Annotated in this window: 108 protein-coding genes, 1 tRNA gene and 2 riboswitches (2 of these 111 running past the window's edge); of the genes, 61 read left to right on the top strand and 48 right to left on the bottom strand. The window is 41.5% G+C overall.

The genetic code is table 11. The features are described from left to right. Positions 1-1,251 carry the 5' portion of a glycoside hydrolase family 2 TIM barrel-domain containing protein gene (locus SNE26_RS09175; protein ID WP_321559056.1) on the bottom strand. The gene continues 1,263 nt to the left of window position 1, outside the view, so the window shows 1,251 of its 2,514 coding nt (coding positions 1-1,251); the start codon lies at positions 1,249-1,251; its stop codon lies beyond the left edge, outside the window. A 223-nt stretch (positions 1,252-1,474) separates the two neighbouring features. Between SNE26_RS09175 and SNE26_RS09170 the strand changes: the two genes are divergently transcribed. Continuing rightward, entirely contained in the window at positions 1,475-2,263 is a 789-nt protein-coding gene (locus SNE26_RS09170) for an NUDIX hydrolase (protein ID WP_321559055.1), read from the top strand. Positions 2,264-2,293: 30 nt separating this feature from the next. On the opposite strand, the gene SNE26_RS09165 is transcribed toward SNE26_RS09170, so the two are convergent. Then, positions 2,294-3,880, bottom strand: a complete 1,587-nt coding sequence (locus SNE26_RS09165; RefSeq protein ID WP_321559054.1) for a glycoside hydrolase 43 family protein — start codon at positions 3,878-3,880, stop codon at positions 2,294-2,296. 177 nt (positions 3,881-4,057) lie between these two features. Between SNE26_RS09165 and SNE26_RS09160 the strand changes: the two genes are divergently transcribed. The 18 genes from SNE26_RS09160 (at position 4,058) to SNE26_RS09075 (ending at position 27,550) form a co-directional block, all read left to right on the top strand. Next, complete coding sequence (locus SNE26_RS09160; RefSeq protein WP_321559053.1) at positions 4,058-5,083, top strand: GntR family transcriptional regulator; 1,026 nt, start codon at positions 4,058-4,060, stop codon at positions 5,081-5,083. A 179-nt stretch (positions 5,084-5,262) separates the two neighbouring features. Then, positions 5,263-5,850: an RNA polymerase sigma-70 factor gene (locus SNE26_RS09155; RefSeq protein ID WP_321559052.1), complete on the top strand. Its 588-nt coding sequence runs from the start codon at positions 5,263-5,265 to the stop codon at positions 5,848-5,850. Between the two features lie 235 nt (positions 5,851-6,085). Continuing rightward, positions 6,086-7,102, top strand: coding sequence for a FecR domain-containing protein (locus SNE26_RS09150; protein WP_321559051.1), 1,017 nt, complete (start codon positions 6,086-6,088; stop codon positions 7,100-7,102). A 258-nt stretch (positions 7,103-7,360) separates the two neighbouring features. Further along, a complete protein-coding gene (locus SNE26_RS09145; RefSeq protein ID WP_321559050.1) occupies positions 7,361-10,753 on the top strand; it encodes a TonB-dependent receptor in 3,393 nt (1,130 codons plus the stop codon). Positions 10,754-10,766: 13 nt separating this feature from the next. After that, positions 10,767-12,245 (top strand): RagB/SusD family nutrient uptake outer membrane protein, encoded by a 1,479-nt coding sequence (locus SNE26_RS09140; RefSeq protein ID WP_321559049.1) that lies wholly within the window; start codon positions 10,767-10,769, stop codon positions 12,243-12,245. A gap of 220 nt (positions 12,246-12,465) precedes the next feature. Next, a complete protein-coding gene (locus tag SNE26_RS09135) occupies positions 12,466-13,719 on the top strand; it encodes a cellulase family glycosylhydrolase (protein WP_321559048.1) in 1,254 nt (417 codons plus the stop codon). Between the two features lie 109 nt (positions 13,720-13,828). Then, positions 13,829-16,285, top strand: coding sequence for an alpha-rhamnosidase (locus SNE26_RS09130; protein ID WP_321559047.1), 2,457 nt, complete (start codon positions 13,829-13,831; stop codon positions 16,283-16,285). A 170-nt stretch (positions 16,286-16,455) separates the two neighbouring features. Further along, a complete protein-coding gene (locus SNE26_RS09125; RefSeq protein WP_321559046.1) occupies positions 16,456-18,690 on the top strand; it encodes a pyrroloquinoline quinone-dependent dehydrogenase in 2,235 nt (744 codons plus the stop codon). Positions 18,691-18,853: 163 nt separating this feature from the next. Further along, positions 18,854-19,771 (top strand): TIM barrel protein, encoded by a 918-nt coding sequence (locus SNE26_RS09120; RefSeq protein ID WP_321559045.1) that lies wholly within the window; start codon positions 18,854-18,856, stop codon positions 19,769-19,771. 369 nt (positions 19,772-20,140) lie between these two features. Continuing rightward, on the top strand, positions 20,141-20,722 hold the full coding sequence (locus tag SNE26_RS09115; protein ID WP_321559044.1) for a Crp/Fnr family transcriptional regulator: 582 nt from the start codon (positions 20,141-20,143) through the stop codon (positions 20,720-20,722). Between the two features lie 144 nt (positions 20,723-20,866). Further along, positions 20,867-21,559 (top strand): type 1 glutamine amidotransferase domain-containing protein, encoded by a 693-nt coding sequence (locus tag SNE26_RS09110; protein ID WP_321559043.1) that lies wholly within the window; start codon positions 20,867-20,869, stop codon positions 21,557-21,559. A gap of 60 nt (positions 21,560-21,619) precedes the next feature. Further along, complete coding sequence (locus SNE26_RS09105; RefSeq protein ID WP_321559042.1) at positions 21,620-22,357, top strand: SDR family NAD(P)-dependent oxidoreductase; 738 nt, start codon at positions 21,620-21,622, stop codon at positions 22,355-22,357. 235 nt (positions 22,358-22,592) lie between these two features. Beyond that, positions 22,593-23,243: an NAD(P)H-binding protein gene (locus SNE26_RS09100; RefSeq protein ID WP_321559041.1), complete on the top strand. Its 651-nt coding sequence runs from the start codon at positions 22,593-22,595 to the stop codon at positions 23,241-23,243. Between the two features lie 19 nt (positions 23,244-23,262). Then, the gene (locus tag SNE26_RS09095) at positions 23,263-23,631 is read left to right on the top strand and encodes a nuclear transport factor 2 family protein (protein ID WP_321559040.1); all 369 of its coding nucleotides are present in this window, start codon (positions 23,263-23,265) and stop codon (positions 23,629-23,631) included. 840 nt (positions 23,632-24,471) lie between these two features. Further along, positions 24,472-25,362, top strand: coding sequence for an NmrA/HSCARG family protein (locus SNE26_RS09090; RefSeq protein WP_321559039.1), 891 nt, complete (start codon positions 24,472-24,474; stop codon positions 25,360-25,362). 4 nt (positions 25,363-25,366) lie between these two features. After that, on the top strand, positions 25,367-26,239 hold the full coding sequence (locus SNE26_RS09085) for a pirin family protein (RefSeq protein ID WP_321559038.1): 873 nt from the start codon (positions 25,367-25,369) through the stop codon (positions 26,237-26,239). 84 nt (positions 26,240-26,323) lie between these two features. Continuing rightward, positions 26,324-26,815: a quercetin 2,3-dioxygenase gene (locus SNE26_RS09080; protein WP_321559037.1), complete on the top strand. Its 492-nt coding sequence runs from the start codon at positions 26,324-26,326 to the stop codon at positions 26,813-26,815. 204 nt (positions 26,816-27,019) lie between these two features. Next, positions 27,020-27,550: a TetR/AcrR family transcriptional regulator gene (locus SNE26_RS09075; RefSeq protein ID WP_373695600.1), complete on the top strand. Its 531-nt coding sequence runs from the start codon at positions 27,020-27,022 to the stop codon at positions 27,548-27,550. A gap of 95 nt (positions 27,551-27,645) precedes the next feature. On the opposite strand, the gene SNE26_RS09070 is transcribed toward SNE26_RS09075, so the two are convergent. From SNE26_RS09070 to SNE26_RS09030, 9 genes are all read right to left on the bottom strand, one after another. Beyond that, the gene (locus tag SNE26_RS09070; RefSeq protein WP_321559035.1) at positions 27,646-27,795 is read right to left on the bottom strand and encodes a hypothetical protein; all 150 of its coding nucleotides are present in this window, start codon (positions 27,793-27,795) and stop codon (positions 27,646-27,648) included. A 46-nt stretch (positions 27,796-27,841) separates the two neighbouring features. Continuing rightward, positions 27,842-28,909: a DUF932 domain-containing protein gene (locus SNE26_RS09065; RefSeq protein WP_321559034.1), complete on the bottom strand. Its 1,068-nt coding sequence runs from the start codon at positions 28,907-28,909 to the stop codon at positions 27,842-27,844. Between the two features lie 5 nt (positions 28,910-28,914). Next, positions 28,915-29,082, bottom strand: coding sequence for a hypothetical protein (locus tag SNE26_RS09060; RefSeq protein WP_321559033.1), 168 nt, complete (start codon positions 29,080-29,082; stop codon positions 28,915-28,917). A gap of 213 nt (positions 29,083-29,295) precedes the next feature. Next, entirely contained in the window at positions 29,296-30,327 is a 1,032-nt protein-coding gene (locus SNE26_RS09055; RefSeq protein ID WP_321559032.1) for a relaxase/mobilization nuclease domain-containing protein, read from the bottom strand. A 20-nt stretch (positions 30,328-30,347) separates the two neighbouring features. Then, complete coding sequence (locus tag SNE26_RS09050; RefSeq protein ID WP_321559031.1) at positions 30,348-30,743, bottom strand: mobilization protein; 396 nt, start codon at positions 30,741-30,743, stop codon at positions 30,348-30,350. Positions 30,744-30,935: 192 nt separating this feature from the next. After that, entirely contained in the window at positions 30,936-31,136 is a 201-nt protein-coding gene (locus SNE26_RS09045; RefSeq protein WP_321559030.1) for a hypothetical protein, read from the bottom strand. A gap of 563 nt (positions 31,137-31,699) precedes the next feature. Continuing rightward, the gene (locus tag SNE26_RS09040) at positions 31,700-32,716 is read right to left on the bottom strand and encodes a hypothetical protein (protein ID WP_321559029.1); all 1,017 of its coding nucleotides are present in this window, start codon (positions 32,714-32,716) and stop codon (positions 31,700-31,702) included. Between the two features lie 3 nt (positions 32,717-32,719). Next, positions 32,720-33,496 carry a hypothetical protein gene (locus tag SNE26_RS09035; protein WP_321559028.1) on the bottom strand — a complete coding sequence of 259 codons (777 nt, stop codon included), beginning with the start codon at positions 33,494-33,496 and terminating at the stop codon, positions 32,720-32,722. A 157-nt stretch (positions 33,497-33,653) separates the two neighbouring features. Then, positions 33,654-34,058 (bottom strand): hypothetical protein, encoded by a 405-nt coding sequence (locus SNE26_RS09030; protein WP_321559027.1) that lies wholly within the window; start codon positions 34,056-34,058, stop codon positions 33,654-33,656. Between the two features lie 122 nt (positions 34,059-34,180). Here SNE26_RS09030 and SNE26_RS09025 point away from each other — a divergent pair, with 122 nt between their 5' ends. Continuing rightward, a complete protein-coding gene (locus SNE26_RS09025; RefSeq protein WP_321559026.1) occupies positions 34,181-34,330 on the top strand; it encodes a hypothetical protein in 150 nt (49 codons plus the stop codon). A gap of 152 nt (positions 34,331-34,482) precedes the next feature. Then, positions 34,483-36,033, top strand: coding sequence for a recombinase family protein (locus SNE26_RS09020; RefSeq protein WP_321559025.1), 1,551 nt, complete (start codon positions 34,483-34,485; stop codon positions 36,031-36,033). Here the strand turns inward: SNE26_RS09020 and SNE26_RS09015 are convergent. Continuing rightward, a tRNA-Lys gene (locus tag SNE26_RS09015) sits at positions 35,999-36,071 on the bottom strand. The two genes, SNE26_RS09020 and SNE26_RS09015, sit on opposite strands and share 35 nt — an antisense overlap. Before the next feature lie 254 nt (positions 36,072-36,325). On the opposite strand from SNE26_RS09015, the gene SNE26_RS09010 reads away from it, so the two are divergent. Then, positions 36,326-36,508 (top strand): hypothetical protein, encoded by a 183-nt coding sequence (locus tag SNE26_RS09010; RefSeq protein ID WP_321559024.1) that lies wholly within the window; start codon positions 36,326-36,328, stop codon positions 36,506-36,508. A gap of 62 nt (positions 36,509-36,570) precedes the next feature. Here the strand turns inward: SNE26_RS09010 and SNE26_RS09005 are convergent, their stop codons facing one another. The 3 genes from SNE26_RS09005 to pyrE form a co-directional block, all read right to left on the bottom strand. Beyond that, positions 36,571-38,199, bottom strand: coding sequence for an ATP-binding cassette domain-containing protein (locus SNE26_RS09005; protein WP_321559023.1), 1,629 nt, complete (start codon positions 38,197-38,199; stop codon positions 36,571-36,573). 379 nt (positions 38,200-38,578) lie between these two features. Then, positions 38,579-38,974, bottom strand: a complete 396-nt coding sequence (locus tag SNE26_RS09000) for an SRPBCC family protein (RefSeq protein ID WP_321559022.1) — start codon at positions 38,972-38,974, stop codon at positions 38,579-38,581. 96 nt (positions 38,975-39,070) lie between these two features. Then, entirely contained in the window at positions 39,071-39,730 is a 660-nt protein-coding gene (pyrE, locus tag SNE26_RS08995) for an orotate phosphoribosyltransferase (RefSeq protein ID WP_321559021.1), read from the bottom strand. Here pyrE and SNE26_RS08990 point away from each other — a divergent pair. Beyond that, positions 39,729-40,367 (top strand): NUDIX domain-containing protein, encoded by a 639-nt coding sequence (locus SNE26_RS08990; RefSeq protein WP_321559020.1) that lies wholly within the window; start codon positions 39,729-39,731, stop codon positions 40,365-40,367. The genes pyrE and SNE26_RS08990 overlap by 2 nt on opposite strands. On the opposite strand, the gene coaD is transcribed toward SNE26_RS08990, so the two are convergent. Beyond that, positions 40,336-40,797: a pantetheine-phosphate adenylyltransferase gene (coaD, locus tag SNE26_RS08985; protein WP_176626870.1), complete on the bottom strand. Its 462-nt coding sequence runs from the start codon at positions 40,795-40,797 to the stop codon at positions 40,336-40,338. The two genes, SNE26_RS08990 and coaD, sit on opposite strands and share 32 nt — an antisense overlap. Positions 40,798-40,919: 122 nt before the next feature. Continuing rightward, positions 40,920-41,495 (bottom strand): GDP-mannose pyrophosphatase NudK, encoded by a 576-nt coding sequence (gene nudK / locus SNE26_RS08980; protein ID WP_321559019.1) that lies wholly within the window; start codon positions 41,493-41,495, stop codon positions 40,920-40,922. A 60-nt stretch (positions 41,496-41,555) separates the two neighbouring features. Here nudK and SNE26_RS08975 point away from each other — a divergent pair, with 60 nt between their 5' ends. Next, the gene (locus SNE26_RS08975) at positions 41,556-42,308 is read left to right on the top strand and encodes a DeoR/GlpR family DNA-binding transcription regulator (RefSeq protein ID WP_321559018.1); all 753 of its coding nucleotides are present in this window, start codon (positions 41,556-41,558) and stop codon (positions 42,306-42,308) included. Here the strand turns inward: SNE26_RS08975 and rsmD are convergent. From rsmD to SNE26_RS08960, 3 genes are all read right to left on the bottom strand, one after another. Further along, positions 42,305-42,841 carry a 16S rRNA (guanine(966)-N(2))-methyltransferase RsmD gene (gene rsmD / locus SNE26_RS08970; protein ID WP_321559017.1) on the bottom strand — a complete coding sequence of 179 codons (537 nt, stop codon included), beginning with the start codon at positions 42,839-42,841 and terminating at the stop codon, positions 42,305-42,307. The two genes, SNE26_RS08975 and rsmD, sit on opposite strands and share 4 nt — an antisense overlap. After that, on the bottom strand, positions 42,817-43,629 hold the full coding sequence (locus SNE26_RS08965) for a DUF3822 family protein (RefSeq protein WP_321559016.1): 813 nt from the start codon (positions 43,627-43,629) through the stop codon (positions 42,817-42,819). The genes rsmD and SNE26_RS08965 overlap by 25 nt, the downstream gene beginning before the upstream one ends. Before the next feature lie 68 nt (positions 43,630-43,697). Further along, entirely contained in the window at positions 43,698-44,171 is a 474-nt protein-coding gene (locus SNE26_RS08960) for a hypothetical protein (RefSeq protein WP_321559015.1), read from the bottom strand. A gap of 57 nt (positions 44,172-44,228) precedes the next feature. Here SNE26_RS08960 and SNE26_RS08955 point away from each other — a divergent pair, with 57 nt between their 5' ends. Beyond that, complete coding sequence (locus tag SNE26_RS08955; RefSeq protein WP_321559014.1) at positions 44,229-45,650, top strand: AAA family ATPase; 1,422 nt, start codon at positions 44,229-44,231, stop codon at positions 45,648-45,650. 89 nt (positions 45,651-45,739) lie between these two features. After that, entirely contained in the window at positions 45,740-46,177 is a 438-nt protein-coding gene (locus SNE26_RS08950) for a DUF5675 family protein (RefSeq protein WP_321559013.1), read from the top strand. Positions 46,178-46,444: 267 nt separating this feature from the next. Here SNE26_RS08950 and SNE26_RS08945 read toward each other — a convergent pair whose 3' ends face one another. Beyond that, complete coding sequence (locus SNE26_RS08945; protein ID WP_321559012.1) at positions 46,445-47,785, bottom strand: HAMP domain-containing sensor histidine kinase; 1,341 nt, start codon at positions 47,783-47,785, stop codon at positions 46,445-46,447. A 188-nt stretch (positions 47,786-47,973) separates the two neighbouring features. On the opposite strand from SNE26_RS08945, the gene SNE26_RS08940 reads away from it, so the two are divergent. Then, entirely contained in the window at positions 47,974-48,405 is a 432-nt protein-coding gene (locus SNE26_RS08940; protein WP_321559011.1) for a hypothetical protein, read from the top strand. Positions 48,406-48,771: 366 nt separating this feature from the next. Next, positions 48,772-51,390: an ATP-dependent chaperone ClpB gene (gene clpB, locus SNE26_RS08935; protein ID WP_321559010.1), complete on the top strand. Its 2,619-nt coding sequence runs from the start codon at positions 48,772-48,774 to the stop codon at positions 51,388-51,390. Between the two features lie 86 nt (positions 51,391-51,476). Here clpB and SNE26_RS08930 read toward each other — a convergent pair whose 3' ends face one another. The 4 genes from SNE26_RS08930 to SNE26_RS08915 form a co-directional block, all read right to left on the bottom strand. After that, positions 51,477-52,715, bottom strand: coding sequence for a homoserine dehydrogenase (locus tag SNE26_RS08930; protein WP_321559009.1), 1,239 nt, complete (start codon positions 52,713-52,715; stop codon positions 51,477-51,479). After that, positions 52,715-53,770 (bottom strand): homoserine O-acetyltransferase, encoded by a 1,056-nt coding sequence (gene metX / locus SNE26_RS08925; RefSeq protein ID WP_321559008.1) that lies wholly within the window; start codon positions 53,768-53,770, stop codon positions 52,715-52,717. Before metX ends, SNE26_RS08930 begins: the two co-directional genes overlap by 1 nt. Before the next feature lie 154 nt (positions 53,771-53,924). After that, entirely contained in the window at positions 53,925-55,244 is a 1,320-nt protein-coding gene (locus SNE26_RS08920) for an O-acetylhomoserine aminocarboxypropyltransferase/cysteine synthase (protein ID WP_321559007.1), read from the bottom strand. 243 nt (positions 55,245-55,487) lie between these two features. Further along, positions 55,488-55,598: riboswitch (SAM riboswitch) on the bottom strand. Positions 55,599-55,787: 189 nt separating this feature from the next. Further along, a complete protein-coding gene (locus SNE26_RS08915; RefSeq protein ID WP_321559006.1) occupies positions 55,788-56,906 on the bottom strand; it encodes an aminotransferase class V-fold PLP-dependent enzyme in 1,119 nt (372 codons plus the stop codon). 99 nt (positions 56,907-57,005) lie between these two features. Between SNE26_RS08915 and SNE26_RS08910 the strand changes: the two genes are divergently transcribed. The 7 genes from SNE26_RS08910 (at position 57,006) to SNE26_RS08880 (ending at position 64,335) form a co-directional block, all read left to right on the top strand. Then, complete coding sequence (locus tag SNE26_RS08910; protein WP_321559005.1) at positions 57,006-57,524, top strand: hypothetical protein; 519 nt, start codon at positions 57,006-57,008, stop codon at positions 57,522-57,524. 93 nt (positions 57,525-57,617) lie between these two features. Then, the gene (gene mqnE / locus SNE26_RS08905; protein ID WP_321559004.1) at positions 57,618-58,811 is read left to right on the top strand and encodes an aminofutalosine synthase MqnE; all 1,194 of its coding nucleotides are present in this window, start codon (positions 57,618-57,620) and stop codon (positions 58,809-58,811) included. Between the two features lie 86 nt (positions 58,812-58,897). Further along, positions 58,898-59,524 carry a histidine phosphatase family protein gene (locus SNE26_RS08900; protein ID WP_321559003.1) on the top strand — a complete coding sequence of 209 codons (627 nt, stop codon included), beginning with the start codon at positions 58,898-58,900 and terminating at the stop codon, positions 59,522-59,524. A 13-nt stretch (positions 59,525-59,537) separates the two neighbouring features. Continuing rightward, positions 59,538-60,281, top strand: a complete 744-nt coding sequence (locus tag SNE26_RS08895) for a menaquinone biosynthesis protein (RefSeq protein WP_321559002.1) — start codon at positions 59,538-59,540, stop codon at positions 60,279-60,281. A gap of 182 nt (positions 60,282-60,463) precedes the next feature. Beyond that, positions 60,464-61,276 (top strand): SDR family oxidoreductase, encoded by an 813-nt coding sequence (locus tag SNE26_RS08890; RefSeq protein WP_321559001.1) that lies wholly within the window; start codon positions 60,464-60,466, stop codon positions 61,274-61,276. A gap of 224 nt (positions 61,277-61,500) precedes the next feature. Then, positions 61,501-61,977: a hypothetical protein gene (locus SNE26_RS08885; RefSeq protein WP_321559000.1), complete on the top strand. Its 477-nt coding sequence runs from the start codon at positions 61,501-61,503 to the stop codon at positions 61,975-61,977. Positions 61,978-62,127: 150 nt separating this feature from the next. Continuing rightward, on the top strand, positions 62,128-64,335 hold the full coding sequence (locus SNE26_RS08880; protein ID WP_321558999.1) for a bifunctional alpha,alpha-trehalose-phosphate synthase (UDP-forming)/trehalose-phosphatase: 2,208 nt from the start codon (positions 62,128-62,130) through the stop codon (positions 64,333-64,335). A gap of 340 nt (positions 64,336-64,675) precedes the next feature. On the opposite strand, the gene SNE26_RS08875 is transcribed toward SNE26_RS08880, so the two are convergent. Beyond that, positions 64,676-66,460, bottom strand: a complete 1,785-nt coding sequence (locus SNE26_RS08875; protein WP_321558998.1) for a glycoside hydrolase family 15 protein — start codon at positions 66,458-66,460, stop codon at positions 64,676-64,678. A gap of 145 nt (positions 66,461-66,605) precedes the next feature. On the opposite strand from SNE26_RS08875, the gene SNE26_RS08870 reads away from it, so the two are divergent. The 12 genes from SNE26_RS08870 to SNE26_RS08815 all read left to right on the top strand — a co-directional run bounded on the left by SNE26_RS08870 (position 66,606) and on the right by SNE26_RS08815 (position 80,116). Beyond that, positions 66,606-67,241: a peroxiredoxin gene (locus SNE26_RS08870; RefSeq protein WP_112657241.1), complete on the top strand. Its 636-nt coding sequence runs from the start codon at positions 66,606-66,608 to the stop codon at positions 67,239-67,241. 138 nt (positions 67,242-67,379) lie between these two features. Then, positions 67,380-67,577: a cold-shock protein gene (locus tag SNE26_RS08865; protein ID WP_090525558.1), complete on the top strand. Its 198-nt coding sequence runs from the start codon at positions 67,380-67,382 to the stop codon at positions 67,575-67,577. 125 nt (positions 67,578-67,702) lie between these two features. Beyond that, on the top strand, positions 67,703-68,935 hold the full coding sequence (locus SNE26_RS08860; protein ID WP_321558997.1) for an MFS transporter: 1,233 nt from the start codon (positions 67,703-67,705) through the stop codon (positions 68,933-68,935). Positions 68,936-69,211: 276 nt separating this feature from the next. After that, a complete protein-coding gene (gene hemF, locus SNE26_RS08855; RefSeq protein WP_321558996.1) occupies positions 69,212-70,126 on the top strand; it encodes an oxygen-dependent coproporphyrinogen oxidase in 915 nt (304 codons plus the stop codon). 85 nt (positions 70,127-70,211) lie between these two features. Beyond that, positions 70,212-70,610 (top strand): hypothetical protein, encoded by a 399-nt coding sequence (locus SNE26_RS08850; RefSeq protein WP_321558995.1) that lies wholly within the window; start codon positions 70,212-70,214, stop codon positions 70,608-70,610. A gap of 160 nt (positions 70,611-70,770) precedes the next feature. After that, positions 70,771-73,359, top strand: coding sequence for a DNA gyrase subunit A (gene gyrA, locus SNE26_RS08845; RefSeq protein ID WP_321558994.1), 2,589 nt, complete (start codon positions 70,771-70,773; stop codon positions 73,357-73,359). Positions 73,360-73,364: 5 nt separating this feature from the next. Continuing rightward, the gene (locus SNE26_RS08840; RefSeq protein WP_321558993.1) at positions 73,365-74,483 is read left to right on the top strand and encodes a hypothetical protein; all 1,119 of its coding nucleotides are present in this window, start codon (positions 73,365-73,367) and stop codon (positions 74,481-74,483) included. A 4-nt stretch (positions 74,484-74,487) separates the two neighbouring features. Further along, entirely contained in the window at positions 74,488-75,750 is a 1,263-nt protein-coding gene (locus SNE26_RS08835; protein ID WP_321558992.1) for a hypothetical protein, read from the top strand. Positions 75,751-76,262: 512 nt separating this feature from the next. Further along, entirely contained in the window at positions 76,263-77,123 is an 861-nt protein-coding gene (locus tag SNE26_RS08830) for a glycosyltransferase family 2 protein (RefSeq protein WP_321558991.1), read from the top strand. 180 nt (positions 77,124-77,303) lie between these two features. After that, positions 77,304-78,392, top strand: coding sequence for a GNAT family N-acetyltransferase (locus tag SNE26_RS08825; protein WP_321558990.1), 1,089 nt, complete (start codon positions 77,304-77,306; stop codon positions 78,390-78,392). 7 nt (positions 78,393-78,399) lie between these two features. Further along, positions 78,400-79,203: a phytanoyl-CoA dioxygenase family protein gene (locus tag SNE26_RS08820; protein WP_321558989.1), complete on the top strand. Its 804-nt coding sequence runs from the start codon at positions 78,400-78,402 to the stop codon at positions 79,201-79,203. A 118-nt stretch (positions 79,204-79,321) separates the two neighbouring features. Then, positions 79,322-80,116 carry an SDR family oxidoreductase gene (locus tag SNE26_RS08815; protein ID WP_321558988.1) on the top strand — a complete coding sequence of 265 codons (795 nt, stop codon included), beginning with the start codon at positions 79,322-79,324 and terminating at the stop codon, positions 80,114-80,116. Between the two features lie 74 nt (positions 80,117-80,190). Here SNE26_RS08815 and SNE26_RS08810 read toward each other — a convergent pair whose 3' ends face one another. Beyond that, complete coding sequence (locus tag SNE26_RS08810; RefSeq protein ID WP_321558987.1) at positions 80,191-80,385, bottom strand: hypothetical protein; 195 nt, start codon at positions 80,383-80,385, stop codon at positions 80,191-80,193. Positions 80,386-80,560: 175 nt separating this feature from the next. Between SNE26_RS08810 and SNE26_RS08805 the strand changes: the two genes are divergently transcribed. Genes SNE26_RS08805 through SNE26_RS08790 form a run of 4 tightly spaced genes read left to right on the top strand, consistent with a single transcriptional unit; the run spans position 80,561 to position 83,585 of the window. Beyond that, positions 80,561-81,037, top strand: coding sequence for a DUF4442 domain-containing protein (locus tag SNE26_RS08805; RefSeq protein WP_321558986.1), 477 nt, complete (start codon positions 80,561-80,563; stop codon positions 81,035-81,037). 8 nt (positions 81,038-81,045) lie between these two features. After that, the gene (locus tag SNE26_RS08800) at positions 81,046-81,504 is read left to right on the top strand and encodes a GNAT family N-acetyltransferase (protein WP_321558985.1); all 459 of its coding nucleotides are present in this window, start codon (positions 81,046-81,048) and stop codon (positions 81,502-81,504) included. Positions 81,505-81,517: 13 nt separating this feature from the next. Continuing rightward, positions 81,518-82,150: an ATP-binding protein gene (locus SNE26_RS08795; protein ID WP_321558984.1), complete on the top strand. Its 633-nt coding sequence runs from the start codon at positions 81,518-81,520 to the stop codon at positions 82,148-82,150. A 52-nt stretch (positions 82,151-82,202) separates the two neighbouring features. Beyond that, positions 82,203-83,585, top strand: coding sequence for an MATE family efflux transporter (locus tag SNE26_RS08790; RefSeq protein ID WP_321558983.1), 1,383 nt, complete (start codon positions 82,203-82,205; stop codon positions 83,583-83,585). Here the strand turns inward: SNE26_RS08790 and SNE26_RS08785 are convergent. The 6 genes from SNE26_RS08785 to SNE26_RS08760 are packed head-to-tail and all read right to left on the bottom strand — an operon-like array spanning position 83,582 to position 88,392. Further along, complete coding sequence (locus SNE26_RS08785) at positions 83,582-84,484, bottom strand: histone deacetylase (protein ID WP_321558982.1); 903 nt, start codon at positions 84,482-84,484, stop codon at positions 83,582-83,584. The two genes, SNE26_RS08790 and SNE26_RS08785, sit on opposite strands and share 4 nt — an antisense overlap. Positions 84,485-84,489: 5 nt before the next feature. Beyond that, positions 84,490-85,344, bottom strand: coding sequence for a bestrophin family ion channel (locus SNE26_RS08780; RefSeq protein WP_321558981.1), 855 nt, complete (start codon positions 85,342-85,344; stop codon positions 84,490-84,492). 13 nt (positions 85,345-85,357) lie between these two features. Then, positions 85,358-86,641, bottom strand: coding sequence for a kynureninase (kynU, locus tag SNE26_RS08775; protein WP_321558980.1), 1,284 nt, complete (start codon positions 86,639-86,641; stop codon positions 85,358-85,360). A gap of 25 nt (positions 86,642-86,666) precedes the next feature. Further along, complete coding sequence (locus SNE26_RS08770; RefSeq protein ID WP_321558979.1) at positions 86,667-87,269, bottom strand: DNA-3-methyladenine glycosylase; 603 nt, start codon at positions 87,267-87,269, stop codon at positions 86,667-86,669. Next, positions 87,266-87,916: an alpha/beta hydrolase gene (locus SNE26_RS08765; protein ID WP_321558978.1), complete on the bottom strand. Its 651-nt coding sequence runs from the start codon at positions 87,914-87,916 to the stop codon at positions 87,266-87,268. Before SNE26_RS08765 ends, SNE26_RS08770 begins: the two co-directional genes overlap by 4 nt. Next, positions 87,916-88,392: a GAF domain-containing protein gene (locus tag SNE26_RS08760; protein WP_321558977.1), complete on the bottom strand. Its 477-nt coding sequence runs from the start codon at positions 88,390-88,392 to the stop codon at positions 87,916-87,918. Before SNE26_RS08760 ends, SNE26_RS08765 begins: the two co-directional genes overlap by 1 nt. Positions 88,393-88,466: 74 nt before the next feature. Between SNE26_RS08760 and SNE26_RS08755 the strand changes: the two genes are divergently transcribed. Both SNE26_RS08755 and SNE26_RS08750 read left to right on the top strand, forming a co-directional pair. After that, the gene (locus tag SNE26_RS08755; RefSeq protein ID WP_321558976.1) at positions 88,467-89,168 is read left to right on the top strand and encodes a DUF3291 domain-containing protein; all 702 of its coding nucleotides are present in this window, start codon (positions 88,467-88,469) and stop codon (positions 89,166-89,168) included. A 7-nt stretch (positions 89,169-89,175) separates the two neighbouring features. Beyond that, positions 89,176-89,424, top strand: coding sequence for a hypothetical protein (locus SNE26_RS08750; protein ID WP_321558975.1), 249 nt, complete (start codon positions 89,176-89,178; stop codon positions 89,422-89,424). 226 nt (positions 89,425-89,650) lie between these two features. On the opposite strand, the gene SNE26_RS08745 is transcribed toward SNE26_RS08750, so the two are convergent. The 4 genes from SNE26_RS08745 to SNE26_RS08730 form a co-directional block, all read right to left on the bottom strand. Beyond that, positions 89,651-90,364, bottom strand: a complete 714-nt coding sequence (locus tag SNE26_RS08745; RefSeq protein WP_321558974.1) for a diphthine--ammonia ligase — start codon at positions 90,362-90,364, stop codon at positions 89,651-89,653. 39 nt (positions 90,365-90,403) lie between these two features. Further along, a complete protein-coding gene (locus SNE26_RS08740) occupies positions 90,404-91,090 on the bottom strand; it encodes an NAD-dependent deacylase (RefSeq protein WP_321558973.1) in 687 nt (228 codons plus the stop codon). Positions 91,091-91,173: 83 nt separating this feature from the next. Then, complete coding sequence (locus SNE26_RS08735) at positions 91,174-91,737, bottom strand: DUF6580 family putative transport protein (RefSeq protein WP_321558972.1); 564 nt, start codon at positions 91,735-91,737, stop codon at positions 91,174-91,176. 51 nt (positions 91,738-91,788) lie between these two features. Then, the gene (locus SNE26_RS08730; RefSeq protein WP_321558971.1) at positions 91,789-93,738 is read right to left on the bottom strand and encodes a TonB-dependent receptor domain-containing protein; all 1,950 of its coding nucleotides are present in this window, start codon (positions 93,736-93,738) and stop codon (positions 91,789-91,791) included. 120 nt (positions 93,739-93,858) lie between these two features. Continuing rightward, a riboswitch (cobalamin riboswitch) is annotated at positions 93,859-94,057 on the bottom strand. Between SNE26_RS08730 and SNE26_RS08725 the strand changes: the two genes are divergently transcribed. Together SNE26_RS08725 and SNE26_RS08720 are read left to right on the top strand one after the other, a co-directional pair. Next, on the top strand, positions 94,032-95,360 hold the full coding sequence (locus tag SNE26_RS08725; RefSeq protein ID WP_321558970.1) for a serine hydrolase: 1,329 nt from the start codon (positions 94,032-94,034) through the stop codon (positions 95,358-95,360). It overlaps the preceding riboswitch by 26 nt. Before the next feature lie 65 nt (positions 95,361-95,425). Next, positions 95,426-96,160 carry an SRPBCC family protein gene (locus tag SNE26_RS08720; RefSeq protein ID WP_321558969.1) on the top strand — a complete coding sequence of 245 codons (735 nt, stop codon included), beginning with the start codon at positions 95,426-95,428 and terminating at the stop codon, positions 96,158-96,160. 37 nt (positions 96,161-96,197) lie between these two features. On the opposite strand, the gene SNE26_RS08715 is transcribed toward SNE26_RS08720, so the two are convergent. The 6 genes from SNE26_RS08715 to SNE26_RS08690 form a co-directional block, all read right to left on the bottom strand. Further along, entirely contained in the window at positions 96,198-97,271 is a 1,074-nt protein-coding gene (locus SNE26_RS08715; RefSeq protein WP_321558968.1) for an acyltransferase, read from the bottom strand. 84 nt (positions 97,272-97,355) lie between these two features. Further along, complete coding sequence (gene rplT / locus SNE26_RS08710) at positions 97,356-97,700, bottom strand: 50S ribosomal protein L20 (protein WP_022829871.1); 345 nt, start codon at positions 97,698-97,700, stop codon at positions 97,356-97,358. An 81-nt stretch (positions 97,701-97,781) separates the two neighbouring features. Continuing rightward, positions 97,782-97,982 carry a 50S ribosomal protein L35 gene (gene rpmI / locus SNE26_RS08705; RefSeq protein ID WP_090525627.1) on the bottom strand — a complete coding sequence of 67 codons (201 nt, stop codon included), beginning with the start codon at positions 97,980-97,982 and terminating at the stop codon, positions 97,782-97,784. A gap of 92 nt (positions 97,983-98,074) precedes the next feature. Beyond that, the gene (gene infC / locus SNE26_RS08700) at positions 98,075-98,641 is read right to left on the bottom strand and encodes a translation initiation factor IF-3 (protein WP_090525629.1); all 567 of its coding nucleotides are present in this window, start codon (positions 98,639-98,641) and stop codon (positions 98,075-98,077) included. 1 nt (position 98,642) lies between these two features. Beyond that, a complete protein-coding gene (gene thrS / locus SNE26_RS08695) occupies positions 98,643-100,568 on the bottom strand; it encodes a threonine--tRNA ligase (RefSeq protein ID WP_321558967.1) in 1,926 nt (641 codons plus the stop codon). Positions 100,569-100,770: 202 nt separating this feature from the next. Next, positions 100,771-103,374, bottom strand: a complete 2,604-nt coding sequence (locus tag SNE26_RS08690) for a M1 family metallopeptidase (RefSeq protein ID WP_321558966.1) — start codon at positions 103,372-103,374, stop codon at positions 100,771-100,773. Between the two features lie 271 nt (positions 103,375-103,645). Here SNE26_RS08690 and SNE26_RS08685 point away from each other — a divergent pair, with 271 nt between their 5' ends. The 6 genes from SNE26_RS08685 to rseP all read left to right on the top strand — a co-directional run bounded on the left by SNE26_RS08685 (position 103,646) and on the right by rseP (position 110,529). Beyond that, entirely contained in the window at positions 103,646-104,596 is a 951-nt protein-coding gene (locus SNE26_RS08685) for a glycosyltransferase family 2 protein (RefSeq protein ID WP_321558965.1), read from the top strand. A 103-nt stretch (positions 104,597-104,699) separates the two neighbouring features. Next, a complete protein-coding gene (locus tag SNE26_RS08680) occupies positions 104,700-105,668 on the top strand; it encodes a glycosyltransferase (RefSeq protein WP_321558964.1) in 969 nt (322 codons plus the stop codon). A gap of 5 nt (positions 105,669-105,673) precedes the next feature. Continuing rightward, a complete protein-coding gene (locus tag SNE26_RS08675; RefSeq protein ID WP_321558963.1) occupies positions 105,674-106,375 on the top strand; it encodes a hypothetical protein in 702 nt (233 codons plus the stop codon). Between the two features lies 1 nt (position 106,376). Beyond that, positions 106,377-107,873, top strand: a complete 1,497-nt coding sequence (locus SNE26_RS08670; protein WP_321558962.1) for a GH3 auxin-responsive promoter family protein — start codon at positions 106,377-106,379, stop codon at positions 107,871-107,873. Between the two features lie 129 nt (positions 107,874-108,002). Next, entirely contained in the window at positions 108,003-109,178 is a 1,176-nt protein-coding gene (locus SNE26_RS08665) for a 1-deoxy-D-xylulose-5-phosphate reductoisomerase (protein WP_321560027.1), read from the top strand. A 19-nt stretch (positions 109,179-109,197) separates the two neighbouring features. Beyond that, a complete protein-coding gene (gene rseP, locus SNE26_RS08660) occupies positions 109,198-110,529 on the top strand; it encodes an RIP metalloprotease RseP (protein ID WP_321558961.1) in 1,332 nt (443 codons plus the stop codon). 204 nt (positions 110,530-110,733) lie between these two features. On the opposite strand, the gene SNE26_RS08655 is transcribed toward rseP, so the two are convergent. From SNE26_RS08655 to SNE26_RS08635, 5 genes are all read right to left on the bottom strand, one after another. Next, positions 110,734-111,300: a DUF4199 domain-containing protein gene (locus SNE26_RS08655; protein WP_321558960.1), complete on the bottom strand. Its 567-nt coding sequence runs from the start codon at positions 111,298-111,300 to the stop codon at positions 110,734-110,736. A gap of 462 nt (positions 111,301-111,762) precedes the next feature. Continuing rightward, a complete protein-coding gene (locus SNE26_RS08650) occupies positions 111,763-112,344 on the bottom strand; it encodes a DUF4199 domain-containing protein (RefSeq protein ID WP_321558959.1) in 582 nt (193 codons plus the stop codon). A gap of 37 nt (positions 112,345-112,381) precedes the next feature. Next, a complete protein-coding gene (locus tag SNE26_RS08645; protein WP_321558958.1) occupies positions 112,382-113,050 on the bottom strand; it encodes a hypothetical protein in 669 nt (222 codons plus the stop codon). A gap of 7 nt (positions 113,051-113,057) precedes the next feature. Then, entirely contained in the window at positions 113,058-114,308 is a 1,251-nt protein-coding gene (locus tag SNE26_RS08640) for a dihydroorotase (protein WP_321558957.1), read from the bottom strand. A gap of 32 nt (positions 114,309-114,340) precedes the next feature. Further along, positions 114,341-115,343 carry the final stretch of a BatA domain-containing protein gene (locus tag SNE26_RS08635; RefSeq protein ID WP_321558956.1) on the bottom strand. The gene runs 1,046 nt beyond the window's last position, so 1,003 of the gene's 2,049 nt are visible here — the last part of the coding sequence; the start codon falls outside the window, past its right edge; its stop codon occupies positions 114,341-114,343.

Here is a 115,343-nt window from a genome sequence, read left to right as displayed (position 1 = left end):
GAGCATCATTGATTGCAGATCCTTTTGCCACCAGTCTTTGAAGAAAAGGTGGTAATCCTGCGAGCTTTTTGATAATTCCCACATATCAAAAGCCTCGTCAATTACCAGCATGCCCATACGGTCGCAGGCATCCAAGAAGGCTGGGGCGGGTGGGTTATGACTTAAACGGATGGCATTATACCCTGCTTTTTTTAATAACTCTACCTTTCGTTCTTCCGCCCGGTCGAGGCTCGCTGTGCCCAAGGGGCCGAGGTCACTATGAACGCATCCTCCTTTTAATTTTATTACCTTCCCGTTCAGCAACAGGCCTTTTTGGGCATCAAATAAAAGGCTCCTTATCCCGAAACTGTTAACCGTCTGATCGATGATTTTACTGCCTGCTAATACGGAAACACGCGTCTTATATAGTATCGGCTTTTCCTGAGTCCATAACAAGGGTGAAGTAACCTTTAATTCAAGGGTAGTTGTCGTTTGCTTACCGCCTTTTAATGTTAGCACACTTTTTTTACTTGCCACAACCGTTCCGGAGGGGTTGATGATATCTGTTTTAATGCTGATATTATTGTCAGCAGGTGAGTTGTTTTCTAATGTACTTTCCACCTTAACTATTGCTTCCCGGTTACTGACTTGCGGCGTGGTAATATAGTTTCCCCACAACACTGTGTATACCTGATCAACCGGCAATAGCCATACATGCCTGTAAATTCCAGATCCGGCATACCAGCGGCTATTTTTTCCCTGATTTTGAACTCTTACCGCGATCACGTTCGTTAACCCTTCACTGCGAAGATATGGGCTCAGGTCAAAGGAAAAGGAGGTATAACCATAAGGATGATTACCCAGGTGATGTCCATTGATCCAGATATCAGCGTTCATATATACCCCGTCGAACACGATAAAGGTTTTCTTGCCGCTGTACTGGCTGCCCAGTTTAAAGGTTTTCCGATACCAACCGGTGCCCCCTTCCGTAAAGCCGGTGGCGCTTTTTCCAATTGATGATTTTGTAAATGGCCCTTGTACACTTCCCGGCTGTTGGCCGGGAAGGTCTTCGATACTCCAGTCGTGCGGTAAATTCAGATTCCGCCAGCCTGAATCATCGAACCCCACGGCTTCGATGCCTTTTAATGTGTCTTTCTTAAAACGCCACCCATAATCAAATGAAATTGCCCGGGAGTCTTGCGCATGGGCAATTGTTGCTGAAAAAACAATTGCAATGGTGATCGCAGTTAGTTCCCGCCTTTTTAAAATCAAACGAAGGACGCATGTTATTGCTAAAAAGCGGTTGTTCGTTGCAGTTTTTCGCGGTAAATTCCTGGTTTTTAAAAGTTTATTAAATATTCTCATTTTATTCCGTATAATTGACGGAATAAAACTAATGCATAAATGTTAAATTAGCAAATGCTAATACGTAATTTTTACGTATTAAATTGTAAGTTTGCTAAAACGAAATTTCTTGATCAATTAACGGATTGTTATGGTTAAAATAAATATGGGGCAACCGGAAATAGACGATATTGTTAATCATTCTCAACATTACCTTCGTAATGTTGCGGTGGATAATGTGATTTTTGGTTATCATGATAAAGAGTTGAAGGTGCTTCTCCAACAACCCTTTGCGGTCGATAAATGGACCGTTACGGGCGGATATATAAAAAGGACGGAAAGTATCGAAGAAGCTGCAAACAGGGTCGCCCTATCGAGGACCGGGTTGAAGAATTTATTTCTACAACAGTTCCGCGCGTTTGGCAATCCTCAGAGAGTTGTTGACAATGGGTTTACCGCCAAACTCGTCAGCGAGATGGCAGGTATGGAAATTCCTGAGGATCTTTGGATCTTCGATTATTTTGTGACCGTAGGATTTTATACCCTGACCGAGTTTTCCAAGGTTGAATTAAAAAAAGGAATATATGAAGCTGATATCCAGTGGTGGCCGGTATCTGAACTCCCACCAATGATGTTTGATCATCAGCTGATCATCGCTGAAGCCCTGAATGCCTTAAGGCTGCACATCGCGCATTACCCGATCGGTTATGAGCTTTTAGAGGAAAAATTCACCTTGCCGGAGATTCACAGTCTGTATGAAGCCATACTGGGTAAAACGCTCGATGACAGGAATTTTTCCAAGCGCCTGCTGGCAACAGGTATCATTATTAAATTGAGCGAAACAAAAAAGATCGGGGCGCATCGCTCCCCATTTCTTTATAAATTTGACAAGGCTAAGTATGAGGAAGGGCTTAAAACCGGCGTTGAACTCGCATTTTAACCGTACTTTTCAATGATCCTCATTTCGGGGCTAGTTGCCGCCCGGACCGTCGTAACGATACTTAAACCAATCGAAAAGTGCCACACCGCCGTCGCCAAGGGTATTGTAAGAATATAATGCCGGTCTCATTCCTTTCCAGGAATTAAACCGGGATAATTCACAATTGACCCCCAGTTTAGTGAAGTTTCGTCCGTCCAAACTGTATTGCAGGCTCGTATGGTCACCATCTACATCTATTGATATCCTCAGGTAAATATTTGCTTGCCGGAGGACAGGGCCAGCTGTTTTGATTCCCCGGTTTTCTGTATAGAGTTGTATTATGCTGTCAGTCTTAAGCAAACCGATCTCATGCAGGTAATTGCCAAATAAGCATAGACCCGCTTTTTGTCCCGGGGCCATTTGTGAAGTATTCAGCAAAGTGGTGATTTCACCCTGATTTCCCATCAATTTTTGGGTGATGGTGTTCCTGGCGTGTTTTGTATCAGCGCCGCCCATCGCATGCAGGCTCAGGAAGCCTTTTTTCTGACTTAAAGACCAGTTCGCGTCTACCGGGTTATGGTTCCATTGCCATTGTAAGCCAAGGGACTTCCCGTTAAAGTCATCCGTGGTAGCCGGTGCAGTAATCTTTCCTGGAAGGGACACAACTGGCTTACGGTTGATGGTTACCGGTTCACCTACTCCGTTCCCGTCGAGGTCTTTGCCAATGAATGGCCAGTCATCTTTCCATTGTACCGGTTCCAAATGACAGATTCTGCCTATGGCTCCGACATTCTGAAAATGGATAAACCATGATTCGCCGGATTCCAGTTCAACCATCCCTCCCTGATGGGGGCCGTTGATTTTTGTTTTGCCCCGTTCTAAAACGATCTTTCGTTCATAAGGCCCGTATATATTATTTGCTCGTAGCGCGGTCTCAAAGCCATTGCCTACACCGCCCTCAGGAATGATCAGGTACATTAAGCCATTTCGCTTATAGATCTTTGTTCCTTCCGCGGCCTTTCCCGTGTATACTGTTTTACCGGAATCTAATAACCGCTTGCCGTCACTGGTCATTTTATGGATAATGATTGGTCCCGCCCCGACTTTGCTATGCCCGAGATAGGCCTGCCCGTCGTCATCCCAAAAAGGGCACGGATCTTCCCAGCCTTTTACCCGCTGTACTTCGGTCAAAGGAGACCATGGACCCGCCGGATCATCAGCACTGCTCATATACAAGCCTTCGTCCGGTGTACAGAAGAAGACAAAGTATTTATGATCGTGGAAACGGATGGAGGGCGCCCAACTTCCGCTGCCATACCGTGACATCGCGTCATAGCTGCTGTCGATAAGAAGGCTGCGATAGATCTGACTAATCAGGTGCCAGTTCACGAGGTCAGTAGATTCAAGCACTTGCATACCCATAAAATGAAAGTCTGAGCAAACCATATAAAATTTCTTGCCAACACGGATTACATCCGGGTCTGAATAATCCGCATTTAGGATAGGGTTTCTAAAAGTGCCGTCCCTCTGGTCGCCCCAACCGGCTTGCCGGCTTCCCGTATATTGAGCCTCGCAGCTGATGTGTATGAAAAAGGTTAACAAGCAATTAGCTAAGAGCTTGTATGTAATATGGCGCATCGGAATTCTTTTATAATTGTTCTGCGGGATACCGCATAGGGATAAAAGTAGTACACCATAATCACGAAACCCTCCTGTACCTTCCCTTAATTAAGCGCCGCCCGGATTAATTTGAGTAAGCATTAGGATTTTAATAAAATTAAAATTACTTTTATTCCGTATTTAGGACGGAATAAGATGAAGAATTATTTGAAAATTGTTAAGATCGATGAATTTTCGATCACACCGAAATATATACAGATCTATAATTCTGTACTTCGTGGAATTGAGGATCAGGTCATTGAAAAAGATGACATTCTTCCCTCTATATATGACCTGAGTATCGCTCTGGAAGTGTCAAAAAATACGATAGAGCGGGCCTACAATGAATTGAAAAAGGTTAAAGTGCTGAACTCGATCAATGGAAAGGGATATTTTATCTCCAATGTTCATTTTGAACAACCTGTTAATATTTTGCTGTTGTTTAATAAATTAAGTAGTCATAAAAAGATCATTTATGATTCGTTGGCCGAAACATTAGGTCTAAACGCTACAATTGATTTTTATATTTATAATAACGATTTCAACTGTTTCAAAAGGCTTCTGCTGAAAAATATAGAACAATACTCAAAAATTGTTATCGTCCCTCACTTCTTTGAAAATGAGGAAGAAGCTAAAAAGATCATTGATCAATTACCGAAAGACAAGCTGATATTGATGGATAAACTAATTACCGATATTTCAGGCCAGTTCGGTTCTGTGTATGAGGACTTTGAACAGGATATCTATTCAGCTTTGCAACAGTTGGTAGAGCAACTGGCGAAATACCATACACTGAAGATCATATTCCCGCCGAACAGTTATTATTCCAAAGGGATACTGAGCGGTTTTATCAGTTTTTGCCAGCAATATGCTTTCGATTACGGTGTCATCGGCTGCCTTTGCGGTGAAAATCTGGAGCCGGGAACAGTTTATATTAACTTGATGGAAGATGACCTGGTGGAGTTGATCGAAATGGCGATAGGTAATCATCTGGAGGTCGGGAAAGATATTGGCGTCATTTCATACAACGAAACCTCGCTCAAAAAGATAATTCTAAAAGGTATAACAACAATATCGACAGATTTTAGAATGATGGGGGAGAAAACAGCGCAAATGATTTTGGAAAACCGAAAAGAGCACCTGGCAATACCATTTAAGGTCATTGTGAGGAATTCATTGTAAAAGCCTGGATGCAGTTAATTACTCATTGCTCAACAGCCTGAATTAATCCTGTTTCAGAGTAGCGTTAAGCTTATCAGCGCGATACCGAGGGTAAGGGATAGTATTATTATTATAATTGTTGAAATTTGTCGTAGTATTATATTTCGAACGTTTCGAGCCGTTATTCTTATTTTAAATTAATGTTAGTGCAACCAATAGGTGCTATTGTTATATCACGTTTACGCGATGGTGATGCCGATGCATTTCGTTTAATTTATGAAAATCAAAGTCAGAAGATTTACGCTTTCGTTTACAAATTCCTTAAAAATAAAGAAGGCAGCGAGGAGATAGTACAGGAAACGTTTTTACAGCTTTGGTTAAAGAAGGAAACCCTGGAAGACCAGTATCCTATAAACGCGCTGCTTTATACGATTGCAAGAAGGCTAACGCTTAATGCTTTGCGTAAATCCGTTAACCAGCATGCCGCTTTCCGTGATTTTTCTCGTGATTTAAACGATATCCATAACGATACTGAAGAAAGGATAATGCTTGATGACCTCAGGCGAGTAACTGATGAGATCTTATCGAAACTGCCGAAGCAACAACAGATGGTTTTTCGCCTAAGCCGGCTCGAGGGGCTGAGTCACGACGAAATCGGGGAGCGCATGCATATTTCACGGAACACTGTAAAAAATCACCTGGTACAAGCCCTCAAGAATCTCAGAGGGCATTTTGATAAAAACCACATTTTATACATAATTGCTATTCATACATTGCTTAAGCCATGAGCTTCGCATGGCTTTGATCCCGGTTTATTCCTAACCGCTTATTATTCTTTGAGTGCCGGCAAACCGCAATTCTATTTTTTTAACAAAACATCCCACGTGGCATGGTGTCTTGCAGTCATTATTGAATGGTCAGTTTTAGTAATGCAGCGGTATTGAAAATTTATTTTTAAATGACTAGTACGATGACTTACATCGCGTGTATTCTCTTATATAAACCACCAATAAGCCAGTTTGAATGTCTATAAATAAGGAATATTTATTTAAGTTGCTTTCCCGGTTCGCAGATAATTCGATCTCGGAAAAGGAGTATCGTGAACTTAAAAAATATATAGCAGATTCCTCATCCGACGACGAGTTGTTTGAAGCTATGGATAATATTTGGGACAAACTTGAAACCGGAATATCTTTCATTGAAATTGACAGGAGCCGTGTATTTGATCAGATCCTTGCTGACCCCCGTTTTCAGACCGATAAAACAGCGGTAAAGGAGCTGAAACCGGCGAGGCATTGGCTGCGAATTGCAGCAAGCCTGTTAATGGCATGTTCGTCCGTTATTGCTGCATATTTTATATACCGGGCAAACCAGGATATTCCACAGATAGCATACCTTGAAAAGATTGTTCCGAAGGGCCAAAAAGTAAAACTCAGGTTGCCTGATGGTTCGATCGTGTTTTTGAATGCTGACAGTAAGATCCGGTTTCCAGAAAAATTTGCTGGTAAAACGAGGGATATTTTCCTCGAAGGAGAGGCCTTCTTTGACGTGGTGCATGACCCTGATCAGCCCTTTATTGTACACGCCAGAGGGATTAATACCCAGGTGCTCGGAACGGCCTTTGATATTGAGTCATATCACAGGGACGAAGTAAGCGTGGCCGTTCTCCGAGGAAAGGTCAGCGTAGCTGACCGCGTTCAAAAGATCTGCGTGCTGCTGCCAAACGACAATCTTGTTTACAATGCCGAAACTAAAAGACTGACGCTGGGCAAAGTGAACGCAAATGATTTGGTTGCCTGGAAGGACGGGGAATTGATACTGGATAATGTGACTATGGAGAAAGCTGCTGAAATAATCGGCCGCTGGTACAATGTCGAATTCAGGTTTGAGACCCCCGAACTTAAAAACTACCGTTTTAACGTTTCGTTCCTCAAAGGAGAGAAAATAACAAAAGTGATGGATGTGATCAGTCATCTGAACGGCTTCAAATATCGGATAGAGCGTAATACCATCATATTAAGCGGAAGGAAGCATAAATAAACTGCTGTGCAGGTTTGATCCTGAATGAGAATATATACGAATTAACCTTCGGTGTCCGCCAATACACCGTTTTATATAAACCAGATAAATTTAAAATTATGATGCAAATTCTACGCCTTCCGTAAAACTTCTTAAAGAAAATAACCGCTGTGGTGGTAGCCACAAGCGGTTAGTAATTGCATTAACGTACCGCCAAGTGCGCTAATGCGGCTGTGCATTTAAACGAATTTTCGAAAACATTTAAACCAAGTAAATCTAATGAAATTTTTATTGTTCGCCAATTCGGCCGTTCCTAAGGGATGCCGGATGCCGATTATCTCTATTGTGCGTATTATGCGGTACACAACCATTACACTTGCCATAATCTTTACTTCTTGCGGAATTTTAATGGCCGGAAGCAGCAAAGGCCAGGATATTGAAACGACAGAGGTCCAGATGTCCATTACCAACAAGAGCCTGGAATATTCTTTTAAACAAATTGAAAAGCAAACTACATTTCGCTTTGCCTATAAACGTGAAGATATCAAATCCTATAAGCAGCTGACCATCAAGGACGGTACCTATGCCGTTTCAAAATTGCTGAGGCTTCTACTGGCCCAAACCGAACTTGAATTCAGGCAGGAAAATAGTTATATCCTGATCGAGCCGAAACTGCAAACGGCAGGCATTATCCAGTCAGGGCAGGCTCAGGATTTAACGGTGAAAGGTAAGATCACAGATGTGAAGGGAATCCCTTTAGCCGGAGTTACGGTCAAACCCAAAGACGGCACAGGTGGTGTAGTCAGTGCGGCGGATGGCACTTATTCCATTAAAATAGCCAATGGAGACGGTACCCTGGTGTTTAGTTTCATTGGTTTTGTTACCCAGGAGCTCCATGTTAATAACCGTACTACGCTTGATGTGGTTTTACAGGAAAGTAACCAGGCTTTAAGCGAGGTGGTCGTGGTAGGTTACGGTAGCCAAAAGAAAAAGGATATCACGTCTGCGATTTCAACGGTAAGTACCAGGGATATTTCCAGCAGGCCCATTGTCAGTGCTGTTGAGGCTATAACAGGCAAATCAGCCGGTGTCCAGGTATCAATCCCTTCCGGTGCGCCGGGCGGTGACCTGTCCGTAAAGATCCGCGGTATAGGATCACCAAACGGGGGGGAGCCTTTATATGTAGTTGACGGCGTACTGGCAAATGATATCAGGGCGATCGACCCGAATACTATTGAATCTATGAGTATCCTCAAGGATGCATCCGCGGCTGGTATTTATGGTGCAGCAGGTTCAACCAATGGGGTGGTGATCATCACCACCAAACATGGGACCAAAGGAAAACCGAGGACGGATATTAACTTTTATACGGGTATGCAACAAATTGTTAAGAAATTGTCTGTACTTAACAATGCCCAGTTCCTGTCCTTGCAAAAGGAAATTACCGGTGCCGACCTTAAGATTCCGGCTTATTATGATCTTACAAATACCAATAATAACTGGCAGGACCAGGTTTATCACAACGCTATGCAGACAGGGGTGAATATGAGCACTTCAGGCGGCTCTGAAAAAGGCACATTTTACCTCGGGGGCGGATATTTGAACCAGGACGGTATCATTGTCGGTTCAAGCTACAAAAGGTATTCAGCCAAGTTCAGCGCGGAACAAAATGCAACCGACTGGTTGAAGATAGGGGGTGATTTCAGCTATAACCGCACCACTCAAAGAACAGTTACCGATAACGCGTCGGCTAATTTTGGCGGTGTTGTCATAGCAGCGCTGGTAACACCACAATATATACCGGTGAGGATGCCGACAGGCAGCCCTAATCCTGGAGTTTACGGTACCAGTAATTTCTATTCCGGTGAAAACCCCATATCGGATATTTATAATAATACAAACAAGACAATCGGAAACAATTTGCTGGGTAACGTGTACACCGATGTGAAACTACCATTCGATTTGAAATACCGCAGCCAACTGAACGTTATTGTGGAAAACTCAAAATATGATTATTTTCAGGATCCCTATAGCAGTTTGAGCGGGCTGTCAAATGCCGGTACCGGCAGGACCAATTATTCCGAAGTTTCACGTTGGGCATGGGACAATACGCTGACTTATAACAAGATTTTAGGCCGCCATTCTATTAATGTTGTAGCAGGAACATCTGCATTGGAAGAAAAAATCGGTACATCTAATGCTTCTGGTAATGGTTTTTCCAGCAATGCGGTACAAACCCTGAATGGCGCGAGCTCTAATTTTGTGATCGGTTCCGGCAATTTTCAGTGGTCTACGAATTCGTATTTCGGAAGAGTAAATTATTCTTATAATGACCGCTATCTACTGACCGCTACTTTTCGGCGGGACGGCTCGTCAAGGGTTGGAAATAACGTCGTATGGGGCAATTTCCCGGCGGTATCCGCAGGCTGGCGGGTATCCAGCGAAGACTTTATGAAGGATGTGACCTGGGTTCAGAACCTGAAGATCCGGGCTGGTTGGGGCGAAACAGGTAACCTGCCGCCTTTTACCATGTTATACCCTTCTTATAGCTTGTTGAATGCTGGCTCGCCTTACGCTTACGGCGGCGGTGCGGCAATCCCGGGCATCAACCCAAGCGGCCAGTTTGGAAACCCAAACCTGAAATGGGAATCAGCACAACAGACTAATATTGGTTTTGATGCAAGCTTTTTTCAAAGCCGCGTAACATTAACGGTCGATTATTACCACAAAAAGGTCAGGGACCTCATCTTTACGCAACAATTACCTTTGACAACAGGCGGTTCATTTACCGCGCTGAATTTGCCGGGTAATGATATCAATAAAGGAGTTGAACTTGGCATCGAGGCTGATGTTCTGAAAGGCAGCAGCTTTTCCTGGAGTACCAATTTTAATGCGTCATACAATAAAAACCTGATCTCCGGGATAGATCCGACAATCTCTTTTCAAACAGGCCCCTTGACCATCGGGGGCAGCAAGGCTCCTATTTACACCCAGATTATTAAGAATGGTTATCCATTGGGTACATTTTGGGGATACCAGACCAAGGGTGTTGATCCGCAGACAGGTAATTTTGTTTATAGCGACAACCCGCAAAACCTGGGTTCTGCTATCCCTAAATACAATTTCGGATTTTCGAACACCTTCACTTATCAAGCACTTAGTCTGTCTGTCCTGATGGATGCCGTGCAGGGAAATAAAGTTTATAACGCGACCAGGATGGAAACGGAAGCACTTTCCGGGTATACCAACGAGAGTACAGATGTATTAAGGCGCTGGGAAAAACCCGGTGATATTACCGATATTCCGAGGGCGCTTGGTAACGGTACGACCAATACCGCGGCCGCTGCATTATTGCAAAGCCGTATCGCTTCTAATTACCTGGAAGATGGCTCCTTCATTCGCATGAGGAACGTAACGCTAAGCTACCAATTTGATAAAGGTTTCCTGAAAACCCTTGGTTTGGCTGGGGCGAAATTTTATGTAAGCGCCCAGAACCTGTTCATCATATCTAAGTACAAAGGTTATTATCCCGAGGTGAACGGATATGGATTGGGAACAAATAACCAGGCGGTGAACGCCGGGGCAGGTGTTTCCTTACTTTCGCTGGGAGTTGACAGGGGCACTTATCCGCCAGCGAAAATCTTCACGGCTGGCATCAATGTTCAATTTTAATAAAGACATTATCATGAAAAAATATAAATCATTATTCAAGTATTTGGTAATCCTTGGAGTAATCTTCTCTTCCTGTAAAAAGAGCTTTTTGGAGAAAGCGCCTGAATCGAGTTTAGCAGCAGGATCTATCAAATCGGCCCAGGACGCTGAGAATCTTTTGAACGGCGCATATAACAAACTGGCTACTGTTAGTTATTATCAATACGATAATTTTATGCTGACTGACGGCAAGTCGGATAACTGCTATGTCAACGGGGATAATGTGACTGCAGAACAACCCCTGGAAAATTTCACCTATACTTCATCAAATGCGGCGATACAGGGCGCTTGGACTTATCTCTTTGGCCATGTTACTGCTGCCAATGCGGTTACCGATAACATTCCGCCGATCAATGATCCTTCATGGGCAGGAACAAACAGGAAAGAGCAGATCCTGGGAGAGGCCCGCTTCCTGCGCGCACTAGCGTACTACAACCTGGTAACTGAGTTCGGCGGTGTTCCGATCATTTTGTCAGTGACCAATAACGGGAACTTCTACCCGGCAAGAAACACTGCCGCTGAAGTTTACGCACAGATCATTGCTGATCTGAAATTTGCTGAGGGTGTATTGCCTGAAACGCCATTTAACGGACAGGCCGGGCGCGCTACAGCAGGTGCTGCAGATGCATTGCTCGCAAAAACCTATGCCCAAATGGGAGATTATACGAATTGCCTGACCTATTGCAATAAGGTGATCAGTGGCGGTAAATATTCCCTGGTTAGTGATTATTCCAAATTGTTCGGTAGGACAAACAAAAATACACCAGAATCGATTTTTGAAGTTCAGGCCCCTTCCGGCGGCAGTCCGTATAATTTTTTTGGACCTGAACTGTTCGTCTGGGTTGCTGCCGATCAGTATCCCAAACGCGATATCGGGTCCTTTGATCTGATCCAGGCATTCAAGGCAGCCGGGGACCAGGGCATACGTTACAAGTCTACATTCAACTGGCAGATTGCAAATGCTTCTTTCAATATGCCGCTTAATGCGTGGGATGCGGCAGCACCGATCCCATTCATCGTCAAATTGCCGGATGCCGAAGGCTTTGCCAGCTCTGATAATCTTTTATTGATTCGTTACGCCGATATCCTGTTGCTTGCCGCGGAAGCCAATAACCAGCTGGGCAACACCGGTACTGCCATAACGCTAATGAATCAGGTGCGCACAAGGGCCAATTTGCCGGGCACTATCGCAACGACCAAAACCGAACTGGCGCTGGCCATACTAAATGAGAGAAGGCTCGAACTTGCGCATGAGCAGGTTCGCTGGAATGACCTCTTGCGTGCTGATGCTAACGGAACCATAAACCTGGTAACACTGATGAACAGTCAGGTCAATTCCCACGGCGCAAATCTGAACTACAACCTGAACGCTGATAAACATCAGTTCGTATATCCTATCCCACTTCAAGACATTCAGCTCAATAAAAATTTAACCCAGAACCCTGGTTATTAAGTAAGTAATTTACCCTATGCTCCGCGACACAGTCAGGCCGGCCGGTTTTTTAACCGGTTGGCCAACGCGGCCGGGGCATTAAAAAACAAGCCATTCTTGAGAAAAATGGCTTGTTGAGATCAATAAACACATCGTTGATCGAGATTTAGTTGATGGTGTTCCGGCATGAGATCCGGAACACTTTTTCCTCAACCCCAACATTTCTAACGCATAAAATTCTATGAAAAAGCGATTCATTTTTGCCTTGTGTCTCTTTTGTTGCTATGTTTTTTTTTCAACCCAACTTTGGGCTCAAAAAAGGTCGCTTCATCCGGCAGGAAACCAGGTTAAGCTCTGCAGAACAAGCGGAACGCAAATCCTGGATCCTGATAATCGTCCGATCAGGTTAAAAGGTGCGAACCTTGGAAATTGGCTGGTACCCGAAGGCTACATGTTCAAAACAGACCAGGTGGGAGCTCCAGCCCAGATTAACCAGCTTCTGTTGGAGCTGATCGGCCCTGACAGTACCGCTGCCTTTTGGGACAGGTACCTTAACAACTACATAACTCATGATGATATAAGGTTCCTTGGAAAAATCGGATGCAATCACATCAGGCTGCCGTTCCATTACCAGCTTTTTACCGGCGATCTGTATTTGGGAAAGCGAAATGCCGGGTTTGAGTACATCGACCGGGTGATCAATTGGTGCCGGGAGGAAAAGCTTTATGTACTATTGGATATGCATTGCGCACCCGGGGGTCAAACAGGCTATAATATCGATGATAGTTCAGGATATCCCTGGTTGTTTTTTAGCCGATCAAGCCAGGACCAAATGGCAGGTATCTGGACGAAAATTGCAGCTCATTATAAGAACGAACCTGTAGTAATAGGTTATGATGTTGTTAATGAGCCGTTCGCCAGTTATTTTAACGACGTGGTGAAAGATTACAACCATCGATTGTTTTTAATCTATAAAAGAATGGTATCCGCCATCAGGAAGTTGGATAAAAAGCACATCATATTTTTGAGCGGTTCCAACTGGGCCCTGGATTTCCGGGTTTTCGAGACCCTGCCCGATAATAACATCGTTTATGAATTTCATAAATACCATTTTACCATCAAACAGGAAGCCATCCAGCAATACATAGATTTTGGAAACAAAAACCATGTGCCGGTTTATATTGGGGAAACTGGTGAGAATACAGATGAGTGGGTTAAGCAATTTACGAAGCTGCTTGACGAAAATCAAATGAACTGGGCTTACTGGCCTTATAAGAAAATGGACGATTCGCGCGGCATCATGAACTTTAAACAGCCTGCGGACTATGCGCTGATTTCCGCTTATGCTAAAAGTGACAGGAGTTCTTATGAAAATATGCGGAAGAACATGCCCGACAGGGAAAAGGTACGGAAAGCCCTGAACGAATTTTTGGAAAATGCCCGGTTCAAGAATAATTTTCCAAATAAGGGCTATATCGAGGGATTGGGGTTTTAATCAGATCGCCTTTTTTCTGTTGCCTGGCAGCAATTAGTTCATTTACTGCTTTCGGTGAGACCTACGTTTTCCACAATGAATTTATCAAATTATAGCTATAAGTCCGGTTATGCCAAAATTTAAACTCACCTGTATTTTTTTTGTTGTCCTGTCATGGGCGCAGCCCTTAACTATCCTGAAGGCTCAGTCCTCAAAAACTAATGTAGCATTTAACGGGAAAACCGTTCCTGAGAAAATATGGCAAGCTTCCTGGATCTGTTCATCAGCCGATCCGGGGAAAGAATATGGTGTTTATTATTTCAGGAAAAAAATTGAACTCATTACGAAGCCTGAAGCATTCATGGTTAAAGTTTCTGCTGATAACCGGTATAAATTATATGTAAATGGCACGCTGGTTTCCATCGGTCCTGCACGGGGGGACTTATTCTATTGGAATTATGAAACCGTTGACCTCGCTCCGTATTTAAGCCGGGGAGTAAACGATGTATGCGCGATTGTTTGGAACGATGGGGACTACCGGCCCGAGGCCCAAATTTCGCTGAGAACCGCTTTTATCATACAGGGAGAGGGCCCGGCTGAATCGGTAGTCAATTCGGGGCGTTCGTGGAAATGTTTGAGGAGCGCTGCCTATTCGCCGCTACCCGGCATTGGCTACCCGGCCTGGTATATCGTTGATCCGGGCGAAATCGTTGATATGAAGAAAATGACAAAAGGATGGTTGGAGCCTGCTTTTGATGATAACGACTGGCCTGCTGCAAAATCGATTGACCGGGGAAAACCAAAAGGCACTCCAGACGCAGCTGGTTGGATGTTGGTCCGATCTTCCCTTCCGCAGATGGAACGGACTTTACAACGGACTCCGGCACTGAGGAATGCCGAAGGTATTCCTTTACCGGATTCATTTCCCCTTGTTAAAAAGGCGGTTACGATCCCGCCTCATACTTATGCAACTTTATTGCTTGATCAGACTTTCCTGACCACTGCATATTTAACTTTAAAATTTAGCGGTGGAAAAGATGCCGGTATTTCCCTCACTTATGCTGAAGCCCCTTTTGATCAGTTGAATGCATTCGGGGGCAAAAAGGGTAACCGTAACCAAATACAGGGGAAGGTGATCGCAGGAAGACGGGACAGTATCGTTTCGGATGGTTCTGAAGGCCAAACTTTTGAAACCCGCTACTGGAGGACCTTCCGGTATATCCGGTTAAGCGTGTTTACGCAGGATAGTCCGCTCATAATCGATGATATATTCGGCACTTTTACCGCTTACCCGTTCCGTTTGAATTCCAGCCTGGAAACGGAAGACGAAGAAATGAAGAAGATACTCGATATCGGCTGGCGTACGGCAAGGCTTGATGCTTTGGAAACGTATATGGATTGCCCTTATTACGAACAGCTCCAATATATTGGGGATACACGAATACAAGCCCTGATCTCCTATTATAACAGCGGCGACGACCGCCTTGCCCGGAATGCGATCAATCAGATGGACCATTCCCGTATCGCGGAAGGCCTTACTTTTAGCAGACACCCTTCTTTTACCCCTCAGGTTATTTCAACCTTTTCACTTTGGTATATAGGGGTTCTTCATGATTATTGGATGTACCGCCCAGATAATGATTTTATCAAGGATAAGCTGCCCGGCGAAAGGTCCGTGCTCGATTTCTTTAACAGGTACCAGCAGGCAGACGGATCTTTAAGAAATGTGCCTTATTGGAATTTTGTAGACTGGGCGAAGGGTAAAAACTGGAAGCAGGGGGTGCCGCCCATCGGGAAATCCGGCGGCTCTGCGATTTTAGACCTACAGCTATTGCTGGCTTATCAACTTGCTGCAGATATGGAAGCGAAGCTCGGGTTGGCGTCATTTGCAACATTATACAAAGGTAAAGCCGAGCAGCTTAAAAAGTCCATCCGCGAGCATTATTGGGACCGTTTCAAACAACTTTATGCAGATAATGAAGATAAGGATCTGTTTTCTCAGCACACCAATTCGCTTGCGATTCTTGCTGGTCTCGGAAATAAGTCGGAATGGCTGGCAATCAGCAAAAAAATATTAAAAGATTCGTCATTAACTGCGTGTACTATCTATTTTAAATACTATTTGCACCAGGCGCTTGTGAAAGCGGGGCTGGGTAATGATTATATGAATTGGCTGGATATCTGGCGTAAGAATATTTCTAACGGTTTGACCACCTGGGCGGAAACTTCAGACCTCGATTACACCCGGTCCGACTGCCACGCCTGGGGCGCAAGTCCGAATATAGAATTTTACAGAACTGTTTTGGGGATAGATAGTTATGCCCCTGGATTCACAAAAGTTAAAATTGAACCACATTTGGGAAACAGCTCGTGGAATGATATCGGCGGTGAGATCCCGCACCCTAAAGGAAAAATTTCAGTTAAATACCTGCATAAAGCCAATTATCAGGATATTAATATTGTTCTACCGTCAGAAACTTCCGGAATCTTGATATGGAAAGGAGTAGCTTATCCATTGGTGTCGGGTGAAAATAAATTTAAATATGTCGGGCATGTGATGAAGTCATCTCAAAAAATTATCAGGTAGGCCAGTAATCAATTGATTTCTTCAGGAAGGCAGGAGAAGGTAGGGGTAGGTCAAGGAGGGTATATCAGCGGAAATAAAGCACATTTGTTCGTCTGGAATTTAATTCCGAACACCAATATAGATCGGTATTGCCAAATGGCATTAGAATCATTTCAATTACACAATAAAAAATGAAAGCGTATTACTTTATAGGAACCGGATTCGTTATCCTATGTATTTTGATGATCCACGTCTCATTTAAGCCAGATAATGAAAAGTCATATCAAGGATGGAAAGTTTACGGCGGGAATAATGAGCATAATCATTATTCTTCTTTAACGGACATTGATACCAACAATGTTTCAAAACTGCAGGTAGCGTGGCAATACCATACGCAAGATGCTGGTAACCTTACACAGATACAGGTAAATCCGATAATCATTGATGGGATTTTGTATGGGGTATCCCCGAAGTTAAAATTATTTGCGGTGGACGCTGCAACAGGCAAAGAAAGGTGGTCATTTGATCCGGTGCCGGTGAAGTCAGAAGGTCCGGTGGGTGCTTTTTTTAATATGAATGTTTGTCGTGGAGTCACTTACTACAAGGGAGGAGAGAATGATCAAAGGATCTTTTATTCAGCATCGTCAAATCTATATTGTATTAATGCCTCTACGGGGAAACCCGTTACCAGTTTTGGTGAATCAGGAAAGATTGATTTACATGATAACTTAGGCCGAGATGTAAAGAATCTTTACGTAGCATCAACCAGTCCCGGCACTATTTATAAAAATTTGATCATTGTAGGTACAAGAGTATCAGAAGATGCAGCAGCGGCACCCGGTCATATCAGAGCTTACGATGTACACACCGGAGCGTTACGCTGGATATTTCATACTATACCACAACCGGGAGAGTATGGGTATAACACATGGGATGATAAGGAAGCATATAAGCATATTGGAGGCGCCAATTCATGGGCTGGTTTTAGCCTGGATGAACAAAAGGGGATTTTATTTGCCCCCATTGGTTCGGCTTCTTTTGATCACTATGGTGGCAGAAGAACAGGTAATAGCCTTTACGCTAATTGCCTGGTTGCGTTAAATGCAGCGACAGGAAAGCGTATCTGGCATTTTCAAACAGTACATCATGATGTTTGGGACAGGGATCTGCCAACTGCTCCGGTATTATTAACAATAACAAAAGGTGGAAAAAAAATAGATGCTGTAGCTCAAGTCACTAAAACCGGCTTCGTTTTTATCCTTGATAGAAACACCGGTTTGCCAATTTACCCGGTTGAGGAAAAACCGGTACCGGCGGTGAGTGGATTGCTGGGAGAGAAATTATCACCCACACAGCCGGTTCCAACGCTTCCAAAACCTTTCGTTCGTCAGGTTTTTTTAGAAAAAGACCTCAATAATATTGTTCCGGCATCTTCCTATGAGATGATTAAAGAAAAGCTCGCGGGGTACAATACCGGAAATATGTTCAATCCTCCCTCCTTGCAGGGAACGATAAGTTTTCCAGGTACCGATGGTGGTGCTGAATGGGGTGGACCGGCATATGATCCCACTACTGGGCTACTCTATGTAAACGCAAGTGAAGTACCCTGGGCGGTGGCCATGCGGGAAACGGGGAACCCGATCGTATCAGTGAGAACAAAGCAGCCCGCGGCGATAAAGCAGCCCAGAAAAACGGCACCATCTAATGAAACCATCAGGATGGCCGGAAAAAGACTATACATAGCAAATTGCATGGGATGTCACGGTGCAGATAGATCAGGCGCAGGCAATATTCCATCACTTATCGCAATCAATAAAAAATACAAGCAAACCGAATTCTTGCAACTTATAGCTGCTGGACGAAGAATGATGCCGGGTTTCGGCCACTTGCCTGAAAGTCAACGGAAAGCTATTGCCGCGTTTGTACTTGATATCAAGACGGATCAAAACAAAAAATTTGTTCCATCGGGACAAGCCGAAGACGAATGGTTTAAGATGCCTTACCTGACCCGTTTAAATAATAAATTTTTAACAAAAGAGGGGTACCCAGCTGTCGCGCCACCATGGGGGACATTAAGTGCAATTAACGTAAACACCGGTGAACTGGTTTGGAAGGAAACGTTGGGAGATTATCCCGAACTTAAGGCAAAAGGCATACATTCAGGAACCGAGAATTATGGAGGACCAACCGTTACAGCTGGTGGCCTTTTATTTATAGCGGCAACAAGCGATTCAAAAATGAGGGCTTTCAACAAGAAGACCGGTAAATTATTGTGGGAGTTTGATTTGCCGGCTTGCGGTTTTGCGACACCGTCCGTGTATGAATTACAGGGGAAACAGTTTTTAGTAATAGCTTGTGGCGGAGGAAAGTTAGGGAAGCCTTCGGGGGATTCTTATATGGCTTTCGCTCTTCCTGACAATAAATGAGTAAATAGCGGGTTCGAACCGGGTTTTACTGAAAAAAATAAAACTGATCGCGGGGATGATCAGTCTTTCCCGTAGTTGTTGCCATATACGGATAGGTTCGTGATAGGAGGCAAAATCCGCGTATCAGCCGGGATCATAGCTGCCCTGTTTACTTCAAATATCAATGGGATTTGGTGATACGGTCGATCGTTTGAAATATACCAAACCAGAAAGAAAATACATATTAATCGATATGAAAAGAATTAAAAGTTATACCATAATTGCGATTTTGTTATCTAGTGGGTTTTTGGTGGCATGGATTAATGATTATTCCCAGGTAAGTAACAAATGGAAGCTTGGTGTTGAAATTTATACGTTCCACCGATTTACACTGGCAGAAGGTATTAGTAAATCGGACAGCGCCGGGGTTCATTACATAGAAGCTGCGTCTTTTCAAAAAATCGGCGACGAAATAGAGAAAGGGTATATTTCACAAATATCTGAACAAGGACTCGTAAAGCTTAATAAGTACCTTGATAAGCATCATATAAAAATCAGGTCTGTTTATGTTTTTGGAGGAAGCTCATTAGATAGCTGGAAGAATGGATTTTTGCAGGCCAAAAAATTAAAATGTGAATTCATTACTGCGGAACCTCCCAGGAATCTTTGGGACAGCATAGACAGTTTAGCCGGAGTTTTTCATATTAAAGTTGCAATTCACAACCATTGGAAAGGAAAAAGTGCTTTCTGGAGTCCAGACTCAGTTTTAGCTGCGATTAAGAATCATCCTAATTTCGGCGCTTGTCCCGATTTGGGGCATTGGCCAAAAAGTGGCGTCGACGCAGTCTCCGGATTACAGAAATTGCAAGGACATATCCTCGCCATACATCTTAAAGATGCCAGTCAAATGAACGATCCAAATGCACGTGATGTCGATCTGGGTACAGGAGTTGTAAATTTCAAAGCCGTTTTGGAGGAATTGAAAAGACAAAACTATAAAGGATTTATATATATTGAGCGCGACGCAGATGTCAGACCGAGTAATCTTCCTTCGGTGATTAAGGAAATCAGTTATTATAACGACCTTCTCCGTAATCTTTAATAACCTCTTATTTTACAAATGAAGAACACTTAAGGGATCGCAACATCACTGAATTTATTCGAAATTGCTGATGTTTTCCACTTTTCCAAACATCTTGCCGTTTTAATCAGATATTGGTTTTTTCTTTATAACTTCCTTACGACATCACCAGCCAATGCCTTTAATTGATACATGGCCTTACCCGGCTGGAATCCGGCTGTTTTTTTTCCTATAAAAGCTTTTCGGTAAGCCCGTGAGTTAGCTAAGCATTTTAGTGAAATTAAGATAATACCAATAGGGGTTCTAATGGAATAGTGTACATATTGTCGCCGGATGGTTTAGTATTATAAAAATGAAATATATATTTGAGTTAATAAATAATCATAATCAATGCATGAAAACCTTATAGCCTATATTAACCAACGTGCCACCTCGCCACTTACGAAAGAGGAAGAAGCGTTGATTATAAGAGCTTTTCAACCCAAAAAGTTAAGAAAAAAACAATACCTTTTGCAGTCTGGTGATGTGAGCAAATACGTTGGTTTTATTGTAAAAGGTGCTATGCGACAATACAGCGTTGACACCAAAGGTGTAGAGCATATTGTTTATCTGTACCTTGAAAATTGGTGGGCGTGCGATCGTGAAAGTGCTGTTATGCTCACACCATCGAAGTATAATATTGATGCCTGGGAAGATACCGAACTGCTCATTGTCACAGTAGCTGATATGCTGGACCTGATCGAAAAAATGCCTGCATTTGGACAAATGACAAGATTCATGGACCAAAGAAGTTTCATCTCCTCTCAACGAAGATTAGATTCTACCATTAGCAATACGGCGGAAAAACGTTATGAAGAATTTGCTGCCCACCACCCCCAATTTATTCAACGATTTCCCCAACATATCATTGCTTCTTTTTTGGGCATAACCAAAGAAACTTTAAGCAGAATTAGAAAACAGGCGATGAAATAACTTCTGTTTTAAATTTTGATTTTTACAAAAGCGTTGACACTTGTCAACGCTTTTTTTTATCATTTATCAACGTAGAATAGCTTGCTTTCGATGCAATTTTGTTTTGTTATCCAAATGACGGATTAACATAACAATTTAAACTAAATGAATAATATCATTAAAAAAGTGCTTTGCGTTGTTACCAGTAATAATGTCAAAGGCGCAAGCAGTCAACCTACAGGATTTTGGTTTAGTGAATTAACTCATGCTTTGGAGCAATTTGAAAATGCGGGTTTACAATATGAACTCGCGTCTGTAAATGGCGGTGAACCGCCGATTGATCCTATGAGCTTAGACTTGAATGACCCGGTAAATACTCATTATTGGAATAATACGAAGTTCCGGGAAGCATTGAAAAACACTACAAGTATAAAAGCAATCAAATCCTCAAATTATGATGCGGTGTTTTATGCCGGTGGTCTCGGCGCCATGTGGGATTTTACGGATAATGAAAAAATCCAGAGCGTAAATCGTGAGATTTATGAAACTGGCGGAGTAGTTTCTGCAGTATGCCATGGACCCGCTGCCTTGATTAATGTAAAATTAAAGGATGCTTCCTATTTAGTTTCGGGTAAAAATGTAGCGGCTTTTACAAACGAAGAAGAGGCCGAAGTGCAAGCTACGGATATAGTTCCTTTTCTTCTGGAAACAGCATTGATAAATCATGGAGCACTATATAATAGAGCAGCCAATTGGTCAAAAAACGTTGTCGTGGATGGTCGCTTAGTTACCGGACAAAATCCAGGTTCGGCAGGAGGTGTGGGGGAAGAGGTGTCCAAAATACTTTTGAACAAATAAAGTAACCCAAAACCTATTAGAATACAATCAGATTCAACTAACATTAACAAGTAAGGAAAAATGAAATCAGTATTAATAACAGGAGCCAACAGAAGTATCGGTTTGGAAATTGCAAGGCAACTTTCAAACAAGGGATTGTTTGTTTATTTGGGGAGTCGTGATCTTGAAAAGGGAAACGCAGTTATAAAAGAACTAAAAGAAAATGGTTTTAAAAATATCAAGGCGATCGAGATTGATACTACTAAACCTGATACTATTTTGTCTGCGAAAAATATTATTGAAAAGGAAAAAGGTAAATTGGATATTTTGATAAATAATGCAGGCATACTCGGACCTCAGCCTCAAACTGCCGTTGGCACACCTATCAACGAGATTCATAAGGTGTTTGATACCAATTTTTTTGGAGGAATCAGTGTTACACAAACCTTCTTAGAGCTACTTAAAAAGTCTGAAAGTCCACGTATCAGCAATGTCACTTCAGGTCTCGCGTCTTTAACTTTACACAGCGATCCGAGTTGGAGATTTTATGATGTAAAATCGATTGCTTACGTAGCTTCAAAAGCAGCTTTGAATGCTTTCACCATTCTTTTGGCCTATGAACTAAAAAGTTTGCCTTTTAAAGTAAATGCAATTGATCCTGGTTTTACTGCAACGGACTTCAATTATCATGCAGGGACAGGAACAATCGAAAGTGCAGCTGCTTTTATCATTAAACATACACTAACTGATGATAATGGACCAACCGGTAAGTTTTTTAGTAACGATATAACGGATGCAACCGAAATAAGCCCTTGGTAAAAGTAAAATCATTTTTTATCAGAGTTGTGCTTACTTCAAGAGTTGCTCATCAACTGAAAACGATAATTGGTGGAAGTTTAGCTCTCAGAAATATGCTTCGGGCTAAATTTTACTTCAGATAAAGCCATTGACATTTATCAATGGGTTTTTTTATCATTTCTCATCGTTTTATGACTTGGTTTTGAATCAATTTCGCATTGTTATTTCAACAACAAAATAGCACAAACTAAGAAACATGAAAATTTTATTATTTGGAGGAACTGGCAATATTGGCCAGAGGATTTTAAACGAAGCCTTGAATCGAGGACATGAGGTAACGTCTGTGCAACGCAAGCCGGAACTTCTAAAATTGAAGAACGCAAATTTAACGGTTGTTAAAGGGGACTTGCTAAATGAGGTAGAACTACCCGCATTAATAATGGGTAAGGACGTTATTGTATCGGCAATATCACTTTATACTGGGCTAACGCCGGAACAGTTCAAAAAAGCTCATCAAAACTTAATCAATGCATTAAAAGGCCAACAGCAAACAAGAGTTATTGCCGTTGGCGGAGGTACTAATAATGAGATTGCACCTGGTGTAAGGATGCTTGATAATGCCGACATTATGAGTAAAATACCAAGTGAATATTATCCGCCAATTTTTGCGCATGGAGAAGTGCAGAAGTTTTATGAGAATTCAGGATTAAAAAACTGGACTTATTTTAATCCGGCTGCAATGATACAGGCTGGCGAACGCACCGGCAAATTCAGGTTAGGCACTACCAACCTGATTGCTGATAAAAAAGGAGAAAGCACGATTTCATTCGAGGACTACGCGGTTGCATTGGTCGACGAGATTGAAAACCAACAATATTTAGGGCAACCGTTTACAATTGGCTATTAAATCAACAAAAATAAATAGTATGAAGCAAAAATTAGAACAATTGATGGTAGAACATTTAAACCAAGTTTGGAATCAACGTGATGAAGTACTTAGAATGAAAGCCATAAAAAGCATTTATGCGGAGGATATCGTAATGTTTGACATGGACGATGAAACTTTCTCAGGATATGATGCAATCAGTCAAAAAGTTGCCAGCCTGTTAAATAGTCTCCCTCCTGATTTTTCAATAAATCAATCAATACCCATTGTCTTGCACAACGATGTTGGTAAACTGGAATGGGGTGTTGGTCCAACAGGTGCTCCATCGGTACTAACAGGTACAGACATCGTTTTTTTTAAAGATGACAAAATAAAATCTTTTTATGTGTTTGTTAACATACAAAAATGAAAGAACGATCAGTGGTTACAGCGGTATTTTTTTCTGCATTATTACTGTCGTTTTAGACAGTTGATCTTCCTAAGCCGAACAATCTCTCAGGGACAAAGCATATCGCTATTGTAGTTTCAAATCCAGCTTTTTCGGAAATAGTCCTGCATATCGGCTCTGGGACTATTCTTCTGTGCTTTTAAGTAGTGATGTTCTTGGCGGAGATCCAACACACGACTGGGCTTATAAAACCGAAAAGGGGGCTCTCGGACGTGTATCGGATGCACCCAGGGCAAAATTTTAGGCGGAAGTTCTGCGATTAACGGTGCAGTTGCCTTGCGCGCCCGCCCCTTCGCGCGTGCAATTGTACATAAGATAATTGCCGTGGATGATTATGTATTTGCTCATGTTAATTTCCTGAACCTTTTCGACGATGATCCGAACGACACGGGAATTGCGGATGTCGATATATTTCTTATGAATGACGAAGGCAAGGCTCTTGAACACTGAGATTGTTTACAGCTTGTCGGCACACCTCAAAACGCCGCACCCTGGCTTGCACCCAATATTCCTGCAGCCAATCCCAATGGAATGTTTTAAGCGCTCTATTGACCTTTAAATTTCAGATCGAAGAAAAACCGTTGATATTTATCAACGGTTTTTTTTATCAAACATCATCGCTTTAAGGCTTCTTTTTGATTCAATTTTACACTGCAAATGAATTACGAATAAAGAATGAATTAAGTATTCATAAGGATAATATGTCAATTAATACCCGTTGTTTTTTATTGACTTTGAAAGGATTGTATTCCTATCATCATAAATGAAAAGCAAACAGGTTTTCTGAAAAAAATAATTATAATGGAAAATCAAATAAAAAAAAAGACAATTGCAGTAATTGGTGCAACAGGATCACAGGGCAATGCTATCGTAAACACTCTTGTGAATGAGGGCTCTTTTAATGTAAGAGCAATAACCCGTAATCCGGAAAAATATTCTGGTAGGGCACAGGAAGTAGTTTATGCAGATTTAAAAGATTTACAATCATTAAAAGATGCCTTTATTAACGTTTATGGTGTATTTGCGGTGACCAACTTTTGGGAAGGTGCTGATGAAATCGTCCAAGGTAAAAATGCCATTAAAGCAGCTAAGGCGACGGGTGTCCAACATTTCATTTGGTCAACACTTCCAGATGTTGAAATCATTAGTAAAGCAACGTTTGAGGTTCCCCATTTTACCGGCAAAGCTAAAGTAGATGATTTGGTAAAAAATGCTGGCTTTAAATACTCAACGTTTGTTCAACCCCCATTTTATTTCCAAAATCTTGTCGGAATACTTGGTCCACAGCCCAAACAGGATGGTACAATCGGTTGGACACTGCCGATAGACCCCGCGACAAAAGCGATTCACATGTCGGACATTAATGATCTTGGTAAAGTTGTCACAGGTGCATTTTTGCAACCCGAAAAAGTTGGAAATGGTGATTACCTTTCAATGGCAACAGACTTGTACAGCTTTAATGATATTATTGAAGCATATAAACATCATGGCAAAGACTACACCTTTTCACAAGTGACACCTGAAATGTTTTCAACCTTTTTTGAAGGAGCAAAGGAATTAGCAGAGATGTTCGGGTATTTTGAAAAGCACACATATATGGGACCAAATTCAACTTCACGTATCGAATCGGCAAAAGAGATTTCCGACCGCGAATTTGTGACGCTCCGAGAATGGTTAAGTCAAAACAATTGAGAAAATGAAAAAGAAAACAAGTTTCACTACAAAAGGCCATGAAGCTGCAGTTGGCTCGCTATCGATCCAACGTATGTTACCCAATCGGTACGCTAACAAAGTTGGTCCATTTGTATTTCTGGATTATGTTTCGCCCGTGGTTAAAAAAATAATAACTAAAAATGGTATGGGGGCTCATCCGCACCGGGGCATTGCAACATTAACTTATGTTCTTCAAGGCGAAGTAGAGCATTTTGACAGTGCGGGGAATGAGGCGTTAATTCATTCAGGAGGGACACAGTGGATGAAAGCAGGCAATGGAATAATCCATGATGAAAATTTAAATTACGACTCGCAAACAGAGAGTAAATTTATTCAGGCCTTTCAATTTTGGATAAACCTGCCCGCGAGAAACAAAGCCGAAAATCCTGCTCATATAGCGATTCAAGCCAATGAAATCCCCAAAAAGTCATTACCCAATCAAAACGGCTGGTTAAAAGTAGTTGTCGGTACTTACGAGGGATTGAGATCTAAGATCCCCAATTATTCCGAGCAGTTTTTGTATCATATTCAATTGAATGCAGGTACACAATTTTCTATAACAATGGAAAATGAGGTAGAAGTTGCGGCCTTTTTACCTATGCAAAATGTGATGTTAAATGACACCGAGTTTCAGGCGGGTGAATTTATTGAGTTTGACAAAGTGGCCGGAGAAATTGAAATCAAAAACAACTCTTTGGCAACAGTCGACATCTTATTATTTGGCGGTGAAGAATATACTGAATCTATGGTAGCCGAAGGCCCCTTTGTAATGAATTCGGCGGCGGAAATCGCAACTGCTTACCGAGACTTTTATGCTGGAAAATATGGGGAAATAAATTTAGCAACGTTAAAATGAATTGTTCAATGACGAATACTATATCGTAAAAGCTATTAACGTGTTTAAAACCAATGATTTGATTAGTAATAAATAAAACCAAGTATGAATAACAATACAAACATTATCAAGGGCTTTGCCACAGTTACGGGCGAGGGCGAACGTATCTGGTTTGTTGCCGATACTTTGACACTTAAGGCGACCGCTGCGAGCACAGGTAGAAGCTTTACAGTGGTTGAGTGCCTGACTTCCCCCGGCGGTGGCCCGCCGCCGCACATCCACACCAATGAGGACGAATTTTGGTATGTGCTAGACGGGACCTTCGAAATCCACATTGGTGATGAAGTGCTTGCTGTCGGCCCCGGGGACTTTGCCTTCGGTCCGCGTGGCATACCGCATTACTTCCGCAACACCGCGGGAATTCCGAGCAGGATACTCTTGACCTTCACGCCAGGTGGGATCGAGGACTTTTTTCGTGAGTCCGGCCAGCCCGCGGCCAACGACGGTCTAGCACCCCAGGTCGACGAGGCGGAAATCGCCCGCATGAAGGCGGCGGCGCCGAAGTACGGCATTGAGCGCGCCACCAACTGGGACTAGGTGCCAAGTATCGGGAAATTCATTGGAGATGTACGGTACAATGGCGATTCAGTAAGGATACTGTCAAAACTGTTAACAACATTTTTTTCAGATGGCGGAGAGAATTTACAAGCATGATAGTGATAACATAAAAAATAAGGAATTCACCAAACGCAAGTTGGTGATTGCGGTCGGCGAAATACTTAAAAGTGAGGGGTATACGGGATTAGGGTAAATCGTATAGCTAAACAAGCAGGCGTGAGCAAGAAACTGATCTACCGATATTTCGGTAACGTCAACTACCTTATTGAAACTTATGTTATCGAAAATGATTATTGGCTGACCTTCTCGAAGAGGCTCCTCGAACGTGTTGAACAAGGAGTTCCGCCAACCACCCAGGCTTTTATCGCGGATGTGTTAAAAAATCAGTTTAGTTATTTCCTAAATGAAAAAGAAATGCAGAGATTGATTCTGTGGGAAATATCAACCAATAGTCTGTTAATGAAAAGTATTCATAATGCCAGGGAGGCTGCAGGGCAGGGTTTGTTGGAAATGACAGACGAACACTTCAAAAATAATCAGGTAAACTTTCGGGCAATAGCAGCGCTTTTGGTTGGCGGAATATATTATATTGTTTTGCATATTCAGTCGAACGGTGGTATGTTCTGTGATCTTGATATCAATTCTGAAAAAGCTCAGGGTGAGATCAGGCATGCAATTGAGCAAATAGTTGGTTGGGCTTTTGAAAAAGCTTGATAATATCAAATGAGCTGGTTCATAAACTTTACTTGCGACAGCAACGCCCGTCTGTTGCGGAGCAACAGCGGGCGATTTTGGATTTTATTGCGCTTTTAGATCTCAATTATCACAGCATCCTGACAGTCAGTAGCTTCTTTCTCGGCTTCCGAACGTTCATCAAAAACGAGATTGTTTCCTTCTTCGTCGGTCACAATGATGGCATATTCAGGGCCACCATGCCTTTCTATAATTATATAACTCATCGTAGTAAAGTTTAAAAGTAATAGGGGGATTTATCCCCCTTATTATTTAATTGAAACTCAATACCATATTGCCGTTTTTAGCAAAATCGGCGCATAGGTTAAAAGTGGTTTGGTTCTTTTGTAAACCCGTACCATACATAATAGATTTGAATTTACTTTCTTCATCTCTGAAATTACGGACGTTCTGAAAATAGCCAGTTACCGCATTGTAAGCACCAAATAATGTTCCCTTAGTAGTATCCACCTGCTGGGTCGGGTTGGTCATGGCGTAATCAAATACACTGCTTACCATATTGCTGAACTGGCTTGACAGTTCTTCCGTTTTACCGGCTTTTAGCTTTTCGTAGGTTTCACGGTTAGGTACCATAGCTAACTGTATCAGTTTTTTTAATTCGGGGTCAGTAATCCGAACCCTTGACCAACGATTAAATACGGCTTCCAGTTCTATTGATAGCTGATTAGTGATACCGAGCATCTTATGCGCTTCTTTAAGCTTATCGGTTGCACTTGCTGTATGCCTTATTTTGACGCAATTAACATGATTATTCAAAGCTGCATTAAGTGTATTCTGACATACTACACGCACAGGCGTAAAAGCAATAGTTATACTTCCTGTACCATCGTGTGAAGTAGTGAGAAATAAATATTTCTCAATGCAATCTTTCCTGCCGACCTTAATATAATCGGGCAGTTTAGCGGTAATAAAAATACGTTCACCATTACCCAATGCCCCGGCGGTTTCATATAGGATGCCATCTTTACCACCCACAATATTGTCAAAAAAGGTAAAGGCATCGACGTTTTGCACAATTTCATAATCTTTGCCAACTACGCCTAAAACCTGTTCGGCATCTGTGCGAACGGTTGCAAAGAAATTGGGTACTTCAAGTTCGGGAATAATAATATCCGTATCTGGGTTACCTGTATAGTTTTCTGTATCATAAGTAAACAAGGGACGCTTTTCAACGGTATAATTTAGTCCCGCGTATTTAATTGCTTCGGCACTGGTTGGGTGATCGCTGATGATTTGCCCTAAACCATGCCAGGGTTTTTCTTTTACGCTGAAAAAACTATGTTTTTCAGTCTGTTCATTATAATTGATATTGTGTGCCATTGTCTTTAAGTTTTTAAATTATAGTGCATTATTTTTAGTTCCTCAATTTTTACGTTTTTTGTGTCGGTAATGAGGCAAACCGCCTGTTGCTGTAGTTCATTTATGGCGTCATGCACCTTGACATGCGTATGGTTAACTATCACTTTGACCAATAAAAAAATGGTATCTGTCATAGCCTCAAGAATTATAAGAGTTGAGAAATTCAGCCAGTTCAAACTGAAAGGCTGCGGGATTATCTATTGCCAATTGTTGTGCATAACCTTTCCAAAATATTTGGTCGGTTAATTCGATGAAAATTTCTAACATTACTTTAGCTGTTTAAGATTAAACCATCTTAGCAAAACGCCCTGTGTCCCACGAATACACAGGGCGTTGCCATTATATACTTATAAAGGGATTATGATACTTGCTTCCACCTCTGCCAGTTTATCGATACAAAGCTGTTTAACTTCGTGTGCGACATAGGCGATAATGAAAGGGTTTTTAGTTACAAACTCGTTGCCGTCATCATCGGAAATAACCAGTTCGCAACGTGCAAAACGGCTGTCGCTTGCCATATCGTCCTTATCATCGCTTTGGGCTACGGTAAAGCTGTCAAGGTTGCTGATGGTGTTTTCAAGTTTGTTTTTTTGAGCAATTTTTTTGCCTAATGCCTCTACCAATTTTACGGTTTCGGCTAACTTGCGTTCCTGCTGTGCGAGAAACTGCTCTTTTATCTCTTTCTTAGTTGGCTCTGCCTGTGGCTTGGCTTCCTCTGCCTGACTTACTGCTTCGGCTTTTGGGGTTTCCGCAATGTTAGCGGGTTGGCTATCCGCTGCAATGACATTAAACTGCTGGAGTATGAGATTAAATTCTGCCAATGAAGTAAACTTATAGGTGTTTATGACAGCATTTACAATATTGGTAATTGCCCTTTTGGTAGGTGTTTTACCATAAATGGCCTTTTCAATATTGACGGCTTTGATATTTAAAGTGTTGCTGTTTTTCCGCCCCTGAGCCTGTACCAAACCATATTCCTTTTCCAGTGCTATACGCGCTGGTTCTGATAATCTCCAACCTATGCCATGTGTATCAATGCGGTTGCCGTCAGGTTTAATATTAACTGTAGCAATATGAACATGGGTATGTGCAGCATCGTTGTGTTTGTAAACCAAATAGGGCTGGTCGCCAAAACCTATTTTTTCCATATAGGATAAAGTGATCTGCTGTAATTGTTCATTGCTCAGTTTATCCTGTTCGTCAAAATTGAGGGTGACATGTACGGCATTGGTTTTAACGCGCGTATTCAGCATAGTTAAATACTCAAAACGTTGCAGCTTTTGCTCCAGGTTAAATTTGTCAATGTCACCTGCAAAGCCGTTGGCTAATATTAACCTGGCTTCACCGGCTGCTACCTTGTTTTCATTGTAATGTAACATACCCCTTATATTTTTTCCGTTTACGAACCTCGCAACCATTTTTCAGCCAAGCGGTGAATGATGCTTAATAGTTCCTCAACCTTGCCACCGACACTTTTATATAACTCTGCTGTTTTAAGAGTGAAAAATGCGCGATGTGCATCGCTTTTGCCCATGTGAAAGAACTTGGTCTGCTGGTTGATATTGATACCAATGGCTTTAAGTTCTTTCCTGATGAGTGCCATTTCTTCCATCGGTGCGTTTAGCGATACGTCCTTATAAAAGCAGTTAATCTGTTCACCGGATAATATCATGCGTGCAACTTCGCCTATACTTTGGCAGCCACTTTCCTGCTGGATGGTTTCAAGGCGCTTAAAAACTTTTTCGGTTACCCGAACAATAATAGGTTGACTTAGTATGTCTTCAGGGTTATCCATTTTCTTACGTGGCATATAAGTACATTAAAGAGTGTTTCAGACTTCGCGAGTTCCGAGCGAAGTCCCGACCGTAAGGGCGGCAAGATGATTTTCGTATACGAAAATCCATCTTGCTGCATTCTGACGAATGCAGAACTGTCGTTGAAAAAGTGCTACCGCACTTTGGTTAATTAGTTTAAAATGGTACTGTTCTTATTGGCGAGTTGGCTCGTCTTTACCGGGATTTTGTTCGGGCTGCTGGTAAGGTTGTTCAGGTAAGTTGATAGAAACAATGGAGCGCAACAAAGTCCGTATCCGCTGGCGCGGTTCGGTGCGTATGCGTTTGATCTTCGGGTAGTAGTTGCCGTTGAACGGGCGACCTTGAAGGTCAGGGATGGTTCGCTGATTTTTCATAGCTGTTCAATTATCTACAGCAAATGTGGGGAGACGAGATTTGCGGCATTAAGGAATGTTGGGTAGTACTGTAAAATTTATTTAAAGTCGTTCAGGCGCTATTAATTACCCTGTAATACCTGTAAAAGGAAATGTTAGTAACTTTTTTTTATGCGTTTATGACGTTTAAAAACACTTTTTTATCGGGTTTTGACTTTAAAATAGCAGTATTGACAAAAAATAGAACATCGGGTATGATACATAAACCTCTTAATGCCCTTCCCAAGAGAAGGATAAAACATTAGGAACAATATTATGGAATCATTTTTTGTTCTATTAGGTTTAATTTCAGGTGTTTTCAGCTTTATTGAGTACACGATAAAAGCTGTCAAATGGTTGTTTAAGAAAACGAGGTAAAAGGCAAATTTTAAAACCCTGCTCATTGCAGGGTTTTTATTTTAAATAACTGCGATTTTTATAATGGGGATTATTCGCTGATTTTTATGGTTGTTCATCTGCTTAAGGTCAATATGGGCAACCAAGATTGGGAGTTGGTGAAAATAAAGATTATTACTTTAAATTATTTATTTCATCTCTTTTAAAGGGCCAGTTTCGGATTCGCATTCAATTGTGTAAAGCTTGTTTTCAGGTATCCAGATATGATCAAGGAGTATGAATCTACCATTTTTAATATCTACTGCTTTGGAACAGGGAGTAGCATAAAAGGTGTTTTGATTATCTAGCATAAACCTGTACATAGCTACTTTGTCTAGTCTAAGATATTTATCAACCGCATCTGTCGTTAAAACAACGTTTAGTCCCTTGGCTTCTGTCATAGCGCTTGGATATATTAATCCATAGACTATTTGGTTAACAGACTTCTGGTAATAATATTTAACGGCATAAAAGAGGGCTGTCAAAATGTAATACTCATTTTTAGTTGGTGTCTTACGACCACTCATTTCAGAGAAATAAGTAAAAAAACTAATTATAAAATCGGATGCTTCTTTGTTCAAACAGTCCTTAATTGTCTTTATATATACTTCAGTCGCATGTTTCAATGACCTGTTTCCTTTAAGATGTTCTTCGTCAAAACAAAGATTCACTACAAAAAATGGAGATTGAATTTTCCAGCGTCCGATTGTAAAATCTTTAAGGTGGACAGGATAGTGCTGATCAGTGAGGCCTTTACAGGTTTCGAGGCAGGCAGCCATACTTGGGTTGATATCACCGTCATCAACTGGTAAGGATGCATAAAAGACAGCTTGATTTGGCCCGTTAAATCTCCCTGCCCTAATTACTGATTTGTTTGTGCTGTTGTAGGATATTTCTGTTTCCTTAGAGAACAATACATTTTTTTGGTCATTTGGTCGAGCCCTGAATAAAGGCATATCGAATGAATTTAAATGCGAAGTTAGCAAGGGGACATATTGGAAAATTTGGTAAACGGAATTTATTGCACTGTTAAAGTTTTCATCGTTTACGGTTTGGTTTCTTAGCGATTTAATATTTTCAAATTCACTTTTTAGGTTAGGTAGTTCTTCATGGATTTGAGCTATTAACTCAGAGTTTTTAGCCAATAGGTGCATATTGTCATCCATACTTTATTTTTTTACTGAGGACATAAAATATTTATATGCAGCCATTACTCTTTCAAGAAGTCCTTTGTCATGAAAAATAATTCTACCTACTATTTGCATTTTCCCATCCTCTTTTAAGAAGACTTCTTTTTGACTTTCAGATATTGACTTTGAGTTTAAATAGAAGCTATACATAAATCCATCAATGAGAATATTAATAATATCACTTTTTGCATTTTTTGTTAAAAAGGGTTGTAGTATAAAATTTCCCATAATTTCACCCTTTTTATATTTTATAACTTGCAATAAACAGCCAAAATCGTCGTATTCCAATGGGTTCTGACTTAAAATAGCAGCTCTCAACTTTTCTGCAATTTCCGGCGCAACATCAGGTGTTTGGAATGAATCTGATATAATCAATCTCCATAACAAAGACATTAAGAAAATTTTAAAGTCGGGGTAAGAAAAACCTGCATATTCATATAAAAATCCATCCTGGTTAATCGTTTCACTTTGGTTTACTATATAAGCCTTATTCCCCTTATTTTTTGCGTAAATAGTTTCCGCTGCATAATTCTCATATTTACTCAATAATCCCTCACACTCAGTACATAATAAGTACTCTCTAATACCTTTCTGCTGAATCTTTGAAAATGATTTTTCCTCATCACTAAGATCTATATTGAGAGAATAAAACCGCTTGGGTTGAGCATCATAAATATTTTGATACATAAATTCAGGCAAAATATGAGAATGTCTCAATTCTCTTTCTCTTAGACATAGCTTACATATTCCCTGCATAGCAATTCATTATAAGGTTATTTCCCAATTTATCACTTAAATTCCACATTTATTTCCCAAATGGTTCCGTTGTACGAGTTTTTAATATTTGTTCCCTGAACTTCTAATTCCTGATGAATATTATTGTTATCGATTTGTACAGCAAAACCAGTGTCTGTCATTTCCATGAAGTCTTTCTTGGCGGAGTATATTCTTCGATTGCCCTTTGGTATGGTGATCTTAATATCTCACTTATCGTAATAGGACGTGATAAATTATAGTAATATCTTGCTTGATATGCTTTGCCCAATAATGTCATAAAGCGTTCGTCAAGGAATTTAGATATATCAGTGTAACATTCTGTAACTAATGTCTTTAGTTTATCCCATCTATCTAAATGAACGCCCATTTCCTTTTTTGTTTTTCGATTCACTGCAAGGATTACTTTTAAATATTTTTCCACGGCTGAACTTGCTAATGTCAATCCCTGCCCTGGGTAGCCATTGTTAATTAAAACCCGACTTGCTATGTAATCTTTATATCCTAAAGACAAAAGTGAATAGGCTAATTGTTGTTCAGTCATTGATCTAAAATATACAAAGAAGTTTTATTCTAATGTATTGAATTATATTAAAGTATTACTGAACATTACTCAACTCTCATTTTTTTAAAGCCACACTATTGCATCCCAAAAGGAGATGCAATATGGAACAGAAAAAACACCCAGTTACACCTGAAAGAGCTGTTCAGATATTGAAAAAACACAACGTTATTGTAACGTTGGAACAAGCAAAAAAAATTCTTGAATTTATGGAGGTGTTTGCTAAAATGGCAGTTGAACGATATGTGCAATGAGTATTGATTTTATCAATCAGTAAACCTTAAAATATAGAAAAATAGAATTGAAAAACGCTTGCTTTTAAGTAATTATTTAACTAAATTAATTGATAGTCAATTTGTTATATACTAAGTTCAATGTGAAATTAGCGTTACAGTAGGAGGGTGTTTTGAAAGTAGCGGATTTATATATTAGAGTAAGCACAGATGAGCAGGCGGATAAAGGTTATTCCCAGCGCAACCAGGACGAGCAATTAAAGAAGTATTGCCGAATAAACGATATCAAAGTCGGAAAGGTAATTTTTGAAGACCACTCAGCAAAAAATTTCAACCGCCCCGAATGGAAAAAATTACTTGTGGCTTTACGTAAAGAAAAGGGCGGACAAACAGATTTTATCTTGTTCACAAAATGGGATAGGTTCAGCCGTAATGCCGGTGATGCTTACCAAATGATTAATGTGTTGCGTAAGTTGGGAATAGAGCCTCAAGCCGTGGAACAACCGCTTGATTTATCCATACCTGAGAATAAGATGATGCTGGCCTTTTATTTAGCGGCTCCCGAAGTCGAAAATGACAGACGTGCCCTAAATACTTTTTTCGGTATGCGCAGAGCTAAAAAGGAGGGGCGTTGGATGGCGACAGCGCCGCTTGGTTATGAAAACCGGGTCAGTCCCGATGGAAGGAAATATATCGCGCCCAAGCATCCCGAAAGCGATATTATTAAATGGGGCTTTGAACAACTTGCCACTGGTATTTATTCCGTTGCTCAAATTTGGCGGATGGCTAAACAAAAAGGTCTTAAAAGCGCAAAGAACGGTTTTTGGATAGCGATGCGTAATCCGGCCTATTGCGGAAAGATATTTATACCTAAGTACAAAGATGAAGAAGCCTGTTTTGTTCCGGGGCAACATGAACCCATTATATCAGAGGCTACATTTTATGAGGCACAGGATGTGCTCAATGGCCGTAAAAAGGTGAACTTAGTAAAAGTAACGTCATTGGATGAATTGCCTTTACGGGGCTTTTTAAAATGCCCAAGATGTGGCCGTAACCTTTCAGGTAGCCCGTCAAAGGGAAAAACCCAATGGTACTTCTACTACCATTGTCAGTCGTCCTGTGGCTATAGAATGAACGCCCAGGTCGTTAACGAGGAATTTATCGAACATCTTAAATATTTCTCTCCTGAACCTGCAATGACCGAAGTTTATGCGGAGGTTGTGGACTTTCACTATCATCTGAAAATGAAAGATGGTGGTTTGTATAAAAAGCAATGGTTGTCTGAAATTGAGGAAGTAAATAAGCACCTGACGAGAGCGAGAGGCATGTTGGTCAATGAGGATATTGATCCCAGAGATTACCGGTTAATTAAAGCGGAATGCGAGGAAAAGATTAACAGATTAGAAAAGGAATTAGATAAAATCGCCGCAAAAGAGGTGGATAGTTTAGCATTATTTAAAAAGTTAGTGAACACCTTAATAAACGTTGATTTGTTCTATTTAGAGGGTACTACGGAGGAAAAAAGGCAAATAATTGGCACGATTTATCCCCAAAAGCTGGAAATCGAAAAAGGGGTTTACCGAACACCTAAAGTGAATGAGGGAGCTGACTTTATATATCAGATTAACAGCGAGTTATGGGATAAAAAAAACGGGACAGAAATGGATTTTTCCAATCTATCCCGAATAGTGACCCCGGAGAGATTCGAACTCTCGACCCAATGATTAAGAGTCATTTGCTCTACCAGCTGAGCTACGGAGTCATATTTGCCGGGTTGCAAATATGCAAATTATTTTCTTTTTAGCAGGCAGAATTGCCCTTAGTTACCAATTATTTTAATCTACTTATTGTAAAATTATGGCTTGGAGTAATAGCCTTGTTTAAATCTTCTTCATGTTTGTTTCGTTTCAGATTAGGCTAACAGGCGGTGGTTATAGTAACTTCGTAACAAAACCTCATTTTCTTTGTTGGAATTCCAATTAAACTACATAAATTATAAAACTTAATATCTATGTCATGAAAAAAAGAAAATTACTCAAAATTAATAAGCTGCTGTACGAAAGCGTTGTTAAAGATTTTATTACCGAAAACGGCTTAAATGTTCAATATTCGTACACGAAAGATCATTTTTACCTGTTTAGCGATGAATCTACTATTAATCGGCTCGAAACGCAGGCCTCCGGGTTTAACTTATTATAAGTTATAAAATATAAAGGCCCGGTAATATTATATGACCGGGCCTCACTAATTTTTGCTTGTTATTATACAGCGGCGTATAAATCTTCCTGCTGTTTTTGTACTACAGGGCTGTTGATGTATTCATCATAGGTCATGAGCTTATCAATATAACCGCCCGGTGTTAATTCAATAATCCGATTGGCTACCGTTTCAACCAGTTCATGATCTCGTGAGGTGAACAGGATAGTGCCGCGGAAATCTTTCATGCCATTGTTAAGCGCTGTGATGGATTCCAGGTCGAGGTGGTTGGTTGGCTCATCGAACATTAAAAGGTTGGCTTGCTGTAGCATCATGCGGCTAAACATACAGCGCATTTTTTCGCCGCCTGAAAGTACACTGCATTTTTTCATAACTTCTTCGCCGGAGAACAGCATCCGGCCTAAAAAACCGCGGATAAACTGATCGTCTTTTTCGCCCGGTGAATATTCGCGCAGCCAGTCAATCAGGTTGTCGTTTTTACCATCGAAGTATTCGCTGCTGTCGTTAGGGATATCGGCCGCGTTAATGGTTACGCCCCATTTGAAAGTGCCGGTAAAGTCTTTATCACGGCCCGTCAAAATATTATAGAAGGCGGTGGTTGCCAAACTGTTTTGGGACAAGATGGAGATCTTATCGCCTTTGTTTACCGTGAAAGTGATATTGTTGAACAATACTTCACCGTTAAGCGTTTTACCAAGGTTTTCAACGGTCAGGATCTGATCGCCGGCTTCACGGCCCAGGTTGTTGAATATAATGCCCGGATACTTACGGTTTGATGGCTGAATTTCATCCAGGTTAATCTTATCTAATGCCTTTTTACGGCTGGTTGCCTGTTTTGATTTGGATGCATTGGCACTAAACCTGCGGATGAACTCCTGGAGTTCTTTAACTTTATCTTCGGCTTTCTTATTTTGTTCGGCGCGTTGTTTAAGGGCTAACTGGCTCGATTCATACCAGAAGGTATAGTTACCTGTATAAATAGTCATCTTACCAAAGTCAATATCTACTACGTGCGTACATACGGTATCAAGGAAGTGCCTGTCATGCGATACTACCAGTACAATAGCTTCGTATGATGCAAGGAAGTCTTCCAGCCAGCTAATGGTATGGATGTCCAAATCGTTGGTAGGCTCATCCAGCAGCAGGATATCTGGTTTGCCAAAAAGTGCCTGGGCTAATAACACACGTACCTTTTGCGTATTATCAAGGTCTTTAACCAGCTGGTAGTGAAATTCTTCTTTAATACCCAGGTTGCTGAGCAGGGTAGCTGCATTACTTTCGGCATTCCAACCGTCCATTTCGGCAAAAAGGTTTTCCAGCTCACCGGCGCGTTCGCCGTCAGCATCGCTGAAATCCTCTTTAAGGTAAATCGCATCCTTTTCTTTCATGATGGCGTACATTTCCTTATGGCCCATCATCACCGTTTCAAGAACTGTAAACTCATCAAAGGCATAGTGGTTTTGGCTCAAAACGGCCATACGCTCGCCCGGGGTAAAGCTCACCGAGCCGCTTGTTGGGTCAATATCGCCCGAAAGGATTTTCAGGAATGTGGATTTACCCGCGCCATTGGCACCAATAATACCATAACAGTTGCCTTGTGTAAATTTCAGGTTTACGTCTTCAAACAAAGTACGCTTACCGTAACGTAAAGAAAGATTGGATACCGTGATCATGCTGCACCTCTAATTTGGCGCAAAAGTACGGTAAAATCTTCATTTTAACGATATATGGTGCCGATATTATAGATGGGGATTTTATTGAGCAGTAATTTTCCCCACAAATTAAATCCATGGGTATACAATTACACAGAAATGATAATGGAATGTAAACTAAAAGTATATTTAATACGTTTTAAAGCTACATCCAACTAATTATAATATAATGGTACAGCCTTTGACTAACATACAATATAACAATTTATTTAAATTATTTAACAATGGTCATGGGAGCATTAATTATAGGTTTAATTATCATCAATGTGGTAATAGCCATCAACAATACACAAAAACGCAAAGTATATTAATATATAAGCTTTACTGCAATGCTGCAGGCTTAGTTTAAAATATTAAATAAGCTTTGTGTTTCATGGTCGGCTAATTTTTGAAGCGGGCCGGATGCCAGCATTTTCATCATCATGCTAAGCTCTGCGCCAATGGTGAATAAAACATCAGTATGGTCGTTATTGAAAGATAACGACCATTTTAGTTCCAGGTTAAATGGTGGTTTCTCCGCCGGTATGATCCTTATCAGTTGATCTGGAACACGCTCCTCAATTTTCAAAGCAAGCTTGGCCATATTCTGGATACTGAAGCGGGCTTCATCCCGGGTAGATGTCCACTCCTGGATATTATCGGGCATCAGTTGCCGGTGATTGTTAAAATCGGCCAGGAAATCGTAAACCTCTGTTAAAGGCTTGTTAATGCTTATCGTACTGGTGAATGTATTCATAAACAGATGTGAGATATTAGATGTGAGATTTGAGACAAATTATACGTTTTGTAAAAAAATCAACGTAATCATATAAATCTAAAAAACTCAGCGGTGTTAACTTGCAGCTATTTCGCCCCAGGTTGATGGGTTTTCGCGCCATTGTTTGAGCAGGTTTACATCTTTTTCGTTAATGAACTGGTGCTCTTCTGCGTATTTAATAAGTGCGTTATAGTTTGATAGGGTTACGTAAGGGCAGTTAGCCTGTTTAAAGTTTTCGTCGGCAATGTCAAAACCATAAGTAAATATGGCAGCAAGGCCGGCAACGTCGTAACCTGCTGCACGCAGGGCTTCAACAGCCTGCAGGCTGCTTTTACCGGTTGAAAGCAAGTCTTCAATTACTACCACACGTTTGCCGGATGTAGTAGGGGCGTCGCCCTCAATCATGCTGCCTGTGCCATGCTCTTTTGGTTTTGAACGCACATAGATAAAAGGAAGGCCTAATTCTTGTGCCACTAATGCGCCTTGCGGGATGCCTGCAGTTGCTACACCTGCGATGCAGCCAACCGAACCAAATTTTTCCTGTATGGCTGCAACTAACTGCTGCCTGATGTAAGTGCGGATGGTTGGATGAGAAAGTGTAACGCGGTTATCGCAGTAAATTGGAGATTTCCAGCCCGATGCCCATGTAAAAGGATTATTGGGTTGTAATTTAATTGCTTTAATTTGCAGCAGGAATTCGGCTACTTGTTGTTCGATCTCATTATTAGTAAACATGGCTCAAAAATACAGAATTTATATTAACGAAAAGGTTATCCTGCTCACAGAATCTGAACCAAAGCATGCAGATAATTTTGAAAGGCTTGATGCAGAGACCTTTGACCTCAAAATTATATACACCTGGATCCTCGCTAACCCCAATAAATTGTTTTATATAAAAACAGCCAATGCCAGGGTATATTTTAAAGCTGTTAAGAAAAACATTACACTTATTGAAGCGGCGGGCGGCCTGGTTATGAACACTAAGGGGCAGTATTTATTTATTTACCGCAATGACAAATGGGACCTGCCCAAAGGCAAAATAGAAAAAGATGAAAAGGTAAAAGAAGCGGCAGTGCGTGAGGTAGAGGAGGAGTGCGGTATAAAAGTAAGCGAACTGGGAGAAAAAATTTGTAAAACCTACCACGTATATGTGAACCGCGGCGAAGTAGTGCTTAAGAAAACGCATTGGTTTGCCATGAAAAGCAAGGGTAAAGAAAAACTAAAACCTCAAAAAGAGGAGGGTATTACCGATGTGCGCTGGTTTGAGCACGAGCACATTGAACCAATAGTTGAAAATACCTTTCCATCTATTATGGACGTATTGCACAAGGAAAAGCTGGTTACAAATAAGGTAATGCCTCTTTCGGAATAAACTGGCTTACATCGCCATTATAACGGATGATCTCCCGCACAATGGTTGAACTGATGGATGAATAGCCCGGCTTGCTTACAATAAAGATACTTTCAATATCGGGCGCCAGCGAATGGTTCATCTGGGCGATCGCTTTTTCGTATTCAAAATCAGATACAGTACGGATCCCCCTGATCATGTAGGCAGCGCCTATGCTCTTGCAAAAATCCACGGTAAGGCCTTCATAAGCTATCACATGGATCCGTTCATCGTGCGCAAAAACGGCCCTGATCATTTGTTCGCGCTGCTCAACACTTAGCAACCCCTTCTTACTGCTGTTTACACCAATGCCGATATAAAGCTTATCAAAAAGTTCGACGGATCGTTTCACAATATCAACGTGAGCTTTGGTAAGCGGATCAAATGAACCTGGAAAAAGGGCTATTTTCATGCAGTAAAATTAGCGATTAGTTGATTGGGTTGCTTAAGTGAACGGTTGTTTTTTGCCTTTTATCGGCATTATTTTAATAAAGCGGCAGTGTATCTAACAAGATGGACCATTCACCTGATCAACTAAACCAACGAAGCTAATTGAGCATACTGTAAAAGCATAATTGTTTTGCCATCTTTTATTTCCCCGGTTTTTACCATTTGCAGGGCTTCGCTGAACGGGATTTCCAAAACCTCAATATTTTCATTTTCGTGAGCAAGGCCGCCGCCATCGCTAACTTTCATTTCTTTGGCATATTCGGCTACAAAAAAGTAAAGGATTTCGGTAACAGAGCCCGGCGACATGTAAGCTTCATAAACCTTTTTAACATCCGTTATTTTATAACCTGTTTCTTCCTCGGTTTCCTTGCGGATACAATCTTCCGGATTGTCCTTATCAAGCAAACCTGCGCAGCATTCAATCAGCATTCCGTCAGGATTTCCGTTGATATAAGTTGGCAGCCTGAATTGCCTGGTTAATATTACCGATCCCTGTGCTTTATTATAAAGCAAAATGGTTGCACCGTTGCCGCGGTCATAAGCCTCACGGCTTTGCACAGATTTGCTTCCATTGCTTTCGGTAGCTTCATAAGTTACCTTTCTTAATACGTACCAGTTATCCGATAAAATTTCTGTGCTAAGGAGGTTAATTTGCTTCATTTTTATTTGATCGTTTTTGATTAATATTGATTATTTTTGAACGAAAATAAGATTAATAAAATGAATTTTCCAAAAAGAAAACAAAAAATAATTGAGCAGCTCAGTCAAAGCGGAGAGGTAGATATAAAGCAATTGGCTGTTGCACTGAGCATTTCAGAAATTACAATACGGCGCGATCTGAACCAATTGGCAGCAGATGGATTGCTTTATCGTACTCATGGAGGAGCAACAAAAGTTAATCCCCATGAAAAACCACATAGCTTTGTGAACAAAAGCGCACAAAACGCCGTAGTCAAAGATGCTATTTGCCGCCGGGCGGCATCACAAATCAATGACGGTGATATTATTTTTATGGATTGCGGTAGCACTGTTTTCAGGCTTTGCCAGTTCATTAAAAACAAGAAGATAAAGGTTATAACAAACTCATTACCTGTTATATATGAGCTACAGGATAGCGCTGTGAGTATCAATATAATAGGAGGGGAGCTGGATAAGGAGCGACAAGCTGTACATGGCACCATTGCCATTGAGCATATCCAAAAGTACAGGGCAACCAAAGCTTTTTTGGGTGTCGACGGTATTTCGGAAACAGGGTTGTTTGCTAATAGCGAACATGAAGCATCCATTACAACTGCTTTCGCAGCAAACAGTGCTTACACCTATATTCTTTGCGATTCCGGTAAAATTGGAAAAGAAACCTACCTTAACTTTGCAGGCTTAGATATCATCAATGCGATCATCACAGATGCAGATCCCGACCAGCTAAAGGGATTTAAAGAAAGCGGGATAGTTGTTTTAAAGGCAGATATCTAAACCGGCCTAAAAAATGAAAATGAAGAATGCCCGTATTTTCTTTGCTCCACAAAAGCCGGATGATTGCTCAAATTTTGAAGCGATTGGTGTTCAACAATTAACAGGCCATCAGGTTTAAGCAGGCTCTTTTCAAAAATAACTTTTGGCAAATCGGGGATCCTGTTCAGATCATACGGCGGATCCGCAAATATCAGATCGTACTGTTCCGTTTCAATATTCAGGTATTTGAATACATCCTCACGGTAAGTTTTTATTTGTGTAAGCTTATGCTGACGTGAGGTATCTTTAAGATAATTAACGCAATGAATACTCCTGTCAACAGATATAACTTCCGAAGCTCCGCGTGAAGCAAACTCAAGTGAAATGTTGCCCGTGCCGCTAAACAGGTCAAGTACTTTAATGCCTTCAAACTCAATTTGATTAAGCAGGATATTAAATAAAGCCTCCTTTGCCAAATCGGTTGTAGGGCGAACGGGAAGATTTTTAGGTGGATTAAGCCTTAAGCCTTTTAAACTGCCTCCGATAATGCGCATAATGAAAGAGCCGCTATTGATAACACCCTGTGAGCTACCACCTCTGCAGGTAATTGTAATACACGTAAATTATTAACTTCGGCCCCTCTAAAAAATTCGGCCAGGCGGCTTAGTCCTTTACTGTTGGCTTCAATGTTACCGCTTACATATAAGCCGGTATATTTAGCATCAAGGTTAAGTTCATTGGCAACCAGCACGGCAAAATAAACCAGTTCATCATCCCCAATAAAATCAAATGAATTATAAAAACGCAGTTTGTCGGATGCAAAATGAGCTATCTCCACCTTTTCTTTTTCAATATTGAGGTAAAGGCAGTCATTGCCGGGATTGTTTTGAGCAATGGCAGCTAACCAGCCTTTTGATGTAAAAACCGTATTACGGATGCCAAATTCTTCTGCGGCATTCACAATGGTTTCGCTGGTATTGTACACAATAATATTTTCCTTGTCCAATACCTGGGCTACAACCTTGCTGTTGGCTTTCACATCCAGGAAACGGGCCAGGTTTGGCAGGCGTTCATCGCTAAACAATTCTGCAGGCATAAGCGTAAAGCTGTGGGCTGGTAAGCCGATAATAATTTGCCTGTACTTGGCCGATAGAAGGTCAAGTAGTTCCTGCGGATCACTTAGCTCATCAAATGGATAATTTTCGGCCCAGGCTATTAGCTTGCCGTTTTCAGCAATGGCGTACGAAAACGAATTGCTTTCTACCTGTATTAATAAGGTATAATCTTCAGTTTTATCCAAACTAAAGTTATCATCATGGTAAGTATAATTGTGTTCGTTCATACCGGTTTTAACAAAAGTAATATTTTTTGGCAGATAGAGTAATTACTGCAGCCCAAATTGGTATGCTATTATAAAATGCGGGTTAACAACATCAGGAGGATAAATATCAGGATTGGCAGCCCTACCGGTTTGGGATAATAATCATTATCCGGAAAATACCTCCTGAAAAAAAACTGGCTAAGGATTAATGCACCAATCAGCCCAAAACCTATATTAAGGCCTGCTACGGAAAGCATTGCAGTAATTTGCGCAGGCGTTGGCTGGCCACCTTTTGCCGTTGCGTTCATGGCATCAACAACCTGTTGCAGGTTAACGCCCGAATGCAGTATTACAAAATAGGAGAGATATGAAAAGAACAAAACAAAGGCCAGCACTGCCGGAACAGCTTTTTTATACCCGGCATTGTATAAGTTAATAACCAGCAGCACACCGCCAAATATCAGGTTAAAAAACGAAAACCAAAATATCGCCCTTTTGGAGTAAATATCTACATAATCATCTTCGTTGTATTTTTCTTCCTCTTTGTTTTCGTCAAATTCCATGGCCCAAATGTAAAACTAATCTTACTGAATTAAATTACTTATCAGCATTTTTGCAGGGTGTCAAGTCCCGATCATATCCGCCAGTCATTTCCGCATGAGCCAACAGGCCAGCAAACGGAGCTTTTTAGCAAGCTGCATACTTTTTTAAAAAGTACCGAAGGCGACGAATGCTTTATTCTGAAAGGCTATGCCGGCACCGGGAAAACCACTATAGTAGGTGCGCTGGTAAAAGCATTGAAGCATTATAATTATAAGGCCGTATTGCTGGCGCCAACAGGCCGTGCCGCCAAAGTGATTACCAATTACTCCGGCCGCAAAGCCTTTACTATCCATAAACGTATCTACCGTAAAAAATCGGCTTTAACTATTGATGATGGTTTTGCCCTTGCCGATAACCTGGCCAGCGATACCCTTTTTATTGTTGATGAGGCCTCCATGATCTCGGATGAGGCAATGGGCAGCAACCAGGTATCATTGTTGTTCGATTTACTGCGATACGTTTATAACGATAAAAACTGCAAGCTGATACTGGTAGGGGATACTGCCCAGTTGCCCCCCGTAGGTGCCGATAGCAGTCCTGCGCTTGATGAGCAGGTAATGAACGGCAAGTTTGGCGTTACGATATTTAAATATGAGCTCACTGAGGTATTGAGGCAGCAAAAAGATTCGGGCATATTATTCAATGCAACCAATATCCGCGACCTGATCCGCACCGAAACCATCGAAGCACCTAAAATTGTTACCAAAGGGTTTAAGGACGTTTTCAGGATGACAGGTGAGCGGTTGCCCGAAGGTTTGGAATATGCCTATCGTAAATACGGCTATGACCGTACGCTTATCATTTGTCGCTCAAATAAAAATGCCAACTTGTATAACGGGCAGATCCGCAACCGTATTTTGTACCGGGAGGAGGAACTTACCGGCGGCGACCAGATCATGATAGTAAAGAACAATTACTTTTGGCTGCAGGATAAGGATGAGAACAGTACCGCATTTATTGCCAATGGCGATATTGCCCGCATTGTAAAAGTACGCCGTACTGAAGAGATGTACGGTTTTCGTTTTGCCGATGTGCAGCTGGAATTTATTGACTACGCCGAAGACCCAACCCTTGATTGTAAGGTGCTACTTGATACGCTCTATGCGGATTCGCCCGCATTGAACCAGGAAGATCAGAAACGGTTTTACCAGGAAGTAATGAAGGATTACGAACATTTACCTAATAAAAGGGCCATGCACAATGAGCTGAAGCTCAATCCTTATTACAATGCCTTGCAAATTAAATTTGCCTATGCCATTACCTGCCATAAAGCCCAGGGCGGCCAGTGGGATGCAGTTTTTGTTGACCAGGGCTATGTAACCGATGAAATGATCAATATGGATTTTTTGCGTTGGTTTTATACAGCTCTCACCCGCGCTACTACCGAACTGTTTTTGGTTAACTTTGACAATAGGTTTTATAAGTTAAAGGAAGAATAATTAATAAAAACGAATATGATTTTTGTATTTTAAATTATTGATAATTAGGTTTTTAATTACTAATATTAAGCAATTAAAAACCCAATATCATGAACCTAAACTTAAAACTCGAACGCAAAATCAAAACCAAACAATCAACCATTGGCGAACTATCAATAAACGGTGTATTTGAATGTTTTATACTGGAGGATGTAGACAGAGGATTGAACAGCAAAATGACACCCGCCGAAATTGCTTCGATCAAGATCAAAACGCAAACAGCCATCCCTACAGGAACCTATAATGTAGTCAAATTTTTCAGCCCCAAACACAACGAAAACCTGCCATTATTAGAGAATGTACCCGGTTTCGCCGGAATTGAGATCCATGTTGGCAATTTTGCAAAAGATACCGACGGCTGCCTTCTACCGGGTGATGACAAAGGAGTTGATGCTGTTCTGCATAGTACAGTTGCTACTGCTAAACTCCATACAAAGATCTTTGATGCACTTAAGGCAGGTGGGGTTGTTACTATTGAGGTTGTTTAATATAACAAATTGAAAATGCCTGAAGGTGAAATGACACCCCACACCGTCATGCCGAACTTGTTTCGGCACCCCATAGGACAAGTAGACGATTTGCTCAGCGTGATTACATAGCGAGTAGGGTGTTGAAACAAGTAATCAACATGACCACAATTTTATTATGTTCATAGGTAATTTGTTTCAGCGCCCCACAAGAAAAGTTGGTGATTTGCTTAGCATGTGAGGTATTGATCCGCCAGCCGGCGGACAACATGACGATAATTTAATATTCTAAAGCGAATTAACTGCCGGCAGCGTGATCCTGAATGTTGATCCTTGTCCTTCGGTACTGGTAACGCTGATGGTGCCTTTATGCTTTTCAATAATCTGGCGTACAATACTCAAGCCAAGCCCGGTCGACTTTTCGCCACGTAAACCGGTTCGGCCTGCTTTTGAAAATTGGTTAAAAATCTCCGGCAGCATAGCGGCAGGGATGCCCATGCCGTAATCCTGAACTTCAATAACTACGGTATCATTTTGTTTAAGCAGGCGTACATCTACATTATCCCGGTCTTTTGAAAATTTCACCGCGTTACTGATCAGGTTATCAATAACCCGGTGGAATTTTTCGTGGTTTATGAGTGCATGGGCAACACTTACCGAACTGCTGAACAGTACATTAACCTTGCTTCCCAGTTGCAATTTCCATTCATTTACGATGGTATTAAGCCATTGGTTAAGCTCGATGTTTTGAGTTTCAATAACTGCGATATTCTCATTGCGGGCGGCCTCCAATAAATCATCAATAATACTCCGGGCTTTTACGCACGATGCCTTCATCATATTGATGTTGTCCTGCGTTTCCTCGTCAACTTCATCAAGTTCCATCATCATGGCAATTGACTCAACGGCAGCTATCGGGTTACGCAGGTCATGGGCAACCATACCCAACACCTGGTTTTTAAACTCGCTTGCTTTTTCTATTTCCGCGTTTTTTTCGCGGATCTCTATCACCTGAAAATAATAGTTGGCTTTGTAGGAAAAAAAGTACCTTGATATAAAATAAAAGCCTGAAAGCAAGATAGCTGAAATCAACTGGTTATACAACATATCCGTGGCCGGCGTCTGACTGTAAAATAGCAGAGAAGTAAAAAAAAGCTCAATGGCAATAAGCAGCAATACAGTTTCATAATATTCCAAAACAACTATCACGCTGATTAAGCTTAGTGCAACAAGATATAAGGTGAGGGCATTACTCGGATTGGAGGTGGCTATAAAGCTGGAATACATGCCGCAAACAATAATATAAAGCGCAAACAAAAACACAAGCAATGACATGCCTGTTGTAGCGTTTTTATGGCTTTTAAATCTAACGATAAAAAGGTTACTGGCTATCAGGAAAATTGGGGTTACAATAATGAAAACCCAGTTACTGAAATTAAACTCAGGGAAATTTTGTGCTTTGGTTAAACTAACCGGGAATACAAGGTAAAGGATGCGAATGATGACATTAAGCAGCAAAAATATCATACTGGCGCCCCTGATAGCCACCAGGTTCTGGTAAGTATAATGATCGCGGTATTGCGACCGGTATTTGATTGGAAGACTGTTAAAAAAGAAATGGGTATTCAATTATATTTTATGGATTAAACAAAATTATGAAAATATTTTCAAATAATGTAACAAAAATGTGACAAAGCATGGTTAACCCTATTACTAAATATTGGGTCAAAGAACATATAAGCCTATTTTGATGAACCTTAATTGTTTTTTAAAAAGGGATAAATAATTTACACATCATAAACCAAAATCACATGTTAATGAAATCTCTTAAATCTATCGCAATTCTAATTACTGTATTAACAAATTTTTCCTGCAAAACTGTAGAAAGGGCTAATCAGAAGGAAATTAAACCGTTTGTAGGTATTTGGAAGGATACAACCAATCCGGGATCTCAAGTCGTATTCAGGTCGGACGGCAGCTTTTATAACATTGCAAAAGAAAATAATGTGCAGATTGTTACACACAGCGGTACTTTTAAAGTCTTATCCGACAGTATTTATGTATTGACGATTATAGATGCGAGGCCCAACGCCACATATGATCTCAAAGGAAGGCAGTATGCCAATTATTACACGTTAAGCAGCAATAAAAAAACGATGAAGACAAGTGGCGTGGTTGACGGAAGAAATGGCGGAAAAGGACTTGCCTGGACCTGCAATTTAGTTAAAGTTGATAAATTGGATAATTAAACCCGCGGCTGGCTGACTAAAAGCCCTCGTTACATTATAAGCCCTCCATTTATAGACAACAAGAATTGCACCCTCGCAATTATCTTTATCCGTTACACAATATTTCACTAACAGGCAAGCCCACGCCTGTCTGTTAGTGAGGTGTTTGTTAAGCTCATCTGCGCTATTTAGCGTCCTTAATATCTTCACTTGACGCATACTTTTATTATTATTTTACTGTATTAAACGACAAATTGCCTCGTACTATTGTTAATATTAACGCCTAAATTGCTAATAATCATGGCAAAGTGTCATTGTTGTTTAATTTTAAACGACAATTTTTCACTATGGATACTATGGCCGATAATTTGATCAACACTGAGTACTATGAATTTTAACAACTTTACCATAAAAGCTCAGGAAGCCGTACAAAAGGCATCTGAAATTGCTGTTGGTAACCAACAGCAAGCTATTGAGACCGCGCATCTGCTTAAAGGCTTATTGCTGGTTGATGAAAACGTAATTACCTATTTATTAAAGAAACTAAATGTTAACCTGAACAGGTTAAATGATACGTTAGATGCGCAAATTGCATCCTTCCCCAAAGTAAGCGGGAGTAATGTATATCTTTCGTCTGAAGCAAATTCAGCTTTGCAAAAAGCTTCAGGATATTTAAAAGAATTTAAAGACGAATTTGTATCAGTTGAGCATGTACTGTTGGGCATTTTGGCAGCTGGTGGTGCGGTAAGCACTATTCTGAAAGATTCGGGCGTTAATGAAAAAGACCTGAAAAAAGCCATTGTTGAACTACGCGGCGATAGCAAAGTAACTGATCAAAACGCCGAAGCAACTTACAATGCCCTCAACAAATACGCCCGTAACCTGAACGAATACGCCGGCTCGGGCAAGCTCGACCCGGTTATTGGCCGCGACGATGAAATTCGCCGTGTTATCCAGATCCTTTCGCGCCGTACCAAAAACAACCCGATTTTGGTTGGTGAGCCCGGTGTTGGTAAAACTGCTATTGCCGAAGGGATCGCCTTCAGGATCATCAAAGGCGATGTGCCCGAAAGCCTGAAAACCAAAGTAGTATACTCATTGGATATGGGTGCACTGATAGCAGGTGCCAAGTACAAGGGGGAGTTTGAAGAACGGTTAAAAGCAGTTATAAAAGAAGTTACTCAAAGCGATGGGGAAATCATACTGTTTATTGATGAGATCCATACCTTGGTAGGTGCAGGCGGGGGAGAAGGCGCTATGGATGCGGCCAATATCTTAAAACCTGCCCTGGCCCGTGGTGAGCTTCGTTCAATTGGTGCTACAACTCTTAACGAGTATCAGAAGTATCTTGAAAAAGATAAAGCTTTGGAACGCCGCTTCCAAAAAGTGATGGTTGAAGAACCTGATGCTGCTGATGCTATATCTATTTTACGTGGCCTGAAAGAACGCTATGAAACCCACCACAAAGTGAGGATTAAAGACGAAGCGATCATCGCTTCTGTCGAAATGTCACAGCGCTACATTTCCGACAGGTTTTTACCGGATAAGGCCATCGACCTTATGGACGAGGCTGCTTCAAAACTTCGGTTGGAAATGGACTCGGTACCGGAAGTAGTTGATGAGCTTGAGCGCCGCATTATGCAATTGGAAATTGAGCGTGAAGCTATTAAACGTGAAAAGGACGACCGTAAGGTTGCCGAACTGAGCGAGGAAATAGCCAACCTCTCGCAACAGCGTGATTCCTTACGTGCCAAATGGAAAGGCGAAAAGGATCTTGTCGACGGTATTAATACTAAAGTTGAGCTGATTGAAAATTATAAGCTGGAAGCTGAACAAGCCGAACGTGCCGGCGATTATGGCAAGGTAGCGGAGTTACGCTATGGTACTATAGTAGAAGCCCAGGCCGAGGTTGAAAAGCTAAAAGCTGCCCTGCTTGAAAATCAGAGCGACAGCCGCATGCTGAAAGAAGAGGTTACTGCCGATGATATTGCCGGTGTAGTGAGCCGCTGGACAGGCATCCCGGTAAGCAAAATGATCCAGAGCGAACGCGAGAAACTGCTTAACCTTGAAGATGAACTGCACAAGCGTGTTGCAGGACAGGAAGAGGCTATAGAAGCTATAAGTGATGCTATCCGCCGTAGCCGTGCAGGTTTGCAGGATAAACGCAGACCAATTGGCTCGTTCATATTTTTGGGAACAACCGGTGTAGGTAAAACCGAGCTGGCAAAGGCTTTGGCCGAGTACCTGTTTAACGACGAAGGCGCGTTGGTGAGGATAGATATGAGCGAATACCAGGAACGTCATGCTGTGTCAAGGCTGATAGGAGCGCCTCCGGGCTATGTTGGATATGATGAAGGCGGGCAGTTAACAGAAGCCGTTCGTCGCAAGCCTTACAGCGTAGTACTGCTGGACGAAATTGAAAAAGCCCATCCTGATGTGTTCAACATCCTGTTGCAGGTTTTGGATGATGGCCGGTTGACCGATAATAAAGGCCGCGTGGTGAATTTTAAAAATACCATCATCATCATGACCTCGAACATCGGTTCAAATATCATCCAGGAAAATTTCCAAAACCTGGAGGATGAGAACCGCGATGAACTGGTGGCAAAAACAAAGAACGAGTTGTTTAACCTGTTAAGGGTAACCATTCGTCCGGAGTTTTTGAACAGGATAGATGAGATTATCATGTTTACCCCGCTAAACCGCGATGAAATTCATGATATTGTTAAACTGCAATTTAAACATGTACAGCAAACCCTTGCCGAGATGGGCGTAACTATCGAGGCATCCGACGAAGCTTTGGATTGGCTGGCGCAATTAGGTTATGATCCGCAATTTGGCGCACGTCCGTTAAAACGTGTGATCCAGAAAAAGATCCTGAACGAGTTGAGTAAACAGATCCTGGCCGGTACGGTAGATAAAGACAGCGTTATCAAAATTGATATGTTTGATAATCAGTTTGTGTTCCTTAACTCGGCTAAAGAAGCCGCGGAACCGGCTAAATAAGTTTATAATAACAAAATAAATACATAATAGAAAAAGGCTTCCCAATTTGAGAAGCCTTTTTCTATTATTAACAACCGGAGAATCTATTAAAAAACTTCGGCTGTTTGTTGTTTAGTTACCGATGCCAAGCTGACCCCCGTAAGCTGATCGGCAAAGGCTACGAAAGCCTTACTCTCAGATATACGATGTTGATTAGCGATCAGATTTTGCAAATTGATTTTTCCTATCACAAATTTATAACTACCTGAATAATAACGCTCATTAATGTGTTCAAAGTTCAATGCTTCAACCAGTTCTTCATCATCATAACGCAGATAAATGGTTAATTCGATGTTATTGGTAAAATTAAGATCTGTTTTTTCTTTAGCTTTTTTGTATTCGTACTGGTAGTTATAACGCAATGCGGCAATATCCGACAGTACGGCCGAACCGGTAGGGTGGCCACCTGCGCCTTTCCCGAAAAAGAATTGCTGATCGGCAAAGGCAGCCTGCACAGTTACACCATTGTATTCGTACTCAACGTTGTATAAAAACTCTTTATCGTTCACAAATTTGGGCAATACAAACAGGGCAACGTTGCGGTCGTCAAGTTCTTTAGCTACGGGTACCAGTTTAATTTTGAGGTTTTTCTCACGTGCATATTGCAGATCAGCAGCGGCAAGGTTTTGGATGCCCAGGTTAAATACCTCGTCAGGCTGTACAACAACGCCATAAGCGTGGGCAGCAGCAATAACCAGCTTATACTTGGCGTCAAAACCGCCGACATCACTGGTTGGGTCAGTTTCGGCAAAGCCGAGGTCCTGCGCTTGTTTCAATGCACTGTCGTAATCAAGCCCTTCAATAAAACCTTTTGAAAGAATATAGTTTGATGAGCCGTTGAAAATGCCGCTTATCGAGTGCAACAATTCATTATCATAGTACTCTTCTAAATTGCGGATAATAGGGATGCTACCGCAAACTGCGCCTTCATACAATAGCGATGTGCCATATTGATGCTGGATGTCGATCAGTTCGTCCAAATGCAGGGCGATCATTTTTTTACTGGCAGATACCACGTTCTTGCCCGATTTTAAAGCCCTTGAAACAATTTCAAAAGCGGCTTCAGTATCATTGATGAGCTCAACTATAGTATTGATCTCGGGGTTATTGAGCAGTTCTTCCTTATCGGTAGTAAATAAATGTGCCGGTAAAGAACGTTTTTTATTTGGATCCTTAATAGCAAATTTTACTATCTCGATATTTAAATGCTTTGTTTTGATGATATCATATAAACCCTGGCCTACAACTCCAAATCCGAAGAGGCCGATATTTAACTTTTTACTCATTACGCTGTACGTTGCAGTTCTATAATTTTTCCTTTCACATCGGTTTTAAAAAACGATGTAAATATGTTTGTTAATGCTTCTGTTTCAATTAAAAATCCGTCATGCCCATAAAACGAGTCCAGTTCGGCAAAGGCAGCTTTGGGGATATGCCTGAACAGGTATTGCTGCTCCTCAACAGGGAATAAAACATCTGATGAGATACCGATAACCAAAGTTTTTGCTTTGATGAGGCTCAAGGCTTTATCAACCCCGTGACGGCCGCGGCCTACATTGTGCGAATCCATCACTTTGGTCAGGTACCAATAGCTATAAGCGTTAAAGCGGTTCACCAGCTTTTGACCCTGGTAATTTTGGTATGATGAAGAGCGGAAATTGTCCTGTACATCGTCGGCTTCTTCCTGCTGGGTAATACCGTAAGTTTTATAAGTACGATAACTTAAAAGCGCAATACTGCGCGCGGCTTTTAAGCCTTTCTGACCGCCTTCGGGCGTATTGGCATAAAAGGTGCGGTCGGCAGTAATAGCTAAACGCTGCGATTCGTTAAAGGCAATGCCCCATGGCGAGTGTTTAGCGTTGGTAGCTATCAGGATCAGATTTTTGATCCGCTCTGGTTCAATAATAGCCCATTCCATAGCCTGCTGCCCACCTAATGAACCGCCAATCAATACACTGATATTATTGATGTTTAAATGTTCGGCAAGCAACTGGTGCGCTTTAACCATATCTCTTGTAGTAAACTGGGGATATGAAAGATAATAAGGCTGCCCGGTAACCGGGTTAATGCTCAACGGACTGGTAGTACCATAAGGCGAACCCAAAATATTGGCGCAAACTATAAAATGCTCTTCGGGGTTGAAAAAGTAGCCCTCACCAATAAGTCCCTTCCACCAGTCAAACACATCGCTGTTGGCTGTGAGCGCATGGCAAACCCAAACAACGTTATTTTTTTCCTTATTTAACCTGCCGTATGTATGAAAGCCTATCTCTAAGCCCTCAAGCTGCCGGCCCGATTCAAATTCAAAAGTATCAGTGTATTTAAATATCTCTGCGTTCATTCTTGTTATTTGTCACGCTGTGTTAAGTCGAAAGTCTTTAGTTTGAAGTCGAAAGTCAAACATTTTAAAGATTTGACTTCGGGCTGTAGACTTAGAACTTAAGACTTAACTACACGTAACGTTTACTATATCACTTAAAAAAAACTATACATTGTTAAACTAATTCACCCTCACTTGCCCTAATCTTCGCAAAAGCCTGCTCAAAATCGGCTTTGATATCGTCAATATGCTCAATGCCAACAGCTACACGCAATGATGCTGGTGTAACACCGGCAGCTAATTGCTCTTCAGCAGATAATTGCTGATGTGTGGTTGCCGATGGCTGGATGATCAGCGTTTTTGCATCGCCCACATTGGCTAAATGGCTTACCAGTTTCAGGTTGTTGATCACCTGGCTGGCCTGCTCTTTACTCCCCTTAATCTCGAATGACAATACGCCGCCAAAACCATTTTTTAAATATTTTTTTGCAAGCTCGTGGTACGGTGATGATTCCAGTCCCGGGTAATTTACGCTTGCCACCTGCGGATGCTGCTCCAGCCATTTGGCTAATTGCAGGGCATTGTCAACGTGGCGCTGTACACGCAGTGACAGCGTTTCCAGTCCCTGGATATTCAACCATGAATTAAATGGCGCCTGAGAGGGACCGAAATCTCTCAAGCCCTCAACACGGGCGCGGATAATAAATTGAATATTGCCAAACGGACCGCCGATACCAAATACATCGTTAAATATCAGTCCGTGGTAACCTTCAGATGGCTCTGTAAATTGCGGGAACTTGCCATTGCCCCAGTTGTAATTACCGGCGTCAATTATAACACCGCCAATACTGGTGCCATGCCCGCCAATCCATTTGGTTGTCGACTCAACAACTACGTTAGCGCCATGTTCGATAGGGCGGAAGAGGTAACCACCCGCGCCGAAGGTATTATCAACAATTAATGGCAGATCATGTTTTTTGGCAACTTCGCTCACCTTGTCAAAATCGGCAATGGTAAAGCCGGGATTACCTATGGTTTCCAGGAAAATTGCTTTTGTTTTATCATCAATAAGTGCTTCAATGCTTGCCGCGGTATCATCTTTGGCAAAGCGCGCATTGATACCCAAACGTTTAAATGCTACTTTAAACTGGTTATAAGTGCCACCATACAGGAAAGGGGAAGTAACAAAGTTATCGCCAACCTGTAAAATATTATTCAGGGCAAGAAACTGTGAGGCCTGGCCCGATGCTGTTGCCAGCGCAGCCACCCCGCCCTCTAAAGCTGCGATGCGTTTTTCAAATACATCGGTAGTGGGGTTCATGATGCGGGTGTAAATATTACCAAACTCTTTTAATGCAAACAGGTTAGCACCATGCTCGGCACTGTTAAATACGTATGAAGTAGTTTGGTAAATGGGCACAGCGCGTGAACCTGTGGTTGGATCAACTTCCTGGCCGGCGTGTAATTGTAAGGTTTCGAATTTTAAGGCAGACATAGTTGTAATTTTTTAATGTGTTTAATTTAGATTTTTAATGTTTAGATGGATTTGGAAAGCCGGTTTAAAAACAACCGGTTAACAACACGCTTTTCAGAGAATGAAAAATAGGAGCGTGCTAAGCATCAACAGCAGCAACACATACAAATACAGCCAATAGGGGAGCTAATATATTGTACGTTACCGTTTAAGGTGTAAAAAGTGTTGCGTTGCGTAAATTTAATTAAACTTTTCATGGTTATAAATTTATATTCCCCGGTGTTATTTGCCGGGACAGGAATTGGCACCTTCTTCAACATTGAAGGGTTGCCAGCGGGTCATTGAGCCTGATCTCTCGCCGCTTCTTTATAAATCAAAACCCGAACTATGTGCGGAGTATTGATCGACCTTGGTATCGCTACCAAATAATGTTGCGAATATAAGGGATTATGGGATAATGTACCAAATTTTATTTTTTTTGAGGTAAAAGGTTAAAGGCAAAAGGTAGTAGCGTTCGTGTAGATCGAAAATCCTTTTCTCACAAAACCTTTAACCTTTTGCCTTTTACCTCAATAAAGCCTGTTCCATATCAGCTATCAGATCATCAATATGCTCCAGCCCAACGGAAACCCTAAGCAGGTTTCGCGGTGTTTTTGTATCAGGGCCTTCAACGGTAGCCCGGTGTTCTATCAGGCTTTCAACACCGCCCAGGCTGGTTGCTTTAATGAATAGCTTAAGTTTATTAATAATGTTATGGGTATCGTTCTCATCACCTTTAATAGTAAAGGATAACATCCCACCAAAAGCCAGCATCTGATCTTTGGCAATATCGTGTTGCGGGTGCGATGGCAAACCAGGGTACATTACCTGTTCAACATTCGGATGTTGTTCAAGATATTCGGCAAGCAATTGGGCATTTTGTACATGGCCTTTTACACGGTACGGCAAGGTTTTGATACTGCGTACCAGGTAATAGCAGTCCATAGGCGAGGGGATAGCGCCACCCATTTCCTGCACCTGCCTGATTTTTGTCCACCAATCGTTCTTTTCGGCAGTAATCAAAACGCCGCCCATCAGGTCGCTGTGCCCGCCGAAGTATTTGGTGGCCGAGTGCATAACCATATCCGCGCCCAGCTCAAGCGGCCGCTGGCAAATTGGTGTTGCAAAAGTATTATCGCATAAAACTTTAATACCCTTTGCTTTGGCAATGGCAACTACCTTTTTAATATCGGTTATTTTAAGCAAAGGGTTTGAAGGCGTTTCTATCCAGATCAAACCTGTTTCGGGTTTAATGTGCTGCTGCAAAACTTCCGGATCGTTCACATCGATAAAATCGAAGGTAAGGATCCCGGCGAAAAGGGTTTTAAGCTGGTTGCGCAGGCCGTGATACATATCATCGGGCGCAATTATATGGGTGCCAGGCTCCAATGATTGAAATACCGACATCCCGGCCGCATTGCCCGATGAAAAGGAAGCCGCTTCAACACCGCCCTCTAACTTAGCCAGCACATGCTCCAATGCATGGCGGTTGGGGTTTGATGAACGGCTGTAAATATAACCCGCCGGGAAACCGCCATCCTCACCGCGCTCAAACGTGGTTGACATAATAATGGGTTGTATCACGGCCCTTGTTGCTTCATCAACGTGGTTACCGGCGTGTATGGCTATAGTTTCAGTTTTCATGGTATTGTATTATGATATCGGCCAAAATAAACAAGAATATTTGTTTTTAGCTGTAGCGTTTTTATATTTTTTGCCGAATAGGTTTAAAAACCAAACCACATGAAAAAATGCCTTATCTTCCTGTTTGCTATTATAGGGCTATATGCCTGTAAAAAAGATGCCAATGATACAGCCTACGACAAAAGCTATAAAGCATGGCAAAACTTTAAGGCCGAAAGCAAAAACTCTTATACTTACACCGTTAATGCCGGTTCAATTTTTGGCTATGGCTCCGAAACAAAGATCACCGTTCAAAATGGCGCGGTAGTATCAAGAGATTATCTTTCATATACTTTAGAATATACAGCTGCAAATACTCCTCCAACAAAAAAAATAGGGGATCAATGGTATGAAGATAAAAATTCGTTAAACCAGCACGCCGCCGGTGCTGCGCCAATAACCCTGGACCAGGTTTATCAAAAAGCAAAGAACGAATGGCTTGCAGCAGATAAGAAAAAGAACACCATTTATTTTGAAACCAATAATGATGGTATGATCTCAATAGCCAGCTATGTACCCAATGGCTGCCAGGATGATTGCTCAACAGGCATCGCTATAAGCGAAATCAAGGCTCTGTAACTTTATTGTAATTTACCGTGAAATTTGGCCGATATGTGTCATAACGCATATTACTTTTATGCTTTTTAGTACCTTTGGTCAAATTTTTAATTGATGCATAATTCAGATAATTTACAGTTTTTACTTAACGATCCGAATTTATCTGCTGATTTAAAGCATATTGCTCAAAAAGTTCTTGACAAACAACGCATCACTTTTGATGAAGGCGTTTTGCTTTACGAGCAGGGCGAACTTGGATATCTTGGCACTTTAGCCAATTACATTCGCGAGGAACGCCACGGCGATAAAACTTATTTTAACCGTAATTTTCATATTGAGCCAACCAATCTTTGCGTTTACGACTGCAAATTTTGTTCATACTCGCGCCTGCTGAAACAAAAATCAGAAGGATGGGAATATACCATGGATGAGATGTTCAACATGGTTGCCAAATATGACGGCGAGCCCGTTACCGAGGTCCATATTGTTGGCGGTGTGTTGCCGCAATATGATGTGCCTTTTTACCAGGAGCTTTTTGCCCGCATCCGTGCCCACCGCCCGGAACTGCATATCAAGGCGTTAACTCCGGTTGAATATCATTACATATTTAAAAAAGCAAAAATTGATTACGCCACTGGCATGCGCCTGATGCAGGAAGCAGGGCTGGACTCAATCCCCGGCGGCGGCGCGGAAATTTTCGACCCTGAAATAAGGGACCAGATCTCGAAAGATAAATGCACTGCCGATCAGTGGCTGGCTATTCATGAAGAGTGGCATAAGCTTGGCGGCCGTTCAAATGCAACCATGCTTTACGGGCATATTGAAGCATATAAACATCGTGTTGACCACATGGAGCGCCTGCGCCAGTTGCAGGATAAAACAGGCGGGTTCCAGACATTCATTCCGCTTAAGTTCCGTAACAAGGATAACCAGATGTCGCACGTACCCGAGGTTTCGGTAATTGAAGATTTGCGCAATTACGCTGTATCCCGCATCTACCTGGATAACTTTGATCATATCAAAGCCTACTGGGCCATGATCAGCCGTACTACAGCACAGCTTTCGCTTAATTTTGGCGTTGACGATATTGATGGAACGCTGGATGATACCACCAAAATATACTCAATGGCCGGTGCCGAAGAGCAGCATCCCGGCATGAGCACCAAACAGGTGGTAGAGTTAATTAAACACGTAAGCCGCCAGCCCATCGAACGTGATACATTATATAATGTAGTAACGGATTATACCAACTTTGAGTTTGGCGATGAGCCAAAGCCCCAGTACTACAAATTACCGGTTATTAATTGAAGCTAAAAGCTTAAAGCCGGAAGCTAAAAAGAAAAAACACAACAAGCAGGAAAGCTTTAAGCCTTGCGCTTTAAGCTTAAAGAAGAATGATACAAAAAACCTTATATATAGTACGCCACGGCCAAACTGAGTATAACAAACTTGGTATTATACAGGGCCGCGGAGTAGATACCGATTTAAATGACGAAGGCCGTAAACAGGCCTGCCAGTTTTTTGAGGCTTATAAAACAGTCCCGTTTGATAAAATTTATATATCGGCATTAAAGCGCACCCAGCAAAGTATCCAGCCTTTTATTGATCTGGGGATTCCTTATGAAAAGCTTCCGGGTTTGGATGAGCTGGCCTGGGGCATTCACGAAGGCCAGTCGCCAACTACCGATAATAAAGCCGCTTTTCTGCAGATTATGCGCGATTGGCTGGATGGTAAACTCGACAGCAAATTTGAAGGAGGCGAAAGTCCGCTTGAGGTTGAGGTACGCCAGCGCGAGGCCATGGAGGTGATCATGAGCCACCCTGAAGAAAAAAACGTGCTTATTTGTATGCATGGCCGTGCTTTACGCTTGTTGCTTTGCATCCTTACCGGCAAACCCTTATCCGAAATGGATACCTTCCCGCATCAAAACCTGGTATTATATAAGGTAACCTACAATGGCGAAAAATTTGAGATCATCGACTTTAATAACGCCGAACATCTAAAACATTCCGAAGAATAGAAATAGCGAATTTGTGAACAAGATCAGAATATCAGCAGTAAGCTACACTAATACCAAACCCTTTTTATACGGCATTCAACATACCGACATTATTAACAAAATTGACCTGAGCCTTGATATCCCGTCAGACTGTGCACAAAAGCTCATAGACGATGTGGTTGATATCGGTCTTATCCCGGTTGCAGCGGCATTGAGTTTGCCAAAATGGGAAATTGTTTCTGACTATTGCATTGGCGCAGTAGGCGCAGTAAACTCAGTTTTTATTTTCAGTAATTGCGATATTAAGGATGTAACCACTATTCAGCTTGATCCGCAATCGCGCTCATCAAATAACCTGGCCCGTGTGCTGCTTAAAAACCACTGGCAGGTAAATCCACAGCAGGTAATTAATGCGCCGGATTATGCTCAATCTACAGATGAACAAACCGCCTTTGTGCAAATAGGCGACCGTACCTTCGGCAAGAAGCAGCAATACAGATACGTTTACGACCTTGCCGAAGAATGGCAAAAAATGACCGGCCTGCCGTTCACCTTTGCAGCCTGGATAGCCAATAAACCTATCCCGCAGGAATTTATGGATGAGTTTAATGAGTCGTTAAAATACGGCCTTGACCACCGGGAAGAGCTGTTTAAAGAATTAACCATGCGCGATGATTTTGACCTGGTTGACTACCTGATGGTTAAAATAGATTATGATTTAACAGCGGAAAAGAAGAAAGCCCTGTACATGTTTCATGATTATATAAAGGCGTTGTAATTTGTCGTCCGTTTCTTCAAAAGCGTCATTGCGAGGCACGAAGCAATCCCCGATTAGCAGGTTCGCCCTGTATAGTTCGCGATTGCTTCGTGCCTCGCAATGACGGGGAGAAATCCCGGTTCAGACAAAAACAATTCCCCTCTCAATTCAATTGCTTATCTTAAACACAAAAACGTTTATCTATGAGCAATAACCCCCAACTATTAAAAGGACAAGCGGCGTTGGTAACTGGTGCCGATAGCGGCATTGGTAAAGGCGTAGCGTTGGCAATGGCCGCTGCCGGAGCCAAACTACTGATTAACTATGCCCATAATAAAGCTGCCGCCGATGATGTGGTTGGCCAGATCAGGGCATCAGGCGGCGAGGCATTTGCATTCCGGGCTGATGTGAGCCACGAAGAAGAGGTAAAAGCCATGTTTGCCGAAATATTTAAGCAATACGGCACTATCGATATCCTTGTAAATAATGCCGGTTTGCAAAAAGATGCCAGATTGGTTGATATGACGCTTGATGACTGGAACAAAGTGATCAGTATTAACTTAACCGGCCAGTTTCTTTGTGCCAGGGAGGCTGCCAGGGAGTTTATAAAACGCGGTGTTGTTGAAGGAGGAAGCAAAGCCGCGGGCAAGATCATCTGCATGAGCAGCGTACATGAAGTAATTCCCTGGGCGGGCCATGTAAATTACGCAGCCAGTAAGGGCGGTATTATGATGTTTATGAAAAGTATAGCACAGGAACTTGCCCCGCATAAGATAAGAGTGAATGGGATAGGGCCGGGTGCTATACAAACACCTATTAATAAGGAAGCCTGGGAAACCCCGGAGGCTATGGATAAGTTATTGACCCTTATCCCTTACAACCGGATTGGCCAGCCGGACGATATTGGAAAACTGGCAGTTTGGCTGGCATCCGACGAGTCGGATTACATTACCGGAGTGACAATTTTTGCGGATGGGGGCATGACTTTATATCCCGGCTTCGCAGATAACGGCTAAATGACATTTCAGTGACAACATAAATCGGTTTAGCAAAACAAAAACGCCATTAATTGGCGTTTTTTCTTTTAGATATTGTAAAATATACACTAAGGTAATTGACAAAATTTAAATTTTGAAGCTATAAAAGGCTATAATTATTAAATATTCATAAAAGTTCAACAAAATTTTAAATATTGATAAGTATATTATACTTTTGTTATGGATTTAAAATTTAAACGAACATGAAAAAGATATTTTTAACAATAGCAACTGCTGCATTATTTACTGTAAACGCTTTCGCTGATGGCGGCAAAAAATCAGATGGTGGTACCAACGTTTCTTACGTAGCATTACACGGCTTTACTGCTGACTTTGCTGAAGCTACTAACGTTAACTGGACTGTAACCAAAAACGTTCAAAAAGCTACTTTTACTGTTGATGGCGTTCAAAAAACAGCTTTCTACAATCTTCAAGGTGAGTTTTTAGGTACAACTCAACGTGTTGACAACAAAGCTATTCCAGCTAAAGCCCTTAAACAAATCAACACTGAATACAAAGGTTACGAAGTAGGCGAGGTTATCGTTTACCAGGCTAACACTTCAATCAATGACGCTATCGAGCCAACTTCATATTTTGTTGACTTGAAAAACGACAAACACGAAGTTTTAGTAAGGATCACTCAACAAGCTAACATCGAGTTTTTCCAACAAGTAAAATAATCCCGAAAAATTATAACAATGGAAAGCCGTCCCGAATATCAGGACGGCTTTTTTTATGATTATAAATCACACTTTTATGTCATAAAGCCTCATTTCATAAAACAAAAACGTTGTTTTCGCCTTTTAAATATTAATTAATATTTACTTCATATGTCGAAAACAATAATTGTATCAAACCGTTTGCCTGTTAAAATTTCCAAAACTGATGGTGCATACCATTCATCACCAAGCGAGGGAGGATTAGCTACCGGTTTAGGTTCAATATATAAACAGGGCGATAACGTATGGATAGGCTGGCCCGGAATAGAAGTTGCTGAGCAGGAAGATAAAGACCAGGTTACAAAAGAATTAAAAGAGTTAAGCCTGATCCCTGTTTTTTTAGATCAGGAAGAGATCAACCAATACTACGAAGGTTTTAGTAACGAGGTTTTATGGCCCGTATTTCATTACTACGCTTCAACTTATGCTGCATACAAACAATCAAACTGGGATTACTATAAAGCGGTAAACAAAAAGTTCAGGGATATGATCCTGAGCATTGCCGAACCCGGGGATGTGATCTGGATCCATGATTATCAGTTACTGTTACTGCCTCAGTTGGTTAGGCAGGAGATGCCGGATGTTTCAATCGGCTTTTTCCTGCATATTCCTTTCCCTTCAAATGAAATGTTCAGGTTAATCCCCTGGCGTTCGGAACTGTTGGATGGAATGCTGGGCGCCGATCTGATTGGTTTACACACCTTTGATGATGTGCGCCACTTTTTAGGTGCGGCCACACGCTTACTTCCGGTATCATCCAACGCCAACGTGATTAGTAATGGCGAGCGTTCGGTTGTTATTGAGTCATTCCCGATGGGTATCGATGAAAAAAGGTATTCCTCATTACCACTGCAGGACGATGTAAAACAGCAGATCGAACTTATTAAAGAGAATTTTCAGAACAAAAAACTGATCCTTTCTATAGACAGGCTTGATTACAGCAAGGGGATCCTGCAAAGGCTGGAGGCTTTTGAGCTCCTGCTTGAACAATGCCCGGAATGCATTGAGCACATTACGCTTTATATGATCGTGGTTCCTTCACGTGATACGGTGCCGCAATATGCACACCTCCGTGATGAAATAGATAAAAAGGTAGGCAAGATCAATGCGCTGTACCGTACTATGGACTGGAGCCCTGTGCATTATTATTACCGCTCATTCCCCATCGAAACCCTGTCGGCACTCTACTATTCGGCCGATGTTTGTTTGGTTACACCCATGCGCGATGGCATGAACCTGGTAAGTAAAGAGTATGTAGCCAGCCGGATAAATAATGATGGCGTATTGATTATGAGCGAAATGGCAGGATCATCTAAAGAACTTATAGATGCCATAATTGTCAACCCTAATAACACCGGGGAAGTTTGCCGGGCCATTTTACAGGCCATCAATATGCCGCTTGAAGAACAACGCCGGCGCATGATCCCGATGAGGCAGCTTGTTGCAAAATTCAATACATCGCACTGGGTTAAAATTTTTATGGACAGGCTGAGGGAAGTAAAACTCATGCAGCGCTCCATGCAGGCCAGGCACGTAAGCAACACTACCGAACAAAGCATTATTAACCGTTATATTAAAACTAAAAAGCGGATCATCTTTTTGGATTATGACGGTACGCTGGTAAGTTTCAAATCAAACATCGACCAGGCCAGCCCGGATAAAGAGCTTTATAATATCATCAATAAACTCGCAGAAGACCCTGCAAATCAATTGGTTTTAATAAGCGGCCGCAAGCATGAAAACCTTGACAGCTGGTTTAATGGTAACGATATCTATCTTATTGCCGAACATGGTTCGTGGTTTAAGCAACCCGGGACTACCTGGCATAAAATAGCGGGGCTTAGCGATCAGTGGAAACATGATATTTATCCTATACTGGAAACTTATGTAGACCGTACGCCGGGTTCTTTTATTGAAGAGAAAACATATTCACTTGTTTGGCACTACCGTAAAGCCCAGGCTGGCCTTGGTGAACTAAGGGCCAACGAGTTAATGAACAACCTTAAATATCTTGCAAGTGATAAAGGATTACAATTGCTGCCAGGGGATAAGGTGCTGGAAGTGAAGAATATGGATATCAACAAAGGTAAGGCCGCTTTAACACTTACCGAAGGCCGGGACTATGATTTCATTATAGCATTCGGCGATGACTATACCGACGAAGATATTTTTAAAGCCCTGCCCGAAAGTGCTATAACCATTAAAGTTGGCAGCAATCTTTCGGCAGCTAAGTTTTACCTGCGCAACCCATTGGAGGTTAGGAAATTGCTTACCAGTTTTGCTAAGTATACACCGGTAGAAGAGGGGACGCAGGTTTAGTGTTCAATAAGGATATCGTTAGTATTCGGAAGAAATAAAAAAGCGTGGGGTTGTGCGATTCCCGCCCTTGGGAGGGTGCAGGGAGGGGTTTCACCAATAGGGTTATTCGTTTGAAATGATGTATAACCCCTCCCTGCAACTACACAACTCCGCCGTTGTTGGTGTTGTCACCAACAATTCTGTGCTCAAATTTCATTGGTGTATTTGTAAAATGTAATTATTGAAAAAGTTGTTGATGACAACACCAACAATGGCGCAGAGGGGGGACGGGGCGGCCGGGAAACGATCCGTGCGGACACGGATCGGGGGGATTCCCCGTATCCGTGTCCGCACAGGCGCTCTACAAAAATATCGGCCTGTCCAATTTCATGGCAATCCGGTAGGCTGCATTCATCAACCCTACATGGCTGTAAGCCTGCGGGAAATTGCCCCATTGGCTGCCATCCCGCTCGTCAACATCTTCGCTAAAGAGCAACAGGTGATTGGAGTATTGCAACAGGTTGCCAAACTCACGCTGGGCATCATCCAAACGGCCAACGGCAGCCAGCGCTTCTACATACCAGAATGCACAGATCAGGAAAGTAGTTTTAGGCTTGCCAAAATCGTCGGTGTATAAATACCTGTAAAATAATCCATTAGGGGTTTTTAACTCTTTCTCTAATGCAACTAAATGATCCTTTGCTTTCTGCGAATTTGGATCAAGATAGTTCATCATAATCAGTTGTAAAGTGCTGGCGTCAAGGTTACTGCTCCCGGCCGAGTTGGTGTAAACTTTGCGCACCGGGTCATAGCAGCTTTCAATATGCGCGGCGGCACGTTCTTTGAGAGCAATAGCCTTATCAATCAGCTCCTGATTTTGGATAGTGCGCGCCATTTTTTCGGCGGCAGATGCGCCGGCCCATTGAAACAGGTTGCTGTAACAATGAATATTGGCCATATTCCTGAACTCCCAAATGCCGGCATCTTTTTCGTCGATGGTATGCTCAATCTTACTCAACAGAAACGCTATCCAGTGAACCGAATCTTTTCGTTCCGAAAAAACAAAGCGATGATCGGTATACAGTGGGAGCAGGGAGATCAATACCTGGCCATAAATGTCATTCTGAATGTGTTCGGATGCCTGGTTTCCAACCCGCACCGGCTGGTTGCCCATATAGCCTGCTAAATCAGTTAAAATATTCTCTACAAGGTCTTTTTTACCGGTAATGCCATAAAGCGGCTGGTAGCGTTCCATTTCAGAGAAAGTAATATCGGTAACATAACCGAAATACTTTTCCATCTCCTCAAAATGGCCAATGTGGTTTAGCGCGGTTATTACGTAATAAGTATCGCGCAGCCAGCAATAACGATAATCCCAGTTACGGCCGCTCCCCGGCGATTCGGGCAGGCTCGTGGTGCTTGCGGCTATAATAGCACCGGTATCCTCATACTGGTGTATTTTAAGGGCCAAAGCAGAGCGGATTACAAAGGGCTGAAAATAAGTAGCAATTGATGAGTGTTTGATCCATGTACGCCAGTATTGCACGGTTTCGGCCAAAAACCGATCAGATGTGCTGATGAGCGGCGCTTCAAGCGGTTCGCCGTAGGTCATGGCCAGGTATTTGGTTTCGTTGAGCACAAAAGCCTGCCCGTCAAAAACATAACTTATAGGGATATTGGTGGTAAGGCGAATACTTTCTTCGCCGCCAAGGTATTGGATATGATTGCTGCCACGGTTTACACTCAATTTAACAGCGCCGTATTCCGACACGGGCGTGCATCTGACAATGATGCGCGGTGAGCCCTCAATAACCTCAATCTTCCTGATCAGCATCAATGGTTTATAGTAACGCTGATGCTGGTAAAACCTTGGTGCAAAATCGGTTATGCGGTATTTGCCACCACTTGCCGGGCTTATTTCAGTAATTAAAATATTGGTATTTTCCAGATAATGTTGTTGAGAAGTATATCCCCCTTCCGGGCGGATCGAGAATTCGCCACCCTTATCTTTATCGAGCAGGCCGCCAAAAATAAAGGTGCTGTCAAACCGTGGCCAGCAAAGCCAGTCAACATTGGTGTTTTTATTAATATGGGCTAAAAAGGCGCAATTGCCAATTATCCCGGTATCATAGGTGTGTTTGCTCATAGATAGCTGTTATTAATTTCAAACTTCAACAACACAGCGTTTGTAATGTTGGCGTAAATAATATGATTATTTAAAGTTTGTTTGTATTTGTTTATGAATGTATAGTAACTTAGTCGTATTAAGTAACCACAAAAAATCTATTATTATGAGTTTAAGACTGGGCGATAAAGCGCCAAACTTCAAAGCAAAAACATCAGAAGGCGAAATTGATTTCTACGAATATTTAGGCGATAGCTGGGGCGTATTATTCTCGCATCCAGGAGATTATACACCTGTTTGCACCACCGAGCTTGGCAAAACAGCTGCTTTAAAAGATGAGTTCACCAAACGCAACGTTAAAGTACTGGCACTTAGCGTTGATTCGGTAGAATCGCACCACGGCTGGATCCAGGACATTAACGAAACCCAGGGTGTTGAAGTTAACTTCCCGATCATTGCCGATGAAGACCGCAAAATTTCTGAAGCTTATGACATGATCCACCCAAATGCTTCGGTGAACGCAACAGTGCGCTCATTGTTTATTATTGGCCCTGATAAAACGGTTAAGCTCATCATCACTTATCCTGCATCAACCGGCCGTAACTTCCAGGAGATTTTAAGGGTTATTGATTCATTGCAGTTAACCGCTAATTACAGTGTTGCCACACCGGCCGACTGGAAGGAAGGAGAGGACGTTGTGGTGGTGCCTGCAATTAAAACTGAAGATATCCCTGCCAAATTTCCAAAGGGTTTTACAGCTGTTAAGCCCTATTTGCGCCTGACACCACAACCAAATAAATAATTTTATTTGGTTTATTAATAATTTTATATATTTGAGGGAAGCTGGATATCTATTCCTTCTGAACCAATAAGCCTATTTTGTTTTCAGTTTGGTTTTAGTTGATCTTAACACGAATTTTTTAATACGATTATTATAATTATGAAAACTGGAAAAGTAAAATGGTTTAACACACAAAAAGGTTATGGCTTTATTATTACCGAAGAGGGTAAGGATCTTTTTGTACACTTTAAAGACGTGCAAGGCGGTGTAAATGCTATTAAGGATAATGACAGCGTCACGTACGATGTAGAAGAAGGAAGAAAAGGATTACAGGCAGTAAACGTTAAAAAAGCATAAAACATATAAAATTATTGAGCAAAACTTACTTACAAACCTCTGTAACAACAGGGGTTTTTTTGTGCCGATTTTTTTGCTTTTATCTGCATAAATCTCCTACATTAGCCAACCAATTTTTATAGTGTATGACCGATGCCACCAACGCCAAAGCCACAAGGAATGCTGTATTCTTAGTACTTGTTGCTTCCCTGGGTTATTTTGTTGATATATATGACCTTTTGGTTTTTTCGATTGTACGGATCCCCAGTCTCAGGGATATTGGCTTAAACGCACAGGAAATAACTGATAAGGGCCAGTTTATCATCAGCATCCAGATGTTTGGATTATTGCTTGGGGGGATTGTTTGGGGTATTATAGGCGATAAACTGGGGCGTATTAAAGTGCTTTTTGGTTCTATATTACTTTACTCCATTGCCAATTTTGCCAACGGACTGGTTCATGATGTAAATACTTACGCTCTTGTGCGGTTTATTGCAGGTCTTGGCCTGGCGGGTGAACTTGGTGCGGGCATTACTTTGGTTAGCGAAACATTAAGCAAGGAAAACCGTGGATACGGAACCATGATGGTTGCTGTTATTGGTTTATTTGGCGCTACAGCTGCTTATGCAGTAGCTAAGTTTGGCTGGCGTAATGCTTATTTTGTAGGTGGTGGCTTAGGTATATTATTGCTGTTGCTTCGTATTGGCACCTTTGAATCGGGTATGTTTAAAAATGTAGAGAAGAGCGACGTATCCAAAGGCAATATGCTCATGTTGTTTACTAATTGGGAGCGCTTAAAAAAATACCTGTTTTGCATCCTGATAGGCGCACCGCTGTGGTATGTAGTAGGTGTACTGATCAGTTTTTCGGATAAGTTTGGAGCCGCGTTAGGTGCCAAAACGCTGATTAAACCCGGTGACGGTATTTTTTACAGCTATATTGGCATTGCCATTGGCGACATTGTTGCCGGCTTGCTGGCCCAGGTTACCAAATCGCGAAAACTAACGATGGCTGTATTTTTAATACTTTCATTGGTAAGTGTGCATTTTTATTTAAGTGATAACGGCATCACGCCCGAGCGCTTTGCGGTATTAAGCTTTTTTATGGGTTGCACTGTAGGTTATTGGGCAACTTTTGTTACGATAGCATCCGAGCAGTTTGGTACCAATATCCGCTCAACAGTTACTACTACAGTGCCCAATTTTGTACGTGGTTCATTGATCCCGATAACTATAGCTTTCAACGCCTTTAACATCAAATATGGTTATATTAAATCTGGATATATCATGATGGGCATACTTACCGCAATAGCGCTATTGTCTCTAAGTCAGTTGAAGGAAACTTTTGGTAAGGATTTGAATTACGTGGAAATAAGCTAATAGCAGGTGTTCAACTTTTGAAAAACAGGTGTTCAAAAATGTTCCGTTTTATGTAAAGCCAAAAACACAAGTATTGATTATCAGCTACTTGAGTTTTTTACATTAAAATCATGAACATATAAAACACTGATTATCAGTCTGTTTGTTTTTATCGGGTGTTCACACCTAAAAAAGTTGAACACTTTCCATTATCGTTTGTTTGATATAAGCAGCGTGGGATTCGACGTTAAAAAGGTCGTCCCCGGCAATTCCCAAAATTCATTACTTTTACGGCCTATGATCAGCAAAGAACAAATAGCCGAAGATTATAAGCAAATACAGGATGAGATCTGTGCCGCACTTGAACAGTTGGATGGCGCCGCAAAATTTGAGGAGGAACTTTGGGAGCGCGAGGGTGGAGGCGGAGGCCGCACCCGGGTTATCCAGAATGGCAGCATTCTTGAAAAGGGCGGGGTTAATTTCTCGGCGGTTCACGGTCATTTGCCCGATACCATGAAGCGGGCGCTGCAGGTTGAGCAGGATGATTTTTTTGCTACCGGTGTATCTATCGTGATCCATCCCAACCACCCGCTGGTGCCAATCATCCACATGAACATCCGTTACTTCGAAATGCCATCAACTATGGGCGAGAGCCAGAAACCGGTCCGCTGGTTTGGCGGAGGCATTGATTTAACCCCTCACTATGTAATTGAAGAAGATGCCCGCTTTTTTCATGGAGGTTTAAAAGCGGCCTGTGATCAATACTATGCCGATTTTTATCCCCGCTTCAAAAAATGGGCCGATGATTATTTTTACATTAAACACCGCAATGAAACCCGAGGCATAGGCGGTATATTTTATGACAGGCTCACTGCCAATGATGAGTTGAGCTGGGAAGACATTTTTGAATTTTCAAAATCGGTCGGCCGCTCTTTTGCGCCACTCTATACCGAGCTGGTTAACCGCAACCGCGATAAAACATTTACAGAAGCCCAGCAGCTTTTCCAATACCAACGCCGCAGTCGTTACGCCGAATTTAACCTGGTTTATGATGCAGGTACCAAGTTCGGACTGGAAACCAACGGCCGCATCGAATCGATTTTAATGAGCCTGCCGCCTACGGCCAAATGGGTTTATGACTATCACCCGGTGGCTGGCAGCGAAGAGGAAAAAACACTATCTTTACTAAAAAAAGGTATTAACTGGGTATAAGGTTAAGCTTAAAGCAGAATGCTCAAAGCTAAGTAAAGGGGAAAAAAAGCTTTCTGCTTTGGGCCTTTAGCTAAAAATATCACCAATGAAAAAATCTATTTTGCCGGTTATCGGTATTTTGCTGTTATATGCTTTCCGTTTTGATGATAGTCCGCTGAAAGGCGTCTGGGAGTATCGCGGCGGTATAATAAACGGCAAGCTCGATGCTGCTCCTACAGCTTATAAACTACAACGGGATTACGACAACGAGCATTACAAAGCGAAAGTGATAGAGGAGGGGGAGAAAACCCAGGTATATGAAAAAGGCGATTACCAGTTAAAAGCTGATACCTGCTTTGAAACCCAAACGTATTGTATGCAGGAGTCGAAACTGCTTAACAAAACCATCAAATACAACTATACAATCAGTAACGATACACTTAAACTGCTTTCGGTTTTGCCTAATGGCAACAAGGTTGAAGATTACTGGGTAAAGGTGAAATAAACCTGTATTAAGTAACAAAATTGTTGTACCCGGGGCAATATGTGCCGCGCTTTATTGTTACTAAGTTGGCGCAATCCCAAGTATTTTTTTAACTTCGCAGGTCGTTGAAAAATCAATTTTAACACGCAATTATAAGAGAAGGTTCTACAAATAATTAAAAATGGCTGAAGGAACAGAAAACGATAATTCACACGCAGAAGACAGGATAATTTCGATAAATATTGATGAGGAAATGCGATCGGCGTACATTGACTATTCAATGTCGGTGATTGTTTCCAGGGCGCTGCCCGATGTCCGCGATGGACTGAAACCCGTACACAGGCGCGTACTTTACGGTATGCTTGACCTGGGTTTAACAAACAACAAACCCTATAAAAAATCTGCCCGTATTGTGGGTGAGGTAATGGGTAAATATCACCCCCACGGTGATAAATCGGTATATGATACCATGGTACGTATGGCGCAGGAGTGGAGTTTGCGCTACCTGTTGGTTGAAGGCCAGGGTAACTACGGTTCTGTTGATGGCGACGAACCTGCGGCAATGCGTTATACGGAAGCACGTTTGCAAAAGCTTGCTGAAGAAATGCTTGCCGATATCAACAAAGACACCATTGATTTTCAATTAAACTTTGACGACTCGCTGCAGGAGCCAACTGTATTGCCATCTAAATTTCCTAACTTGCTGGTTAACGGGGCTTCGGGTATCGCGGTAGGTATGGCTACCAATATGGCGCCGCACAACCTTTCGGAAGTTATTGATGCTACCATGGCATTAATTGATAACCGCCAGATAGAGGTTGCCGAGTTGATGAAATATGTAAAAGGCCCCGATTTTCCTACAGGCGGTATTATTTACGGCTACGATGGCCCGCGCGAAGCGCTGGAAACCGGCCGCGGCCGGGTTGTAATCCGTGCACGTGCAGAGATCGAAACACATAACGGCGAGCGCGAACGCATCGTTGTTAGCGAAATACCTTACCAGGTAAACAAAGCGTTAATGATTGAGCGTACTGCCGAACTGGTTAACGAAAAGAAACTGGAAGGCATCTCGGCCATTCGTGACGAATCCAGCCGCGAAGGGATCCGTATCGTATACGAGATCAAACGCGACGCCAATGCAGCTATCGTATTAAATAACCTGTTTAAATATACAGCGCTTCAAACTTCGTTCAGCGTAAATAACATCGCCTTGGTTAATGGCCGGCCCATGTTGCTTAACTTAAAGGACCTGATCCATCATTTTGTTGAGCACCGCCATGAGGTTGTTGTACGCCGTACCAAATTTGAGCTTAACGAAGCTGAAAAGCGCGCGCATATCCTTGAAGGCTTATTGATCGCTTTAGATCACCTTGATGAGGTGATCCGCCTCATCCGTGCATCACAAACACCTGATGAGGCAAGGGAAGGCTTAATGACCAGCTTTGGTTTAACTGATATCCAGGCACGTGCTATCCTCGATATGACCTTAAGAAGGTTAACAGGACTTGAACGCGATAAGATCAAAGACGAATATGCCGCTTTAATGAAACTCATCGAACACTTAAAAAATATCCTGAGCGACGAAGGTTTAAGGATGCAGATCATTAAGGATGAGTTACTGGAAGTTAAGGAGAAATATGGCGATGAGCGCCGCACCGAAATGGTTCACTCATCGGCAGAAATGCAAACTGAAGACTTTATTGAGGATGAGGATGTAGTAATCACGATCTCGCGTGAAGGCTATATCAAGCGTACCCCGCTTACCGAGTACCGCAGACAGAGCAGAGGTGGTAAGGGGGCTATTGGCAGCAACAGCCGTGATGCGGACTTTATTGAGCACCTGCTTATAGCTTCGAACCACAACTACATGTTGTTCTTTACCGAATCAGGACAATGCTTCTGGCTCAGGGTATTTGAAATACCGGAAGGTACGCGTACCTCAAAAGGCCGTGCAATCCAGAATATCATCAATATTCCGAAAGAAGAGAATATCAAGGCATATATTAAACTGATTTCGCTTAAAGATCAGAACTACCTTGAAAACAACTTCATCATCATGTGTACCAAGAAGGGTACCATCAAGAAAACTTCGCTCGAGGCTTACTCGCGTCCGCGCTCAAACGGTATCAACGCTATCAATATTAACGAAGGCGATTCATTACTTGAAGCAAGCTTAACCAGCGGCAGCAGCGAAATTGTTATGGCCCTTAAATCAGGCCGCGCTATCCGTTTCAATGAATCAACGGTAAGGCCAATGGGACGTACCGCTACCGGTGTTCGTGGTATTACCCTTGACGGTGAGAACGATGAAGTAGTTGGCATGATTGCTATTGATGATGCTGAAACAACTGTACTGGTAGTATCAGAAAAAGGATACGGCAAACGTACCGACATTGAAGATTATCGTGTTACGAACCGTGGTGGTAAAGGTGTAAAAACATTGAATATTACTGAAAAAACCGGAAACCTTGTTGCCATAAAAGGTGTTACAGATAAAGAAGACCTGATGATCATTAACAAGTCAGGTATTATTATCCGTATAGCTGTAAGCGAATTAAGGGTAATGGGCCGCGCCACACAGGGTGTAAGGCTAATAACGCTTAAAAACAATGATGAGATAGCTTCAGTAGCCAAAATTGAGCACGACGAGGATGAAGTAAAAGAGGGTGATGAAAATGCTGAAGGCTCTGATACCGCTGCCGAAAATACGGGTGACGGTGATACAGCTGAAAATGGTGCAGAACCATCAACTGACGATACAACAGAATAACAAATATGCACTACCGCAAGATCATTTTATCGGTTTTAATTACAAGCTTTACTACAACTTTTGCCTTCGCACAAAAAGAAGCGCTGAAGGTTGTAGTAAATAACCTGGCATTTTATAAACAGAAAAACGACCTGAAGTATTTGGCCGCAGCCAAAAAATCTGCAGATAGTTTGATCATTACCAAGTCGGACACGGCTGATATTGAGAAAAACCTGTACAGGGCTATTGTAAATTCAAGCATCCTGTATATTGATTCTTTAAACAAACTCGGGATGCCTGCGGATATGCTTGACAAAACAACCAAACTGGTTGATCGGCTATCGGGTATGAGCAAAATTTTTAAGTATCAGTCCGAACTTGATTATACCAGGCGCTGCCTGGCAAACGTTTATATCCGAAAGGGGTTTGATGCAGTAAATAATTCAGATTTCGCCAATGCAAGGACTTCGTTTGAAAACGCGAAAAAGTATGCACCGGGAATGAACCAGATTAATACTTATATCGCTTTCGCGAACAATAAAGCCGGTAATTTGCAGGATGCCGCTGTGTATTATAGCAATATGCTCAAGGTTGACAGTGCACGTACTGAATATATTGAAACGGCATCAAATATCTACAAATCATTAGGGGATACGGCCAAGGCTTTGCAGATTCTCCAAAAAGGGCGAAAAATTTTGCCTAATGACAGATTTTTATTGCTTGATGAAGCCAATATTTATAACAATAAAAAAAATTACAAGGCCTTAGAGCCTCTAATTGGCCCCTTGCTTGATATTAATGCAAATAACGCCGACATTGCATTTGTTGCAGCTAATTGTTACGATCATTTAGATAAATTTGACCAGGCCGAATCTCTTTACTTACACGCCATTGAACTAAGCGGAACAAACTTTGATCCGGTATTTAATTTAGGGTTATTATATTTAAAACAAAGCACAACTTCAAAAGGGGAGAGGAGCATTCAGGACCTCGGACGGGCTATACAATGGCTTGAAAAGGCGAATGAAATTTCACCCAATAATGTGAATAGCTTGCAGGCCCTGCAGTTGGCATATGCAAAAACCAATAACCAGGATCAGTTAGACAAAATAAACAATAAACTAAAACAGTTAACCAATCAATAATATCATGAAAATCAAACTTTTGATGGCAGGCCTGTTAGGCTTGGTTTCAGCAACAGCTTTTGCACAAAAAGGTGAGTTAAATACCGCGAAAGAAGAATATGAAAAATATTCGGGCTTAAGGGGTCAGCCGGCAATGGCAGCAATGGCAGGCAAAAGCCTTACTACTGCAAAAGAATCAATTGACAAAGCTTCAGCCAATGAAAAAACTGCTACTTTACCGCTTACATACGCTGTAAAAGGTTCAATTTATTCAGCGTTAGCTGTTCAGGATACTGTACCTGCTACTTCATTACCATTGTTTACCACAGCCGATGAAGCCTTGAAAAAAGCGAAAGAAGCTGATACCAAAGGCGAAAACAAAAAAATGATTGATGAGGCATACTTAAACCTGGCTCAATATCAGTTAACTAAAGGTGTAAAAGAATATTCAGCCGGCAAATACGATCTTGCTTACAAATCATTTGACTTTTACCGCACCGTATTGCCCGAAGATACCAACGCCATTTATTATACCGGCCTTGCAGCAGCAAACGGAAAAAATTACCCGGCAGCAATTTCGAACTACAGCAAACTGGTAACCACAAAATATTCAAAAAATGCCGGGGTTTACCTTGATCTTTCTTCATTGTACCTTGCCAGTAAAGACACCGCGGGTGCACTTAAGGCAGTATCTGAAGGCGTAGCTAAATATCCTGCAAGCAGTGAGTTGCGTAAACGCGAAATTGAAATTAGTTTGCAAACAGGAAAAGAGAAAGAAGTTACCGATAAGATCCAGGCAGCTTTAGCAAATGACCCTAAAAACAAAACTTTATATTACTATGCAGGGTTAACTTATTCACAAACAGCCGATAACTATGCAAAAGAGGCGGGAGCAGCTAAAGATGCTGCTACAAAAGCAAAACTACAGGCATCAAAAGCCGAAGCTTATGTTAAAGCTGGTGAAATGTATAAAAAAGCTTTAGAAATTGATCCGAATTATTTTGAAGCTAATTTAAACTATGGCTACGTAATACTTAACCCGGCTATCGACGCGTACAACGCTGCTAATAAATTGCCGGCTAACAAACAAAAAGAATATGATGCTGCCATTGCCAAAGCTAAAGCTCAGTTTGAACAAGCTAAACCATATTTGGTAAAAGCTGTTGAACTTCAGCCAAAATCAATTGATGCGCTGCAAAATCTAAGAACTTATTACTTAGGTGTTAAAGATGACGCAAATGCTTCAAAATTGAAAGCCCAAATCGATGCATTGCCGGCCAATCAATAATTAGATAATACAATATAAAAAGAGGGGCCTTGAAAAAAGGCCTTTCTCTTTATATTGCTACTTAACATAATGTTAATTATGAGAATTATTTATAGCGTAATTTTCAAATGTTGATGTCCCGGATATTTACTTAAACCTATGCCGGATTGCACGAATGCACACCTGATATTTACAGCCATTCACATGAGTGTAAACTAAATGAAAAGTAGTTTACAATTTCGGAGTCAATAAAATACATCGGGCTGCTATTGGATGTGAAATAAATATATTTGACATAGCAAAATTGCTGTATTAGCCGACTCGGAATTATTGATTTTTTGATCGAAACTCATTGGAAATTAAAAGCTATTTGACACAATAGACTTTTTCGATTAAATAGATAATGTGAGTCATATGGCGAAGCATTGCGCGATATCCAAAATGGATGCCTGGTTGGTATTTTATTAAAATGCTAAACCAGGCATCCAGGAAACTCACCTATAATAAGCCTATAAATAAATTTTACCTTTTATATGATAACAGATCAGAACCTGATGGTTAGCGTTTGCTGTACTACTTATAACCATAAAGATTTTATCAGTCAAACTATTGAAAGCTTCCTGATGCAGGAAACTAATTTTCGATATGAAATTGTTATTGGCGATGATTGCTCAACCGATGGCACAACTGAGATATTGAAATTATACAAGGAAAAATACCCGGATAAAATCAAGATAATTTACCCGGAAAAAAACCGTGGCGCTCATTTAAATACAATTAATACTATCAAAGCATGTGAAGGAAAATACATTGCACTTTGTGATGGAGACGACTACTGGACGAGCCCGCAAAAGCTGCAAAAGCAAGTCGACTTTTTAGAAAATAATCCGGACTATATTATTTGCTGCCACTACACGCGGGTAATCGACATCCATGATAATACACTAAATTTAGATCCCAACCCGGTACCGCTTGAGTATACCTATCACGATTTGCTGGTTGGCAAGCAGGTAGAAACCAAAACGGCCACTGTTGTTTATCATAATATCCCTGAAGTTCACGAATTATTTGAAAAACAATGGTATTTGAGCTGTTACGCAGCCGATAAGTTTTTTAAGATTTTCGCGACATTTAATACAGGGCGTAAAATATATGTAATGCCCGAAGTAATGAGTTGTTATCGTAACCATGTTGGAGGTATTTGGAGCATGATAAGGAATGAAGCCCGTATGGAAATGGTTATCAGCGATTTTAACCTGATCATCAGGCGTTTCCATTATCGCGGAATGCAAAAGAAAATGCTCCTGCTGTTGTATGTTAAGAGATATATACTATTTGAGTTGGGCCGGTTTCGGTTACGTAAAGCTTTTGATACTGTAAAATACCTGCTTTAAACTAAATTTATAGTCTTATCTTTCTGGTATACCATTAGTCTGTGCTTTATCGCCTCACTTGAATAATTTTTTCATTTTTTAAAAGCTATTAGCTGTCCAAACACCATCGACTGCTGTATAGCTCCTGCCCTCCCCCCTGGCATATAATCAATAACCCTTTATAATAATAAAGATTCACTTATGAGTTATCGAAGTATCACTATACGTAATAGAAAAGATTGGGACGAATATATAAACCGGTCATGTGCACACGAAGGGTTTCATACCTGGTATTATCATTCTTTAAATACCGAGGGAGAACCACTTTTATTTGTCTATGAAGAGAAAGAACTCTTCATAGCGTTGCCAGTGATCAAAAGAAAGATCGAAAGCTCCGAATACTTCGATATGACTTGTGTGTATGGTTATTCGGGGCCGATATCCAATATTATCCTTACCAGTCTGCCGGCCTCAACAACCATGCAATTTAAAGCTGCATTTACAAATTTCATGAGGGAAGAATCGACCATTTGCATCTTTTCAAGATTACATCCGTTTCTTAATCAGCATCATCTGTTAGAAAATATTGGCGGTATAACGGATAATGGAACAACATTATATGTTGACCTCTCCGTAACTGTTGAAGAGCAGCAAAGTAGATATGATAAAAGGCTTGGCCGCCAAATAAGAAGCCTGCGAAGAATGGGCTTTGTTATCAAGGAAGCAGATACGGTTCAGGAAATCGAAGATTTCGCTGAAATGTATTATAAAAATATGGACAGGTTGAATGCTTCATCCAATTACTATTTTGATGTTCAGCATTTCATCAATCTTCTTAATGAAGAGTACATGAAAAACAAGCTCATTTTAATATACGACGGGCCTAACCTCATGTGCGGAGCGCTCATTTTATTATCTGATAATATTGTCCGAAATCACCTTTCAGCCACTTCACCCGATTACCTGAATATCTCTCCGAGTAAATTGTTAACAGATGAAATAAGCATGATTGGCAGAAGATTGGGAAAAAAGATCTTTCACCTTGGAGGTGGCGTGGGCGGAAAGGAAGATTCTCTTTTTAATTTCAAAAAGCTTTTCTCTAACTTACAGGTAAAAGACCGGATCTGGTGCTACATCAACGATGAACCTGCCTACAACGATCTCGTTTTAAGATCGGGTGTAGATACCAACCCTGAAATTAAATTCTTCCCTTTATATCGTCATCCAAACAGAAAAACACAGGCAGCTACCTCTGAACCCGAAACCACCACAATTGAAAACCTTAATTAATTACAAAATGAAAAATAAGTTTAACTATTCCGATGCTGACCTTACCGTGTTCGACCAGGTAATGGACGAATACGGATGGATTATATACGAGAATGCCCTGGATGATGCCTTCGTTGACGAAATAAGGGATTCATTGGTACCTGCATATGATGCCAGGCGAAAAATTCAAATTGCAAATGGTATAGGCGACAATATGAACGGCACGCTGCACCACCTGGTTGAACGGGAAAGATTTTCACTGAAGTTTCTTGAACGAAAATACTGTGCAGATCAGATGAAACATTTTTTAAAAGGAAATTACATTATTAACTCACTGGGCGCAGTCATTAACTTAAAAGATGAAAAACCTTATGTTCAGAATATCCATCGGGATATAAGAAGTTTTACCGGCGATTTTAAAGTAATGATCCAGATGATGATCACTTTAGATGATTTTACTCCGGAAAACGGATCGACTTATTTTTTATCCGGATCTCATAAAAGCGATGAAAAGCCAGAAAGCGATTTCTTTTATAAAAATGCAGATCGCGCCAATACAAAAAAAGGCAGCATTATTTTATTTGACTCCAATTTGTGGCATGCAGCCGGTAAAAATTACACTGACGCAACAAGGCGGACATTAACCATGGCTTTTACGAAACCCTTCTTTAAGCAACAACTTGATTATCCAAGATTTTTAGGATATGAATTTGGCGAAGGATTGAGCGACGACTTAAGGCAAATTTTAGGTTATAAATCCCGCGTACCCGAAAACTTAAATGAATATTATCAACCTGTTGAAAAAAGAATGTACCAACCCGGCCAGGGTTAAATTTAATTATATTCAAGATTTCGCATTAATTGTCAATACTGTTTAATCTTTGATTTTAAAATCTGCCTTAAGCTAACAACAGTGCTACACTTGTGTTATTAAAGCAAAATTAAAAATCATGGATCTTAAACTTAATGATAAAACAGCACTTGTAACCGGATCAACAGCCGGCATTGGTTACGCTATTGCAAAAGCATTAGGTAACGAGGGTACTGCGGTATACGTAAACGGCAGGAGCCAACCCAAGGTTGATGAAGTTGTTAAAAAATTAACTGCAGAAACCGGGAATAGCAAGATTTACGGCATTGCTGCGGATTTTTCAAACATTCAGCAAATTGAAGCACTCATAGCCCAACTGCCGGAAGTTGATATCCTGGTAAACAATGTTGGTATTTTTGAGCCTAAGCCATTTGCTGAAATTACCGATGCCGACTGGCTGAAGTTTTTTGAAGTTAATGTATTAAGCGGCGTACGATTGTCAAGAGCTTATTTCGATAAGATGATCAACAAAAACTGGGGACGTATTATTTTTATTTCCAGCGAGTCGGCATATCAGATCCCTGAAGAAATGATCCATTACGGAACAACCAAAACTGCCCAAATTGCGGTTGCCCGTGGCCTGGCCGAACTTACAAAAAGTACAGGTGTTACTGTTAATACCGTTTTGCCCGGGCCAACTTTATCTGAAGGTGTTGGTGACTTTATAGAGGCTTTGGCAAAAGACCAGGGCTTAAGTAACGCAGAGGTAGAAAAAGAATTTTTCACCAATATGCGCGGCACATCATTAATAAAGCGGTTTATTACAACAGATGAAATTGCCAGTTTGGTTACATATGTTGCAAGCCCGTTATCGGCAGCAACCAACGGCGCAACTTTGCGGGCCGATGGCGGTGTTATAAAAACGGCGTTCTGAAATTTTAAAGAAAAAGCATAAAAAATCCCGGTTTGGTGAAATACCCAGACCGGGATTTTTTATGCTTTACTAAATTACAAGTTCTTGGTAGTATCCTTTTTGGCAGTATCAGTCTTAGCAGTGTCTGTAGCTGCCGGTGCCGGTGCACTTGTTGAATCCATTTTTGTGCTGTCAGATCCGTCGCCTGCTTTTTTTTCTGAGCTGCAGCTGGTTGCAATAGCGCCTATCATTGCCGCGACAAGTGCGAAACTTAAAAATTGCTTTTTCATAGTTATTTACTTTTGATTAAATGATCAATTTATGTTGAACCATACTATAAACCAAACTTTGGGCTTATTGTTTACCGGTTATTTTGGATTGCATCATCTTTTTTATTTTTGAACATACACTCATTTGATCCACATTTACTATCCTTTGTTTAATTTTTTCCGATATTTAAGCGCTATGGTAGTATCCGAAGGATTATTAAAGTGGGTAATGCGCTTCTACCCCCCTCTCCTTTTCCAGCGCATCTGGGTAGTTAAATTCAGCAAAGGATACCGTGGCGTTGAAGTAAGGATCAGGAAGAGTTTCCTTAACAAAAACTATAATAACTCGATTTTTGGCGGTACGCTTTTTTCGGCTGCGGATCCCTTTTATCCCATACTCTTTTATCAAATACTTAGTCATAAAGGCTATAAACTAATGGTTTGGTCAAAATCAGCAACTGTAAAATATGCAAAGCCGGCGGCAACAAATTTATTTTTTCATATTGAACTGACTGATAGCGACATAGCCCATGCGGAACATGTTTTAAACACCTCCGGTAAATTTATTCGCTCCTTCCCTATTGACATTTACAATAAAGATGGCGAAATATGCGTATCCCTCATGATAGAGGTTTATGTACGAAACTTAAACTTTATTGATACTACTATATAAATATACTGATGACTGTAATTATGAATGACGAGGCTTTTGAAAAAAAGGGCTTCACAATCTCAACCGATAAAAATTTGCTTAACGTTGATATTATTTATGATTACCTGAATAATGAATCGTACTGGGCAAAAGGTATCCCACGGCAAAAAATGGCAAAAGCCATTGAAAACTCCATGTGTTTTGGTATTTATCTAAACGATGAACAGGTTGGTTTTGCACGTGTTGTTACCGATAATGCCACGTTCGCTTATATCTGCGATGTATTTGTTTTACCCGCTTATCGTGGCAAAGGCCTTTCCAAATGGCTGGTACAAACAATTGTTAAGCACCCCGACCTGAAAGGCTTGAGAAGGTGGTCGTTAGCTACCAAAGACGCCCATAATTTGTATAGCCAGTTTGGATTTTCGCCACTCTCCCGCCCGGAAACATGGATGGAGATCTTCACACCTTATATTAAGCCCCAATAATTAATAACAGGCTATGAGTAGAACAAATGTTAAGAAGCTAATTTTTGATGGAGAAGGCGTAACTGTCGACTTTAAAAAAACAATAACCAGCTGCGAAAAAATAGCCCGGACGATGGTGTCATTTGCTAACAACAAAGGTGGTAAATTACTTATTGGCGTAACTGATGATGGAACAATAAAAGGTGTAAAATCTGACGACGAGGAAAGGTACATGATAACAAAGGCAGCTCATTTATTTTCGAGGCCGGCTCTTGAACCTGTTTTTGAAGAGGTGTATTTTGATGATAAATTAGTCCTCGTTGTAGAGATAACCGCAAGCGAGCTAAAGCCCCATTATGCTCTCGCCGAAGATGGCAAATGGTGGGCTTATGTACGCGTTAAAGATAAAAGTGTATTAGCCAGCAAAATTGTGCTGGAAGTTTTAAAACGTTCGTCAAATGATCAGGGTGTTTTAATAGAGTATTCTGAAAACGAAAGCACCTTGCTTGGCCATTTGGAAAAGGCTGGCCGAATCACCATAAAAGAATGCAGCGAACTGCTTAAAGTTGGGCGCAGGCGTGCTCAAAATGTACTCGTTGACCTGATATTATCAGGCCTGGTCAAGATCAACACAACCGAAAAGGAAGAATATTATACAGCCTGCTGACTTTTCTGTGTGCCCGAATGGTTACTTTTGCGCTCCTGTTGCCTGAGTAATTATGAGAGCCGTTTACCAAAAATACAAACCTTATTATCTTGAAAGCCTTAAACTGGCTATCCCGGTAATTATATCAAACGTAGGGCATACGCTCGTTCAAATGTCTGATACCATTATTGTTGGTCACTTTGCAGGTACTGTTTCTTTGGCTGCGGTGTCAACCGTAAACAGCCTCTTTATGGTTCCGCTGGTGATTGGTATGGGTATTTCTTATGGCTTAACGCCACTTATCGCCCAAAACAATGGCCGCAAAAATCATAAAGAGTGCGGGCTGTTACTTTCCAATAGTTTATTCCTGAATATCCTGAGCGGCATTATTCTGTTCTGCGGAATTTATTTTGGCACCATGTTACTTATTGGTCACCTTGACCAATCGCCCCAGGTTGTGAAGGAAGCTAAGCCATATTTATTTTTGCTTAGCCTGTCCCTGATCCCGCTGCTTATCTTCAATACATTCAAGCAGTTTGCCGAAGGCCTGGGCTTCACCAAACAAGCCATGATGATATCCATATGGGGCAACCTTATTAATATTTTGTTCGGGATAATTTTTGTTAAGGGCTTGTTTGGCATCCAACCAATGGGCATCAGAGGTGTGGGCTATAGTACACTTATAGATCGTTGCTTAATGGCAACCGTTATGGGGATCTATGTTTTCCGGTCAAAGAATTTTAAAACTTATTTAACAGATTTTGCTATTAAGAATATCGACAGACTTCGGGGTATCCAGATCATGAAAATCGGGGCGCCTGTGGCAATGCAATACACGTTTGAGATCAGCGCATTCGGCGGTGCTGCATTATTGGTTGGCACCATTGGTGTAGTTGCGCAGGCCGCACACCAGGTAACCATAACCATGGCATCCATGACTTATATGATGGCCAGCGGCATTGGTGCGGCTGCAGCAATTAAGTCGGGTAACTATTTTGGTGTAAGTGATCATCGTAATTTAAGGCTTGCGGCTATCTCCAACTATCATATTGTACTGTTGTTCATGAGTTTTACGGCGGTAGTATTTGCTTTAGGCAGGCATCTTTTACCATGGATAATTACTTCGGATAAAGAGGTAATTGCTATTGCATCACAACTACTTATCATAGCAGCATTTTTTCAATTATTTGATGGTGCGCAGGTTGTTGGGCTTGGCGTGCTAAGGGGCATGGGCGACGTAAATATCCCAACCGTTATTACTTTTCTGGCTTACTGGATAATTGGTTTGCCTGTTGGTTACCTACTTGGTATTAAATTAAATCTTGGCGTATATGGGGTTTGGTATGGCCTTGTGTTGGGCCTGGGAACTGCTTCGGTACTTTTATTTGTACGTTTTAACCTGCTTAGTAAAAGCCACAAGATAAAGCCTGTAATGCCCATAATAGCCAAAGATTAAAAATAAAGGTCGATAGCTGCTTTGAATGTATTGCAATGCGCTTCAACAATATCTTTAATCTGCGGTGAATAGCCTCCTCCCATACTTACCTGTACCGGTATATTGCGTTTGATGCATTGTTCAAAAACAAACTGATCACGGGCTTTGCACGCTTCTTTGCTCAGGGTGAGCTTGCCCAGCTTATCGGTGGCCAAAATATCAACACCCGAAAGGTAAAAAATAAAGTCAGGCTTACGTTGCTCAATCAATCGCGGCAGGGTTGTTTTAAGTATGTCGAGAAACTCGTCATCGCTTACGCCATCCTGTAAAGGGATATCCAGATCAGAATGTTCCTTTCTGTATGGAAAATTGTTGGCCCCATGCATAGAGAAAGTAAATACCCTGGGCTCATTTTCAAAAATTTCGGCAGTGCCGTTACCCTGGTGCACATCTAAATCAATTATTAAGATAGAGGTAGCTAATTTATTATACAATAAATAATTAGCTGCTATTGCCTGGTCATTTAACAAGCAGAAACCTTCGCCCCAGTTACTGCCTGCGTGATGTGTTCCGCCTGCAACATTGAATGCAACACCATCCTCAAAAGCATACCGGCAGCCATCGATTGTACCCTTTGCTATCCTCACCTCCCGTTCAACCAACCGCGCCGATAAAGGAAAACCCGTACGGCGTTGTTCTTTTGGTGAAAGCGTGAGATCGCGAAGCTGGCGCCAGTAATTTACATCATGGGTACGGATAATGATATCTTCTTCCAGCAGGCCGGGCGAAAACAGGTTACCCGTACTTATCACGCCTTCATGTAATAACTGGGCCGGGATCAGTTCATACTTCAGCATCGGAAAGCGGTGGCCTTCGGGCATCGGATGGGCGTATATCGGATCGTAAGCTATTTTGAGCATGCGTTTTATCCTATCAACTCCCCTACATGTTTTTGAATGTTTTCGCAAATGCTATCCAAGGGTAAATCATTGGCATCACGACCAAATGGGTCCTCAATTTCTTCGGCTAATAATTCAATACTCGCAAAAACAAAAAGTACAAAGCAGATTATCGGGATAATAAAATACTTGAGATCAAAGGCCCAGGTAAACGGCAGGGTCATGATGTATGTAAAGATAAATTTCTTAATAAATACATTGTAAGAAAACGGAATAGGTGTTTTCTTAATTCGTTCACAAGCGCCGCAAATATCTGTAAAAGAAGTAATTTCGGCTGTTATGCTAAACAATTGCTCCGGGTTAATAACACCTTCTTTATTTAACCGGTAAATATTTTTGATCATTTCGGAAGCCACCTGATTAGGCACATGCTTTTGAGCATCAACACTGACGAACGACTGCTCCTCCGGAACATATTCATCCCGTAAATGATCTCTCAGGGCCCTTGCATAACGGGGAATAGCATAGTTGAAAAAAGCCAGTTCATCTTCGCTAATCAGGTGCTTTAATTTAATTGCGAGATTGCGGCTATTGTTCACCAGGCTTCCCCAGATCTTGCGGCCCTCCCACCAGCGGTCATAAGCCGAATTGATACGAAAGGCCAATAACAATGAAAATACAAAACCGATAGTCTGATGAATAAAGATTACCTTCTTGAGTATGCTTGTATCGGGCAGCTGCCAAAAGTCGATCAGGAAATAAGTAACCACGCCTGCATATGCACCTACTGCAATCATCAGCGGAAACAACTCGCGAAGTGTTTCGGCCTTATTTATTTTAAAAATGAATGAAAACCATTCTTTGGGATTATAATAAACCATATCTGTGCAAAATTTAAACAGCTTTTAATGCATCAGCCATCAATCTGACTGCTTTGTAAACATCCTCAAATGTATTGTAAAGTGGTACAGGGCTCAGGCGGATCACATCAGGTTCGCGCCAGTCGCCTATAACGCCGTTTTGTGCCAGATAGTTAAAAATTGCCCGCGCATTTCGCTTGCAAACTACCGAAAGCTGGCAGCCACGGATTGCCGGATCGCCAGGTGTAATGATTCTGTAGATCTCCTCACCTTCCTGTTGATTGATTGCCTGGATTAAAAACTCTAAATAGCCCGTTAAACGAACGCTTTTCTCTCGAAGGATGCCTAAACCGCCCGCATCATCAAAAATAGCCATAGAGGCTTTAAACAAAGCGAGAAGCAATATTGGACTTGTGCTTACCTGCCAGCCGGCTGCGCCAACCTCGGGATCGAAACCCGGGGCCATCAGAAACTGCTTATCCCTGCGGTATCCCCACCAGCCGGCAAACCTGTTCATCTCTTTACCTGTAAAATGTTTTTCGTGTACAAAAATACCGCTTATGCCGCCCGGCCCCGAGTTCATGTATTTATACGAACACCAGCAAGCAAAATCGGCGCCCCAGTTGTGCAATTGCAATGGGACATTGCCCGCAGCATGGGCCAGATCAAACCCGGCATAAGCTCCTGCCGCATGAGCAGCATCAGCTATCGCTTTAAGATCGAAGAACTGCCCGGTATAATAATTGATCCCGCCAAACAGCACTAATGCAAGTTCATTTTGGTTTTGATCAATGGCCTGGATGATATCTTCAGTACGTAATGTAACCTCGCCCTCCCGCGGAAAAATCTCAATTATCGCATCTTTAGGGTTGAAGCCATGAAACCTCACCTGGCTTTCCATTGCGTATTGATCTGAAGGGAAAGCCCCTCCTTCCATGATAATTTTAAAACGTTTATTATCTGGTTTATAAAAACTTACCATCAATAAATGAAGGTTTACTGTAAGTGAATTCATTACGGTAACTTCATTTTCCCGGGCTCCTACGAGGCGGGCAATTGAGCCGGTAACAGATTTATGATAGTCAAGCCAGGGGTCATTGCCCTGGAACCAACCTTCGACAGCAAGGTTTTCCCAGGTGTTTAATTGATCGGCCAGGTATTGCTGTGCTGATACGGGTTGCAATCCAAGTGAATTACCGCAAAGGTAAACTGCATCTTCGCCGTTGTGCTTTGGAATTAAGAAGCGGCTTCTAAAATCTTTTAGCGAATCCTGCTCATCCTGCTGCCGGGCAAATGCCAGATCGTTTTGATAGTTCATTCGCCAATATTACAAAATAGCAAGCTTATTTATTGGGCTTGCTCACGTAAATATTGCCTTTTACATAGAAACGATAAGGCAGTAAAGCATCTTCGGCGGCATAATCTACCCCTATCCTCGGGCCCGCTTTTATCTGCTCATCAGGAAAAGTTAAACCACGATCTTCGAGCCAAATAGTATCGCCTTGCAAGCTATACGCATTGATATTGCGCGAAATCCCTAAAGCCTTAGCTAGCGAACCGGGGCCTGCCGTAATATTAGGCTTTAGCACTGCCATATTACGCCGTACTTGCATAGCCTCGATACCATCAGTAGGTTGGATGGCCCTGATGAGTATTGCCTGTGGATGCCCTTCAACAGAAGTAACGATATTGAACATTTCGTGAATACCATAACAGAGATAAACGTAAGCTATGCCGCCCTGCATGAACATGGTTTTAGTCCGGGATGTAAGTCGATTACCAAAAGCGTGTGAAGCTTTATCTGCAACGCCATTATAGGCCTCTGTTTCAACAATATAACCTCCTGTAATTACACCATCTATACAAGTAAATAAATACTTGCCTAACAAATCTTTACTGATACTTACAACATCATCGCCCAGATAATAACTTTCAGGTATTTTCATTTTTTCAGTATCCCCTTCAATAATTTATTGATCTCTTTTGCCTTATCGAAGATCATGATATGCGTACCGCCCTTAACAATGGTAGCATCTTTTATTCTTTTATAGTTAAACACCAGGTCTTTATCACCAGTAATGTGGTAGAGATTTGGTGGAATAATGTCGTTTTTCCAATGCAGGATAGCATACATGGCCCATTTCATAAATACCGGCGACGATTTTTTGAGCATGTCGCCGAATAACCACGCGTCCTCCCGGCTCATGTTCCCAAACAACGGTTTTGCCATACCTCCCATCGAATTAAATATCTTACCCGGAATGAGTTTGTAAACAGGCAACGTGCGGAAAAGACTAAAATACCGTGGTGCCTCATCGCTGGTTTTAATACTGGAGATTAAAATGACCTTTTCAACAGGTATGAACTTTGCCATTTCAACAGCGATAACCCCGCCTAAGGAGTTGCCGATCAGTACTGAGTTTGGTTTGATATTGTATTGATAAATAAGTCTTTGCGCGTAAGTAACTAAAGTATCATTTAAATCAGGTTCAACCCAGTCGATAGTTGTTACTTCGTGCTCATCGTTAAGGTTGATATTGTTGTATACGCGCGTATCGGCGCCAAGGCCGGCAATCAGATAGATCCTGCTCATTAAAAATTAATAAGCTTTACTATTTGCTCAAGATACTGTGCGTCGGTTTCGTTGAACTGATCCAGCAGTTCACTATCCACATCAAGTACAGCCACTACTTTATTATCTTTAAACACAGGCACCACAATTTCCGAGCGGGAAAGTGAGCTGCAAGCAATATGCCCCGGAAATGCATCAACATCGGGCACAACCAGTGTCTTTGCTTGCTGCCAGGCCGCTCCGCAAACACCTTTCCCTAAGCCGATGCGGGTACAGGCTACAGGTCCCTGAAACGGCCCTAAAACCAGCTCATTTTCTTTTACCAAATAAAATCCCACCCAAAACCATTTAAACTGTTCCTTTAAAGCTGCAGCGACGTTTGCCATATTGGCGACCAAATCGGGCTCACCATAGAGTAAAGCCTCAATTTGCGGGATAAGCGCGGTGTATTGATCGGTTTTATCGGTTGATGTGGTAATTGTTAAATCCTCTGCCATGGTACAAAAGTAAGGATGTGGTATTGAAAGTAAATAAGGCAAATATCATATTTAATCTTTTATTTAGCATTTGCATGATTGTTAGCCTCACTATAATCCGCTACCGTAAGCTGTTTATTCCTTTTGCCCTGCTGGCTATGGCTATTCATCGCCTCCCATTGTTAATGCAAAAAGGATGCAGCTTTTACAAGCTTCTGGGCTCAGGCAAAAACGGAACTTTTGATCTTGAACCCGATTGGCAGCAATGGGGTTTATTGGCTTGCTGGGATAACCGCAAAGATTTCGATGAGTTTTACAGTAAATCTTTCGTAACCTCCTGGTGGAAAACATTGGGTGCCGAAAGCTGGACAATGCTTTGCCAACCCCTGCAAAGCCATGGAAGCTGGGATGGCAAAGAACCTTTTGGTAAGCCCGAAGCGAACGAGATCAATGGCCCTGTTGCAGTACTTACCCGCGCCACCATAAGGTTTAACAGGTTAAAGAATTTTTGGGCTAACGTTGACGCGGTTGCAGATATGATGAAATCTGTACCTGGGTACATCAACTCGTTTGGCATTGGCGAAGCGCCGGTATACAGGCAGGCTACATTTTCTGTTTGGGAAAGCCTGGATCATGTAAAAGCTTTTGCCTATAAAAGCCCTGAACATGCCGAAGTGATAAAAAAGACAAGAAGTGAAAGCTGGTATAGCGAAGAGCTCTTCGCCCGGTTTAAACCTGTTACAAGCTTTGGTACCATCAATGGAAAAGACCCCTTAAACGGTTTATTGGATAAATAAAAAAGACATGAGAATTATTGCAGAACTCCCGCACCTGGATTTTAAGATCTCTATCCTGAATATGAACAATAAATTTATTGTAAAGATAGAGCAGGGCTCCCTTGAGCAAAGTTACAAGATCCCCGAGATGGATTTAACCGACGGTGTTAACAGTGTTTTTGAATTACTTGATGACGAGTTTTTAAAGAAAGTAGCTACCCGCTTTAACGATATGCGCACCGATTATAAAGATGCATATTTCAGATACAATTATTGAATTAATCTTGTTAATAGTATTGATAATTAGATATTTATAAATCTACATTCCCTAAAACAAAATTTAATTTGGCAAGATGGTGCCTTTTGAGTAAATAATTCCTCTTGGTTTATTACTTATATGAATAAAAACTTGAATTATTATATATTAACATATTGATAAACAAGATATTTATAATATTAAACAAAATTTAATTTTGGACGGTATTTAGCCAAATAACACAAGGTTAAGCCGGTAAAAAGTCGCAATACCAAAAGCCGGAAGGCTTTGAGTCTGAAATGGAGGCACATGAATCATCAGCATTTTTTGGTGCGGCATATTCCTTAAAAATCTTTACGCTGGTTATATATTTTATTTCATGCGCAAATATCGGCCCCTTAAAAGTAAAGGTGTGAAACTCCCCGTTCTCGCCGCATACATCAACATTCTCAGGCAAAGCGTCAATTAGTTCTCTGCTGATTTCTTTTCCAACTATCCTTTCCAGGCGCTGCTGGGTACAGGCTATCACAGTTCCGAAACCGAGATCTAAAAACTCATTGATAAGCTCGCAAGTGTCTCGTTTCCACAATGGGTAAATACCGGTGAGGCCAGCTTCGCCTAACCGGGCATCACGATAATCCCGCAAATCCTGTAAAAATATATCGCCAAAAATTGAATGGGTTATGCCTTCAGTTTTAAAACGGGTCAAATGATGGCGCATCACATCATCGTACTCCTTCATACCGGGCATTTCGGGCAGGCGGATCTCGTACAATGGAATGCCGATAGCTTTAGCCTGTTTGATCAGCAACTCCGTCCTTACTCCATGCATCGAAATCCTGTCGGCCGCGTCATTAATGGTGGTTACAAGATACGCTATCTCAATCTCCGGATTTTGCAGGCAATAGTATAAGGCGAGGGCGCTGTCTTTACCGCCGCTCCAATTGAAGATGCACTTCATAAATAGTTATTGATTTAGTAAGTTAGCGAATTAGTGATTTCAATCTTTCAATAATTCGTTCACCAGCGCCGGCACGCCAATTGTAGCCTTTTCCTGGATCTTAATTAGGTTTCCCCTTACATTTACTGAAGGGATATTGGGATCAATAATATATTTCGGCACTTCAGGGTCAACATAACCTATCAGTCCCGCAGCCGGGTAAACTGCCAGCGAGGATCCAACAAGGATAAATAAATCAGCGCCGGCGCAGATCATAGCTGCCTGCTCTATCATTGGCACAGGCTCACCAAACCAAACAACATGGGCGCGCAATTGTGAGCCTAATTCACATTTCTCGCCCATTTTAATTTCCCAGCCATCAATTGGATAAGTAAGCTCCGGTTTGATACTTGATTGCGACCGGGTAATGATGCCGTGCAAATGTACTACGTTAGTTGAACCTGCCCTTTCATGCAGGTCGTCGATGTTTTGTGTAACAATGGTTACTTTATATTTTTCTTCGAGCGCGGCAAGGGCAAAATGCGCCGCGTTAGGCTTTACTTCCAATACAGTTTTACGGCGCTCGTTATAAAATTGCTGTACCATAACCGGGTTATGTTCCCAGGCTTCAGGGGTCGCAACATCTTCAATATTGTAGCCCTCCCACAACCCATCGCTGTCCCTGAATGTTTTTAAGCCGCTTTCGGCGCTGATACCTGCTCCGGTTAGTATTACTATATTTTTCATATTGAATTAAGTAGATGGCTGGTAGCCCACAAAAAAAGCGGATCGTTTTTCAACAATCCGCTTTAAATTTAAGTTCATTTATCTTATAAAGCCAATTGCTTTTTATCCTGCAAAAAAGTATACTTATTCTTAGCTAACTCAAAGCTACCAAAAAGTATCGCGCTAAACACAAATGTTCCGTATAGAAGATTGTATTCAAATGGTATGGCAGCTACTAATGATTGACCATAACCTGCAAGTGTATGCGGATACAATTCACCTGGCAAATCGGTGAGCAGCCAATGGATAAGCACCGGGGCTGTTGAAGCTAATAATATATTTAAAACATTAACTTTTTTAATCAAACTGCCAACCAAAACCATTAATGCAAAGCTTAAATACACCCAAAAGGTTACACTGTAACCAAATGTAATTGTTGATGTACGTAGATAGTTGATCACTAAATCAGTGAAAAATAAAGTCGCCAATACAACGATATAGCCTTTCCACTTGTCCTTAAAGTACACTCCTCCAAATAGGGCTATTGCCCCAACAGGGGTGAAATTATATAGTGATGGAAAATAAAGAGCAAGCACCCTAAATATCGCGGCTATTGCTATCATTATAATCAAAAACAGATTGCGGTTGGTGTTATCTTTTGCGGTCATGATTTTATATATGGCGTAAAATTACTTAATAATCCGTACAATAAACAAACGCTATTTAAATTGATACCTTGCGCCAAGCATAAAGTTAATACCGCGTGTATTGTATCCTAACCAGTCTACGTACTTAGTATCCAAAACGTTGTTCAGGTCGCCAAAAACATTTAAATTTTTTGTTGCTTTATATTCCAGGTGCAAATCAACCAGGTTGTAATGCTTCAGCGTAATCACACTTGATTCAAAGTTTATAAAAGCCAGATCGGTACGGTTGCCTGTATATTTGTAGTTAACGCCAACCTGAAAATCGTTTAAAACATCATAACTGATGTTGGCACCCAAAGTATTCTTAGGCCTGCGGTAAAGATTGCCGGTTTGTGCACCAGTTTCATCAGTAAGCTTACCTGTTACATAAGCGTAATATGCAGATGCATGAATTTTATTGTCGTGATATTTCAACTCGGTTTCAAAGCCTTTATCTTTTTGCTGTTGCCCGTTTGCATATTGACTATAAGGGGGGCCAGGCAGGTTTTTAAAATAGATGACATCTTTGGTATTGCGCTTGAAAAACTGGGTATTAAATGAAAGTGTATTCTTAACAATTTCCCAGTCAAAACCTGCTTCGTACGATGTAGTGATTTCAGGGTTTAATTTAGGATTACCATATTCTGAAAACAACTGGTATAATGAAGGAGACCTAAATGCAGAAGCTATTGTACCAAAGATCTTAAACTGATCAGCAAGGAATAATGATGGATTGATAGTGTAGGTAAACTTATCGCCGTATTTGCTATGATTATTATACCTACCACCCAATTCCATGTGGAAGATATCATATTTGAAAAACAACGATGTATATGCACTAAATATGTTATTAGCAGCATCGCCTGCTTTGATAATGCTTGCAGGTGACTGGTAAGCTGTCGACTCATACAGACTGTACTGGCTTGTGTTGCTGTATTTAAAGGCCGCACCACTGGTGATATCCAAATACTTATTCAATTCATAATTAAACACAGCTTCGGCATTGGTTATACGGCCTGTATTTTTCGTAACCTGGTGGGTTCCGCCATTATCGGATGGCAGGTTAGTAAAATTATTTTGGACTGTATTTTGTGACAGGTTCACATTAAGGTTACCTTTAGGCAAAATCCATTTTGCACCTACACCACCAAATAAGAATGTGTTTTTATAAGTGTAATCATTATCACTTATAAAAGCGCCATATGGTAAATCGCCCGTGTTATGGCTTACCTGCAGGTTTCCGTTCAGAATAAATTTTGATGAAATATACTGGTTCAGATTTACACTGGCCGAGCGTTGGTGAAAACCATCTTTCTTGAAACCACCTTTGCCCGTGGTATCTGTAGCTGCTGCAAAACCTTTTGAATCGGTATTTGAAAGGTTAATAGCTATACCTGTATTTTTTACCCGCCCAATTAGTGAGGCCGACTCTTTAAACGTACTGTAGCTGCCGCCGGTTAGCTGCAGGCCGCCGGTCAATCCTTGTTCTTTAGCTTTTTTGGTGATGATATTGATAACACCCGCTACAGCATCGGATCCATATAGTGTTGAACCGCTTCCTTTTAAAATCTCGATATGATCTACCATGTCCAGCGAAAAGGCGTTAAGGTCATAACTTCCATCGATGCCCGAAGCATTGTTTACCGGGAAACCATCAACAAGCACGAGCGTGTTACCTGACGAAGCCCCGCGCAGGAAAACCGAAGTGCTGATGCCAGGGGCGTTATTTGCACCTGAAAAAGTTATACCGGCAACGGTATTTAATAATTGAGGTAATGATTTGCCCTGCGATTTATTGATCTCATCCGCAGAGATTATGGTAACAACGCGGCCAATATCTGACAGCTTTTTGGGCGACCGGCTTGCAGTTACTACTACCGTATTTAATGTGCGTGTGGTATCCTGTGCGTATGCGCTTGTGGCAGATAAACCAACTGCTAATAAGCCGAAACCCAAAGTAATTTTAGCGTACTTTTTTTCCATGTATAATGTATATGTGTAAAATAATAATGCATACGAAATAGCATACACGGAAATGAATAAAAATGAAAACACGCCAAATGAAGAGCATTCACATCCAAGCTTCAATCCCCGAAAGCTATGAATAACATATAATGCCTTGGCAGGTCTTCTGACTTACTCCCCTTTTTGCCTGGCCTTCCCTCCTGTTTACAGAAAGTGACCTTATAGATTTGGCAACGGTTACGGAGCTTACAGCTGCGGGACAGTTACGGACTTACACCGTATTCCCTTTTAATTCATTAAAAAATAGTTTAATGAAACCTAAAGCGCTGCAAAAGTACAATAAGTATCTGTTAACCTCAAACTACATAACTATATTTATCATGATGAAACATTGCTGCATTTTATTATTGATGATGAGCGCACTTGGCAGTTTTGCCCAGCAACCTGATACCATTTTTCTGAAAGGCTTACTATATAGCCATCCCGAACTATTTTCAGGCATTTTGAACCATCCTGCACAAAACGAAATACAGATCATGTATACCCGGATCGACAGGGATAAAGACAATGTTCCGCACTTTACTTCATACAGCTATCGCCTTAATGCGCGTCATTATTTTTACCCGGCAAGCACGGTAAAGCTTCCTACAGCCATATTTGCCATTGAAAAATTAAACGAGTTAAAAATAAAAGGCTTAAGCCGCAAATCGGTCATGATCACCGATAGCGCATTTGCCGGCCAGACTAAAGTTAAAATAGATACATCATCCTCAACAGGTTTGCCGAGCATCGAAAACTATATTAAAAAGATCTTGCTGGTAAGCGATAATGATGCATATAACCGGCTCTACGAGTTTGTCGGCCGTGCTGAGGTTAACCAGAAGCTTAAGAAATATCATCTTAACAACACCCGTATTGTGGGCAGGTTAGCCATCGGCGATGCCGGTGAGAGTACAAGACATACCAATCCCATCGATTTTTATGACGATGGCAGGCTGGTTTATCATAAGCCGGCATTATATGATGTTTTGAATTATCCTATGCACCTTGAAAATATGCTGCAAGGCAAAGCTTATTTAGATAGCAGCGACCGGCTGGTTAATAAACCGCTTGATTTTTCTGAAAAGAATGTTTACCCCCTTGCTGATCAGCAAATGGTGCTTAAGCGATTGCTGTTCCCCGAAACTTTCCCGAAAACACAGCGCTTTAATTTAAAGCAGGACGACTATCGCTTCGTTTACCGTTATATGAGCACCTTCCCTACCGAAAACACAAAACCCACCTATAACCGGCCTGAATATTTCCCTGCCTATTGCAAGTTTTTGTTTTATGGAGGTGACAGCACCGCTATTATTAACCCCGATATCAGGATCTTCAATAAAGTTGGTGATAGCTATGGTTATGATATTGACAACGCCTATATCGTAGATTTTAAAAACAAGGTGGAGTTTATGCTCAGTGCCGTTGTACAATCAAACGAGGATGGGATCCTGAACGATAATAAATATGAATACGCTACCGTATGCCTGCCTTTCCTGAAAAATCTTGGCCGGGTGATATATCAGTATGAATTAAATCGCCCTAAAAAGCACCTGCCCGATTTAACTAAATTTAAATTCACCTATAGCAAAAAGAAATAAAATTCACTTCAGGAAAACTTAGTGGCGCAATGGGTGTTTTAAAAACGACAACTATTTAAAAACCTATGGCAACTACAATAGTAAAATATACCGACAACTTCCCCGTGCTTTATGGCGATGACCGCATAAACCTGAACTGGCCCGAACGCTTTACCTCTATTGCAGGTGGCATGAAACTCGGTTTTTCAGGCTTTAAAAACATTTTCAAAAATCCGTTTGCAAGTATCGTAAAAATAGGCGCCGGTGGTTACTTGTTAAACCGGGGCATTACCGGGCATTGTGAGCTTTATAAACGCATTGGCAAGCTATCAACCAATCCCATAAATGTAAATATCCGCTCGTCTTTTGTAGTAAATAAACCTCGGCAAAAGGTTTACGCATTTTGGCGCAAACTTGATAACCTGCCCCTTTTTATGAAACACCTGGAAAGTGTGGAGGTCATCGACTCAAAATACTCGCATTGGGTGCTCAAATTACCTAAAAACGTTGCTACGGTTAGCTGGCATGCTGAGATTGTTCATGACGAACCTAATGAAGTAATCGGGTGGAGCTCCCTGTCCGATTCAATGATCAATAATGCCGGTAAAGTACGCTTTCAGGATACTGTTGACGGGCAAGGCACCATTGTTGATGTAGTGATCAGTTATCAGCCCCCGGCAGGCGGTGTAGGCGCAGGCATAGCCAAAATACTAAACCCGGTATTCAAAAACATGGTTGACAAGGATATCCAGAATTTTAAACAGTATATGGATATTAATAACGATCCGGATGAGTTTGTTGAGGTGATTGTTGTTAAATAATAAAATTACGACATTTATTCCAAGGTGTTATTAGCTTTCATTTCCTTTTAAATTTTGATTTAAGTTTTAGAAAACGCCGTTCGTAAAGGTAATATGATAATAAAGGGACAGCAATCAAACCCAATAGATTGTAAGGAAATATGCTTAATGGCATTTTACTATCCCGGCCGGTAAATAACTGTTGCCATATGTATATGCCATACGATAGAATACCAATAAATGACAGTAATTTATTGTTTAATACTTTAAAAATCCAATCATTTGCCGGTACGATATTGCTTAAAATTAAATAGCCCGTAGTTAGCGAAATCACCAGGTTTACGTACAGTGATCTTAAGGAGTAAAATTCGTCAAAATGCAATCCAAACATCAATATTATAGCCAAAATATTGCCAGCTACCTTTGTTTGTTTGAGCCAATTTACATTCAAAGTTCCTTTAGAGGCAACCAACGCAAAAAAACAGCCAACACCAATTGACTGAAATTTTATAAAATAATGAGTAAAACCGTAAATAATGCCACGGTTCAAAACCGGAACAAACTGTTGCACCGTACACAATAGCGGCAATGCGAATACAATGCTGATAATGATATAATAAAATGCAGTTCTGTTGATCTTTAAAATAAAAGGAAAAAGGAGATAAAATTGTTCCTCAACCGATAACGACCAATAGTGACTGAAGTAATAAGTGAAATCATGGCTCCGGAAATAGCTGAAATTCATTAGATATAATGCTGAACCTGCAAATTGAACCCACGAAATGTTTAATCTGTAGAAATGGTTTAATAAAAACACCACCCCGATATACAAATAGGCTAAGGGAAAAATCCTCAAAAGGCGCCTTATATAAAACCTTTTTAACGACAGGTCACCGGTCGCTTCTTTTTCTTTTAGACATAAGCTTGTGATTAAAAAGCCACTGATGACAAAGAAAATGTTTACCCCTAACCCTCCGTTGAATACGGTGGTATAAAAATAACTATCAGATAATTGAAGGTGATAAAATATAACAAGGATAATTGAAATGCCCCGAAATCCGTTTAAGGAGTGATAATAATTGCTGCGCAATAAATTAGATAAGGCAGGCTGCCCCTCCTTGTTTGATGTCATACCGTAAAAATAGCCACTCAAACAATTAAATTAAAACAAAAAAAGGCCGCAATTTGCGGCCTTTCATGCATTTACAATGCGATATTATTTTACTGCATCAACAACTGCTTTGAAAGCATCAGGGTTGTTCATTGCTAAGTCAGCTAATACCTTACGGTTTAAGCCAATTTCTTTAGCGGCTAATTTACCCATTAACTGAGAGTAAGAAATTCCATGCTGACGGGCACCAGCGTTAATACGTTGGATCCATAAAGCCCTGAACTCTCTCTTTTTGGTTTTACGGTCGCGGTAAGCGTACTGTAAACCTTTTTCAACTGTGTTTTTTGCAATGGTGTATACCTTGCTACGTGAACCCCAATAACCTTTGGCGAGGTTCATGATCCTTTTCCTGCGTCTTCTCGACGCTACTGCGTTAACTGAACGTGGCATCTTGTGTGTTTTTTGGTAGTGAGTGCCTGCATCTCGTGTGCCGGACTTAAAACTCTAATACCTGGTTTTAAAATTTGTGAATTACTTTCCGATACAAAGCATACGTTTTACGTTACCCATGTCGGCATCAGATACTAAGCTGGTTTGACCAAGGGCACGCTTACGTTTTGTCGACATCTTGGTTAAGATGTGGCTTTTGTATGCGTTTTTTCTTGCGATTTTACCGGTTCCAGTAAGCTTAAAGCGCTTTTTAGCACTGGAATTGGTTTTCATTTTTGGCATAACTCTATTTATTTGTGTTAGATATTAACGTTTCTCAACGTTTTCTTTTAAAGCATCTGTACAATTATAAATGAACAGATGCACTTTTTGTGTTATTTTTTCGCGGCCTTTGGAGCAAGGGTTAAAAACATCCTTTTTCCTTCAAGCTTAGGTAATTGTTCTACTTTACCTACTTCTTCTAATGCCTGGGCAAAACGAAGTAATAAAATCTCGCCTTGTTCTTTGTAAACAATGGCGCGGCCTTTAAAGTGTACGTAAGCCCTTACCTTTTCGCCGGCTTCCAAAAACTTAATGGCATGCTTTAATTTAAATTCAAAGTCATGGTCGTCAGTGTTCGGTCCGAAACGGATTTCTTTAATAACCGTTTGCTTGGCATTGCTTTTTATCTCTTTAAGCTTTTTCTTCTGCTCGTAAATAAACTTGTTATAGTCAGTTACTTTACAAACCGGTGGTACGGCGTTTGGAGATATTTCAACCAGATCCAGTTCCTGCTCCTGTGCAATTGCAAGGGCATCTCTTAATGAGTAAACTCCCTGCTCTACGTTATCACCTACAAGGCGAACTTCCTGAGCCCTAATGAATTGGTTTATGTTATGTTCGGCTTCTTTTTTCTTAAAAGGAAGCCTTGGTCCTCTATTGAAAGGTTTGTTTAATGCCAAGTTATACTGTTATTTCTTTAGTTATCTGTTCTTTAAAATCTTCAATGCTCATACTTCCCAAATCACCGGTACCGTGTTTACGTACAGAAACCAGCCCTTCGGCAGCTTCTTTTTCGCCCACAACCAGCATGTAAGGGATTTTTTTGACTTCAGCATCTCGTATTTTTCTGCCTATTTTCTCGTCCCTGAAGTCGATTAGCCCGCAAATATCGGAATCTTTTAATATATCAGAAACTTTTTTTGCATATTCTTCATATTTTTCTGATATGGGTAGTATAATGAACTGCTCGGGCGATAACCACAGCGGGAAATTACCTGCGCAATGCTCAATTAATACTGCTATAAAGCGCTCCATCGAACCAAATGGCGCCCTGTGGATCATTACCGGGCGATGCTTTAAGTTGTCGCTGCCAGTGTACTCCAGTTCAAAACGCTCGGGCAGGTTATAATCAACCTGTATGGTACCCAACTGCCATTTACGGCCAAGAGCATCTTTTACCATAAAATCAAGCTTCGGCCCGTAAAATGCGGCTTCACCTAATTCAACAACGGTAGTTAATCCTTTTTCGGCAGCCGCTTCAATGATCGCGCTTTCGGCTAAAGCCCAGTTTTCATCTGTACCGATGTATTTAGCCTTATTTTCCGGATCACGTAATGACACCTGTGCAGTATAGTTTTCAAAGCCTAAAGCTTTAAATACATATAATACAAGGTCAATTACTTTTTTAAACTCATCCTTCACCTGGTCCGGACGGCAAAATAGGTGGGCATCATCCTGAGTAAAGCCACGCACGCGGGTTAAACCGTGCAACTCGCCGCTTTGCTCGTAACGGTACACAGTACCAAACTCAGCAAAACGTACCGGCAGATCTTTATATGAACGCGGTTTTGTTTTATAGATCTCACAATGATGCGGGCAGTTCATTGGTTTCAGGAAAAACTCCTCTCCTTCCTGCGGTGTTTTTATCGGCTGGAACGAGTCGGCGCCGTATTTCTCGTAGTGACCGGATGTTACATACAGGTTTTTATGACCGATATGCGGTGTAATTACCTGCTCATATCCTGCTTTAACCTGTGCCTTTTGTAAAAAGCTCACCAGGCGTTCGCGCAATGCAGTTCCTTTAGGTAACCACAATGGCAAGCCCATACCTACCTTTTCTGAAAAAGCAAATAACTCCAATTCTTTACCCAACTTACGGTGATCGCGCTTTTTAGCTTCTTCGATCATGTGGAGGTACTCAGTAAGTTCGCTGGCCTTAGGGAAAGTAACGCCGTATATACGGGTTAACTGTTTGCGGGTTTCATCGCCACGCCAGTATGCACCGGCAAGGCTCATCAGCTTAACCGCCTTTATAAAGCCTGTGTTAGGGATATGAGGCCCGCGGCACAGGTCGGTAAAATTGCCTTGTGAATAAAAAGTAATAGCACCATCGGGCAAATCCTTGATCAGGTCAAGCTTATACTCGTCACCTTTTTCGGTAAAGTATTCAATAGCATCAGCCTTGCTTACCGGTTTACGGATGTACTCCTCTTTGGTTTTAGCAAGCTCAATCATTTTATCTTCTATCTGCTTAAACTCGTCAGAAGATAAAACCTTGTCGCCAAAATCAACATCGTAATAAAAACCGGTTTCAATTGCCGGACCGATACCAAATTTAGTACCCGGATAAAGGGCTTCCAAGGCCTCGGCCATTAAGTGGGCCGATGAATGCCAGAAAGTTGATTTGCCGTCAGCATCGTTCCAGGTCAATAATTTAACGTGGGCATCCTGCTCAATAGGGCGGCTTGCGTCCCAAACCTGTCCGTCAACTTCGGCTGCTAATACGTTGCGGGCTAATCCTTCAGAAATCGACTGCGCGATTTGCATAGAAGTGATCCCTTTGTCATACTGACGAACGGATCCATCAGGAAGTGTAATGTTAATCATCTACAACTATGATTTAAAGTTTTATAAAATTACGTTTAAACGGTCACCTACAAAGTGACCCTCATTTTGTGGGTACAAAAATAGAATTTTAAATAGCATTTAACATCAAAGCAGTTTCAAATTTTTAATGGCGCAAAAAAGGCACCCTTACTTTCATGTCAATTGAAACAAGGATGCCCTCGATTATTTTATAATAAAAAACCTATTTAAAAGCCTCGTTCGAAGGATTGGAATTGACTGATGTTTCCTTAACCTTAAACTCAATTGGTTGTCCAACCAGGATTGTTTTTATGGAGAATGGAATTTTAATCCCCCCGTTTATACCCTCATAGTTGCCAAATTCAACCGACAGGTCATTTGCACCTTCAATAGTTTGCTTAAGCTTTAACCCCGTTTTTTGGCTGTAATAATTATGGACATGAACATCGGTACCTATATTGACATCGACCCCGTAAGCGAGCTCACCGTTTACAACACGCAATATGGGCTGTAAGGTCATATTTTGGTTTATGCGTTCGTAATCAAGTTCAGGGAACGGACGGCTTTTAAGTTTGATCATTTTTTTACCTGCATCATCAAGCTGCACATCCCTGTTAACCTGCCTGGCTTTTATGCTGTCGCCATTAAGCGTTACGTGGGATACAACCAGGTTATTATATGAAGGTACTATTGCTTCCTGGAAATACTTATCAGGCATTTTGTACCGGGTCACCAGTTGAACTTCAGCACCTTGTACATTACCAACTGCCGATGTTTGCAGGTCGTGAACGTTCTTTAGCTTATCGGCACCGCCAATGGCATCCAAATACGCTTTGATAACGGTACCTGCAGTTGTGCCCTGTGGAATTGGCAACCCGCTGTATGAGTTGTTTTCGGGGTTAATATCGGGCAGGGTATGGTCAGGATCGATAGTGGCATAAGCAATTTTTGAGGTTGATTTGTATGGGAATGTCCAGGTATCGCCGCGCTGCCAGATCTCAGCCGGGAGTTTTACAGTGCCGGTTTTTCCGTTCTCTTCTTTAATAGATATAGTAACAGGCAATGCCATTTCTTCCAGGTTCACAATGGTGATCATGGCGCCCTTTGCGGCATCATTATCAGGATATGAAATATCCTTTATACCCTGGTCAACTTTCCATGTGGTGAAAAACCATTCGTTCCAAAACCAGCTCAGGTCCTCACCTGCTGCATTATCCATCGTATGGAAAAAATCCCATGGAGTTGGGTGTTTAAAAGCCCAGCGTTTGATGTAGGTTTTAAATGCATAATCAAAACGTTCCTCACCTAAAATCTGTTCGCGTAAGATAGTTAAACCTAACGCTGGTTTTTCATAAGCGGCAACTGCTAAAAAATCTTCCTGTATTACATCAGGTACATTCATAATGGCCTCGGCACCGGGGCTGAATAAAAAGCCGGCGCTTTTTTGCTGATCGGGCTTTTCGTAGTATTCGCCTTTGTTAAATACCTTGGTATCAACATTATTTAAAAAGGTATTAAAACCCTCGTCCATCCAGGCGTATTTACGCTCATTTGAGCCAACTATCATCGGGAACCAGTTATGGCCAAACTCATGATTGGTAACTTCCCATAAACCTCCGTTTTGATTATTTGAACCACAAAATACTATACCGGGATATTCCATCCCGCCTACTATACCAGCCACGTTGGTAGCAACAGGATAGGTATATTCAAACCATTTATCGCTATATAATTCAATGGCGGCTTTAACATATTCGGTTGAGCGGCCATAAGCGTTATTCCCTTTAGCTTCCACCGGGTAAACAGATTGCGCAAGCGCTTTTTTACCGCTTGGCAAATTGATCCGCGCCGCATCCCAGATAAATGCTTTTGAAGCTGCCCAGGCCACATCACGCGCATTTTTACACATGAAATGCCAGGTAAGCGTTGGCTTTTTCGGGTAATCATTATTGAGTAAAATATCGGTCGAATCTTTAATGGTAACTGTTTTATCGCTTTTACGCGCTTCGGCCAAACGGTTTATCGAGGTGGGTGATAATACTTCGGCGGGGTTAAGCAGCTCACCCGATCCTGCTACGATCAGGCTTGCAGGTGCGGTAATGGTATAATCAAAATTACCATACTCCAGGTAAAATTCGCTTGCGCCAAGATAAGGTATGGTGTTCCATCCGGTTACGTCATCATAAACTTCCATGCGCGGGTACCACTGGGCAATTTCATAGATCCAGCCATTTTTAGTGTGCTGCCGGCCCATCCGGTCGGTACCATATTCAGGAACATCAAAACCATATTCAATCTTGATCTGCAATTTGTTTCCGGCTGCACGTAACGAATCTTTCAGCTTGATCTGCATGCGGGTATCGGTGATCAGGTAATCAGCTTTCAGCGTTTTGCCTTTGTTGATGATATAAACCGATTTTATTTCGGCACCCTTTGTATATGATTTATTTGCGAACCTGCCTCCCGAAACATTGCTCGTGGCTTCGGCACGTGAGTCATCCTTGTAAATATTCTGATCTACCTGGAGCCATAAAAAGCCAAGTGCATCCGGGCTGTTATTGGTATAAGTAATTAAAGTACTGCCTTCTATCCGGTGTTTAGCGGTATCAAGCGTTACATCAAGTTTATAATCGGCCCGGTTTTGCCAGTATTTCGGGCCAGGAGCACCGCTGGCCGATCTGAACTCAGCTCCCCTTTCAGGGTAAAATATGGGGTTAAATACTTTATGCTGATCATACTTAGGCGCTGCCTGATCTGCATTTTGGGCATTTACTTCACCGGCATAAAAGCCTAAAACCAATAACAACGCGGCTTTGTAGAATTTCATTAATTGTGTTTTAATTGTGAGGGAAAGATATTAAAATATATTTGAGTTGAAACGTAATTGCTTGGTTACGTAGTATCAGGCTTGTTTTTTTATAACAGCCCCCTCTAAATCTCCCCCCGGAAGGGGAGACTTCTAAGGCCCTCCCTTCCGGTGAAGGTTGGGTGGGGCTTAGCGGCAATTTGATTTGCTCCCATGTTGCAAACCATTCCCTATTTTTTATATTTTTGCGGATGATTTGCGGCATATGCAGCCGTTTATCACAGCCCTATAAATGAATATATCAGTTGTAGTACCTCTTTACGATGAAGTAGAATCGTTACCCGAATTAACCTCATGGATTAGCCGGATAATGGATGAAAACCGTTTTACTTACGAGATAATTTTGGTTGACGATGGCAGCAAGGACGGATCATGGGAAATGATCAGAAAACTGCAAACCGGCAATCCTTTTATAAAAGGCATTAAATTCAGGCGTAATTACGGTAAATCTGCAGCCCTTAACACAGGATTTATTGCCGCCAAAGGCAACGTGATAATTACTATGGATGCCGATCTGCAGGATAGCCCGGATGAAATCCCTGAACTTTACCGCCGGATAACCGAAGAAAAATACGACCTTGTTTCGGGCTGGAAAGCAAAAAGGCACGACCCGCTCAGCAAAACCATACCAACCAAGCTATTCAACGCGGCCACCCGCAAAATGAGTGGAATTAACAACCTGCACGATTTTAATTGCGGTTTAAAAGCTTATCGGAATGTTGTGGTTAAAAACATCGAGATCTATGGTGAGATGCACCGTTACATCCCGGTGCTTGCCAAATGGGCAGGTTTTACCAAAATTGGTGAGCAGATTGTTGAGCACCGCCCCCGTAAATATGGCAAAACCAAGTTTGGCTTAAGCAGGTTTATCAATGGCTTTCTCGATCTGCTTTCGATATTCTTCGTAGGTAAATTTGGCAAGCGCCCTATGCACTTTTTTGGTACGCTGGGCACATTGAGCTTTTTTACGGGTTTAGTTATGGCCATCTGGATAATTTGGGAAAAGCTTTATAATATAGCACATAACCTAAAATACAGGGATGTAACTACAAGCCCGTTGTTTTACATAGCATTGGTGGCAATCATATTAGGTTCCCAGTTGTTTTTGACAGGCTTTGTTGCCGAGCTTGTATCGCGCAGCGCAAGCGAGCGCAACCATTATCAAATTGAGGAAACAATTTAATTAGATTTTAGATGTTAGATATGAGATTTGAGACTTTTTAATTTTCAGCAGGGTTCCAGAGTCTCATATCTAACATCTCTAATCTCACATCTATCTGCAAAACATGTTTTTTTCCATCGTCATTCCTTTATATAACCGCCCGCAGGAAATCAAAGAACTGCTGGAAACCTTAACGCTGCAAACGTACAGGGATTTTGAGGTGTTGGTTATTGAGGATGGTTCTGTAAATGACGCTGAAGCCATAGTAAATACATTTACCGATAAGCTTAACCTGCGCTATTTTAAAAAACAGAACGAAGGCCAGGGCTTTACCCGCAACTTTGGTTTTGAGCGTGCTAAAGGCGACTATTTTGTAATTTTTGATTCGGATTGTTTGATCCCTCCTGCCTATCTGGAGATTGTAAACAACTCGCTGGCTGCAAATTACCTTGATGCTTACGGAGGGCCGGATGGTGCGCACGAATCTTTCACGCCTACGCAAAAAGCTATCAGCTATTCCATGACCTCTCCCTTTACTACCGGGGGCATCCGCGGCAATAAAAAGGGTATTGGCCAGTTTCATCCGCGCAGCTTTAATATGGGCGTTTCAAGACAAGCCTGGGAAAAAGCCGGCGGCTTTATTATCACCCGCCTTGGCGAGGATATTGAGTACAGCATCCGCATCCATTCACTGGGTTTTAAAATCGGGCTGATCCCCGATGCCATTGTATACCATAAACGGCGCACCAACTTTTACCAGTTTTATAAACAGCTTCACTTTTTCGGCCGGGCGCGTATCAACATATCAAAGTTTTTTCCGCAGGAATTAAAGCTGGTTCATTTTTTTCCGGCCGCTTTTACAGTGGGCGTTATACTAACTATTATTCTAAACCTGTTTGGCTCTGTATTAGCACCGATAGGTAATTTTATACTGTTGATTTTCACTTTGTTAATATTTTTCCATGCCTGGTGGAAAAATAAATCGTTAAAAATCGCATTTTTGAGCATTATAGCTGCCTTCACACAACTTATTGCCTACGGGTTAGGATTTATACAGGATTTTTGGAAGCGGAAAGTTTTAAGTAGATCATAAGCAATATGTACCACCCTTTTTCTGTAGCGGAGACCATTAAAACCGCATGGAATATTTTAAAGAAGAATTTTGCCATAATCTCGGTCTATTCGGTAGTTGCCATGATAATTGTATTCATATCTGGCTTTACCGTATTTTATTTTGATGACAATGCAATGGTGAGTTCTATTGGTTTTGTTGTATTGCTGGTTGAAATAACTTTTATATTTCTTGCATTTATAAAACTGGTATTCAGGCTAATGGATAAAGAATACTATGACTTTGATTTTAGTGAGATCATTCCTAAAATCAGGATGCTGGTAAGCTATCTTACGCTACTGGTATTGGTTAGTACATTAGCTGTTTTTGCAACACACCTGGTTGAAGGTTTAAAAGAAGGCTTCGCCCAGGACTTTTTCAAATTTATAATCGGACTTGTCGTTCAGTTCTTTTTTCTGTTCTATTTTCCTATTTGCACCTGCTTCATTGTCGATGACGCATCGGGCCCGATAGAATCAGTACAACAAAGCTTTTATTTGATTAAGGGGAATTTTTTTAAGTACTTTTTGATCTTCATAATAATCGAAATATTGATGCTGGTAGCCGCTATAACTGTTGTGGGGCTAATAATAGCCATTCCATTTGCAAACATTATTTTGATGGCAGCCTATCGCAAACTGGTTTACAGCCACCTCGATGTGGATGATGACCTATCTGAAACCAATTGAAATGGGATTTAAATCTGCATTAAGTAAGGTATTCGCCGCACTCGTTAACCGCGAGCTAAATAAGGTACGTAAAAACGCTGTTTCTTTACAGCAAAAAACTTTTACCGACCTGGTACATGCGGCAAAGAACACCGGCTTCGGTAAAGATCATCAATTTGAACAGATCAACAATTACGAGGATTTTAAGCGCCTCGTACCTGTACACGATTACGAAGACCTTCGCCCATATATCGACCGGGTAGTTAACGGAGAGGAAAATGTGCTGTGGCCAGGCAAACCGGCTTACCTGGCTAAAACCTCCGGTACAACGTCGGGTGTAAAATATATCCCTATTTCCAACGAGAGCATGCCTGAACATATCAAAGCTGCACGTAATGCGCTGCTGAGTTATATTTACGAAACAGGTAAGGCCGATTTTGTAAATGGTAAAATGATATTCCTGCAGGGCAGCCCCATTTTAGCCGAAAAGCACGGTGTATCAACAGGCAGGCTTTCGGGTATAGTTGCCCATCACGTTCCGGCCTACCTGCAAAAAAATCGCTTGCCCAGCTACCCAACCAATTGTATTGAAGATTGGGAAGAAAAAGTTGATGCCATTGTTGAGGAAACTTTCAACGAAGATATGCGCCTGATCAGCGGGATCCCGCCCTGGTGCCAGATGTATTTCGACAGGCTTTCCGCCAGAGCTGGCGGAAAAAAGATAAAAGACATTTTCCCCAACTTTAAGCTTTACGTTTATGGTGGGGTTAACTATGAGCCATATCGTGCGCGCATGGAAGAAAGTATCGGTTTTAAGATCGATTCGATAGAGACTTACCCGGCATCCGAAGGTTTTATCGCCTTCCAGGATTCGCAAAAAGAAAAAGGGCTTTTATTACTGGTTGATTCCGGGATCTTTTATGAGTTTATCCCGTCCGAAGAGTATTTTAACGAAAACCCAACCCGCATTAATATTAAAGATGTGGAGTTAGACAAAAACTACGCGCTGATCATGAATACCAGCGCTGGTTTATGGGGATATAGCCTGGGCGATACCATTAAATTTGTTTCCAAAAACCCATACCGCATCATTGTTACCGGCCGCATCAAGCATTATATCTCGGCTTTTGGCGAACACGTGATAGGTGAAGAGGTAGAACATGCGTTAATGAGCGTAGCTAAAAAAGAAGGGGTTGATATAGTTGAGTTTACGGTAGCTCCGCAGGTTAATCCCGAGGCAGGGCAATTACCTTATCATGAATGGTTTATTGAGTTTGGCTCGGCTCCGGCCGATCTTCAAACTTTCGCCATAAAAGTGGACAAAGCGCTTCAGAATAAAAATATTTACTATTTTGACCTCATAGAAGGTAACATTTTGCAACCTTTGGTGATCCAAAGCCTGCAAAAAGATGCGTTTATAAATTATATGCGTTCGGAAGGCAAGCTTGGCGGGCAAAACAAAGTACCGAGGCTTTCAAACGACAGAAAGATAGCCGAAGGATTAAAGAGTTTTATTTAGCCCCTATCCTTTCCCCGGGAGGGAAAGGACATGAAAGAACAAAATTATAATGATCATAATTCAATTAAGATATATAAAATTTCTCCCTGCCGGGGAGAGATTTAGAGAGGGGCTTTATTGGTGAACAATATAAAAAACATTGCCATTCTTGGCTCTACAGGCAGCATCGGTACACAAACACTTGATGTAATAAGGTGGAACAGCAATTTATTCAGGGCATTTTTGCTCACCGCACATACTAATGCCGAATTGCTCATTAGCCAGGCTATCGAGTTTGTTCCTGAATATGTTATTATATGCGATCAAAGCAAATACCAGGAAGTCAAGAAAGCCTTAGCGCACCTGCCTATACAGGTACTTGCCGGTCACCAAGCCATCATTGATACAGTAACCCATCCCGAAATTGCAGTTGTACTGACGGCTATGGTGGGCTTTGCCGGCTTGGAACCTACCATAGCGGCCATTAAAGCAGGTAAAGATATTGCTCTTGCTAACAAGGAAACGCTTGTGGTTGCGGGAGACATTGTAACAGCATTGGCTAAACAACATGAAGTTAAAATTTTGCCTGTTGATTCGGAACATTCGGCTATTTTTCAGTGCCTGGTTGGGGAAGACAATAACCCGATTGAAAAACTAATTATCACTGCTTCAGGCGGACCGTTTCGCGGCCGTAGCCTCGACTTTTTAGCCAACGTTACCCGTGAGGATGCCCTTAAACACCCCAACTGGGTAATGGGCGCTAAAATAACTATCGACTCGGCATCGTTAATGAACAAGGGGCTTGAAGTGATTGAAGCAAAATGGCTGTTTGATGTTGATGCCGGTCAAATTGATGTTGTGGTTCACCCGCAGTCCATTATCCACTCACTGGTGCAGTTCAGGGATGGATCTATCAAGGCACAATTAGGCTTGCCGGATATGAAGTTGCCAATACAGTATGCCCTCACCTATCCTGAACGGGTACAAACCGATTTCAAGCGCTTCAGCTTTACCGACTACGCTAACCTCACTTTTGAAAAACCGGACCTGGAAACTTTCCGTAATCTAAGCTTAGCGTATACCGCTTTGAGGCAAGGAGGTAATATGCCATGCATCATCAATGCTGCTAACGAGGTGGCTGTTGCCGGCTTCCTTGATCGTAAAATTGGCTTTTTAACCATGAGCAACATCATTGAGGAGTGCATGCAGAAGATAAATTTCATTGCAAACCCTACCTTAACCGACTATTTGAATACTGATAAAGAAACACGCATCTTTGCGCAAAATTATATACAGCAATTGCCCTCAAAGGCATTACAATTTTAATATTACATAAATATAGATAATGAGTATAGTGATCATGGTGGGCCAGCTTATACTGGGCCTTTCAATTTTAATAATCCTGCATGAACTGGGCCATTTCCTGGCAGCACGCGCCTTTGGCATTAAGGTAGAAAAATTCTACCTGTTTTTTGATGCCTGGAACGTGAGCTTATTTAAATTTACACATAAAGGTGTTGAGTATGGTATTGGCTGGCTACCGTTGGGTGGCTATGTAAAAATAGCCGGTATGATTGATGAGTCGATGGATACCGAGCAAATGGCCGGTCCGCCGCAACCCTGGGAATTTCGCTCAAAACCAGCCTGGCAGCGCCTTATAGTGATGCTTGGCGGTGTTACGGTGAATATCATATTGGGTATTTTAATATTCTGGGTATTAACCATGCGTTTTGGCGATAGCTATATCCCTAACTCGGCAGCTAAATATGGTATTGTACCGGGTGAAGTTGGTAAAAAGATAGGGCTGCAAATTGGCGATAAAGTAGTTGCCATTAACGGTAAACCATTTGAACGTTTTGACGACCTTACAAGCCCGCAGGTGTTATTGGACAATACTGTGTTTACCATATTGCGCGGCACTCAAACTTTGCAGATTAGCATACCACGTACCATCCTGAATGATTTGAACGACGATATAGAAGGCTTTATCAGCCGGTTACCGCGCTCTAAATTTGTAGTGGACTCATTAGAACCTAAGAGCAATGCTGTAAAAGCCGGTTTAAAAAAGGGTGACAGCATTGTAATGGCCAACAATCATCCGATTGTATTTTGGGACGAATTACAGGCCCAGCTTTCAGTCAATAAAGGCAAACAGGTTGAACTTGGTATAAGACGTAATCACGAACTGGTTACTTTAAAGGCACAGGTTACGCCTGAAGGCAAATTGGGCTTTTACCGTGCAAAAACTGATTTCCCTGACATCAAAATTATAAAGTATGGATTTTTTGAGGCCCTTCCGATAGGAGCGCAAAGGGCCTGGGGAACTTTCAGGGATAATGCGAAAGGTATTGGTAAAATTTTCAGAGGCGATGTTAATCCGGGCAAAGCTGTAAGAGGACCGGTAGCCATAGCCAGTTTATTTGGCGGTACTGTAGATTGGGTTCACTTTTGGACACTGGTAGGCTTCCTTTCGATGGTATTGGCATTAATGAACCTGTTACCTATCCCGGCGCTTGACGGCGGCCACGCGGTATTCCTGATCATTGAAATGATTAAAGGCAAACCATTGAGCGATAAGTTCCTTGAACGCGCGCAGATTGTAGGCTTTGTAATTTTGGTAACCCTGATGGTATTTGTTTTTGGTAACGATATTGTGAAGCTGGTAATGAAGAAGTAGTTGGTTAGTGATTAGCGATTGGAGGTTAGCGATTAGTTGCCTCCCGGAATCAAAATAAGATACAACACAAAACAGGCCTTTCAATTGAAAGGCCTGTTTTGGTTTAAATAGAATTTATCAATCAATTCACTTAAATAACCGAATCGTATTGATAGTCAGCTCCTTATCTTTAAGCTTTGTGCATTCCGCTTTTCAGTGCCTGGTTTATACCGCCGGGTCAGTTGGTTTGGGGTCTTCGTAATTGTCTGAAACGGTGTCAAAGGGTGATCGTTCATTTTTAAACACCGCTGCCGAGATCAGGCTTACTATAGCACCGAAAATGGCGTATATAAATACCACGCTTACTGTTGCGATAACAGCAAAATATTTACTTACCATGCTTAAGGCATTGTCTATTTGGTCTTGCGACAGGTTTCCTTTTGCTTCCATTTGCGCGCGTGAAGCAGCAAGGGCTTTATTAACCATTTCCGGACTTAATATCGCATAATAAACATAAGTGAATATCGCAACGAAAACGCCTGTAAAAATTGCATATAAAAAACCGGATAAAAAACCTTCCCCGTAGGTAATATATCCGCCAAGCTGATCTTTATATTCTTTTTGCGTTAACAGCAAAAAAGCGATAAAGGGCAAAAAGCTGAGGTATTTAAGAGATGAGTTGGGATCAAGATCCAGGAACTGAAATGCATAAGTTATAACTATTGAAGTTACCAGGTTAATTAACGCCCACTTCAGGGCTGGTTGCGACGGGCTCGCTTTTTTTACTTCCATGATATAGGTTATTTAGTGTTTGGTTAAAATTAACTAATTATCTTATATCATGTATATGTTTATTTTTTTACCCCGGCAAACGCTTTTCAAATATTTATCGCCGATGGCTTGTTGTTACTATAGTTAAGGAAAAAGATTATGGTGCGGGTGAGCTACTAGCACCAAATGATACTTGTTTTATGATCTGAAGCAGGTTAAACGCCCAGGCTTCCTCGGCACCTATTTTTGCAAATAACAGGCACAAACATTCGGATGTGCTTAATTACTCAAAAATATTAGTTAGTGCTAATCCTGTAAAACACAAAGCACTGATTATTAGTTATTTGTAATCTTTATATCTCAAATATGTTAACCCTATTTAGATGTGTTTGTCCTGGTTTTTATTCCGCAAATCTGCTATAACAAAACAGGCCTTTCAAAATTTGAAAAGCCTGTTTTGTTGTTGATTTAATCGCTTTACTGTCAGGAAACCGATCCAACGGCTTCCCGCTTAAAGAAGGCTGCAAAAATTATCGATAAAACAAACAAAAATATAATGCTTATCCCTAACGACTGAATTTGCTGCCCGACGGTAACCGTCCTTTCGGCATCAAAAGCTTTTTTCATTTCCACTATTTTAGCATCAGCTTCTTTCTTTTCCTCCGGCTTTGTGGTTTCTTCCTTCAGTTTGTTAAGCGCATTAACCATGGCAGTCTCTGTTTTTTTAACCATGTTGGGCTCAATTACTTTCGCAAACAGCTGATCTTTAATAATAAAAACCATTAAATACGATACAAAAAACATGATAAAAATTCCGGTACCGGCCTGCCGCATTGTCCACAGCCCTCCTATTTTGGACCGCAGGCTCAGTGAAAATAAAGCTGCGGCAGTCAACGGCAGCAGGTATGAAAACACTATTGAGCCAAAAGTAATGACCACTGCCGATTTAGCTACCGTAACCATAAAGTAAAAGTAAATAATGCTTATGGCCGATATTACCAACCCTAAGAATATTCCTTTGATCAATCCTTGTTTCTTTATCTTTTTATCTGTTTCTTCACTCATTTGGTGACTTATATTTACTTACTAAATGCTATTTGTATTATTGAAAATTTACCAGGATTTCTAAAACTGCCATATCAAATTCTTTATTGATGGCATTATCAGCGATCTCCTTCTTCTCTTCATCAGACGGATCGATATTTTGAAAAAAGCACATCATTGGGTAAAACAATTCCTTTAGTTCTGAATCCTCAGGAAGCGTTGTTGCCACTTTACTGATCTCCGATACGGGGCTTTCAATCAGGATCTGGTTTGCAATAACCGGTTCATAAATGCGGTACTCGTCCTGGAACTCATCCTCATCAACTAATAAAAACTCTTTCAGGTAGTCTTCCAGTTCCGGCTCAATATCTTCGTCTTCGCACTCGTTAAGGTAAAGTAAAAGATTAAGGAGTTCGGTACCACGGTCAAGGGTTTCTTCTTCAATGCTCTCCCATTCCGGTGTGTCGAGGTAATCTTCTTCCAGTTTTTTTACGTCGGCGCTAAAGAAGTTGATCATCAGCAGGTCGAAAAATATTTCACGAAGCTCTTCAACCTCTGGGTTTTCATCAAAAACCGCATCGAGTTCATCTACTTTTGATAAAAAATCTTCGTCGGATGCAAATACATCGGCAAACTCATCGGTTAGCTGGGTTGCATCAAAGCTGTTGTATTTGGAGAAGGCCTCAAGCGCTGCTATAAAGGCGGTTTCTATTTTTGGATCGATCATAGGTATGTTATTTAAAGATTTGTTGATTGTTGTAAGTTAACAATACTTTACCTTTTAAACCCTGCCCGATATAAGGAGAGTTTGCAGATTTAGATTTATTATTAGCTGCGGTATATTCCCATTCGGCATCGGTATCAAAAATTACGAGGTTAGCATTTTCGCCCTCAGCAATAACAGGCAATTCAACCCCCAATATTTCGCGGGGATTGATGGCCAGTTTTTCAACTATCAGTTCAACCGGCAGGCCTGCTTTCAAAGCCAAAGCAAAGGCCGTTTGCAAACCAATTATGCCGTATTCGGCAACTTCAAACTCCACATCTTTAAATTCAATTTCGTGTGGGGTGTGCTGTGATACAATGGCATCGATAGTGCCGTCTTTTAAACCTTTTACCAGTGCGGCAACATCATCGGCAGTACGCAGCGGGGGTTTCACTTTATATAAGCTGTCAAAGCCTAAAAGGGCTTCATCGGTCAGCACCAGGTGGTGTGCGGCTACATCACAGGTAACTTCAATACCCTTACGTTTAGCTTCGCGGATCAGTTCGACAGAACGGGCTGTTGATATAGTGGTAAAGTGAATGCGTGATACAGTGTATTCGGCAAGATAAAGATCGCGGGCAACCATCAGTTCTTCGGCCAGGGATGGAATTCCCTTCATGCCCAGCAGCGTACTGATCTCGCCCTCATTAACCTTTGCTTTACCGGCTATAGCAGTATCTTCAGGATATGAGAAAACCAAAGCGTCAAAGCCTTGTGCATATAACAAAGCCCTTTCCATTAAACCGGCATCCTGTACAGGCCGGTTGCCGTCTGTAAAAGCTTTAGCGCCGCTTTGGTACATATCGTACATCTCTGCAAGGTCTTTCCCTTCGCGTTTTTGTGATATGGTTCCTAAGGGATAAACATCAACCAAATTACGTTTCGACCGGTTAAGTAGGTATTCCACCTCTGATTTGGAGTGTACAGGCGGCTGACTGTTAGGCATCAGCGCTATGCCCGTAAAGCCACCGGAAGCAGCGGCGTTGGTACCAGACCTAAGGTCTTCCTTCGTTTCCATGCCCAATTCGCCTATGTTACAGTTAAGATCGAAAAAGCCGGGCGAAACATATTTGCCTTCGGCGTCAAAAAGTTCGGCATCGGCGTCAATATCGTCGGCTATGCGGGTGATAACACCATTTTCAATTAAAATATCGGCAACTTGTTGATGAAAGGATGATCCGGGATCAATAATAGTGGCTGATTTGATAAGCAAATTCATTAGCACTGCTTTATGTGTGGATTTGTATCGAACTATCCCGCTTGAATAACACCTTGTTGATCAGGCTTATAAAACCTGATCAGTAATATTTCTGCAAGCAGGAAGATCAACGCCAAAATTATACAAAGTTTCCATAATTGTGTGCCAAAATTTGATTCGGCAATAACGCTTTTTAATGAGCCGTTTCCTGCTGTTAATAAGGGCTTTGCATTTGGCAATAATTTTTCAAGATCGGCTGCCGTAAAATAACTCATGTCTGATTCGGCCCTGTTATCATTAAATGCAAGCGTAGCCAATGTGCTATCCTGTTTCTTCAGCGAATAAATTCCGGGATCACGTAACTGATCCGAAACATATAATAGCGTACTCCCCTCCTGCTGTTTTACATCGGGGATAATGCTTTGATCGTCTTTGCTCAGTTTGAGCAACTGCTTTTCGGTGATTTGCACCGGCGGCATTTCAAAGCTTTCATCAGCACCAAGGGTATAAAACAGCGGCTGGTCATGTTCGCTTAACAAGGCCATTCTAAATAGTACCGGCACAAACAGGGCATGCCTGGGCAAATTGCTGAATTCCTCGTTGAGTGGTACAGCACATACATATACATTTCCCTTTCCGCTGTTATAACCCTCCCAAAAAGGTTCGCCGGTAGCAAGGTTCATGAGGCTTTTCTGTTTAGTACTGCTTTTGCTTAACTGGTAATATTTTTTAACCAGGGGCAGATCGGGGTTTTGAGGAAAACTTTCAAACACATTTTTAAATACCGGGCTCTGCCTGTTGATGGAAGCTACTTTTACATCCTGAGTTACCAGCTTTTCGGGATAACCTGTGTTTAAGGCCAATAAAAAGGATTTATAATTTACCAAATCAGCTTCGGCCGATGGGAACACCACCAGCGTTCCTCCTTTTGCTACATACGTTCTTAGCTGCTGGGCCAGGCCGGTAGCTATAGTTTTAACATCGCTGATAATAATTATAGGATAGCTATTCAATGCTGCGTAATCAACATTGCCATCAGCTACCCGGGTTGCGGCA

Origin of the sequence: Mucilaginibacter sp. cycad4, from assembly GCF_034263275.1 — a bacterium.
In the GTDB taxonomy this organism is placed as follows: domain Bacteria; phylum Bacteroidota; class Bacteroidia; order Sphingobacteriales; family Sphingobacteriaceae; genus Mucilaginibacter.
This window is presented reverse-complemented; position numbering and strand designations above follow the sequence as displayed.

Coding starts and splice junctions, on each gene's coding strand:
- coaD (WP_176626870.1), bottom strand. CDS start 40,797: ATGAAAATAGCCCTTTTTCCAGGTTCATTTGATCCGCTTACCAAAGCT.
- hemF (WP_321558996.1), top strand. CDS start 69,212: ATGATCAGCAAAGAACAAATAGCCGAAGATTATAAGCAAATACAGGAT.
- clpB (WP_321559010.1), top strand. CDS start 48,772: ATGAATTTTAACAACTTTACCATAAAAGCTCAGGAAGCCGTACAAAAG.
- SNE26_RS09025 (WP_321559026.1), top strand. CDS start 34,181: ATGGAACAGAAAAAACACCCAGTTACACCTGAAAGAGCTGTTCAGATA.
- SNE26_RS08930 (WP_321559009.1), bottom strand. CDS start 52,715: ATGAGTAAAAAGTTAAATATCGGCCTCTTCGGATTTGGAGTTGTAGGC.
- SNE26_RS08655 (WP_321558960.1), bottom strand. CDS start 111,300: ATGGAAGTAAAAAAAGCGAGCCCGTCGCAACCAGCCCTGAAGTGGGCG.
- SNE26_RS09140 (WP_321559049.1), top strand. CDS start 10,767: ATGAAAAAATATAAATCATTATTCAAGTATTTGGTAATCCTTGGAGTA.
- SNE26_RS09110 (WP_321559043.1), top strand. CDS start 20,867: ATGAATAATATCATTAAAAAAGTGCTTTGCGTTGTTACCAGTAATAAT.
- SNE26_RS08650 (WP_321558959.1), bottom strand. CDS start 112,344: ATGAGTGAAGAAACAGATAAAAAGATAAAGAAACAAGGATTGATCAAA.
- SNE26_RS08730 (WP_321558971.1), bottom strand. CDS start 93,738: ATGGAAAAAAAGTACGCTAAAATTACTTTGGGTTTCGGCTTATTAGCA.
- SNE26_RS08850 (WP_321558995.1), top strand. CDS start 70,212: ATGAAAAAATCTATTTTGCCGGTTATCGGTATTTTGCTGTTATATGCT.
- SNE26_RS08825 (WP_321558990.1), top strand. CDS start 77,304: ATGAGTTATCGAAGTATCACTATACGTAATAGAAAAGATTGGGACGAA.
- SNE26_RS08900 (WP_321559003.1), top strand. CDS start 58,898: ATGATACAAAAAACCTTATATATAGTACGCCACGGCCAAACTGAGTAT.
- rpmI (WP_090525627.1), bottom strand. CDS start 97,982: ATGCCAAAAATGAAAACCAATTCCAGTGCTAAAAAGCGCTTTAAGCTT.
- SNE26_RS08640 (WP_321558957.1), bottom strand. CDS start 114,308: ATGAATTTGCTTATCAAATCAGCCACTATTATTGATCCCGGATCATCC.
- thrS (WP_321558967.1), bottom strand. CDS start 100,568: ATGATTAACATTACACTTCCTGATGGATCCGTTCGTCAGTATGACAAA.
- mqnE (WP_321559004.1), top strand. CDS start 57,618: ATGCATAATTCAGATAATTTACAGTTTTTACTTAACGATCCGAATTTA.
- SNE26_RS08735 (WP_321558972.1), bottom strand. CDS start 91,737: ATGACCGCAAAAGATAACACCAACCGCAATCTGTTTTTGATTATAATG.
- SNE26_RS09055 (WP_321559032.1), bottom strand. CDS start 30,327: ATGTTACATTACAATGAAAACAAGGTAGCAGCCGGTGAAGCCAGGTTA.
- SNE26_RS08680 (WP_321558964.1), top strand. CDS start 104,700: ATGTTTTTTTCCATCGTCATTCCTTTATATAACCGCCCGCAGGAAATC.
- SNE26_RS09150 (WP_321559051.1), top strand. CDS start 6,086: ATGTCTATAAATAAGGAATATTTATTTAAGTTGCTTTCCCGGTTCGCA.
- SNE26_RS08875 (WP_321558998.1), bottom strand. CDS start 66,460: ATGAGCAAACACACCTATGATACCGGGATAATTGGCAATTGCGCCTTT.
- SNE26_RS09000 (WP_321559022.1), bottom strand. CDS start 38,974: ATGAATACATTCACCAGTACGATAAGCATTAACAAGCCTTTAACAGAG.
- SNE26_RS09060 (WP_321559033.1), bottom strand. CDS start 29,082: ATGACAGATACCATTTTTTTATTGGTCAAAGTGATAGTTAACCATACG.
- SNE26_RS08720 (WP_321558969.1), top strand. CDS start 95,426: ATGGCAACTACAATAGTAAAATATACCGACAACTTCCCCGTGCTTTAT.
- SNE26_RS08860 (WP_321558997.1), top strand. CDS start 67,703: ATGACCGATGCCACCAACGCCAAAGCCACAAGGAATGCTGTATTCTTA.
- SNE26_RS09085 (WP_321559038.1), top strand. CDS start 25,367: ATGAAAAAGAAAACAAGTTTCACTACAAAAGGCCATGAAGCTGCAGTT.
- SNE26_RS08755 (WP_321558976.1), top strand. CDS start 88,467: ATGATTGTTAGCCTCACTATAATCCGCTACCGTAAGCTGTTTATTCCT.
- SNE26_RS08830 (WP_321558991.1), top strand. CDS start 76,263: ATGATAACAGATCAGAACCTGATGGTTAGCGTTTGCTGTACTACTTAT.
- SNE26_RS09130 (WP_321559047.1), top strand. CDS start 13,829: ATGCCAAAATTTAAACTCACCTGTATTTTTTTTGTTGTCCTGTCATGG.
- SNE26_RS09115 (WP_321559044.1), top strand. CDS start 20,141: ATGCATGAAAACCTTATAGCCTATATTAACCAACGTGCCACCTCGCCA.
- SNE26_RS08920 (WP_321559007.1), bottom strand. CDS start 55,244: ATGTCTGCCTTAAAATTCGAAACCTTACAATTACACGCCGGCCAGGAA.
- SNE26_RS09145 (WP_321559050.1), top strand. CDS start 7,361: ATGAAATTTTTATTGTTCGCCAATTCGGCCGTTCCTAAGGGATGCCGG.
- SNE26_RS09155 (WP_321559052.1), top strand. CDS start 5,263: ATGTTAGTGCAACCAATAGGTGCTATTGTTATATCACGTTTACGCGAT.
- SNE26_RS09080 (WP_321559037.1), top strand. CDS start 26,324: ATGAATAACAATACAAACATTATCAAGGGCTTTGCCACAGTTACGGGC.
- SNE26_RS08835 (WP_321558992.1), top strand. CDS start 74,488: ATGAAAATCAAACTTTTGATGGCAGGCCTGTTAGGCTTGGTTTCAGCA.
- SNE26_RS08840 (WP_321558993.1), top strand. CDS start 73,365: ATGCACTACCGCAAGATCATTTTATCGGTTTTAATTACAAGCTTTACT.
- rseP (WP_321558961.1), top strand. CDS start 109,198: ATGAGTATAGTGATCATGGTGGGCCAGCTTATACTGGGCCTTTCAATT.
- SNE26_RS09165 (WP_321559054.1), bottom strand. CDS start 3,880: ATGCGCCATATTACATACAAGCTCTTAGCTAATTGCTTGTTAACCTTT.
- SNE26_RS08820 (WP_321558989.1), top strand. CDS start 78,400: ATGAAAAATAAGTTTAACTATTCCGATGCTGACCTTACCGTGTTCGAC.
- SNE26_RS08765 (WP_321558978.1), bottom strand. CDS start 87,916: ATGAGCAGGATCTATCTGATTGCCGGCCTTGGCGCCGATACGCGCGTA.
- rplT (WP_022829871.1), bottom strand. CDS start 97,700: ATGCCACGTTCAGTTAACGCAGTAGCGTCGAGAAGACGCAGGAAAAGG.
- SNE26_RS09035 (WP_321559028.1), bottom strand. CDS start 33,496: ATGCAGGGAATATGTAAGCTATGTCTAAGAGAAAGAGAATTGAGACAT.
- SNE26_RS09160 (WP_321559053.1), top strand. CDS start 4,058: ATGAAGAATTATTTGAAAATTGTTAAGATCGATGAATTTTCGATCACA.
- SNE26_RS08810 (WP_321558987.1), bottom strand. CDS start 80,385: ATGAAAAAGCAATTTTTAAGTTTCGCACTTGTCGCGGCAATGATAGGC.
- metX (WP_321559008.1), bottom strand. CDS start 53,770: ATGAACGCAGAGATATTTAAATACACTGATACTTTTGAATTTGAATCG.
- SNE26_RS08750 (WP_321558975.1), top strand. CDS start 89,176: ATGAGAATTATTGCAGAACTCCCGCACCTGGATTTTAAGATCTCTATC.
- SNE26_RS08645 (WP_321558958.1), bottom strand. CDS start 113,050: ATGATCGATCCAAAAATAGAAACCGCCTTTATAGCAGCGCTTGAGGCC.
- SNE26_RS08965 (WP_321559016.1), bottom strand. CDS start 43,629: ATGAACGAACACAATTATACTTACCATGATGATAACTTTAGTTTGGAT.
- SNE26_RS09135 (WP_321559048.1), top strand. CDS start 12,466: ATGAAAAAGCGATTCATTTTTGCCTTGTGTCTCTTTTGTTGCTATGTT.
- SNE26_RS08885 (WP_321559000.1), top strand. CDS start 61,501: ATGAAAAAGATATTTTTAACAATAGCAACTGCTGCATTATTTACTGTA.
- SNE26_RS09125 (WP_321559046.1), top strand. CDS start 16,456: ATGAAAGCGTATTACTTTATAGGAACCGGATTCGTTATCCTATGTATT.
- SNE26_RS08785 (WP_321558982.1), bottom strand. CDS start 84,484: ATGCTCAAAATAGCTTACGATCCGATATACGCCCATCCGATGCCCGAA.
- SNE26_RS08795 (WP_321558984.1), top strand. CDS start 81,518: ATGAGTAGAACAAATGTTAAGAAGCTAATTTTTGATGGAGAAGGCGTA.
- SNE26_RS08805 (WP_321558986.1), top strand. CDS start 80,561: ATGGTAGTATCCGAAGGATTATTAAAGTGGGTAATGCGCTTCTACCCC.
- SNE26_RS09120 (WP_321559045.1), top strand. CDS start 18,854: ATGGGATTTGGTGATACGGTCGATCGTTTGAAATATACCAAACCAGAA.
- SNE26_RS09090 (WP_321559039.1), top strand. CDS start 24,472: ATGGAAAATCAAATAAAAAAAAAGACAATTGCAGTAATTGGTGCAACA.
- SNE26_RS08780 (WP_321558981.1), bottom strand. CDS start 85,344: ATGGTTTATTATAATCCCAAAGAATGGTTTTCATTCATTTTTAAAATA.
- SNE26_RS09050 (WP_321559031.1), bottom strand. CDS start 30,743: ATGGATAACCCTGAAGACATACTAAGTCAACCTATTATTGTTCGGGTA.
- SNE26_RS08880 (WP_321558999.1), top strand. CDS start 62,128: ATGTCGAAAACAATAATTGTATCAAACCGTTTGCCTGTTAAAATTTCC.
- SNE26_RS09040 (WP_321559029.1), bottom strand. CDS start 32,716: ATGGATGACAATATGCACCTATTGGCTAAAAACTCTGAGTTAATAGCT.
- pyrE (WP_321559021.1), bottom strand. CDS start 39,730: ATGTTTACTAATAATGAGATCGAACAACAAGTAGCCGAATTCCTGCTG.
- nudK (WP_321559019.1), bottom strand. CDS start 41,495: ATGAAGCAAATTAACCTCCTTAGCACAGAAATTTTATCGGATAACTGG.
- SNE26_RS09030 (WP_321559027.1), bottom strand. CDS start 34,058: ATGACTGAACAACAATTAGCCTATTCACTTTTGTCTTTAGGATATAAA.
- SNE26_RS08690 (WP_321558966.1), bottom strand. CDS start 103,374: ATGAAATTCTACAAAGCCGCGTTGTTATTGGTTTTAGGCTTTTATGCC.
- SNE26_RS08685 (WP_321558965.1), top strand. CDS start 103,646: ATGAATATATCAGTTGTAGTACCTCTTTACGATGAAGTAGAATCGTTA.
- SNE26_RS08800 (WP_321558985.1), top strand. CDS start 81,046: ATGACTGTAATTATGAATGACGAGGCTTTTGAAAAAAAGGGCTTCACA.
- SNE26_RS08910 (WP_321559005.1), top strand. CDS start 57,006: ATGAAAAAATGCCTTATCTTCCTGTTTGCTATTATAGGGCTATATGCC.
- SNE26_RS09010 (WP_321559024.1), top strand. CDS start 36,326: ATGAAAAAAAGAAAATTACTCAAAATTAATAAGCTGCTGTACGAAAGC.
- kynU (WP_321558980.1), bottom strand. CDS start 86,641: ATGAACTATCAAAACGATCTGGCATTTGCCCGGCAGCAGGATGAGCAG.
- SNE26_RS08975 (WP_321559018.1), top strand. CDS start 41,556: ATGAATTTTCCAAAAAGAAAACAAAAAATAATTGAGCAGCTCAGTCAA.
- SNE26_RS08725 (WP_321558970.1), top strand. CDS start 94,032: ATGAAACCTAAAGCGCTGCAAAAGTACAATAAGTATCTGTTAACCTCA.
- SNE26_RS08745 (WP_321558974.1), bottom strand. CDS start 90,364: ATGAAGTGCATCTTCAATTGGAGCGGCGGTAAAGACAGCGCCCTCGCC.
- SNE26_RS08950 (WP_321559013.1), top strand. CDS start 45,740: ATGAACCTAAACTTAAAACTCGAACGCAAAATCAAAACCAAACAATCA.
- SNE26_RS08770 (WP_321558979.1), bottom strand. CDS start 87,269: ATGAAAATACCTGAAAGTTATTATCTGGGCGATGATGTTGTAAGTATC.
- SNE26_RS08940 (WP_321559011.1), top strand. CDS start 47,974: ATGAAATCTCTTAAATCTATCGCAATTCTAATTACTGTATTAACAAAT.
- SNE26_RS09045 (WP_321559030.1), bottom strand. CDS start 31,136: ATGAAAAATCAGCGAACCATCCCTGACCTTCAAGGTCGCCCGTTCAAC.
- SNE26_RS09170 (WP_321559055.1), top strand. CDS start 1,475: ATGGTTAAAATAAATATGGGGCAACCGGAAATAGACGATATTGTTAAT.
- SNE26_RS09095 (WP_321559040.1), top strand. CDS start 23,263: ATGAAGCAAAAATTAGAACAATTGATGGTAGAACATTTAAACCAAGTT.
- SNE26_RS08815 (WP_321558988.1), top strand. CDS start 79,322: ATGGATCTTAAACTTAATGATAAAACAGCACTTGTAACCGGATCAACA.
- SNE26_RS08865 (WP_090525558.1), top strand. CDS start 67,380: ATGAAAACTGGAAAAGTAAAATGGTTTAACACACAAAAAGGTTATGGC.
- SNE26_RS08715 (WP_321558968.1), bottom strand. CDS start 97,271: ATGACATCAAACAAGGAGGGGCAGCCTGCCTTATCTAATTTATTGCGC.
- SNE26_RS08670 (WP_321558962.1), top strand. CDS start 106,377: ATGGGATTTAAATCTGCATTAAGTAAGGTATTCGCCGCACTCGTTAAC.
- SNE26_RS08915 (WP_321559006.1), bottom strand. CDS start 56,906: ATGAAAACTGAAACTATAGCCATACACGCCGGTAACCACGTTGATGAA.
- SNE26_RS08790 (WP_321558983.1), top strand. CDS start 82,203: ATGAGAGCCGTTTACCAAAAATACAAACCTTATTATCTTGAAAGCCTT.
- gyrA (WP_321558994.1), top strand. CDS start 70,771: ATGGCTGAAGGAACAGAAAACGATAATTCACACGCAGAAGACAGGATA.
- SNE26_RS09105 (WP_321559042.1), top strand. CDS start 21,620: ATGAAATCAGTATTAATAACAGGAGCCAACAGAAGTATCGGTTTGGAA.
- SNE26_RS09070 (WP_321559035.1), bottom strand. CDS start 27,795: ATGAGTTATATAATTATAGAAAGGCATGGTGGCCCTGAATATGCCATC.
- rsmD (WP_321559017.1), bottom strand. CDS start 42,841: ATGCGCATTATCGGAGGCAGTTTAAAAGGCTTAAGGCTTAATCCACCT.
- SNE26_RS08740 (WP_321558973.1), bottom strand. CDS start 91,090: ATGAAAAATATAGTAATACTAACCGGAGCAGGTATCAGCGCCGAAAGC.
- SNE26_RS08960 (WP_321559015.1), bottom strand. CDS start 44,171: ATGGAATTTGACGAAAACAAAGAGGAAGAAAAATACAACGAAGATGAT.
- SNE26_RS08760 (WP_321558977.1), bottom strand. CDS start 88,392: ATGGCAGAGGATTTAACAATTACCACATCAACCGATAAAACCGATCAA.
- SNE26_RS08675 (WP_321558963.1), top strand. CDS start 105,674: ATGTACCACCCTTTTTCTGTAGCGGAGACCATTAAAACCGCATGGAAT.
- SNE26_RS08990 (WP_321559020.1), top strand. CDS start 39,729: ATGGCTCAAAAATACAGAATTTATATTAACGAAAAGGTTATCCTGCTC.
- SNE26_RS08870 (WP_112657241.1), top strand. CDS start 66,606: ATGAGTTTAAGACTGGGCGATAAAGCGCCAAACTTCAAAGCAAAAACA.
- SNE26_RS09005 (WP_321559023.1), bottom strand. CDS start 38,199: ATGATCACGGTATCCAATCTTTCTTTACGTTACGGTAAGCGTACTTTG.
- SNE26_RS09100 (WP_321559041.1), top strand. CDS start 22,593: ATGAAAATTTTATTATTTGGAGGAACTGGCAATATTGGCCAGAGGATT.
- SNE26_RS08890 (WP_321559001.1), top strand. CDS start 60,464: ATGAGCAATAACCCCCAACTATTAAAAGGACAAGCGGCGTTGGTAACT.
- SNE26_RS09065 (WP_321559034.1), bottom strand. CDS start 28,909: ATGGCACACAATATCAATTATAATGAACAGACTGAAAAACATAGTTTT.